At 67.8% G+C, this 95,500-nt stretch carries 94 protein-coding genes; 52 read left to right on the top strand and 42 right to left on the bottom strand.

Going from position 1 to position 95,500, the window contains the following annotated elements:
- Together NB3_RS35635 and NB3_RS35145 are read left to right on the top strand one after the other, a co-directional pair.
- A partial coding sequence (locus NB3_RS35635; RefSeq protein ID WP_169810710.1) for a hypothetical protein occupies positions 1-293 on the top strand: 293 nt, incomplete at its 5' end.
- A gap of 32 nt (positions 294-325) precedes the next feature.
- A complete protein-coding gene (locus NB3_RS35145; RefSeq protein WP_157111871.1) occupies positions 326-1,408 on the top strand; it encodes a hypothetical protein in 1,083 nt (360 codons plus the stop codon).
- Between the two features lie 231 nt (positions 1,409-1,639).
- Here the strand turns inward: NB3_RS35145 and fabG are convergent, their stop codons facing one another.
- The 5 genes from fabG to NB3_RS19355 form a co-directional block, all read right to left on the bottom strand.
- Complete coding sequence (gene fabG, locus NB3_RS19375) at positions 1,640-2,392, bottom strand: 3-oxoacyl-ACP reductase FabG (protein ID WP_067805133.1); 753 nt, start codon at positions 2,390-2,392, stop codon at positions 1,640-1,642.
- A 14-nt stretch (positions 2,393-2,406) separates the two neighbouring features.
- Positions 2,407-3,555, bottom strand: a complete 1,149-nt coding sequence (locus NB3_RS19370; RefSeq protein WP_067805131.1) for an acyl-CoA dehydrogenase family protein — start codon at positions 3,553-3,555, stop codon at positions 2,407-2,409.
- A gap of 176 nt (positions 3,556-3,731) precedes the next feature.
- On the bottom strand, positions 3,732-4,349 hold the full coding sequence (locus NB3_RS19365) for an HAD family hydrolase (protein ID WP_067805127.1): 618 nt from the start codon (positions 4,347-4,349) through the stop codon (positions 3,732-3,734).
- Between the two features lie 445 nt (positions 4,350-4,794).
- Entirely contained in the window at positions 4,795-6,213 is a 1,419-nt protein-coding gene (locus tag NB3_RS19360; RefSeq protein ID WP_067805124.1) for an APC family permease, read from the bottom strand.
- 98 nt (positions 6,214-6,311) lie between these two features.
- Positions 6,312-7,457, bottom strand: coding sequence for an LLM class flavin-dependent oxidoreductase (locus NB3_RS19355; RefSeq protein WP_067805121.1), 1,146 nt, complete (start codon positions 7,455-7,457; stop codon positions 6,312-6,314).
- Between the two features lie 327 nt (positions 7,458-7,784).
- Here NB3_RS19355 and NB3_RS19350 point away from each other — a divergent pair, with 327 nt between their 5' ends.
- Together NB3_RS19350 and NB3_RS19345 are read left to right on the top strand one after the other, a co-directional pair.
- Entirely contained in the window at positions 7,785-9,290 is a 1,506-nt protein-coding gene (locus tag NB3_RS19350) for a flavin-containing monooxygenase (protein WP_067805118.1), read from the top strand.
- Between the two features lie 245 nt (positions 9,291-9,535).
- Entirely contained in the window at positions 9,536-10,498 is a 963-nt protein-coding gene (locus NB3_RS19345; RefSeq protein WP_244891970.1) for an ABC transporter substrate-binding protein, read from the top strand.
- 57 nt (positions 10,499-10,555) lie between these two features.
- Here NB3_RS19345 and NB3_RS19340 read toward each other — a convergent pair whose 3' ends face one another.
- The 3 genes from NB3_RS19340 to NB3_RS19330 form a co-directional block, all read right to left on the bottom strand.
- Complete coding sequence (locus tag NB3_RS19340) at positions 10,556-11,773, bottom strand: MFS transporter (protein ID WP_067805112.1); 1,218 nt, start codon at positions 11,771-11,773, stop codon at positions 10,556-10,558.
- Positions 11,774-11,964: 191 nt separating this feature from the next.
- Positions 11,965-12,708, bottom strand: coding sequence for a class I SAM-dependent methyltransferase (locus NB3_RS19335; RefSeq protein ID WP_067805109.1), 744 nt, complete (start codon positions 12,706-12,708; stop codon positions 11,965-11,967).
- A gap of 31 nt (positions 12,709-12,739) precedes the next feature.
- The gene (locus NB3_RS19330; protein WP_067805108.1) at positions 12,740-13,396 is read right to left on the bottom strand and encodes a hypothetical protein; all 657 of its coding nucleotides are present in this window, start codon (positions 13,394-13,396) and stop codon (positions 12,740-12,742) included.
- A gap of 18 nt (positions 13,397-13,414) precedes the next feature.
- Between NB3_RS19330 and NB3_RS19325 the strand changes: the two genes are divergently transcribed.
- Entirely contained in the window at positions 13,415-13,663 is a 249-nt protein-coding gene (locus tag NB3_RS19325) for a hypothetical protein (RefSeq protein WP_067805105.1), read from the top strand.
- A gap of 22 nt (positions 13,664-13,685) precedes the next feature.
- Here the strand turns inward: NB3_RS19325 and NB3_RS19320 are convergent, their stop codons facing one another.
- Entirely contained in the window at positions 13,686-16,484 is a 2,799-nt protein-coding gene (locus tag NB3_RS19320) for an ATP-binding protein (RefSeq protein ID WP_067805101.1), read from the bottom strand.
- 221 nt (positions 16,485-16,705) lie between these two features.
- On the opposite strand from NB3_RS19320, the gene NB3_RS19315 reads away from it, so the two are divergent.
- A complete protein-coding gene (locus NB3_RS19315; protein WP_067805211.1) occupies positions 16,706-17,062 on the top strand; it encodes a VOC family protein in 357 nt (118 codons plus the stop codon).
- Positions 17,059-17,589 carry an iron chaperone gene (locus NB3_RS19310; protein WP_371855920.1) on the top strand — a complete coding sequence of 177 codons (531 nt, stop codon included), beginning with the start codon at positions 17,059-17,061 and terminating at the stop codon, positions 17,587-17,589. Before NB3_RS19315 ends, NB3_RS19310 begins: the two co-directional genes overlap by 4 nt.
- 6 nt (positions 17,590-17,595) lie before the next feature.
- Here NB3_RS19310 and NB3_RS19305 read toward each other — a convergent pair whose 3' ends face one another.
- From NB3_RS19305 to NB3_RS19285, 5 genes are all read right to left on the bottom strand, one after another.
- Positions 17,596-18,861, bottom strand: coding sequence for a dihydrolipoamide acetyltransferase family protein (locus NB3_RS19305; protein WP_174553224.1), 1,266 nt, complete (start codon positions 18,859-18,861; stop codon positions 17,596-17,598).
- 19 nt (positions 18,862-18,880) lie between these two features.
- Positions 18,881-19,864 (bottom strand): alpha-ketoacid dehydrogenase subunit beta, encoded by a 984-nt coding sequence (locus tag NB3_RS19300; RefSeq protein WP_218020599.1) that lies wholly within the window; start codon positions 19,862-19,864, stop codon positions 18,881-18,883.
- Between the two features lie 19 nt (positions 19,865-19,883).
- Positions 19,884-21,038: a pyruvate dehydrogenase (acetyl-transferring) E1 component subunit alpha gene (gene pdhA, locus NB3_RS19295; protein WP_084823478.1), complete on the bottom strand. Its 1,155-nt coding sequence runs from the start codon at positions 21,036-21,038 to the stop codon at positions 19,884-19,886.
- 10 nt (positions 21,039-21,048) lie between these two features.
- On the bottom strand, positions 21,049-22,500 hold the full coding sequence (gene lpdA, locus NB3_RS19290) for a dihydrolipoyl dehydrogenase (RefSeq protein ID WP_067805094.1): 1,452 nt from the start codon (positions 22,498-22,500) through the stop codon (positions 21,049-21,051).
- Positions 22,501-22,648: 148 nt separating this feature from the next.
- A complete protein-coding gene (locus tag NB3_RS19285; RefSeq protein ID WP_067805091.1) occupies positions 22,649-23,845 on the bottom strand; it encodes a PucR family transcriptional regulator in 1,197 nt (398 codons plus the stop codon).
- A gap of 293 nt (positions 23,846-24,138) precedes the next feature.
- On the opposite strand from NB3_RS19285, the gene NB3_RS19280 reads away from it, so the two are divergent.
- From NB3_RS19280 to NB3_RS19245, 8 genes are all read left to right on the top strand, one after another.
- Positions 24,139-24,537 (top strand): TOBE domain-containing protein, encoded by a 399-nt coding sequence (locus NB3_RS19280; RefSeq protein ID WP_067805200.1) that lies wholly within the window; start codon positions 24,139-24,141, stop codon positions 24,535-24,537.
- Between the two features lie 11 nt (positions 24,538-24,548).
- Complete coding sequence (gene modA, locus NB3_RS19275) at positions 24,549-25,328, top strand: molybdate ABC transporter substrate-binding protein (protein ID WP_067805088.1); 780 nt, start codon at positions 24,549-24,551, stop codon at positions 25,326-25,328.
- Positions 25,325-26,137, top strand: coding sequence for a molybdate ABC transporter permease subunit (modB, locus tag NB3_RS19270; protein WP_371855919.1), 813 nt, complete (start codon positions 25,325-25,327; stop codon positions 26,135-26,137). Before modA ends, modB begins: the two co-directional genes overlap by 4 nt.
- Positions 26,134-27,183 (top strand): ABC transporter ATP-binding protein, encoded by a 1,050-nt coding sequence (locus NB3_RS19265; RefSeq protein ID WP_067805085.1) that lies wholly within the window; start codon positions 26,134-26,136, stop codon positions 27,181-27,183. Before modB ends, NB3_RS19265 begins: the two co-directional genes overlap by 4 nt.
- 70 nt (positions 27,184-27,253) lie before the next feature.
- The gene (locus NB3_RS19260; RefSeq protein WP_067805082.1) at positions 27,254-28,072 is read left to right on the top strand and encodes a class II glutamine amidotransferase; all 819 of its coding nucleotides are present in this window, start codon (positions 27,254-27,256) and stop codon (positions 28,070-28,072) included.
- A 289-nt stretch (positions 28,073-28,361) separates the two neighbouring features.
- Positions 28,362-29,198 carry a glutamate ABC transporter substrate-binding protein gene (locus tag NB3_RS19255; RefSeq protein WP_067805079.1) on the top strand — a complete coding sequence of 279 codons (837 nt, stop codon included), beginning with the start codon at positions 28,362-28,364 and terminating at the stop codon, positions 29,196-29,198.
- 98 nt (positions 29,199-29,296) lie between these two features.
- The gene (locus NB3_RS19250) at positions 29,297-29,515 is read left to right on the top strand and encodes a hypervirulence associated TUDOR domain-containing protein (protein ID WP_067805076.1); all 219 of its coding nucleotides are present in this window, start codon (positions 29,297-29,299) and stop codon (positions 29,513-29,515) included.
- A gap of 21 nt (positions 29,516-29,536) precedes the next feature.
- On the top strand, positions 29,537-29,869 hold the full coding sequence (locus NB3_RS19245) for a DUF3140 domain-containing protein (protein ID WP_067805073.1): 333 nt from the start codon (positions 29,537-29,539) through the stop codon (positions 29,867-29,869).
- A gap of 87 nt (positions 29,870-29,956) precedes the next feature.
- Here the strand turns inward: NB3_RS19245 and abc-f are convergent, their stop codons facing one another.
- Together abc-f and NB3_RS19235 are read right to left on the bottom strand one after the other, a co-directional pair.
- Positions 29,957-31,591, bottom strand: a complete 1,635-nt coding sequence (gene abc-f / locus NB3_RS19240; RefSeq protein WP_067805070.1) for a ribosomal protection-like ABC-F family protein — start codon at positions 31,589-31,591, stop codon at positions 29,957-29,959.
- 217 nt (positions 31,592-31,808) lie between these two features.
- Entirely contained in the window at positions 31,809-32,426 is a 618-nt protein-coding gene (locus NB3_RS19235; protein ID WP_067805067.1) for a TetR/AcrR family transcriptional regulator, read from the bottom strand.
- Between the two features lie 143 nt (positions 32,427-32,569).
- Between NB3_RS19235 and NB3_RS19230 the strand changes: the two genes are divergently transcribed.
- On the top strand, positions 32,570-33,562 hold the full coding sequence (locus NB3_RS19230; RefSeq protein ID WP_067805064.1) for a Rieske 2Fe-2S domain-containing protein: 993 nt from the start codon (positions 32,570-32,572) through the stop codon (positions 33,560-33,562).
- On the top strand, positions 33,559-34,644 hold the full coding sequence (locus NB3_RS19225; protein ID WP_067805062.1) for an NAD(P)H-dependent amine dehydrogenase family protein: 1,086 nt from the start codon (positions 33,559-33,561) through the stop codon (positions 34,642-34,644). The genes NB3_RS19230 and NB3_RS19225 overlap by 4 nt, the downstream gene beginning before the upstream one ends.
- Before the next feature lie 30 nt (positions 34,645-34,674).
- Here NB3_RS19225 and NB3_RS19220 read toward each other — a convergent pair whose 3' ends face one another.
- Positions 34,675-35,454 carry an enoyl-CoA hydratase-related protein gene (locus NB3_RS19220; protein WP_067805059.1) on the bottom strand — a complete coding sequence of 260 codons (780 nt, stop codon included), beginning with the start codon at positions 35,452-35,454 and terminating at the stop codon, positions 34,675-34,677.
- Between the two features lie 227 nt (positions 35,455-35,681).
- Between NB3_RS19220 and NB3_RS19215 the strand changes: the two genes are divergently transcribed.
- Positions 35,682-37,250 (top strand): esterase-like activity of phytase family protein, encoded by a 1,569-nt coding sequence (locus NB3_RS19215; protein ID WP_307695045.1) that lies wholly within the window; start codon positions 35,682-35,684, stop codon positions 37,248-37,250.
- A gap of 15 nt (positions 37,251-37,265) precedes the next feature.
- Here the strand turns inward: NB3_RS19215 and NB3_RS19210 are convergent, their stop codons facing one another.
- The 3 genes from NB3_RS19210 to NB3_RS19200 all read right to left on the bottom strand — a co-directional run bounded on the left by NB3_RS19210 (position 37,266) and on the right by NB3_RS19200 (position 40,036).
- Complete coding sequence (locus tag NB3_RS19210; protein WP_067805052.1) at positions 37,266-38,411, bottom strand: RNA polymerase sigma factor; 1,146 nt, start codon at positions 38,409-38,411, stop codon at positions 37,266-37,268.
- The gene (locus tag NB3_RS19205; protein WP_067805049.1) at positions 38,408-38,812 is read right to left on the bottom strand and encodes a YciI family protein; all 405 of its coding nucleotides are present in this window, start codon (positions 38,810-38,812) and stop codon (positions 38,408-38,410) included. The genes NB3_RS19210 and NB3_RS19205 overlap by 4 nt, the downstream gene beginning before the upstream one ends.
- Before the next feature lie 231 nt (positions 38,813-39,043).
- Positions 39,044-40,036, bottom strand: coding sequence for an NAD(P)H-dependent flavin oxidoreductase (locus NB3_RS19200; RefSeq protein WP_067805046.1), 993 nt, complete (start codon positions 40,034-40,036; stop codon positions 39,044-39,046).
- 254 nt (positions 40,037-40,290) lie between these two features.
- On the opposite strand from NB3_RS19200, the gene NB3_RS19195 reads away from it, so the two are divergent.
- A complete protein-coding gene (locus tag NB3_RS19195; RefSeq protein WP_067805043.1) occupies positions 40,291-40,854 on the top strand; it encodes a PadR family transcriptional regulator in 564 nt (187 codons plus the stop codon).
- On the opposite strand, the gene NB3_RS19190 is transcribed toward NB3_RS19195, so the two are convergent.
- Together NB3_RS19190 and NB3_RS19185 are read right to left on the bottom strand one after the other, a co-directional pair.
- Positions 40,802-41,428 (bottom strand): hypothetical protein, encoded by a 627-nt coding sequence (locus NB3_RS19190; RefSeq protein WP_067805194.1) that lies wholly within the window; start codon positions 41,426-41,428, stop codon positions 40,802-40,804. The genes NB3_RS19195 and NB3_RS19190 overlap by 53 nt on opposite strands.
- 142 nt (positions 41,429-41,570) lie before the next feature.
- Complete coding sequence (locus NB3_RS19185) at positions 41,571-41,912, bottom strand: DUF3140 domain-containing protein (protein ID WP_067805040.1); 342 nt, start codon at positions 41,910-41,912, stop codon at positions 41,571-41,573.
- 143 nt (positions 41,913-42,055) lie between these two features.
- On the opposite strand from NB3_RS19185, the gene NB3_RS19180 reads away from it, so the two are divergent.
- From NB3_RS19180 to NB3_RS19170, 4 genes are all read left to right on the top strand, one after another.
- Positions 42,056-43,144, top strand: coding sequence for an Rv2629 family ribosome hibernation factor (locus tag NB3_RS19180; protein WP_157111870.1), 1,089 nt, complete (start codon positions 42,056-42,058; stop codon positions 43,142-43,144).
- A gap of 36 nt (positions 43,145-43,180) precedes the next feature.
- Positions 43,181-43,357 carry a hypothetical protein gene (locus tag NB3_RS35630; protein WP_169810709.1) on the top strand — a complete coding sequence of 59 codons (177 nt, stop codon included), beginning with the start codon at positions 43,181-43,183 and terminating at the stop codon, positions 43,355-43,357.
- Positions 43,358-43,415: 58 nt separating this feature from the next.
- Complete coding sequence (locus NB3_RS19175) at positions 43,416-43,763, top strand: hypothetical protein (protein WP_067805034.1); 348 nt, start codon at positions 43,416-43,418, stop codon at positions 43,761-43,763.
- A gap of 374 nt (positions 43,764-44,137) precedes the next feature.
- The gene (locus tag NB3_RS19170) at positions 44,138-45,346 is read left to right on the top strand and encodes a lipase family protein (RefSeq protein WP_067805192.1); all 1,209 of its coding nucleotides are present in this window, start codon (positions 44,138-44,140) and stop codon (positions 45,344-45,346) included.
- A gap of 18 nt (positions 45,347-45,364) precedes the next feature.
- Here the strand turns inward: NB3_RS19170 and NB3_RS19165 are convergent, their stop codons facing one another.
- Both NB3_RS19165 and NB3_RS19160 read right to left on the bottom strand, forming a co-directional pair.
- Complete coding sequence (locus NB3_RS19165) at positions 45,365-47,446, bottom strand: serine/threonine-protein kinase (protein WP_067805030.1); 2,082 nt, start codon at positions 47,444-47,446, stop codon at positions 45,365-45,367.
- 132 nt (positions 47,447-47,578) lie between these two features.
- The gene (locus NB3_RS19160) at positions 47,579-48,025 is read right to left on the bottom strand and encodes a CBS domain-containing protein (RefSeq protein WP_067805027.1); all 447 of its coding nucleotides are present in this window, start codon (positions 48,023-48,025) and stop codon (positions 47,579-47,581) included.
- A 318-nt stretch (positions 48,026-48,343) separates the two neighbouring features.
- On the opposite strand from NB3_RS19160, the gene NB3_RS19155 reads away from it, so the two are divergent.
- From NB3_RS19155 to NB3_RS19130, 6 genes are all read left to right on the top strand, one after another.
- Positions 48,344-48,652, top strand: coding sequence for a hypothetical protein (locus NB3_RS19155; RefSeq protein ID WP_067805025.1), 309 nt, complete (start codon positions 48,344-48,346; stop codon positions 48,650-48,652).
- Positions 48,653-48,728: 76 nt separating this feature from the next.
- Positions 48,729-49,211, top strand: coding sequence for a nucleoside deaminase (locus NB3_RS19150; RefSeq protein WP_067805023.1), 483 nt, complete (start codon positions 48,729-48,731; stop codon positions 49,209-49,211).
- Positions 49,212-49,594: 383 nt separating this feature from the next.
- The gene (locus NB3_RS19145) at positions 49,595-50,989 is read left to right on the top strand and encodes a hypothetical protein (RefSeq protein WP_067805188.1); all 1,395 of its coding nucleotides are present in this window, start codon (positions 49,595-49,597) and stop codon (positions 50,987-50,989) included.
- Between the two features lie 55 nt (positions 50,990-51,044).
- The gene (locus NB3_RS19140) at positions 51,045-52,286 is read left to right on the top strand and encodes an AAA family ATPase (protein ID WP_067805020.1); all 1,242 of its coding nucleotides are present in this window, start codon (positions 51,045-51,047) and stop codon (positions 52,284-52,286) included.
- Entirely contained in the window at positions 52,283-53,521 is a 1,239-nt protein-coding gene (locus tag NB3_RS19135) for a vWA domain-containing protein (protein ID WP_067805017.1), read from the top strand. The genes NB3_RS19140 and NB3_RS19135 overlap by 4 nt, the downstream gene beginning before the upstream one ends.
- A gap of 277 nt (positions 53,522-53,798) precedes the next feature.
- On the top strand, positions 53,799-55,235 hold the full coding sequence (locus NB3_RS19130; protein WP_371855921.1) for a glyceraldehyde-3-phosphate dehydrogenase: 1,437 nt from the start codon (positions 53,799-53,801) through the stop codon (positions 55,233-55,235).
- A 76-nt stretch (positions 55,236-55,311) separates the two neighbouring features.
- Here NB3_RS19130 and NB3_RS19125 read toward each other — a convergent pair whose 3' ends face one another.
- Positions 55,312-55,578: a hypothetical protein gene (locus NB3_RS19125; protein WP_067805011.1), complete on the bottom strand. Its 267-nt coding sequence runs from the start codon at positions 55,576-55,578 to the stop codon at positions 55,312-55,314.
- Between the two features lie 66 nt (positions 55,579-55,644).
- Between NB3_RS19125 and NB3_RS36265 the strand changes: the two genes are divergently transcribed.
- From NB3_RS36265 to NB3_RS19105, 5 genes are all read left to right on the top strand, one after another.
- On the top strand, positions 55,645-55,770 hold the full coding sequence (locus NB3_RS36265; RefSeq protein ID WP_244891969.1) for an Rv1535 domain-containing protein: 126 nt from the start codon (positions 55,645-55,647) through the stop codon (positions 55,768-55,770).
- Positions 55,771-56,058: 288 nt separating this feature from the next.
- Positions 56,059-56,739, top strand: a complete 681-nt coding sequence (locus tag NB3_RS36690; RefSeq protein ID WP_084823476.1) for a VldE C-terminal domain-containing protein — start codon at positions 56,059-56,061, stop codon at positions 56,737-56,739.
- Positions 56,696-56,986, top strand: coding sequence for a hypothetical protein (locus tag NB3_RS35140; protein WP_157111869.1), 291 nt, complete (start codon positions 56,696-56,698; stop codon positions 56,984-56,986). The genes NB3_RS36690 and NB3_RS35140 overlap by 44 nt, the downstream gene beginning before the upstream one ends.
- 13 nt (positions 56,987-56,999) lie before the next feature.
- Entirely contained in the window at positions 57,000-57,416 is a 417-nt protein-coding gene (locus NB3_RS19110) for a VOC family protein (RefSeq protein WP_067805006.1), read from the top strand.
- Between the two features lie 315 nt (positions 57,417-57,731).
- Positions 57,732-58,832 (top strand): glutamate--cysteine ligase 2, encoded by a 1,101-nt coding sequence (locus NB3_RS19105; RefSeq protein ID WP_067805004.1) that lies wholly within the window; start codon positions 57,732-57,734, stop codon positions 58,830-58,832.
- Positions 58,833-58,883: 51 nt separating this feature from the next.
- On the opposite strand, the gene NB3_RS19100 is transcribed toward NB3_RS19105, so the two are convergent.
- On the bottom strand, positions 58,884-59,714 hold the full coding sequence (locus NB3_RS19100; protein ID WP_067805001.1) for an LLM class F420-dependent oxidoreductase: 831 nt from the start codon (positions 59,712-59,714) through the stop codon (positions 58,884-58,886).
- Positions 59,715-59,870: 156 nt separating this feature from the next.
- Between NB3_RS19100 and NB3_RS19095 the strand changes: the two genes are divergently transcribed.
- Both NB3_RS19095 and NB3_RS19090 read left to right on the top strand, forming a co-directional pair.
- Complete coding sequence (locus NB3_RS19095; protein ID WP_067804998.1) at positions 59,871-60,713, top strand: helix-turn-helix transcriptional regulator; 843 nt, start codon at positions 59,871-59,873, stop codon at positions 60,711-60,713.
- Positions 60,714-60,790: 77 nt separating this feature from the next.
- Positions 60,791-61,555: a glucose 1-dehydrogenase gene (locus NB3_RS19090; RefSeq protein ID WP_067804996.1), complete on the top strand. Its 765-nt coding sequence runs from the start codon at positions 60,791-60,793 to the stop codon at positions 61,553-61,555.
- 33 nt (positions 61,556-61,588) lie between these two features.
- Here NB3_RS19090 and sigJ read toward each other — a convergent pair whose 3' ends face one another.
- Positions 61,589-62,473 (bottom strand): RNA polymerase sigma factor SigJ, encoded by an 885-nt coding sequence (gene sigJ, locus NB3_RS19085; protein ID WP_067804993.1) that lies wholly within the window; start codon positions 62,471-62,473, stop codon positions 61,589-61,591.
- A 102-nt stretch (positions 62,474-62,575) separates the two neighbouring features.
- Here sigJ and NB3_RS19080 point away from each other — a divergent pair, with 102 nt between their 5' ends.
- A complete protein-coding gene (locus tag NB3_RS19080; protein ID WP_067804990.1) occupies positions 62,576-63,163 on the top strand; it encodes an NADPH-dependent FMN reductase in 588 nt (195 codons plus the stop codon).
- On the top strand, positions 63,135-63,632 hold the full coding sequence (locus tag NB3_RS19075) for a YybH family protein (RefSeq protein ID WP_244891968.1): 498 nt from the start codon (positions 63,135-63,137) through the stop codon (positions 63,630-63,632). Before NB3_RS19080 ends, NB3_RS19075 begins: the two co-directional genes overlap by 29 nt.
- Before the next feature lie 66 nt (positions 63,633-63,698).
- Here NB3_RS19075 and NB3_RS35625 read toward each other — a convergent pair whose 3' ends face one another.
- Positions 63,699-64,172: an OmpA family protein gene (locus tag NB3_RS35625; protein WP_169810708.1), complete on the bottom strand. Its 474-nt coding sequence runs from the start codon at positions 64,170-64,172 to the stop codon at positions 63,699-63,701.
- Positions 64,173-64,524: 352 nt separating this feature from the next.
- Between NB3_RS35625 and NB3_RS19065 the strand changes: the two genes are divergently transcribed.
- Positions 64,525-65,403: a hypothetical protein gene (locus tag NB3_RS19065; protein WP_067805181.1), complete on the top strand. Its 879-nt coding sequence runs from the start codon at positions 64,525-64,527 to the stop codon at positions 65,401-65,403.
- 47 nt (positions 65,404-65,450) lie between these two features.
- Here NB3_RS19065 and NB3_RS19060 read toward each other — a convergent pair whose 3' ends face one another.
- The 3 genes from NB3_RS19060 to NB3_RS19050 form a co-directional block, all read right to left on the bottom strand.
- The gene (locus tag NB3_RS19060; protein WP_244891974.1) at positions 65,451-67,028 is read right to left on the bottom strand and encodes an MFS transporter; all 1,578 of its coding nucleotides are present in this window, start codon (positions 67,026-67,028) and stop codon (positions 65,451-65,453) included.
- 122 nt (positions 67,029-67,150) lie between these two features.
- Positions 67,151-68,584, bottom strand: a complete 1,434-nt coding sequence (locus NB3_RS19055; RefSeq protein WP_067804977.1) for a DUF2252 domain-containing protein — start codon at positions 68,582-68,584, stop codon at positions 67,151-67,153.
- A 155-nt stretch (positions 68,585-68,739) separates the two neighbouring features.
- The gene (locus tag NB3_RS19050) at positions 68,740-69,276 is read right to left on the bottom strand and encodes a hypothetical protein (RefSeq protein WP_067804974.1); all 537 of its coding nucleotides are present in this window, start codon (positions 69,274-69,276) and stop codon (positions 68,740-68,742) included.
- Between the two features lie 333 nt (positions 69,277-69,609).
- On the opposite strand from NB3_RS19050, the gene NB3_RS19045 reads away from it, so the two are divergent.
- The 4 genes from NB3_RS19045 (at position 69,610) to NB3_RS19030 (ending at position 76,856) form a co-directional block, all read left to right on the top strand.
- On the top strand, positions 69,610-71,454 hold the full coding sequence (locus NB3_RS19045) for a glycoside hydrolase family 15 protein (RefSeq protein WP_067805179.1): 1,845 nt from the start codon (positions 69,610-69,612) through the stop codon (positions 71,452-71,454).
- A gap of 13 nt (positions 71,455-71,467) precedes the next feature.
- A complete protein-coding gene (locus NB3_RS19040) occupies positions 71,468-72,844 on the top strand; it encodes an MFS transporter (protein ID WP_067804971.1) in 1,377 nt (458 codons plus the stop codon).
- A 216-nt stretch (positions 72,845-73,060) separates the two neighbouring features.
- The gene (locus tag NB3_RS19035; protein WP_067804969.1) at positions 73,061-74,776 is read left to right on the top strand and encodes an alpha/beta hydrolase; all 1,716 of its coding nucleotides are present in this window, start codon (positions 73,061-73,063) and stop codon (positions 74,774-74,776) included.
- Between the two features lie 673 nt (positions 74,777-75,449).
- Complete coding sequence (locus tag NB3_RS19030) at positions 75,450-76,856, top strand: hypothetical protein (protein ID WP_067804967.1); 1,407 nt, start codon at positions 75,450-75,452, stop codon at positions 76,854-76,856.
- An 8-nt stretch (positions 76,857-76,864) separates the two neighbouring features.
- Here NB3_RS19030 and NB3_RS19025 read toward each other — a convergent pair whose 3' ends face one another.
- From NB3_RS19025 to NB3_RS19005, 5 genes are all read right to left on the bottom strand, one after another.
- The gene (locus NB3_RS19025; protein WP_067804965.1) at positions 76,865-77,269 is read right to left on the bottom strand and encodes a DUF7144 family membrane protein; all 405 of its coding nucleotides are present in this window, start codon (positions 77,267-77,269) and stop codon (positions 76,865-76,867) included.
- Positions 77,270-77,323: 54 nt separating this feature from the next.
- Positions 77,324-78,340: a hypothetical protein gene (locus NB3_RS19020; protein WP_067804962.1), complete on the bottom strand. Its 1,017-nt coding sequence runs from the start codon at positions 78,338-78,340 to the stop codon at positions 77,324-77,326.
- On the bottom strand, positions 78,337-79,671 hold the full coding sequence (locus NB3_RS19015; RefSeq protein WP_067804957.1) for a Dyp-type peroxidase: 1,335 nt from the start codon (positions 79,669-79,671) through the stop codon (positions 78,337-78,339). Before NB3_RS19015 ends, NB3_RS19020 begins: the two co-directional genes overlap by 4 nt.
- Before the next feature lie 17 nt (positions 79,672-79,688).
- A complete protein-coding gene (locus tag NB3_RS19010; RefSeq protein WP_067804955.1) occupies positions 79,689-80,249 on the bottom strand; it encodes a hypothetical protein in 561 nt (186 codons plus the stop codon).
- 454 nt (positions 80,250-80,703) lie between these two features.
- On the bottom strand, positions 80,704-81,357 hold the full coding sequence (locus NB3_RS19005) for an HD domain-containing protein (protein ID WP_067804952.1): 654 nt from the start codon (positions 81,355-81,357) through the stop codon (positions 80,704-80,706).
- Between the two features lie 157 nt (positions 81,358-81,514).
- Here NB3_RS19005 and NB3_RS19000 point away from each other — a divergent pair, with 157 nt between their 5' ends.
- A complete protein-coding gene (locus NB3_RS19000; protein WP_067804949.1) occupies positions 81,515-82,435 on the top strand; it encodes an NADP-dependent oxidoreductase in 921 nt (306 codons plus the stop codon).
- Positions 82,436-82,512: 77 nt separating this feature from the next.
- On the opposite strand, the gene NB3_RS18995 is transcribed toward NB3_RS19000, so the two are convergent.
- The 5 genes from NB3_RS18995 to NB3_RS18975 form a co-directional block, all read right to left on the bottom strand.
- On the bottom strand, positions 82,513-83,967 hold the full coding sequence (locus NB3_RS18995) for an alpha/beta hydrolase family protein (RefSeq protein ID WP_084823474.1): 1,455 nt from the start codon (positions 83,965-83,967) through the stop codon (positions 82,513-82,515).
- 8 nt (positions 83,968-83,975) lie between these two features.
- Positions 83,976-84,554, bottom strand: coding sequence for a dihydrofolate reductase family protein (locus NB3_RS18990; RefSeq protein ID WP_067804943.1), 579 nt, complete (start codon positions 84,552-84,554; stop codon positions 83,976-83,978).
- Between the two features lie 59 nt (positions 84,555-84,613).
- Complete coding sequence (locus tag NB3_RS18985; RefSeq protein ID WP_067804940.1) at positions 84,614-85,417, bottom strand: LLM class flavin-dependent oxidoreductase; 804 nt, start codon at positions 85,415-85,417, stop codon at positions 84,614-84,616.
- Between the two features lie 260 nt (positions 85,418-85,677).
- Positions 85,678-86,409: a dienelactone hydrolase family protein gene (locus tag NB3_RS18980; RefSeq protein WP_067804937.1), complete on the bottom strand. Its 732-nt coding sequence runs from the start codon at positions 86,407-86,409 to the stop codon at positions 85,678-85,680.
- Positions 86,410-86,636: 227 nt separating this feature from the next.
- Positions 86,637-86,981, bottom strand: a complete 345-nt coding sequence (locus NB3_RS18975) for a DUF6223 family protein (protein ID WP_067804934.1) — start codon at positions 86,979-86,981, stop codon at positions 86,637-86,639.
- Positions 86,982-87,173: 192 nt separating this feature from the next.
- Between NB3_RS18975 and NB3_RS18970 the strand changes: the two genes are divergently transcribed.
- Both NB3_RS18970 and NB3_RS18965 read left to right on the top strand, forming a co-directional pair.
- Positions 87,174-88,256: a sensor histidine kinase gene (locus tag NB3_RS18970; protein WP_067804931.1), complete on the top strand. Its 1,083-nt coding sequence runs from the start codon at positions 87,174-87,176 to the stop codon at positions 88,254-88,256.
- A complete protein-coding gene (locus NB3_RS18965) occupies positions 88,253-88,915 on the top strand; it encodes a response regulator (RefSeq protein WP_067804928.1) in 663 nt (220 codons plus the stop codon). Before NB3_RS18970 ends, NB3_RS18965 begins: the two co-directional genes overlap by 4 nt.
- 109 nt (positions 88,916-89,024) lie before the next feature.
- Here the strand turns inward: NB3_RS18965 and NB3_RS36255 are convergent, their stop codons facing one another.
- Complete coding sequence (locus NB3_RS36255) at positions 89,025-89,873, bottom strand: hypothetical protein (protein WP_244891975.1); 849 nt, start codon at positions 89,871-89,873, stop codon at positions 89,025-89,027.
- On the opposite strand from NB3_RS36255, the gene NB3_RS36250 reads away from it, so the two are divergent.
- The 6 genes from NB3_RS36250 to NB3_RS18935 are packed head-to-tail and all read left to right on the top strand — an operon-like array spanning position 89,763 to position 94,879.
- A complete protein-coding gene (locus NB3_RS36250) occupies positions 89,763-90,539 on the top strand; it encodes a glycosyltransferase (RefSeq protein ID WP_307695060.1) in 777 nt (258 codons plus the stop codon). The two genes, NB3_RS36255 and NB3_RS36250, sit on opposite strands and share 111 nt — an antisense overlap.
- A 44-nt stretch (positions 90,540-90,583) precedes the next feature.
- Positions 90,584-91,588 carry a phytoene/squalene synthase family protein gene (locus NB3_RS18955; protein WP_084823473.1) on the top strand — a complete coding sequence of 335 codons (1,005 nt, stop codon included), beginning with the start codon at positions 90,584-90,586 and terminating at the stop codon, positions 91,586-91,588.
- Between the two features lie 10 nt (positions 91,589-91,598).
- Positions 91,599-91,952 (top strand): lycopene cyclase domain-containing protein, encoded by a 354-nt coding sequence (locus NB3_RS18950; RefSeq protein WP_067804922.1) that lies wholly within the window; start codon positions 91,599-91,601, stop codon positions 91,950-91,952.
- Positions 91,949-92,278 carry a lycopene cyclase domain-containing protein gene (locus tag NB3_RS18945; RefSeq protein WP_067804920.1) on the top strand — a complete coding sequence of 110 codons (330 nt, stop codon included), beginning with the start codon at positions 91,949-91,951 and terminating at the stop codon, positions 92,276-92,278. Before NB3_RS18950 ends, NB3_RS18945 begins: the two co-directional genes overlap by 4 nt.
- Complete coding sequence (locus tag NB3_RS18940; protein WP_067804917.1) at positions 92,278-93,876, top strand: FAD-dependent oxidoreductase; 1,599 nt, start codon at positions 92,278-92,280, stop codon at positions 93,874-93,876. The genes NB3_RS18945 and NB3_RS18940 overlap by 1 nt, the downstream gene beginning before the upstream one ends.
- Positions 93,869-94,879 (top strand): Rieske (2Fe-2S) protein, encoded by a 1,011-nt coding sequence (locus NB3_RS18935; protein ID WP_067804914.1) that lies wholly within the window; start codon positions 93,869-93,871, stop codon positions 94,877-94,879. Before NB3_RS18940 ends, NB3_RS18935 begins: the two co-directional genes overlap by 8 nt.
- Positions 94,880-95,500: the final 621 nt, after the last annotated feature.

Genomic DNA, 95,500 nt, shown 5'->3' with positions numbered 1-95,500 from the left:
AGCAGTTGTTCGGCGAGGCCGGATTGACTGCCCCCGAAAACCGTTATCTCGCGGACGGGTTCGTCCGGTTCCTGGGCGAATGCTATGTGCGGCGTGGTGGCTTGCATTGGACGAATCGCCCCGAGTGGGGTCCGTCGCTGTACACCGATTTCGGCCCGGCTGTCCAGGGCGACGACACCCGCAGCATGGTGTCGATCGCGCAAGATCTAACCGACAGTGACGGGCCGAGATTGATCGAATACAACATCGCCGAAGCCGTGCGCGCAACACGGAAATCACGCACTGCGCCCTGACTCGCTCAATGTAAACGGGGGTGGGCGCAGCGGTGCCCGACGAATACGATGCGGTCCGTAGAAGATTGACCAATTATGAGAAAGGGCCGTACTTTGAGCTCGGTAGGGCGCACGAGCTGGGAGAAACGCCAGAAAAAGGATGGGCTCACCAGTTCAGGATAGAAACTGGTCGAGGCGCGCGAATCTTGGATTCGGCCCGAACTCAGGGGAAAGGCGTCCAAGGTGTAGAGCGTAAATTAGGTCGAGTCAACGAGGCAGACGCCCGCCTTCAATTGCGAAAAGATCGAGATGGACTCAATTCCGGCCTGATCACTCGCTCCCGGTGGGAAACGGTGGCCGGTGAAAAGATTCCGGACAAAGTCCGCGAAGACCTTCGGAACATGGCACGTGATTTCGGGGACAAATTCCAGCACGTGATCATTTCCCGCGCTGACGCTCTGCGCGCTATGCAACTCGGCCGATCGCTGGCATCCAAGCAATTGGAACTGATCCGGCCGTACGAGCTGCGACGGGCCGACCGGGCGCGGGAACGGCTGGCGAAGATACGCGAGATTGTGCGGGCGCGGGAGCGAGGCGAAAAATTCCGGAAGGTGCAGCAGTTCCGGGAAGCCGCCGCGCGTGGCCGGGCGGATGCCCCGCATCAGGTCGAACGCGACCGGCAGGCCCGAGCACAGGCAGAGCGAGCCCGGCAAGCACGCCAGACACCGGAAACCGGGCGGGCACGGATCGAACGGGAAGCGGCCGAACGGGTGGCGCAGGAATTCCCGGTACCAAGCCAGTACCGGGAACGCGAAACCGCAAACACCGCAGAACAAGTCGCCCGCGAAGCAGGCGACATCGCCAGCGTCGAGCGCGAAGCAGCCGAGGCACGCGCAGCAGCAGCCGAGAAGGAACGGGAAGCGGCATTCAAGGCGCTGAACGAAGCGAGGAACGCGGCATTCAAGGAGCTGGACGAGAAGGGCCGTCTGTCGGAGGTGGAAAGACTTCTGTGGTTGAGCCAAGCGCAGCACCCACAAGCAGCGGTGCGGCATCCACCCGGCCAAGCCCCGGGCGTTGTACGTGGCGGCACCGGACACGGACAAGACCGCGCAGGCGGAATAACTCGCGACCGGTAGTCATCCGTGCGTGATCGGCCCACCACGTGGTTGGAGTCTTGGTCCGCGTCGTGCGGCTGGCCACGCTTCCGCCGGACGGGCCGACCGGCGGCTTCTTCGACCGCGTCGGGCCGGTCCCGTGGTGAGCCGCCGACGGGACCGGCGTACGGCTCGCTAGGGCAGACCCCCGCCCGGCGCGCATCGAGCGGCGCAACGTGCGGTCAAGGTGGCCCCGCTGCGATGCGTGCCTGGTCAGCGCGCGCCTCCGTTGACATACAGCGTCTGGCCGCTGACGTAGCTCGCCTCGTCGCTGGCGAGGAACGCGATGACCGCCGCGACCTCTTCTGGCTGTCCCACCCGGCCAAGCGGCGTCCGCTCCGCGGCGGCCTTCTGATGGTCTTCGGCCGTCACGCCGACCCGCTGGGCGGTGGCGGCGGTCATGGCGGTGGCGATATAGCCGGGCGCCACCGCGTTCACCGTGATGCCGTAGGGCCCGAGTTCGAGCGCGAGGGTGGCGGTCAACCCCTGGATGCCCGCCTTGGCGGCCGCGTAGTTGGCCTGGCCGCGATTGCCGAGCGCCGATCGGCTCGACAGCGAGACGATCCTGCCGTATCGCTGGGCCACCATGAACGTCTGCGCCACCTGCGCGCAGTGGTAGGCGCCGGTCAGGTTGACCGCGAGCACCGCGTTCCAGTCCTCCTCGGACAGGCGGAAGAACAGGTCGTCGCGCGTGATCCCCGCGTTGTTCACCAGGATCTGCGGGCTGCCCAGGTCTGTGGCGACGCGATCGAAGACGGCCTGCACCGAGCCGCGGTCGGTGACGTCGCAGACGTAACCGTGCGCCACGCCGCCCGCGGCGGTGATCCGCGCGGCGGTCTCCTCCGGCTCGTTGCGGTCCAGCACGGCCACGGCCGCGCCCTCGGCGGCGAGGCGCAGCGCGGTGGCCGCGCCGATGCCCTGAGCCGCGCCGGTGACGACCGCGACGCGGTCGGTGAAGCGGTGCATCGGAAGTTCTCCTGTCAGAACGCGGCGACGCCGGTCAGGGCGCGGCCGATGAGCAGTTTCTGGATCTGGCTCGTGCCCTCGTAGAGGGTCATCACCTTGGCGTCGCGCAGATACTTGCCGACGGGGAATTCATCGATGTAGCCGTAGCCGCCGAACACCTGCACCGCGCGGTCGGCCGCACGGACCGCGGCTTCGGAAGCGAACAGCTTCGCTTTCGACGACGCCAGCGCGAATTCCTCGCCGCGGTCGATGAGATCGGCGACCCGCCACACCAGCAGTCGCGCCGCGTCGACGTCCAGCGCGATGTCGGCGAGCAGTTCCTGCACCAGCTGGTGGGCGGCGATCGGCTTGCCGAACTGTTCCCGCTGGGTGGCGTAGCCGACGGCGGCGTCCAGGCACGCCTGGGCCAGCCCGACGCACCCCGCCGCGACCGACATGCGGCCTTTGGCCAGCGCCGCCATCGCCACGGTGAAGCCTTTGCCTTCGTCGTGCAGGCGAGCACTGTCGGGTACGCGCACCCCGTCGAGCACGAGTTCCGCGGTGGCCTGTCCGCGCAGCCCGAGCTTGCCGTGGATCTCCCGTGCGGCGAAGCCAGGGGAGTCGGTAGGGACCAGGAACGCGCTGATGCCCCGATGGCCTTCGCCGCCGGTACGCGCGAACACCAGCGCCACATCGGCCCAGGTGCCGTTGGTGATGAACATCTTCGTGCCCGACAGCACCCAGTCCGAGCCGTCGCGCACGGCGCGGGTGCGCAGCTGGGCGGCATCGGATCCGGTGCCGGGCTCGGTGAGCCCGAAACAGCCGAGCGCCTCGCCCGCGACCAGCCGCGTGAGCCAGGTCTGCTTCTGCTCCTCGGTGCCGAAATAGTGGATCGACTTGGCGACCAAGCCGAGCGAGACCGAGACGATGCCGCGCACGGAGGAGTCGCCGCGTCCCAATTCCTCCAGGACCAGGCAGTAGGTGAGATGGTCGCCCGCGCTGCCGCCGTACTGCTCGGGGATGGTGAGCCCGAGGAAGCCCAGTTCGCCGAGCCGGGCGACGATCGACCGGTCCACCTGTTCTTCGCGATCCCACCGCGCGGCGTGCGGCGCGATCTCCCGGTCGACGAAATCGGCCGCGAGCTGCCGCGCCGCCGTCTGCTCGCCGGACAGTTCGAGGTTCATGCGCAAGAGGCTAGCGAGAAATAAACTAACGGTGCAAGTTTTTGACAGGAAGCGGCCATTCACCGCGGCACCACTGAGGTGGACTTGCCGGTACGCCGTGAGGGCGAGGTCGTTTCGAGAATGGGAGTTCGACACCGGCCAGGGTGCGGTCGAGCCGACGCCGCGACCGGAGCGGTCTAAGCGGTGACCGCGCCGAATTCCGTCGCCAGCCAGGCGGGGAATTCGGTGAGATCGTCCAGCACCACGTCCGCGCCCGCCGCGCGCAGTTCGTCCGCCGTGCACGGCCCGGTGCTGACGCCGACCGCGAAGACATCCGCCGCGCGTGCGCCGTTCATGTCGCCGACGTGATCGCCGACGAACAGGCTCGCCCCCTGTTCGCGCAGCGTCGCCGCCTTGCCCGCCGACCACAGGTCACCCGCGAGATGGTCGATGCGCCAACCGAGTTCGGCGATGTGCAACTGCGCGAGTGGGGCGTGCTTGCCGGTGACGACGAGCACTCGGCCATTGCGAGCCTCGACGGCCGCCAGCGCGGCTTGCGCGCCCGGCATCGGGGGAATGCTCGAGACGATCGTCGGATAGAGCGCGCGGTAGCGGGTCACCAGCGCCGGAACGAGATCCTCCGGCGCGCCCGCCTCGACGAGCAGGGTGGCCAGCGGCGGGCCGAGTCGATCGGCGAAGGTCGTCCCGCTCAGCGGCAGATCGAATTCGACGCCGAGCAGGTCGATGGCCCGCGCGACGCCCGGCCGCGAGTCGATCAGCGTCATGTCCAGGTCGAAGCCCACGGTCCAGGTCATTTGACCGACCCTAATCGCCCGTGCCGCGGCGTGCCGGTGCGGCTGTTGTGATTCACAACTCGGCCGCGCGAGTGGCGGGATCGCCCGAACTGTGGGTGTGGCCGGGGTGATCCACGTGGAACCGCCGATGCACTCGATGCCGGGTAAGAGACTGTGCCGCTGGGAAATTCGCAGCGAATGCAAACCGGCGTCAGGTGTATCGCGGCGGCGCGGCGCGCTTGGCGTATCCGCTGACCGCGCTGATCTCCCTCCGGCCGATTCCGCGCAGCGCCTCGATCCGCTCCGTGGTGTAGCGGACAGGTCGTCGGCATCGCGACAGACGACGCACACCAGCAGATCGTGCGGGTCGGGTGATGTCGCCGACCAACGCCGCCTCCGGTGACGGACCAGGGTTCCTCTGCGCGCAACACCTACGGCCCCGGACTGTTCTTCGTCGCAGCGTGAGTCAGGGCCGGGTCGGCGGGGCGCTGGGTGCGGTCTCGGCGAGGGTGGAGCGTTTGCGTCCGTATCCGAGGTAGACCGCGATGCCGACCACGACCCACACGCCGAATCGCACCCAGGTCAAAGCATCCAGCGTGGTCGCGAGCAGGAGGCAGCCGATCAGCGCCAGCAGCGGAACCACGGGCACCAGCGGGGTGCGGAACGGGCGTTCGCGCTCGGGCTCCACCCTGCGCAGCACCAGCACGCCGACGCACACCACCGCGAACGCCGACAGCGCGCCGATGTTCACCAGTTCGACCACGATGTCGATCGGCAGCAGGCCCGCGATCACCGCGCCGAGCGCTCCCAGCAGCAAGGTCAGCCGCACCGGGGTGGAGCGTTTGCCCGTGGCCGCGAGGGAGTAGGGCAGCAGCCGGTCGCGGCACATCGCGAACATCAACCGCACCTGCGCGTACACGATCAGCAGCAGGCCCTTCGTCAGCGCGATGATCGAGGCGATCACGATGACGTCGCCGATCCAGCCGATGCGCACCGCGCCGAACGCGGTGGCGATCGGCGCGCTGTTGTTCAGCGTGGCGAACGGCACCATGCCGGTGAGCACGGCGCTGACCAGCGCGTAGAGCACGGTGGCGATGAGCACCGTGCCGATGATGGCGAACGGCACGTCGCGGCGAGGGTTGCGGGCTTCCTCCGCCGACGCGGCGACCACGTCGAAACCGAGGAAGGCGAAGAACGCGATGGCGGCGCCGCCGATGATCCCGCCGACCCCGAACGGCGCGAACGGTGTCCAGTTGTCCACGCTGACGTGCGGGGCGCCGACGGCGATCACCAGCACCAGAACGCCGATGGTCACCGCGACCAGCGCCTTGGTGATGCGCGCGGTGAAGGTCACCTCCCCGACCAGCACCGCGACGACGGCGGCGACGATCAGCAGGGCTGGCAGGTTCACCACGCCGCCTTCGGCGGGTCCCGCGACGAGTGCGTGCGGGACGGTGATACCCAACAGCGAGTCGAGTGCGGACACGGTGGTCGCGGACCAGCCGATCGCCACCGCGGCGCCCGCGATGACGAATTCGAGCAGCAGGTTCCAGCCCACCAGGAACGCGGGCGCTTCGCCGAGGGTCGCGTAGGTGTAGGTGTAGGCGCTGCCGGAGACCGGGACCATCGCCGCGAGCTCGCTGTAGCACAGCGCGACCAGCACGCACACCGTTCCGGCCAGGGCGAACGACAGCACGATGGACGGTCCGGCCTTCTCCGCGGCCGCGACGCCGGTGATGACGAAGATTCCCGCGCCGACGATGGTGCCGACGCCCATGGCGGTGAGATCGAGCCGCCCCAGTCTGCGCGCCAGCGTGGGCGCGCCCGCCTCGGTCGCGGTGTCGGGCAGGCGGCGGCGCCAGCGCCGGGCTGAAGCGGTGGTCATGACTCCCTCGGAATGGTCCGTCGGTCGCGGCCGGTGTGCCGGACCGATAGACCATTCTCGCCGCGTCGCAGCGCGTGGGAATAACTGGGGTGTTGCTCTCAGCTGCTGGATGACGTCGCGAACGGCGTCGACGCGGCGACGCGGGTGGTGCGGTTGGGGTGGCGCCACAGTCCCTTGCGCTCCAGGATCGGCAGCACGCCTTCGCCGAACCAGTACGCCTCTTCCAGGTGCGGGTAGCCGGAGAGGATGAAGTGGGTGATGCCGAGGCGCGCGTATTCGGCCAGCCGTTCGGCGACTTCGGCGTGCGAGCCGACCAGCGCGGTGCCCGCGCCGCCGCGGACCAGGCCGACGCCGGCCCAGAGGTTCGGCGCGATCTCCAGCCGATCGGTGCTGCCGCCGTGCAGTTCCGACATGCGCCGCTGGCCTTCGGATTCGCTGCGGGCCAGATTGGCCTGCACCCGTTCGATGTCGGCGGGGTCGATGCCTGCCAGCAGGCGGTCGGCCTCGGACCAGGCCTGCTCGGAGGTGTCGCGGCTGATCACGTGGATGCGCAGGCCGTAGTCGAGGACGCGGCCGTGGTCGACCGCCAGACGCCGGATCCATTCCAGCTTCCTGCTCACCGCGAGCAGCGGCTCGCCCCAGGTCAGGTAGGTGTCGCTGTAGCGGGCCGCGACCGGGCCCGCCGGTTCGGATGATCCGCCGAAGAACACCGGCGGCACCGGGTCCGGCCGGTTGCTCAGCAGTGCCCGATCGACGCGGATGTGTTCGCCCTCGAAGGTCACCGGCTCGGTGGAGTTCCACAGTTCTCGCACCACGTGCAGGAATTCGCCGGTGCGTGCGTAGCGCTGGGTCTTGTCCAGGAAGTCGCCGTAGGCCTGCTGCTCGTGCGGCTCGCCGCCGGTCACCACATTGAGCAGCAGCCTGCCCTTGGAGTGCCGCTGGAAGGTGGCCGCCATCTGCGCGGCGAGCGTCGGGCTGATCAGGCCGGGACGGAAGGCGACCAGGAACTTCAGCGTCTCGGTGGTTTCGACCATCATTGCGGTGGTCAGCCACGCGTCTTCGCACCACGCGCCGGTGGGGGTGAGGACGGCCTCGAAGCCGTTGTCCTCGGCGGCGGCGCCGATCTGGTTGAGGTATCGCAGGCTGGCCGGGCGATCGCCGGACATGAAGGTGCCGTGCCCGCCCGCGATCAGGCCGCGGGAATCGCCGTAGGTGGGGAGAAACCAGTGGAACGACAGACTCATGCGAGCCAACTCCCTTCCGGGGACCGCGGCCGAGCCACCGCGGTGACCAGCGCGCACGCGAAGCGACCCGAACTGGCGCCGCGGTCGGCACGGGCCCGCGGCGCCCCGGGCAGCGGGACAGATCGGGCGGTGCGCCTTGTGGGCGCGCCGCAGTGATCCATGCTGGGCGCTCGACCGGCCGAGGTCACGATTTGGAACCAGGCCGGTTTTTATTCCGGTGCCGATCCGTGTCACCATTCGGACTAGACGTAACCACGGATAACACGTAATCTGGCCTCAGCACGCACCCTCAGGTGTGCGAGGCGGACGGACGAAACGAGTACCTCAATGACGCGGCATGTCGACGTATTGATCATCGGCGCTGGGCTGTCCGGAATCGGCATGGCCTGCCATCTCACCAAAGAGCGGACCGGACGCAGCTACGCGATCCTGGAACGCAGAAGCGCCATCGGCGGTACCTGGGACCTGTTCCGTTACCCCGGCATCCGCTCCGATTCCGACATGTACACCTTCGGCTACGGCTTCCGCCCGTGGAACGGCACCAAGGTCCTCGCCGACGGCCCGCACATCCGCCAGTACATCGAGGAGACGGCGGCCGAGTACGGCGTCACCGAGCACATCCGGTTCGGCCGCAAGGTCACCACGGCCCGCTGGTCCAGCGAAACGGCCACCTGGACGGTCGAGGCGCTCGACGAGCAGACCGGCCAGACCGAGAGCTACACCAGCGACTTCCTGGTCGGCTGCACCGGCTACTACGACTACGACAACGGCTACCGGCCGACGTTCCCGGGTGAGGAGAACTTCGGCGGGCAGATCGTGCACCCCCAGCACTGGCCCGAAGACCTCGACTACTCCGGCAAGCGGGTGGTGGTGATCGGCTCCGGCGCCACCGCGATCACGCTGATCCCGGCCATGAGCGACACGGCGGCGCACGTCACCATGCTGCAACGCTCGCCGACCTACATCACCGCGCTGCCCGCCGACGACCCGGTGGCGGTGGGGATGAAAGCCGCCAAGGTGCCCGAGAAGCTCGCCTACCGGATCGGCCGGGCGCGCAATATCGCTCTGCAGCGCGCGAGCTTCCAACTCTCCCGCACCAACCCGGAGGCGGCCAAGAAACTGCTGCTGGCCGCCGTGCGCATGCAGGTGGGCCCCGGCATCGACATGCGGCATTTCACGCCGAACTACAAGCCGTGGGACCAGCGGCTGTGCGTGGTGCCCAACGGTGATCTGTTCAAGGTCCTGCGCAGCGGCAAAGCCTCGATCGTCACCGACCGCATCGAGACCTTCACCGAGAACGGCATCCGCCTGGCCTCGGGCGAGGAGCTGCCCGCCGACCTGGTCATCAGCGCCACCGGTCTCAGCGTGCAGATGCTGGGCGGCATGAGCTTGGAGATCGACGGCGAACCGGTGGTCACCCGCGAGCGAGTGGTCTACAAGGGAGCCATGCTCGACGGCGTGCCGAACGCGATGATGGTGCTCGGCTACACCAACGCTTCTTGGACGCTGAAAGCCGACCTGGCCGCCGAATACTTCTGCCGAGTGCTCAACCACATGAAGAAGAACGGCTTCACCCGGGTCGAGGCGGTCGCCACCGACCGCGACCGCGGCGCCGACTCGGTGATGGGCGGTGCGCTGACCTCCGGCTACATCCAGCGCGGTGACGCGGTGATGCCCCGGCAGGGCACCAACGGCCCATGGCAGGTGATCAACAACTACTTCCGCGACCGCAAACTCCTGCGCAAGGGCGCGCTCGAAGACGGGGTGCTGACCTTCGGCCGGACCGAGAAGTCCGCCGTCGCACGGCCGCTGGAAGGGACGCGCAGCGCCTGACCGCTGCCGTGCATCGGACCGCGGCGGGCACGACGAAGTGCCCGCCGCGGTTCGCGTCTGTCCGGCGAACCCGCCGCGCTCTTTTCAAATCTCACCGAAGACAACTATGGACGTGAAATAGCGAATGCTCAACGATCGCTGCACTGCGACGCGATGGCGCGTTGGCGGATGTATCGAGGGAGAGTATGAGCGTGAAAGCGCGCGGCAAGTTTCTGATAGGCGCGATAGTCGCCACAACTGTGGCAATGCTTTCGACCGCTTGCGGTGGCGGTGAAGTCCGCACTTCCGGCGGCGTGCCGGTATTGCGGTACCAAGGCTGGGCCTCGCAGGTCGTCATTCCCGAGCTCGCGGAGGATCTCGGCTTCTTCGAAGGCAAAGTGAAGCTCGAATGGCAGGGAAATACCATCAGCGGTCCGCAGGACATCCAATCGGCCGCGACCGGGCAGGTCGACTTCGGTGGCGCGTTCGGGGGCGCGGTCGCGAAACTGGCGCAGGGTGGTGCACCGATCACCGCGGTGGTGAATTACTACGGGTCCGATGAGAAGACGTTCACCGGATTCTATGTGCCCGAGAACAGTCCGATCAGAACTCCGAAAGATCTGCTGGACAAGAAGATCGGTGTGAACACGCTGGGTGGTCAGTCCGAGGCGGATATCCACACCGCGCTGAAGAAGGTCGGTTTCACCGAGCAGCAGATCAAGTCGGTGCAGCTGGTGGTGTTGCCCCCGCCGAATACCGAGGACGCCGTCCGGCGCGGCCAGGTCGACGTCGCAGCGCTGAGCGGACAGTTCCAGCAGCGTGCGATCGCCAACGGCGGCCTGCGCCCGGTATTCACCGACTACGAGGAGTTCGGCCCGTTCAACGGCGGCCAGTACGTGTTCCGCAACGACTTCATCGCCAAGAACCCCGATAGTGTTCGCGCGTTCGTCGACGGCGTCGCCAAGGCCATCGAGTGGCTGAAGACCACTCCCCGCGATCAGGTGGTCGCGAAGTTCACCGAGATCATCGAGAAGCGGAAGCGTTCGGGCGAGGACGCCTCGTCGGTCAAGTACTGGCTTTCGGTCGGCGTGCCCGCCGTCAACGGCGCGATCGTCGACGCCGACTTCCTGCGCTGGGAGGATTGGTTGCGCGATACCGGCGCCATCACCGGTTCGTTCGAGCCCTCGAAGTTCTACACCAACAAGTACAACTCGCAGGCTCCGAAGTAACGCGTGCGACGGATCGGGCTGCGCTGCGCGGCTGCCTGATCCGTCGTCCCGGTTCGCTCAGGCCGACGCGCGTCCGGGCCAAGGGATGTACACCGGAATGTATCGGGCCATCACCCCGGCGCCGAGCGCCGACACGCCCGCGATGGCGAAGACCGCGACGGCCAGCGGACCGATCGCCGCCAGTCCGCTGATCAGCAACGGCCCCACGAAGAAGCCGCCGTCGTGGGTGAGCCGCCACGCGGCGAGGAACTCGGCACGACAGGCGGCGGGCGCGATATCGGCGCCGATCGTCATGATGACGCCGTTGCCGATCCCGTTGCCGACGCCCATGACGACCGCGGCGACACCGAGGGTGAGTGCCGAATCCGTCAGTGGCACCGCGAAATATCCGAGCGCCAGGATGACCAAGGAAGGCACGGCGATGAATCGTCTGCCGTACCGGTCCATCAAATGCCCGGCAGGGTAGGCGCACAGCACATCAAGGCCCGCCCCGATGCCGAAGATCAGGCTCGCGGTAGCCGCGTCGACGTCCAGATGATCGGCCCACAGCGGCAAAACGGCTTCCCGGGACGAACGCGCCGCACCCATCAGCAACGACCCCGCACCCAGCGTCAGCAACAGCGCGCGATGCGATCGGGCGATCTCGATCAGAGACAGCGGCGGCTGCGGCGTCCCGGCCGCCGAGGTCTGCGGATCCGGCAGCCTGGCCATCAGCCATCCGGCGAGCGCGATGGCGACCAATTGGACGACGAACCCGCCGCGAGTGCCGAAACCGGTGATAGCCGCCGCGCCGAGGAACGGACCGACGAAGAATCCCAGTCGCATGGCTCCGCCGAACAACGACATCGCCCGCGCTCGGCGTTCGAATGGCACGACCTCGGACAGATAGCTCATCCGCGCCAATCCCCAGACCGCGTTCGACAGTCCGACGATCATCAGCCCCAGGCACAGCAGCGGCACCGCGGGGGCGAGCAAGCACAACAGCACCCCGATCGCTCCCGCCGTACTCGCGGTGATGATGGAGATCCGCTCACCGAGCCGGGCTACGACCTGTCCGGCGGGGATGTCGCCGAGTATCTGGCCGAGGCCGACCAGCGCGACGGTCAGTCCCGCTACGGCGGGCGACGCGCCCAGCTCCAGCGCGGTGAGCGCCATGACGGGCGCCGCGGCCCCCATCCCGATCCCGTACGCCGCCGCGGGCACGTAAACGGTGAACAGCAATGGCCGAAGCGAGGGGAGTTCGACCGACGTCCCGTCCTGCCGGTAGGTGGTCACGCGATAACTCGACTATGCGCGGGCAAGAAATGCACCCTTCACAGATCGGATGATGGGATCTTATGGGGCCACTGTACGGATTTCCCTGTCCGCTCCATATTGTGGAAATCGCACTGATTTTATTTCGGCACTCCCGGTTTCGGTGACATCGAGCCGAATTGGCCGGGGTGGAAGCGTCGACTCCCGGCGAGTCACGCGCGTGCCAGGATGATCAGCGGAGTGACGTAATGTTCCACCACGCTGCCGCCGAGTTCGTCCACCGCACGAGCCGCCACGTCGACTTCGGTAGTGCTCCAGTCGCTGAATGTGGTGAACAGGTCGCGAATTTGGTCGGTCCGAAGTTCGATCGTCCAGGAGAATTGCTCGACGTGGGTGGCGGCGAAGTGCCCACTCGCGGTCAGTCGGCTCACCCAAGCCGCGGTGTCGAGTTCGCCGGGACCGGTCCGCGTCGGCGCACCGCCACGTCGTGCCGCGATGTCCGCGACGCGTTCCCGGAACGGAGTCTGGGCCACCGAGGGATCGCCGAAGGCGTTGCGCCACACCGCGAAGTGGCCACCGGGCGCCAAGGCGTGATGGATCTTGGGCAGCACCACCTCGAGATCGAACCAGTGCACCGCCGTCGCGGCGACGGCGAGGTCGAAGGCCGCCGTCGGCAATGGGACGACCTCTGCGCCCGCGACGCGCACATCGGCTTCCGGGCAGCGCAGGCGCAGGCGCTCGGCCAGTGAGCGGCCGGGTTCCACGGCCGTCACCGAGGCTCCTGCTCGCAGCATCGGTTCGGTCGCCAGCCCGGTGCCCGCGCCGAGTTCCAGTACTCGCACGCCATGACGCAGCAACCCGCGATCTGTCAACCGCGACCACAGCGCGTCGGGGTAGGGCGGTCTGGCGCGGTCGTAGATCTCGGCGTGCGTTTCGAAGTGCAGCGGGTCGGCCATTGGAGCCAGCCTAGTGTGGCCCGCTCTCGCGTCAGGAACCCGCGGGATCCGGTGTACGGACGGCGATTTCGCCGCTCAAGGTGTAGTCGCCGGACAGTCGCAGCCCGTCACCGCTCCAGAAGCGGCCCGGGTCGTACCAGTCGGGGCTGCGGTGCTCGGGCAACAGCCCCATCGCCTGGTATGTCGCGGCGACGATCTCGGCGCAGTACGCGTTCTCCACCTCGCGGGCGGTCGATCGGCTCGTCTTCCGGCGGGGGAGACGGGCGCGTCCGCGCAGCCAGCGCCCCGCCAAGCCCGCGGTGGAGGGAAAAGGGGTGCCGTCGAGCCGGGCGATGGCGCGCAGCGCGCTGTCCTCCATCTCCCTGGTCGCGGGCGGGTTCAACTGGCGCAACCATGCCTGCTGACCGTAGCGGTGCGCCCACACCAGCACGGCATCGCGCAGATTGTGCAACTGGGCGCCGCGGTGCGCGGTGCCCGACCACATATCGGGCAGGGATCGTCCCAGCTCCGCGTGCCAGATCAGCGCGGGAAGGTCGTCGATCACGACGGACATGCCGACATGGTTCACCGGACTGTTCGTCGTCATGCGGATCACCCGATCGGCCGTGGAATGGCCACGGAAAAGCCAGATGTCACCCGTCCTGGTGACCTCGACCGCCCGGTCGAGATCGATGCCGGTCCCCGTCATGGTCGTAGCCTATGCGGTATGAGGTGGTGGAAGGCAGTGGGATTGGCGGGTGTGGCCGGGGTGGTTGCCACCGGTGTCGTGGTGGTGCGCGCCGAGCGCCGCCGCCGTGCCTACACCCCGGACCAGGTACGCGAACAACTGCACGCGCGATTCGCCCAGGCGGCATCGGCGGCCGGCGAAACCGGAAGCGCGCAGCCGCAACCCGTGCCGGGTCTCGGCGAACGCGTCCGGCGATTGTTCCGTCGCTGGTCACGACGGGAGAAGTAGACGAGGCCCGCGGCCCGGCGGTTCACCGGCTGACCGGGGCCATCGCGACGAGGCCGAGTGCGGCGAGCGCGGCCGCGCCGTGGGCGGCGTGCTCACCACCGGCCAGCACCTCGGTCCGCGCCGCCTGGTAGCGGCAGCCCGCGGCGTCGAACGTGGCGGCCGTGGCGAGCAGCCGCGTTCGGTCACCGGCGTGCAGTGCGGCGGCTCGTTCCACGATGGCGCCTGCGATGGGATTTCCCGCGACGATGGTCCCGGCCTCGGTCACGCGGTCGCCCGCATCGGGCGCCCCGGCGAGCACGGCGGCTTCGGCTCGCAACGCCACATACCAGTGCAGCCAGATCCACGTGACCCATCTCCACACCTCCCCGGGCTCGGATGACATCCGTTCCAGCGCCTCGCGCGCCTGCCCATGGTGGAGCATGGCGAGTGCGTCGAAGACCGCGCCGTAGCCGTGCACATGCGCCGGTGGCGTGCCGAGTCGAGTTACGACAGCGTCCCATTCGGCCCGAGCGTCCGGGTCGCCGCGTAGGTCGTGGATCATCGCCACTCCCGCTACCGCCGGGCCGAGAAGCGACTGGACGGGGCTGCCGGCCCGATGCCACGACTCGAGGAACCGGATGCTGTTGACGCGTACCTCCTCGACGTTGCCCGCCAGCATGTCGGTCACCAGCAGCCAGCTCGTCGCGCGATGTCCCACCTCGGCGAGCAGCGGGTGATCCGCGAGCTGCTGCGCCCAACGCCGCGCGCCCCGCAGATCACCCGCGCCGAGTTCGGCTTCGGCGGCCTCGCCGAGCGCGTCGATCAGCTCATGAGCGCCTTCCGGAGTATGCGGGGTGGCTTTCAGCAGCGCCATTCGGCTCCGGGCGACGGCGGCCGCGGCGAAGGTGTCACCGGCCAGACTGTGCGCGCCCGCGAGTGTGTCGAGCGCCGCGGATCGGGCAAGCGGGTCACCGGCGCGCTCGGCGAGTTCGACCGCGTGCTCGGCGCGCGCGATGGTCTCCGGCACGACGGTGCCGGACGAGTGCTCGGCGGTGAGGGCATCGGTGAGCGCTCGTCCGGCGTCGGCCAGCGCCACCGCCGCTTGGGCGGCCGGATCGTCACCGGCCAGCCGCTGTGCCTCGGTGATGAGCGCGATCGCCTCCTCCGGCGACAGGGGACGGACGAACTTGCTCGCGAATCGGTAGGCGTTGGCGGCGGCGGTCGCCAGGTCGCGGGCGGCGCCCGCGGAGTCGCCGGACTCCAGGGCGGCGTCGGCGGCCGCGCGGGTCAGGCGATGCATATCGTCGCCGCGCATCCGGCACCCGGCCGCCGCGGCGGCGTGGCGCAGCATCGAAGCGGCGGCGGCCGAGTCCTGCGCGAGTGCGGCCGCCTGTTCGTAGCGCATCTGGGATTCGCCGATCAGATTGCGGGTGAAGCACAGTTGCGCCAGGTGCTCGGCCGAGCGGAAGGCGTCCGCGCGCTGGTCGGGCCGGTCGGCCGCCCACGCCAGCGCGGCGCGCAGATCATCGGCCACCGCGTCGAATCGAGCCCGCCAATCGGCTCCCACCACGGTCAGTTCGGCGGCCTCGGCCAGGCACCAGCGCAGGTGCCCGGCCTGGATGTCGACCAGTTCACCGGCCTGCGCCAGCTGCTCCATCCCGTACTGGCGGATGGTTTCCAGCGCCCGGTATCCGGTCCCGCTCGGGCGGGTCGTCACCACGAGCAGGCTCTGCTCGGCGAGCCGGGCCAATCCGTCGGCGACGACGGCTTTCCCGGACGCCGCGACCTGCGCCGCCGCCTCGACGGTGAACGAACCCTTGAATACCGACACCCGGCGCAGGAGCACCCGATCGTCCGGCTCCAGCAGGGCGTGACTCCAGTCCAGCGCCGCACGCACCGATCTGTGCCGGTCCTCGGCGCGCGGACCACCGGCCAGCATCCGCAGCTGGTCGGAGAGCCCGGCCTCGAGACCATCCAGGCCGAGTGTGGTCCAGCGGGCGGCGGCCAGCTCGATCGCCAGCGCCACGCCGTCGAGTCGCTCGCAGAAGGCGGCGACCTGGTCGCGAAGCGCGTGATTCGGCGGCCAGCCGCCGGCCGCGGCGCGGTCCATGAACAACTCGACCGCATCGGAGTCGCCGTCGCCGGCCAACGACATCGGAGCGACCGTGTAGACCCGTTCGAACGGCACCATCAGCCGCGCCCGGCTGGTGGCGAGCACCGTCAATCGCGGGCAGGTCGCGAGCAGCCGCTCGATGAACGGCGCCACCCCGTCTCGCACGTGCTCGCAATTGTCCAGCACCAGCAAGGCGTGCCGGTCGGCCAGCGCGGCGGGCACCGACTCGTCCATGCCGCGGCCGGGCTGTTCGCCGAGGCCGAGGGCGAGGGCGACCGTACCGGCGACCGCGCGGGCGTCGGCGGCGGCGACCGGTACCAGGTCGACGAACCAGACCCCGTCGGAGTATTCGGCGGCCAGCTCCGCGGCGACGGCCAGCGCGAGCCGGGTCTTGCCCACTCCGCCGGGGCCGACCGCGGTCACCTGACGGTGTCTGGCGATCATCTCGGTCAGCTCGGCACGCTCACGTCCACGGCCGATGAAGGAGGTCAGCGGCCTCGGCAGCACCGGCGCCGGGTGCGGCCGGTCGGCGGGAGCGGAATCGGACGCGCGCTGGGCCAGCGCGCGCCGATCGGGCACCTCCAGTTTGCGCAGCAGGGAGGAGACATGGCTTTCCACGGTGCGCACGGAGATGAACAGGCGCGCGCCGATTTCCGCGTTGCTGAGATGGTCCCCTACCAGCGCCAGCACCTCGGCTTCCCGAGCCGAGATCTCCACTGTCGCCGCCATGGCGGCAATTCTGCCGTATCGCGTCATGTCCGAACTTCGCGGTCTGTTTTCCGTGGTGGTGGGTGCTGCCGTCGTGGCGGTCCGTGCGCCGATCAGTGGACGGTTCCGTGGTCGCCACGGATGTGCGTCGCACGTGCGGGGCAGATGCTGTGAGCACGTCCGGTTCGCCCGACACAACGGGCACCACAGGGACGACGTGACCGACGAATCCAGGAGTGATCATGACCAGCTCTTCCACCCAGGGCATCAAGACCGTGCTGCATCCCGTGTCCGATCTGGCGGCGGCCAAGGCGCTGTTCACCGCCCTGCTCGGCACCGCGCCGCAGACCGACTCGCCCTACTACGTCGGCTTCGAGGCCGAGGGGCAGCACATCGGGCTGGTGCCGAACGGCGGCCCGCAGGGCATGACCGCGCCGGTGGCGTACTGGCACGTGCCGGACATCGAGGCGAAGCTGGCGGAACTGACCGCCGCGGGCGCCACCGTGGCCGAGGCCGCACACGACGTCGGCGGCGGCCGCCTGGTGGCCACCGTCACCGACACCGACGGCCACGTCCTCGGGTTGATCCAGGACCGATGAGCGCCGCGACCGGCATCGAATTCACCCGCTCCGAGACGAAAGAGACCAGAACCATGACTGCGCAGAAGTCCACCACCCGCACCGGCGCCAAGACGAAGACCGCGGTGACGTTCACCGACGAGGAACGCGCCGCGATGAAAGAGCACGCCCAAGAGCTGAAGACGGCCGCGCGCCGCGGTGCGCGCGCGACGAAGGCGGACGGGGAGCAGGACGTGCTCGCCAAGATCGCCGGGATGGCCGAATCCGATCGCGTCATGGCCGAGCGGTTGCACGCCGTCGTCCGAGCCAGCGCGCCGGAACTGTCGCCCAAGCTGTGGTACGGCATGCCCGCCTACGCCAAGGACGGCAAGGTCGTGTGCTTCTTCCAGAGCGCGGCGAAGTTCAAGTCGCGGTACGCGACCTTCGGTTTCAACGACATCGCCGCCCTCGACGACGGCGCCATGTGGCCGACGTATTTCGCGCTCACGAAGGTGACCGCCGTCGAGGAGGCGAGGATCGGTGAACTGGTGCGCAAGGCGGTGGGCTGAGCGCCCTCAGGTCACGATCCGGAGCGGATGTTCCAGCAGCTCTTTCAGCTCTTGCAGGAACCGCGCGGCCACGGCTCCGTCGATGGCACGGTGGTCGGCGGACAGGGTGACCCGCAGGATCTTGCGGGTCACCACCTGGCCGTCGTCCAGCCGCAGCTCGTCGGTGGCCGCGCCGACGGCCAGGATGGCGGCCTCCGGAGGGTTGATGACGGCGGTGAAGTGCTCGACACCGAACATGCCCAGGTTGGAGATGGTGAAAGTGCCGCCGCTCATCTCGTCGGTGCGCAGTTTGCGCTCGCGGGCGCGTTCGGCTTTGTCGCGACTGTCGGCGGCGATCTCGGATACGCTCTTGCGATCGGCGTCGCGCAGGACGGGGACGAGAAGCCCCGCGGGCGTCGCGACCGCCATTCCGAGATGGACTCCGCGGTGGCGCAACAGTTTGTCACCGGCGAAGGAGACGTTGACCGAAGGGTTGTTCCGCAGCGTCACCGCGACGGCCTTCAGCAGCAGATCGTTCACGCTGACCTTTCCGCCCGCCTGCGCCAGTGTGGCGTTGACCTGTGCGCGGAAGCCGAACAGCTCGGTCACGTCGATCGCGGTGGTCAGATAGATGTGTGGAGCTTGCTGTTTGCTCTCGGTGAGCCGTGTGGCCGAGACCCGCTGAATGGTGGTCAGCGGAATTTCCTCGTAGTCGCCCGCGGCCGCAGCGGGGGGCTCGGGCGATGCGACGGCTTTCCTAGGCTGGTCGAGTTGGGCTGCGCGATGGGCGGATTCGACATCCTGGCGGATGACGCGCCCACCAGGGCCGGTGCCCGCCACGGTGGTGATGTCGACGCCGAGTTCGTCGGCGATCTTGCGCGCCAGCGGCGACGCCTTCTTTCGCTCCGTCGTCGCGGGGGTGGCGGCGGTGGATTCCGCGACCGGAAGCACACGATTCGTGCTCGGCCCGGAGCCGTTCTCGGCAGCGGCCTGCTCGGCGGGGGCGGTCGGGGCGGGTGCGGGTGCGCTACCGCCGGAGCCGCTCGCGGCGGTGCCGCTGCCGTCACCGATGAGGCCGATCGGCGTACCGATCGGCACCCGCGCGCCCTCCGCGGCGAGGATCCGCTCGAGCACGCCGCTGTCGTAGGCTTCGAGTTCCATGAGGGCTTTGTCGGTTTCGATTTCCGCGAGTATCTCGCCTCGCTCGACCGGATCGCCCACCTGCTTGAGCCAGGAGACGACGACGCCTTCCTCCATGGTGTCGGAGAGGCGGGGCATGGTGATTTCGGGCATGAATGCGTCCTCTGGGGTCTCAGCGTCGCTTACCGACTGCCGCGAGGGTTTCCAGCGCGGCGGTGTGCAGCGAATCGGCTGACGGCAGGGCGAGCCGTTCGAGCGGCTTGGCGTAGGGCAGTGGCACTTCGGCCATGGCGACCCGGCGCACCGGGGCGTCCAGGTAGTCGAAGGCGCCGTCGGAGATGGATGCGGCGACCTCGGCCCCGATGCCGTAGGTGAGCCAGTCGTCCTCGCCGATCACGGCGCAGCCGGTCTTGCGGACGGAAGCGACGAGAGTGGCGCGGTCCAGCGGACGAAGGCTGCGCAAGTCGACGACCTCGGCCGAGAAACCGTCGGCGGCGAGCCGTTCGGCGACTTCGGAGCAGATCGTCGCCATGCGGGAGTAGCCGATGAGCGTGATGTCGGAGCCGGTTCTCGTGACCGCGGCCTTGCCGATCTCGGCGCGCGGAAGATTCTCCGGCACTTCGCCTTTGGTGTTGTACAGCGACAGGTTCTCCAGGAACAACACCGGATCGTCGTCTTCGATGGCGGCTTTCAGCAGCGCTCGCGCGTCGGCCGGAGTGCTCGGCGCGACCACCTTCAAACCCGGCACGAACGCGTAGTACAACTCCACGTTCTGCGAATGCGTCGCGCCCAATTGCTGCCCGCCGCCGCCCGGTGTGCGGATGACCATGGGCACGCTGGTCTGCCCGCCGAACATGCCGTAGATCTTCGCGGCGTGATTGACGATCTGATCCAGCGCCAGCAGCGAGAAGTTGATCGTCATGATCTCGACGACCGGACGCAGTCCGAGCATGGCGGCGCCGATGGCCGCGCCGACGAAGCCCTCCTCGGCGATCGGAGTGTCGCGCACCCGCTTCTCGCCGAATTCGGCCAGCAGTCCCGCGGTGATCTTGTAGGAGCCCTCGAAGACGCCGATCTCCTCTCCGATGAGGAAGACGTCGTCGTCGCGCCGCATCTCCTCGCGGAGGGTCTCGCGCAGCGCTTCGCGATAGGTCATGACAGCCACGGTGATGTCCTTAGGTGGTGAAGAGCGGATCGGCGGGCAGGCGGCGCGAATCGCCCGCCACGGGTGTCGCGTAGTTGTAGTCGAACAGGCTCGACGGCTCCGGATGCGGACTCGCGTCGGCGAATTCGACCGCCGCGGCTACCGCGGCTGTCACCTCCGCTTCGAGCTCGGCCACGGACCGATCGTCCAGCACACCGGCGGCGAGCAGTGCCTCGCGCCAGCGAACGATGGGATCGTTGCTCCTGGCGATCGAGACAGCGTCTTCGGTGCGGTATTTCGCCGGGTCGACCACGGAGTGGCCTTTGAGGCGGTGACTGACCGCTTCGAGCAGCGCGGGCTTCTTCTCGCGCCGGGCTGTTTCGATCAGTTCACCGGCCACATCGCGGACGGCGAGCACGTCGGTGCCGTCGACGCGCTCGCCGCGCATGCGGTAGGCGGCGGCGCGCTTCCAGAGATCCGGTTCGGCGGAGGAGCGTTCGACCGTGGTGCCCATCCCGGTCTGATTGTTGATCACCAGGAACACCACCGGCAGGTGCCACAGCGCCGCGATGTTCAGCGCCTCGTGGAACGCGCCGATGTTGGTCGTGCCCTCACCCATCTGGCACACCACCACGTCGTCCTCGCCGCGGTAGTCGACGGCCAGCGCCGCGCCGACAGCCAGCGGAACCTGGCCGCCGACGATGGCGTAACCGCCCAGCATGCGGGTCGCGGTGTCGTACATGTGCATGGAACCGCCCCAGCCCCTGGACGTTCCGGTGGCGCGGCCGTACAGCTCCGCCATGACCCGGCCGGGCTCGATGCCTTTGGCCAGCGCGTAACCGTGCTCACGGTAGTTGGTGAATAGATAGTCGGTCGGGCGCATGGCCGCGCCGAGGCCGACCACGGTAGCTTCCTCGCCCAGGTTGAGATGGCAGTAGCCGCCGATCTTCGCCTGCTGATAGCTCTGCGCGGTGCGTTCCTCGAACCGCCGCACGAACAGCATGTCGCGGAACAGCCCGCGCAGACGGTCCGGATCCTCCGCGGCGATGCGCGCGTCGACCGGAACGGAGTCGTCCGGCGTTCGCGCGGGTACGGCGTCGTCGCTCTCGCGATCCGCGGCGACCGGCGCGGAAGTCGAGCGAGCCGTCTTGCGGCTCGGTTTACGGGATGCGGTGCTGGTGGTCACGGCAGGCTCCTCAACGCTTCCGGGGCGGGATGTGCACGGGCAGGCCGAGTCCGGCCATGGCCGCCTCCATGCCGATCTCGCCGAGAGTGGGGTGGGCGTGGATGGTGTCGGCGAGTTCGTCGAGGGTCGCCTCCAGGGAGATGGCCAACGCGCCTTCGGTGATCAGGTCGCTGGCCGACGGGCCGATGATGTGCACCCCGAGCACTTCGCGATGACGCTGTCCGGCGACGATTTTGACGAAACCCTCGGTCTCGCCGAAGGTCTTGGCCCGGCCGAGTGCCGCGAAGGGGAACCGCGCGGTGACGACGTCGTGGCCGGCGGCGCGTGCCTTCGCCTCGGTGAGCCCGACGCTGGCGATCTCCGGGTGGGTGAAGGTGGCGGCCGGGATCGCGGTGTAGTCGAGGTGCGCCGCGTGACCGGCGATCACGTCCGCGGCGGTGAGTCCCTGATGCGAGGCGACGTGCGCGAGCAGGGCCCGCCCGGTGACGTCACCGATGGCGTAGACGTGTTCGACGCCGGTGCGCAACTGCTGGTCGACGGGGATGAAGCCGCGCGGGTCGGTGTCGATGCCCACGCGGTCCAGGCCGAGGTCGGCGGTGTTGGGACGGCGTCCGACGCCGACCAGCACCACGTCCGCGTCGAGTTCAGCGGAGTGTCCGCCCGCGACGGTGACCCGCAGCGCATCGGTTCGCGCGATGGCCTCGACGGTGCAGCCGGTGAGCACGGTGATGCCGCGCTTGGTGAACGACCGTCCCAGCGCGGCGCCGACGTCGGCGTCCTCCAGCGGCACCAGGGTGTCCTGGAGTTCGACGATGGTCACTCGGCTGCCGAAGCTCGCGAACAGGCTGGCCCATTCCGCGCCGACCGCGCTGCCGCCGATGACGACGAGGCGTTCAGGCACCTCGGTCAGCCCGAACGCTCCGTCGGAGGTGATGACGCCCGGCAGGTCCGCGCCGGGTATCGCCAGTCGCGCGGGCACCGACCCGGTCGCGATGATTACGTCGCTCGCGGTGATGGTCCGGGTGGCGGTGGCTGTGGGAGCGGCGGCGTAGCGGGGGCCGCCGGGGAAGATCGGCGACTGTCCCGCCTCGAAGACCTCGACGCTGGTCGGTCCGGTGAAACGGGCGTGTCCCTCGATCACCGTCACACCGTTCGCGGCGAGCAGGCTCGCCACACCGTCGGTGAGTTGCTTGACGATGCCGTCCTTGCGGTCACGCACCGCGCCGAAGTCATAGCGCACGTTGTCGGCGTAGACGCCGAAATCGGCTGCGGCCGTGACGGTCTGGAAGACCTCGGCGGACCGCAGCATCGCCTTGGTCGGAATGCAGCCCCAGTTGAGGCACACGCCGCCGGGGCGCTCCTTCTCCACCAAGCCGACGCGCAGGCCGCGCTGGGCCGCGCGGATGGCGGCGACGTACCCGCCGGGGCCGCCGCCGACCACCAATAGATCGAAATCCGGCACTCGTGGTGCTCCTCGTCCTCGATGATTCGATCCGCCTCCGGTTGTGGGGTGGATCAGCGCTATCGAGTGTTGCCGTGGCGGAGTGCACAAACAATCACCACGAAGCCCAGTAGTGCACTCGCGTTATTGGGCGCAGCGCCCAATCGGATCAGGCTCTCTCCGGCGACCTGACGAGGTCGAGGGCGGTCAAGGCCAACGACAGCTCCACATAGCTGCGCTGGCCTTCGAGCGGACGCCCGAGCAGGGTCGAGACCCGGTGGAGGCGGTTGATGACGGTATTGCGGTGACAGTGCAACCGGGTCGCGGCGTGGGCCGCCGAGCAGTCGTGCGCCAACCATGCCGCGAGCGTGTCCAGCAACGTCACCCGCTCGGCGGCGGGCAGGGCGAGCACCGGACCGAGGGTGTGCGCGACGAGCATGTCGGTCAAGTCGGTCGACCGCATCAGCAGCGCCTGTTGGAAACGCTGGTGCAGCGGCACGAGCCCCGTCGCGTCGTCGGGCAAGGTCTGCAGGGTGAGCAGTGCCCAGCCGTGCGCGGTGCCGATCCGCGCCAGGCCGCCGACCGCGGGTGAGGCGCCCGCTCGTCCTCGCACGTGCGGTTCGATCCGCCGCAACACCGTGGCGACGTCGTGGCGCTCGACCGCGATCAACCCGACCGTCGAGTCGACGCGATCGTGCCACACCGATCTAATGCCGACCGCGGCCAAAGCGGCCTCCGTACCGGTGTGCATCGCCTCGCCCGCGCCGCAGGCGACGACGACGAGATAGTCACTACCGGCGGGAAGGTTCAACTCGCGGGCGGCGCGCGCGGCGAAGGTGGAGTCGCCGGCCCGGCCCGCGAGCAGGTCCTCGATCAGGGCGTGCCGACGGCGCTCGTCGCTGCGCAACTGCTCCAGTTCGGTTTTGCGGTAGGAGGTCACCAGCGCCGTGGACAGCCCGTCGATCACGGCCCACAACGCGGTGCCCGCCGCGCGGATCTCGCCGGAGGTGAGGTCGTCGGCCTGGTCGAGCAGGACCTCCCAGACGATCCGTCCGCCGAGCCGGAAGGTGCGCAGCATGGCCTCCAGCGGCACGCCTTGCTCGGCGCGGCGGCGGCCGATCGACGCTGCGACGTCGTCGTCGGACGCGGTCGTCGGAGTGCCCAGCAGGTCGAGGATGCGGGTCACGTATCGGCGGCAGCCATCGACCAGATCCGCGCGGGCGACCCGCGAGTAGTCGGTCCATTCGGGGTTTTCGGTGAAGATCTCCGCGATCAGCCGATCGGTCAGGGCCGGGATCTCCGCACGGCAGGCGGCCACCAACGCCTGCGTGCACGCGTCCGGAGTCGCCTTCTTCGATGTCGGCATATCGCTCGAGGTCCTTCTGGTCGGCCGTGCGCCACGACTGCGCGAGCGGTGGCGTACCACGACGGTATAGCCAGCGGAATGCCGCACCGGCGGCAACGCTCGCCCGACCACCTCGACGGCGGACGCCGCCGCACCGCGAAGCCGTCCGGCGCCATCCCCGCAGAAGACATCGACCACGCCGTCCGGTCATGACGGCGGTGCCGTGCCGACGCAAGGGCCGGGCGGCCAGAGGAGTCGATATCGCGGAGCGGATCGATTATCCATACCGCGAATGCGGCAATAAACTGTCGATCGTGTCGAATCTACGGATTAGTGAAGCCGCCGCGTTGCTGGGTGTCAGCGACGACACGGTGCGCCGATGGATCGATCAAGGCCGTCTGACCGCGATTCAGCTGGACAACGGCCGCAAGGGCGTCGGCGGTCGTGAGCTCGCCGAGTTCCTGCGGGCCAACGCCGAGGCGCCCGAGCCCGGTGTGACGGTCGCGGCGTCGGCCCGCAACCGGATGCGCGGAATCGTGACCCGGGTGGTGAAGGACACCGTGATGGCGCAGGTGGAGATGCAGGCCGGACCGTTCCGGCTGGTGTCGTTGCTGAGCCGGGAATCGGTGGACGAACTCGGTCTGGACGTCGGCAGTGTCGCTGTCGCATCGGTGAAGTCCACGCACGTCGTCGTGGAGATACCGGAAAGTTGACGAGATTGAAGATGATTCGCCATCTGGGTGTCGCGACCGCGACCGTGCTGGCTGTCGTGAGCGCGGCGGGATGCCGTTCGGACGACACGCCCGACCACACCGGTGCGGGGCGTGTCACCGGCACGGTGACCGTGTTCGCCGCCGCCTCGCTGACCGAGACCTTCACCGAACTCGGCAAACAGTTCGAGGCCGCGCATCCGGGCGTGAAGGTGATCTACAGCTTCGGCGCGAGTTCCGCGCTCGCCGAGCAGATCAATCAGGGAGCACCGGCCGACGTGTTCGCCTCCGCCGCACCGAAGAACATGCAGCAGGTCCGCGACAAGGGCGAAGTCACCGCCGCGCCGGTCACCTTCGTGCGCAACCGGCTCGAGATCGCGGTGCCGAAGGGCAATCCGGGACACATCACCGGGCTGGCCGATTTCGGCAGGGCCGAGCCGAAGCTCGCGTTGTGTGCGGAGCAGGTGCCCTGCGGCGCGGCAGCCGAGATGGTGTTCGAGAGCGCGCGCATCACACCGCGACCCGATACCCGCGAGCAGGACGTGAAAGCGGTGCTGACCAAGGTCACGCTCGGTGAAGTCGACGCGGCGCTGGTATACCGCACCGATGTCGAGGCGGCGGGCGGCAAGGTCGAAGGCATCGACTTCCCGGAGTCCGGCAAGGCGGTCAACGACTACCCGATCGCGCCGCTCGCGCACGCGCCGAACGCGGCGGCCGCCGCGGCGTTCGTGGACTTCGTGACATCGGAGCAGGCCAGGCCGGTCTTCGCCGCGGCGGGATTCGATACGCCGTGATCACGCCTTCGCGGCGGCGGGCGGTGCTGGGGCGGCGGCCGGTCGCGCTGATGCTGCCCGCGGCCTGCGGGCTGGCGTTCCTGGTCGTACCGCTCATCGGGCTGCTGGCGCGAGCGCCGTGGTCGGCCATGCCGGATCGGTTGTTCAGCGTCGAAGTCGGCCACGCGCTGCGGCTCTCGCTGTGGTGCGCGACGGCGGCCACGGCGATCTGCGTGGTCTTGGGCATCCCGCTGGCCTGGGTGCTCGCGCGCGCCGAACTGCCGGGGCGCGGGCTGATCCGCGCCTTGGTCACGGTGCCGCTGGTGCTGCCGCCGGTGGTGGGCGGTGTCGCACTGCTACTGGTGCTGGGACGGCGCGGACTGCTCGGGCGGTATCTTTACGAATGGTTCGGGGTCTCGTTGCCGTTCACCACCGCCGGGGTGATCGTGGCCGAAGCCTTCGTGGCCATGCCTTTCCTGGTGATCTCCGTCGAAGGAGCCTTGCGGGCGGCCGATCCGCGCTTCGAGGAGGCGGCCGCCACGCTCGGCGCCACTCGCTGGTACGCCTTCCGCCGGGTCACACTGCCGTCGGTGCTGCCGGGGGTGGTCGCGGGCGCGGTGCTGTGCTGGGCCCGCGCGCTCGGTGAGTTCGGCGCCACCATCACCTTCGCCGGCAACTTTCCCGGCCGCACCACCACCATGCCGCTGGCGGTCTATCTCGCGCTGGAGACCGACCCGGAGGCCGCGATCGTGCTCAGCCTCGTGCTGCTGGCCGTCTCGGTCGCCGTCCTGGTGGCGTTGCGGGAACGGTGGATCAGGGGAGCGATATGAGCTTGGAGGCCGACCTGCGGATCGCGCGCGGACAGTTCGCGCTCGAACTGCCCCTTGTCGCCGCGCCGGGCGAAGTGATCGCTCTGCTCGGGCCGAACGGGGCGGGCAAGACCACTGCGCTGCGAGCCATGGCGGGGCTGATCGCGCTGACCGGCGGGCACATCCGGCTGGACGGGACCACGTGGGACGCGCCACCGGCGGCATTCGTGCCCGCCGAACGCCGCAGGGTCGGCGTCGTGTTCCAGGACTACCTGCTGTTCGGGCACCTGTCGGCGCTGGAGAACGTCGCCTTCGGGCTGCGCGCTCGCGGCTGCGGGCGCGGCGCCGCGCGGGCGCGGGCCACCGCATGGCTCGAACGCGTCGGACTGGCCGACTACGCGCATCGCAAGCCCAGGGCGCTGTCCGGAGGGCAGGCGCAGCGGGTCGCCCTGGCCCGTGCGCTGGCCACCGAACCACAGCTGCTGCTGCTCGACGAGCCACTCGCGGCGCTGGACGCGGGCACCAAGCTGCACGTGCGCTCTGACCTTGCCCACCACCTGCGCGATTACCCCGGCCACACCGTTCTGGTCACCCACGATCCGCTCGACGCCATGGTCCTCGCCGACCGGCTGGTCATCCTGGAGGACGGCGCGGTCGTCCAGCACGGACCGCCCGCGCAGGTCGCGGCCAGACCGCGCTCCGATTACGTGGCCACTCTGATGGGCCTCAACCTCTACCGTGGCACCGCGCGCGGCACGACTGTCGACCTGGACGGTGGCGGCGTCATCACCGTCGCCGAACCCGCGCACGGACGGGTGCACGTGGCCTTCAGCCCGACCGCGGTGGGCCTGCATCCGGAACAACCCGTCGGCAGCCCGCGCAACAGCTGGCCGGTCACGATCACCGGCATCGAGCAACACGCGCACATCACCCGGGTCCGTCTGGACGGCGCCCCGTCCGTGCTCGCCGACATCACCCCGGCTACCGTCGCCGAGTTGCGCCTGCGTCCGGGGCAGCGGCTGTGGGCTGCGGTGAAGGCCACCGAAACCCAGTCCTACCCGGCCTGACCCACTGGCCGACGCGACGCAGGTAGCTGAATACCGTTCGGTCTGCTTCAATCGATGGATGTGCAGGTGGATGGCTTATTCCGGTGAGCCGATCCGGGCCGAGGACCTCTTGTTCCGGCCGGTGCATTCGTTGATCGATCAGAGCCTGCACTCCCAGCTCGGCGCGACGACCACGAACGGTGACGGCTTCGGGATCGGCTGGTATGGCACGGGCCCGCGGCCTGCGGTGTTCAAGAGCGTCGAACCGGCTTGGAACGACCGCAACCTACGGGAGATCGCGGCCGAGGTGCAGACGTCGCTGTTCTTCGCGCACGTGCGCGCGTCGACCGGCAGCGAGGTGCAGCGCAGCAACTGTCACCCGTTCCGGCGCGGGCACTGGTTGTGGATGCACAACGGAGCGCTGCGCGGGTTCCGGCAGTGCAAGCGCGATTTGGCGACGGCGGTCGATCCCTTCTTGTTCGCCGACATCGAGGGGTCGACGGATTCGGAATTGTTCTTCTTCCTGGCACTGACCTTCGGGCTCGTCGACGACCCGTTCGGCGCGGTCGCCCGCGCGGTCGGCTTCATCGAGGACGTCGGCCGCGTACACGAGGTCGAGGCTCCGGTACAGATGACCGTCGCGACCACCGACGGCGAATCCATGTGGTTCTTCCGGTATTCCACCGAACGGCGGTCGCGATCGCTGTTCTATTCCAACGATGTGGCGAAAGTGCGTGCCCTGCACCCGGAAGTGCGAGCGCTCCGCACGCTGGGCGAGGACGCCCGCTTCGTGGTCTCCGAGCCGCTGCGCGATCTGCCCGGAGCGTGGAACGAAGTCGAGGAATCGTCGGCCGGTGTGGTGCGTCTCGGCCACGACGAAACGCGCCCCTTCGCACCGATCGCCCCCTGAGCGGCTGGCCTACGCCGTGTAGCCCACGTCGGCGAGTCCACGAGGGAGGCCCTCCTCGGCGTCAGTGGGCAGCAGCGTCTCGGCCGCGCCGGCGCGGACGCCTCGCGCCTGCCGAGCGCCGTGCTGGTGCCATCGGTGCCGCCACGGCCCGAACGGGAGAGTCCGTCCGCATGCGGTACACCCTTTCCACCGGCGGGGAGAACGGTCGAGCCGGGCGCCGGAAGTTCCGGGAAAGATGACGTGTCGCAGGTCCGGCCTGACAGCTCACCGTGAGAAGGAGCCGATTTCGATGAGCATCAACCGAACACTTCGCCTCGGTATCGGAGCGATCGCCGTCGCCCTGGTCGCCACCGCCTGCGGTGGCGGCAGCGAAGCCGCCACCACGGCCGATCATATTCGCGACGGCAAGCTCACCATCGGCATCAAGTTCGATCAGCCCGGACTCGGGTTTCGCGAAACGGACGGCTCCTACCAGGGGTACGACGTCGAGATCGCCAAGTACGTGGCGAGCAAGCTCGGCGTCCGGCCCGAGGGCATCACCTTCACCGAGGCGCCGTCGGCTCAGCGGGAGAAGATGATCATGAACGGCGAGGTGGACTTCGTAGTCGCCACCTATTCGATCACCGAGGAGCGCAAACAGAAAGTCGATTTCGCCGGACCGTATTTCGTGGCCGGGCAGGCGCTGCTGGTGAAGAACGAGACCACCGATATCACCGGTGTCGAGTCGCTGACCGGCAACAAGAAGCTGTGCTCGGTCAAAGGCTCCACTCCGGCGCAATACGTCAAGGATCATTACGCCAAGGATGTACAGCTGGTGGAACTCGACAACTATTCGCAGTGCATCGAAGCCTTGCGGCGCGGTTCGGTCGACGTGGTGACCACCGACGACATCATCCTGGCCGGTTTCGCGGGGCAGGCGTCCGGTGAACTGAAGCTCGTCGGCAACACCTTCACCACGGAGAAGTACGGCATCGGCCTGAAGAAGGGCGATCAGGAGACCCGCACCAAGCTCAATGACGCGATCGAACAGATGATCGCCGACGGTTCCTGGCACAAGGCGTTCGAGCAAACGATCGGACCGCTCCGCGACTCCACGCTGACGCCGCCTGCGGTCGAACGGTACTGATCTGGACGAGCACTCGACGGCTACCCAGCTATCAGTTTCCCCGGCCGTCGCACGGGTACAACGACCTCGTTGAATACGTGGACGGTAAGGAATATGGCATGGGTAAGCAATCTTTTCGCAAAGGTGACGAAGTCGAGTGGAACAGCCACGGCAGCACCGCCGAGGGCACGGTCGAAGAAGTGATCACGTCCGATACCGAGGCGGCCGGACGGACCGTACGGGCCTCCGAAGAGGAGCCGCAGTATCGAGTCCGCAGCGCGAAAAGCGGTCGTGATGCGGTGCACAAACCCGGCGCGCTGCGTCCGAACGACGACTGACATGGAAATCGGAGCCGCACCATGACGACGACCGACGACGAAGATACGCGCACGCAATTCGACCAGATCGTCAACATGACCCCGGCGGAACTGCGCCGGTGGCTCGACACCGACGAATCGAAGTCGGTGGGACAGAAACCCGAAGGCGGTGGCGAGTCGACCGGGCACGCCAGCGGTCGGCGCATCATCGACATCCTCGAGAAAAAGGAACCGTCCGGCGACGATTACGCGCACATGCGCAAAGTCATCGGATATGCGCATCGCCATCTCGAGCAGCGACCTTCGGGGGACATCGAGAACAGTAGATGGCGTTATTCGCTGATGAACTGGGGCCATGATCCGATGAAAAGCTGACGCGGCAATCCATCGCCGCGTCTGCCGCTTCGCCGAAGGAGAGTTCGCAGCCGCCTGTGCTGACAGGCGGCTGCTCCCCCTACCCGTTCAGGCGACCGGCCCTGGTGCACCGACCTCGAGCAGCCTGCCTTCGGACAGGCGCAGCCAGCGTCGCACCCCGACCTCGGCGAGGAAGCGTTCGTCGTGGCTGACCACCACGAAGGCGCCCCGGTAGGCATTCAGCGCGCTCTCCAACTGGCCGACGCTGATCAAGTCGAGGTTGTTGGTCGGTTCGTCGAGCAGCAACAGTTGGGGCGCCGGTTCGGCGAACAAGACGCACGCGAGGGTGGCGCGCAGCCGTTCGCCGCCGGAGAGCACGCCGACCGGCAGATCGACTCGTGAACCGCGAAAAAGGAAGCGCGCCAAGAGATTCCTGCGCCGAGACTCGGGCATGTTCTGCGCGAACAGGGCCAGGTTCTCCGCGACGGTGCGCGCGGGGTCGAGCAGGTCCAGCCGCTGCGACAGATAGGCGACGCGGCCCTCGGCGCGAGTGATCTGCCCGCCCTGCGGGGCCAGATCGCCGTGGATGAGCCGCAGCAGAGTCGATTTCCCCACGCCGTTCGCCCCGGTCACCGCGATCCTTTCGGGGCCGCGGATGATCAGATCGACGCCGGTGAGAATCGGCCGCTGCTCGTACTGGAAGTCGATGCGCTCGCCGGCGAAAACCGTCCGACCCGAGGGAACTTCGGTGCCGGGCAATTCCACCACTATCCGCTGCTCCTCGCGCAGGGCGCGTTCGGCCTGGTCGAGCCGATTCTTCGCCGCTCCCACGCGCGCCGAGTGCGTCTCGCTCGCTTTCCCGGCCGACTCTTGGGCATTGCGTTTCATGGTTCCCGCGAAGATCTTCGGCAATCCGGCGTTGCCCAGGTTGCGTGTGGCGTTGCTCGCGCGGCGCGCTGCCCGTTCCCGCGCCTGCTGTAGCTCCCGCTTCTCGCGCTCGAGTTCCTGCTCGGCGTTGCGGATGTTCTTCTCGGCGACCTCGCGCTCAGCGCGAACCGCGGCTTCGTACGCGGTGAAGTTGCCACCGTGGAAACGGATCTCGCCGCGGTCGAGTTCGGCGATGCGGTCCATACGTTCGAGTAGCGCGCGATCATGGCTGACCAGCAACAGGCAGCCGTTCCAGTCCGCGAGCAGATCGTAGAGCCGGTGGCGGGCGTCCGCGTCGAGGTTGTTGGTCGGTTCGTCGAGTAACAGCACCTCCGGTCGGCGCAACAGCTGCGCTGCGAGCCCCAGGGAGACGATCTGCCCACCGCTCAGCGTGTGCAGACGTCGGTCGGGGGACAGGTGGTCGAGGCCGAGGCGCGCCAGCTGGGCTCGGGTGCGCTCCTCGATGTCCCAGTCGGAACCGATGGTGGAGAAATGTTCCTCGCTGGTGTCGCCGGACTCCACCGCGTCCAGTGCGGCGAGGATCGGCGCGATTCCCAGCACCTCGGCCACGGTCAGATCGCCGGTCAGTGGCAGATTCTGGGGGAGGCATCCGAGTACTCCCTGCACCGAAACGCCCCCGCCGCTGGGCCGAAGATCACCGGCGATGAGCCGGAGCAGGGTGCTCTTCCCGGCGCCGTTCGGGGCCACCAGCCCGGTCCGGCCACCGGGCACGCTGAAGGACAGTCCATCGAAGACCGGAGTGTCATCCGGCCAGGAGAACGACAGGTCGGAACAAATGATGTACGCGTCGGACATGGCTACCTCGAAGTCAGGTGGACGCGCGGGATCGACACCGCGCGAGGAAGGATGGTGAAACGACGACATGGCCACGACAGCGGCGCTGTGAGCGCGCCTACCGGTGGCCGTCAGCCTCGGGCGCTATCCCGAGATGTCGAGTTCACCTGCCATGTTCGACTTCCTCGCTCCGATCGGTATCCGTCCGACCATAGCAGCCGGGTGGCCGACCAGGTGGTCAGGCTTCGAGGTAGGCGACGATGCCGCCGATCAGCGCCTCGAGCGCGTCGTCGAGATTGCCGTAGGTGCCCAGGGTGCGTTCGGAGGTGATGCCCCGCATGGCCGCTGGGATCAGAGCGGCCACCTGCCGCACCTTGACCGGGTCGAGTTCGAGGTCGGCGAACGCCTTCGCACAGGCGGTGTCCCAGTTGGGTTTCCACGAGGCCAGTTCGGCGGCGGTGAGCGGGTAGTCGCGTTCGAGTTCGGCGTGCTCGCGGGGGAGCGCGGCGCGCAGCGTTTCGATGGCGAGTGATTCGGGCTTGCGCAGCCCGACGGCCATCGCCGTGATCATGGCGCTCACACGCTCGCGCAGCGTGCCGTCCGGTTTGATCCCGGCGGGCAGGTCGCCGCGCTTGTCGGCGGTGTAGCGCAGGACCGCGGCCCACAGGCCGTCGATGTCGCCGAACTGGTACTTGACGACGCTCCAGGTCGCGCCGATGTCGCGGGCGATCCGATTTCCGGACACCGCGGCGGGGTCGCCCGTGGCCAGCGATGCGATCGCCGCCTCGAGCATGCTCTCCCTGGAACGAACCCCGCGCTTGTTGGCGCGTCGCCCGCTTACCGCCGCTTTCGTCACGAGGACCGAGTCTATCGGCCGTGATCAGGCAGTTCCAGTTTCGTAGAACCCTCTTGAATTCTTTCACAGAGGGTTCTACGCTCGACTCGCCGCGTGGGAAAGGCCCAGGAGCCGAGCAGCCCTCGGCAGCTTGGAGGATCGAGATGGCAAAACCACCGCTGTCGATGCAGCCGTCGGGTTGGTTTCAGGTGGCCTGGTGCAGTGAGATCGCGGTCGGCGCGGTGCACAAGATGAAGTACTTCGGGCGTGAGATGGTCGCCTGGCGGTCGGCAGCCGGCCGGGTCGCGGTCTTCGACGCCTACTGTGAGCACCTCGGCGCTCATCTCGGTTACGGCGGTCATGTGGTGGGCGAGCATCTGGTATGCCCGTTCCACGGCTGGGAATGGAACGGGGACGGGCGCAACGTCTGTGTCCCGTACGAGAGCCATCCGAACAAGGGCCGCCGGATCCGCAGCTACCCGGTGGTGGAGCGGAACGAAGCGGTGTGGATCTGGCACGACATCGATGGCCGTGACCCGTCTTTCGAAATCCCAGACATCTTCGAGGCTTTCGGTGACGGCAAGACCGCCGCCGACTACTACCCGCCGGTGCCCGCGGCCACGCTGTACCGGCCGGGGCTGGAACTGCACCCGCAGTACGTCATGGAGAACGGCGTCGATTTCGCGCATTTCAAGTTCGTGCACAAGACACCGTTCGTCCCGGAATTCACTCGTCACGACTTCTCCGGGCCGGTGTCGTATGTCGACTTCACCATCGCCTTCGACGAGGGCGTGGCCGAGGACCAGATCAACAGCGGCGTCGAATCGATCAACGCGGGACTGGGATGCTCGATCACCAAGAGCTGGGGCATGGTCGACAACCGCACCATGCCCGCGGTGACGCCCGTGGACGACTACACCTCCGACGTCCGCTTCACCGTGTGGATCGGACGCAGAGCCGGGGACGACGGCCCCGAGATCACCCGGTACGGAAAGACGATGGCAGGCTTCGTCATCCAGCAGTTCGAAGCCGACGTCGATATCTGGGCGCACCAGCGCTATACGGATCCGCCCGCGTTCTCGCGCAAGGAATACGCCGGTTTCAAGGCGTTGCGTGAGTGGGCAGTGCAGTTCTATCCCGAAAGGCCCACCACATGAGCACCTCCGGCAAAGTCCGGGTATTCCAGGTCGCGACCGGCAACCTCGGCACCGAGATGATCGGCCGTATCCGCAACCACCCCGATCTCGAACTCGTGGGACTGCACTGCTATTCGCCGGACAAGATCGGGCGCGACGCGGGGGAGATCGTCGGCCTCGGACCGATCGGGGTGATCGCCACGGGCTCGGTCGAACAGATCATCGCCGCGAACCCGGACGTGCTCACCTTCCATGGGGTATTCCCGGACGAGGACCTCTACGAGAAGGTTCTCGAGGCGGGAATCAATGTCGTGACCACCGCGGACTGGATCACCGGATTCCACCGCGACACCAACCATCCGCACCCTTCCGGCCGCGAGGTCAGCGCAGTCATCCAAGCCGCCTGCGAGCGCGGCCATTCGACCTTCTACGGCACCGGCATGAACCCCGGCCTGTGCCAGATACTCGGCATCGTGCACACCGCCGACGTCGCCGATATCGAGAACATCACGGTCACCGAATCGGTCGACGTCTCCTGCCATCATTCCGTCGACACCTGGAAAGCCGTCGGCTACGGCCGCCGAGTCGACGACCCGACCATCCCGGACTCGCTCTACAAATACACCGCGGTGTTCGCCGACTCGGTCTATCTCATGGCCGACGCCTTCGACCTCGAACTCGACGAGGTGCGCTTCGGTTACGAACTCGGCGCGTGCACGAAAGACGTCGACTTGGGTTGGTACTTCCTGCCCGAGGGTTCGCTCGGCGCCAGCTACATCAAGTACCAGGGATTGGTCGACGGCGTGCCGCGTGTGGAGAGCCACCTCGAATGGCAGATGACCCCGCACACCGACCCGGCCTGGAAGATCAAAGGCTGCTACATCACTCAGGTCACCGGCGACCCGAACATCTACAGCAAGCACATGATCATTCCGCGCCGGGGCACCGATCTATCCGATCCCGAAAGCTTCGCCTCGATCGGCATGACCGTCACCGGCCTGCCCGCCCTCAACTCGATAAGATCCGTCGTCGCCGCCCGCCCCGGCATCATCACCAGCGCGGATCTGCCTCTGCGCGGATTCGCCGGACGTTTCAAGCGCTGACGACCCCGTCCGCACGGGGACGGACCGACGCTAATCGCTCCAGACAGGCGGGCGCTTCGCGAGGAAGGCCGCCATCCCTTCCCTGGCGCCGGGTAGTTGAGCGGCAGCGGCCATGACTTCCAGGGCGAGGGTGTAGGCATCCGCTTCCGGACGGTCGAGCTGGCGGTAGAGAGTGCGTTTGCCCAGTGCCTTGCTGGCCCGGCTACCCCTGGTCGCGCGGGCCAGCAACTCGTCGACGGCGGTGTCCAGCTCGGCGTCCGGCACCGCTCTGTTGATCAGGCCCCACTGCTCGGCGGTGCGGGCATCGATCGGGTCGCCGGTGAGGGCGAGTTCCATCAGTCGTTTGCGGCCGACGGCGCGGGCCACCGGCACCGCGGGCGTGTGACAGAACCAGCCACCCTTGCCGCCGGGGAGCGCGAAACCGGCCGATTCGGCGGCGACGGCCAGATCGCACGAGGCCACCAGTTGGCAGCCGGCGGCCGTGGCCAGACCCTGCACCCGGGCGACCACCACCTGCGGCACCGACTGGATGGTCGACATCAGTTCCGTGCACAGCGCGAGCAGTTCCCGCACGCCGAGCAGGTCACGCGCGGCGACGTCGGCGAAGTCGTGTCCCGCGGAGAACACCGGGCCGTGCGCCCCGAGCACTATCCCGGTGGCGTCGGTCTCGCCCGCCGCCTGGAACGCGGCGAGCAACTCGCCCAGATGTTCGCCCGACAGCGCATTGCGCTGCCTCGGCCGGTTCATGGTGATGCGCACCGTGTCGCCGTCCCGCGCGACCAGCACATGCCGATACTCCAAGGCGGTCATACCTCCACCGTAGATCGCCAGGGCAACGACACGACACCTCCGCCGAGCTCTCCGGAGGCGACGGGACGATCTCGGCCCGGTGACGGCTCGGCCTGTGCTCGGTGCCGCGATATCCACGTTCGTCAGCGCTGGTAACACCGCAGAATAATCGGATGATTGTGGGGATCGACGGCTCCCGTTCAGCTCGAGGCCAACTGGAGGCCGGGCTCGGACGGTACGCATCGCTGGTGAGAACGCACCGCAGTACCCGAAGCGCACTCGTCATGGCCGCCGTGTGCGCGACCGCCGTTCTGTCCGCTTGCTCGTCATCGAGCCCGGCGGCGGACTTCACCGCCGCCAAGGACCAGCCCCTGGTGATCTCGCTGGACGAGCTGCTGGCCGCGACCGGAGGCAGCGCCGCGGTCGCGGTCGCCGATCCGCGGCACGGCACGATCACCCGCCGCGCCGACGGCGCGGTGGTCTACACACCGGCGGCCGGGTACACCGGGTCCGACAGCATCACCGTGACCACCACCGACGCCGTGAAGCTGTTCACCACCGACATCCCGCCGCTCGGTGAATTCGGTGGAGTGAGCGTGCAGGGCAGCGGCTACGGATCGGCGTTCACGCCGGTGCCGGGATCGGCCGACGAGTTCTACGGTCTCACCGACCGTGGTCCGAACGTAGAAGGCAGAGCCAAGAACGAGAAACTCACACCCCTACCGGCTTTCACGCCCGCCATCGCCAAATTCAAATTGGTCGGCAGCAAGGCGGTGCTGGAAAGCACGATTCCCTTGAAGAATGCGGCGGGCCAGCCGTTGAACGGCCTGATCGACACCTCCGCAGGCACCGGCGAGACCTTCCGCGACCTCGACGGCGCCGTCCTTCCGCCCACCGATCACGGCATCGACAGCGAGGGCCTGGCCGCGCTGCCCGACGGCACCTTCTGGGTGTCGGACGAGTACGGGCCGTTCCTCGTGCACTTCGACGCCGGCGGTACCGAGCTCGAGCGACTGACGCCGGGAAATGGTCTGCCCAAGGAGCTTTCGCTGCGCACCCCGAACCAGGGCATGGAAGGACTCACCGTCACACCGGACGGCAGCACATTGGTCGGCATCATGCAGAGCGCACTGAGCGAGCCGGGTGTCGCGTCGGCGCGTGAAGTGCCCATGACCCGGATCGTCACCGTGGATCTGAAGACGAGGGACGTCAAGGAATTCGTGTATCCGCTGGAGGAGCCGAAACAGAAGCTGGCGGTCTCCGAGATCACGGCGCTGACCGGCACAACCTTCCTTGTCGACGAGCGCGACGGCGGCAAACCGCCCAAGGCGAACAAGAAGCTGTGGACGATCGATATCGCCGGCGCGACCGATGTCGGCCCGCAGGTGAAGGTGCAAGGCGCACGCTACGATCCGGAGCTCGGGCTGCTGGTCGATGGCAAGCCGCTGGAACTCCTCGTCGGCGCAGTGCCGACCGCCGACGGCGTCGCCACACTGCGGAAGGCGGGCATCACCCCCGTCGCCAAAACGTCCGCCCTGGATCTCGGGGGCCTGCTGGACGGCCTGAACGCAGAGGGCGAATTCTTCGGCCACGACAAGATCGAGGGCGTCGCCACCCGTGACGGCGGCAAGACCCTCTATATCGCCGACGACAGCGACTTCGGCGTCGAGGCCGCCACCGGCGACCGGCCGCCATTCGGGCTGAAAGCCAAGCTCCTGGCCGGCGGCGCGCAGGACACCGGTGAGGTGCTGATGGTCGACACCACCAAGCTGCCCGCCGTGCCGCGGACCAGGACCGTCACGATCAGCGTGCGGTAGGTCCCCGCGGTGCGCTCACGGCCGCAGCAGTTGGCGCACTCGCGCGGCCTCCCGGGTGAGGTGGTCGCGCTCCGGCACGCTGCTGGCGGCACGAGAGGCCTCGGCATACAGCTCGGCGGCACGTTCGAGATCGCCGGCGCGTTCGTGCAGGTACGCCGTCACCGCGGCGTACCTGGGCAAGTCGGGGCGCACGTCGGCCAACGCCGCCAGGCCTGCCCGCGGTCCGTCGGCCTCGCCGATCGCCACCGCGCGGTTGAGCCGCACGACCGGGCTGCCGGTGCGGCGCAGCAGCTCGTCGTACCACTCCACGATCTGCACCCAGTCCGTCTCGGCGGCGCAGCGCGCGTCCGCGTGCAGAGCGGCGATCGCGGCCTGCGCCTGGTACTCACCCAACCGGTCGCGGGCCAGCGCGGTCTGCAGGATCTCGACGCCCTCGGCGATCAGCCGCGTGTCCCACAAACCCCGGTCCTGCTCGGCGAGCGGCACCAGACGACCGCCGGGGCCGGTGCGTGACGCGCGCCGCGCATGGTGCAGCAGCATCAGCGCCAGCAGGCCCGCGACCTCGGGTTCGTCGGTCAGGGCGACGAGCTGGCGGGCCAGGCGGATCGCCTCGCCCGCCAGGTCCACATCCCCGCCGTACCCTTCGTTGAAGACGAGATAGAGCACCCGCAGCACCGTGCCGAGATCACCCGCCCGGTCGAGCGGCAGCCCCGCGATCCGCCGCTTGGCCCGGCTGATCCGCTGCGCCATGGTCGCCTCGGGGACCAGGAAGGCCTCGGCGATCTGGCGGGTGGTCAGCCCACCGACCGCCCGCAGCGTCAACGCGACGGCCGCCGCCTGCGGCAACGCCGGGTGCGCGCACAGGAAGAACAGCCGCAGCGTGTCGTCCGTGGCCTGCGCCGGACCGGCGGGCGGCTCGGCTTCCGCGGCGAGCTCCCGCCCCCGCCGCGACGCCTCGGCGCGGGCGGCGTCGAGGAACTTCCGCCACGACACCGCGACCAGCCACGCCTGCGGATCGCGCGGCGGATCGTCCGGCCACGTCTCCAACGCCCGGATCAGGGCTTCCTGCACGGCATCCTCGGCCGACGCGAAATCCGCGCCACGCCGGCCGAGAATGCCGATCACCGCGGGCACGAGCTCCCGCAGCAGCGACTCGTTCACTCGGTCACCAAGGGCATTCCGGTGAGGAACGGCCGCACCTCGAGCCATTCGTGGATCGGCTTGCCGCCCGCACCGGGGGCGGCGGACAGCTCCCCGGCCAGCTCGACCGCACGCTCCCAGGACTCGACGTCGATGATCATCCAACCGGCGATGAGGTCCTTGGTCTCGGCGAACGGGCCATCGGTCACCGGCGGGCGCCCCTCGCCGTCGTGACGCACCCACGCGCCCTCCGGCGCCAATGCTTGCTCGCCGACGAACTCGCCCGTCTCCACCAAGCGGGTCGCGAAATCGCGCATGTACTGCACGTGCGCGTCGATCTCCTCCGGCGTCCACTTGTCCATCGGCACGTCGTTGACCGAAGCAGGGGCGCCGCGGTAGTGCTTCAGCAGCAGGTACTTCATGGTCGTTCTCCTTCTTCGTCGCGCGGCCCTCGTGGCTGCTCGTATCCCTGGGACGAAGCAGGCGTCACGTTCTCGACAGCTTTGTATTGTGACTGCTGTCACATCATCGCGGACAGGGCCGCTCGACGGCCGGGCGCGGCCGGAACAACGTGCGGTGCGCCCCGCGCAATCGCGCACAGTGTGCCGGTGGCTCAGTGCGAGCAGACGCCGGCGTCACCGTTTCCGTGCGGATCAAGCCGGGGCGGTTTCGGGCGTGCGGGTCTTGCGGGCGAGATCCTGGCGCGCCTCTTCGTACTGCGCTTTCAAGCGGGTCACCAAATCCGCGACGGTGAGTTCTTCCTTGATCGCGCCGATGCCCTGCCCGGCGCCCCAGATGTCCCGCCATACTTTGGCGCTCACATTGCCGCCGGAGCCGAAGTTCATCACCGACGGGTCGGAGTGGGGGAGGTCGTCGGGGTCCAGGCCGGCGGCGATGATGCTGCCGCGCAGGTAGTTGCCATGGACCCCGGTGAACAAGTTGCTGTAGACGATGTCCTTGGCGCTGGAGTCGATGATCATCTGCTTGTAGTCCGCGGCCGCCACCGCCTCGACGGTGGAGAGGAATGCCGAACCGACATAGGCGAGGTCGGCGCCCGCGGCTTGCGCGGCGAGGATGGAACGGCCGTGGGCGATCGCGCCGGACAACAGCACCGGCCCGTCGAACCACTCGCGAATCTCCTGAACGAGAGCGAACGGCGACTGCGTCCCGGCGTGGCCGCCGGCGCCGGCGGCCACGGCGATGATGCCGTCGGCGCCCTTCTCGACGGCCTTGCGGGCGAATTCGTTGCTGATCACGTCGTGCAGGACGATCCCGCCGTAGGAGTGGACGGCGTCGTTGATCTCCGGGCGCGCGCCCAGCGAAGTGATCACGATGGGCACGCGGTGCCGCACGATCACGTCCATGTCGTGTTCGAGTCGGTCATTGGTTCGGTGGACGATCTGATTGACGGCGAACGGCGCGACGGTGGCATCGGGGTTCGCTGCCGCGTACGACGCGTTCTCCTCGGTGATGCGAGCCAGCCAGTCCTCCAGCAGCGCAGCGGGGCGGGCGTTGAGCGCCGGGAACGATCCGATGACCCCGGCCCGGCACTGAGCGATCACCAGCTCGGGTCCGGAGGAGATGAACATCGGTGAGGCCACGACGGGCAGCGTCAGGCGACCGGACAGAGCGGCGGGTAGGGCCATGGTGAGGTCCTTCGAAGTGCGGAAGGTTGTCTCGCGGCGGTTCGGGCCGAACAGCGCCGCGTGCCGACGAAGCTATCCACGCCGCCGCGTTAATGCAATAAGTTGCATAAACATGTGTCGCCCGTCACCCGGTAGAGGAATGCGTTGTCTCACCGGCTATCTGGCGGTGCGCCGCCTGTGCCACGTCGTTCACTCGCGGGTATGCGGACTCAGGCGGCGCCGCCGACTCGTTCGGCGCTCTCTACCATGGGGCGGTGGCACTGCAGTTCGCGATCCTGACCGCGTTGACCGAACGGGCCTCGACCGGCATCGAACTCGCTCGGCGCTTCGACCGCGCGTTCGGCTATTTCTGGTCGGCCACCCACCAGCAGATCTATCGCGAATTGGATCGCCTCAGCGGTGGCGGCTTGGTCGCCGAGGTTGCGCAGCCGCAGTCGCCAGGGCGTGGCCAACCGCGGCGCTTCGCGATCACACCGGCAGGCACCGCGGCTCTTCGCCGTTGGGTGAACGAGGTCGACGAGCCACCACAGCAGCGCGACACGTTGCTGATCAGGTTGCGGGCCGCAGCCGCAACCGGGGACTTCGAAGGGGTCCGCGAGGTGGTCGCACACCATCTCGACGTGCACGAAAGGATGTTGGCGACCTACCGCGAGATCCAGGCACGCGATTTCTCGGACGTGGGCGGCGACGCCGATGCGATGCGGCATCTGGTTCTGAAGGCCGGTCTCGGGACCGAACGGGCCTGGGTGGACTGGTGTCGTGAGGTCATCGAGTCCCTCGACGCCATGCAGACGCCGAGCGAATCGCGAACGACATGAGCCGAACGGGTGCGGGCACGGTGCCGAGTCGAACGGCGGCCGAGATCGCGGCACGGTCCCAGCGCCTCGGGTCACGGCGCCCCTGGCGGCCTCGCCGCTCCGAGGTCGAACGGCCTTCGGTCATGGCGGCGTAGGTGAGGGAAGTGACCAGCCCGTACGCCACGTGCGGCACCAGGTCGCTGAGCCAGTCCGAACGGGTCCATCGGCGGGGATCGGAGACACCCGAGGCGAACAGCGACAGGGCGGTGACCGACATCGCCGTGGCGGTGTCGGCGATGCTGGCGGTGAGGATCGACGGCTGCCATCCCGCGGAACGGGCCAAGCCGTGGGCGCAGCCGACCGAGACGCCCGTCGCGGTGCCCAGCAATGCGCCTGCGCCGGAGATCCGGTTCCACCGCTGTTCTTCGTCGCCGGGTACCTCTACGCCCAGCGTCCCGGTCAGGTGCTGGACGCTTTCCTCCGGCGTGCGACTCGGTGGCCGGCCGCGCGCGATCATGTCGAGAAAGGTGACGGCGTTCAAAGCGGTCGTGCCCGCGGCCCCGGCCGCCGCGCCGAGGAGGATCGACTTCAACACGGTGAACGGGTGCCCGGTGCCGCTGTGGGCAAACACTGGAGTGCGCGGCGAGTCCATCGGCTCCGGCCGTCTCGCCGGTGACCGCGGGTACCGCACAACGTGGGCGATCGCCGCCGCGGCCGCTCGTGTGCGGAGGTGGAGATCAGGACGGCTGGAGCGGATCGTGCCCCAGTGACATCAAGTGCCGGCGCCACTCGTCACTGCCCGCGCGCGGTTCGCGCTCCGCGTCCTCCCCGCGCGCCGTGGTGATCTCGTCCACGGCCCGGCGCATTACCGCGATATCGTCGGCGTTCAGATCCGTACGGCGTTTGCCGAGGATGGCCAAAATGTCCCGGCCGATCGCCGGGCCCGCGTGATCGGGTTCCGTTTCGCTGCCGGTGCCGGCTCCCTCGGTGCGCAGCCAATCGCGCAACTGCCGGGACGACATATTGACCAGGCGGTGGAATTCCTCCCACAGCTGGTCGTCGACCTCGGTTTCGGCCATGGCTTTCCCTCCTTGTCGTCCCGGCGACTTGTGGCGACTACCCGGGCCGGAAACGGCCAAACTGCCCTGGAAAGTGGTGCCGACCGCGGCCGCGGAGGTGGATTCGTCCACCCTGAGCCGGGTACGCGCCGGATGTGTATGGCATGAATCTCAGAGAAATAGCGCAACGGCGAGGTCCGTTCGTCTCACTCTGCATCGACGCCTCGCACAACACCGAAGACGCCGAGACACAGCGAGCGCTCCGGTGGCGCTCGATCCGCGAGCGACTGGCCGCCCAGGACGTTCCTGAGCAGACGCTGGCGCTTCTCGACGACGCGATCAGCGAGGTCAGGCCGGGGCAGGGACGTGCGGGCCGGGTGCTGATCGCCGATTCGGACAGCGTCCTGGTCGATCACGTGCTCGCGGAGCCACCCGTCCGCGAAATCGTGCGGGTGTCGGCGCTTCCTTATCTGTTGCCGCTGATCGAGCAGCAGTCGCGTGCGGTGCCGCATGTGATCGCGGTGGTCGACCGGGTCGGCTGCGATTTGTACGGCGTCGACGAGGACGAGAATCTGATCGAGATGACCGCCGAAGGCACCGCGCATCCGGTGCACCGGATCCGGCACGGCGGAGGGTGGGCGCATCTGTCGATGCGTCGTCGCGTCGAGGAGATGATCCGCCGGAACGTCGATGAGGTCGCCACGGCCGTCCGCAGTCTCGCCGATCGGGTCGGGGCGCGGATCATCGTGCTCGTCGGCGAGGTAGGCGCGCGCTCCGCGCTGGCCAAGGCGCTCGAGTCGCCCACCGCTCGGATCGTCGAAGTGGACTCCGGGGCTCGGGCCGCCGGCGTGGATTCCGTCGCGCTCGAAGAGCAGGTCCAGCAGGCGGTGCGGACACAGGCACGGCAGCAGGAGAGCCAGGTCGTCGAGCAATTGAACACCGCGCGCGGCAGGGCCGACGGCATGGCCGTCGAGGGGCTGCCCGAGACGGTCTCGGCGTTGCTCGCGGCGAATGCCGACACCTTGCTGATCGATGCGGAGACGGTGGGGGACCGATCCATCGAACTCGATCCGCGATTGCTTCGCGGCATCACCGAGGCGCGATGGATCGAGGACGACGCGACATCGTCGCGCGCCTACCGCGCGGACGAAGCGCTGCCGGTGGTCACGTTGCTTCAGGGCGGCTCCATCGTGCCCGTCGAAGGCGCTGTCGTACCCCGAGAAGGCGTCGCCACCCTGTTGCGCCACCGCTAGGACGGCTGTTCAGCAATCGAAGACAGGAGAAATCTCATGGAACGCGGAAGCAGCAAGCACGGTCCCGTGCACGACGACGCGTTGGCCCGCGACTTGGAGGGCACGATACGCGGTAACCGTTCCAGCAGGGCAGAAGAATGGCGCGATCCCGAGCCCCCGGCTGACGACGACACCCTCATCAACGAACAGGTGCAACGAACCGAACATCCGTAGAGCTCAGCGGACCGAACCAGCGAGCATCTCCACCCGGACGCAGGCTTACCGTGGTGGCATGACGATCACGCCTTCGCCCGGGGAGTGGGTGCCGGACTCGTGCACGCTGCCCACCGTAGAACAGCCGGTCCGAGTCGCGGAGTTCGATCGGTTCTTCGCCGAGTCCGTGCTGCGCGCGCATCGTCCGGCGCGCACGCGCCTGGATCTGCTGCTGTCCGCCGACGCGGAGGCGCGGGGCCGTGACCTCGCCGCCCGCGAGTCGGGTTGCTGTTCGTTCTTCACTTTCGGCTTCGATGCCACCGAGGCCGGACCGGTGATGCATATCGCGGTGCCCGACGCTCAGATCGCGATCCTCGACGCACTCGCCGCGCGGGCGGAGCTGCCGACCGGGGGCGAACGGCGCTGATCGGATCGCGCGCCGGCCGGTCCGCAGCCGCGGCCGGAGCGTAAAAGCGCTGTCGGCCAGTCTGTTTTGCCCCCAACGACCGCAAGAGCGCCGGTGCTGATGTTGAGCACCTACCGAAAGTTCGGCCGCGCCCTTTCGCGTGCTGATCACTCGAGTTCGGGATGCCGCCCCGACCCGGTCGAGTCGCGCGGGAGCGATCGGCATCCACAGCGCAGTGCCTGGGTGATGGCGCTTCCGCTCTCCGTACGGCGTGTCGCTGGATGTTTGCCCTCAGTGTGCGATTTCAATGCAAGCTGGCTGGTCGACAAACGTCGCGAACTAGTGGAGGTCGAGTGATCCGGCGGATTCTTCTGCCCGGCAGCGGGCGCAGCGGCCTGACTGGGGTTCGTAGCGCCATCGGCGGTGTGGCGCTCGGGCTGCTGCTGGCGACGACGGCAATCGCGGAACCACTGTATCCGAGTCCCGACCCGGACCCGTTCTATGCCGCTCCGGCGGATCTGGCGGCACACGCGGCAGGGGATGTGCTCGGGGTCCGGGCACTGCCGCCGCTGGCGATCTTCCCCGGGTCCGCTGTCACGCTGGTGAAATTCCGCTCCACCAATACGCATGGAGCGCCCATCGCGGCGACGACCACGGTTCTCAGCCCCGTCGGCAGGCGGCCCGAGGGCCCGCTGCTGTCGTATCAGCACTTCATCAACGCGCTCGGCACCGACTGCGCGATATCGCACAAGCTGTACGGCGGCGATCCGAACCTGGCAGTGACCACGCCCATCCTGAACATGGCGCTGGCCAAGGGCTGGAGTGTCGCGCTGCCGGATCACCTCGGACCGCAGTTCGCGCTCGGGGCCGCGCGGTTGGGCGGACAAATCGTCTTGGACGGCATCCGTGCCGTGCGGCGGCTGCCCGCACTCGCCACGGAGCACAGCCCTACGGTGCTGGCCGGTTATTCCGGCGGTGGCCTGGCCACCGCATGGGCGGCCGCCTTGCAGCCGACTTACGCGCCGGAACTGGAACTGGCGGGCGCGGCCATCGGTGGCGCCCCGATGAATCTGGTGACGGTCGCGGAGACGCTGGGCATGGACAGGCATCCCTCTTTCGGGTTGGCCATGGCCGCGGCGATCGGGTTGGAGCGGGAGTACCCGGACCGGCTGCCGACCAGCGCGTACCTGAACCCGCGCGGTCTCGCGGTCGCTCACGACATGGCCGACAGTTGCAGCAACGAGATCCTCACCGCCGGCGTCGACGGCAGCGCGCGGGAATACCTCACCGACACCTCGATCTTGGACAGCCGCGACGCCCGGTCGGTAGTGGAGGAGAACAGCCTGGAACTCTACGCGGGAGTGCCGGAAACCCCGATTCTCGAATGGCATTCGCCGAACGATCAGCAGATTCCGATCGTTGCCATCGAGAATACGGTCCGCCGCTGGTGTGCGGCGGGGGTGCGGGTGCAGTCGCTGTTGGTTCCCTCGATCGAGCTTCCGCCCGCGCTCGAGCATGTGGTCCCTGCGGCGCAAGGTGCGCCCGCAGTGGCCCTGTGGCTCGACGCCCGAGTTCGCGGAGAGCCCGCCCCGAGCACCTGCTGACGGAGTGAAACCGTTGCGTCACCCCGCGCCGGCGACAGCGGGCCGCCCGCCGCCCGAGCCGACGCGTCGCATTTCGACGGTAGCACTGGCGGTCTCGGGACAGGGTTGCGCTTTCTCGCGGGTCCAGCTGCCGGTCAAGAATTCGGTGGGGTCTGGTCCCACATCGGACGGGAACAACTCCCAATGAAATCTCGCGTCGGTGTGCGGCTCGTTCGAGGACGAGGAGCAGGGGTAGGGAATGCTGTAGCCGGCCCGCCAGACACCGTTTTCGAGCACGAACATCGGAGCGAAGGCGGCGCGAGGGTCTGTGCGGGGATCCGTGCCTGGCTCCGCTTGCGTTGTCGCGGCGCATCGATCGCCTTCGCGCGTGCAGAGGGTGTAATACTGCTGCCGGAATTTGCTCGGCGGCGGCGGATTGGGAACGTCGGGTGTCGCGGTATAGGTGATGGTCACGTCGTAGGCGCCGCTGATCAGTGCGACGGGTCGGCTGTCGGCGCGATCGGGAAGGGTTTCGGGCGGGATGACCGCGACCTTCGGGTCCGTCTCGCCGATACGCGAGATCTTCATCTCCTGCTGTTGGGTGAATGCGCAAGGGCCGCCGACGAAGCTGAGATAGGTTCCGGTCCACGGCAGTGCGCCGGGGCGGAATTCGAGTCTCTGCCATGCCGCGACGTTCTGCGGCGCCTTGGTGATCGGATTCTCGCAATCAGGGTCGGAATAGGACGGTAGCTCTCTGGTGATCATCCACGCGCCGTCGCGATAGTCCGCGGAGAACTTGGTCGGAGCGGTCTCCGGCTCCGACTTGCTCTGGCTGGTGATCGAGGCGACGCAGCGTTCGCCGTGCGACGGGCAGTCCGATCGGACCGACCAGGTCCGGACTTTCGGAGGCCCGTTGTCCGGCTTCCCGTTGAGGGTTCGAGGCGTGTAGGTGACCTCGTATTTGCCGTCGAAGGCGAGCGGGGGCTTCGACGGCTGGGTCAGCCACCAGATCCCCGCCCCCAGCGCCGCGGCGATCAACACGGCGGTCACGGCCACCGCCGCACGGACGAGTTTACGTCGCGGCGGTGCGGGGCCGTTCCTCCCGATCCCGCCTGAATCGGATCGGATGGCATGCATGCCGGGCGGCCTTGCCGAAGGTCCGGCGTCGACGGTGGACTGCGGCTCGGCGTTCGGCCCTGCGGAGGGGAGCGGCGGCGGGGTAGCGAGCCGATCGCTGTGAGCACCGAGGCCGGTCGGAATCGAGGCGGTGCCCGTTCCGGGGTCGCTTGCGGCGGTGACCGCCGAGGCGGTGGTGAGGGCTTCGGCGGCAGCGGATGCCAGCTCTCCGGCGGTCTGGTAGCGGTCGTCCGGATTCTTCGCCATGCCCCGGGCGATGACATCGTCGAACCCGACCGGCAGGCCGAGCCGCCGCATGCTCGGCGCCGGGGGAGCGGCTGTCAGGTGCGCCGCGATCTGCTGTTCCGTGCTGGTGCTCGGGTAGGGCGGGATTCCGGTCAGGAATTCGCACAACACACAGGTAAGGGCGTATACGTCCGACCGAGCGTCGGCGACGCCGCTGGTGAACCGCTCCGGAGCCATGTAGGCCAGGGTTCCGATCATCGTGCTGGTGCTGGTCAGCGGGGTATTGCTGGCCGAACGCGCGATGCCGAAGTCGATCAGATACACGAAGCCGCTGTCGGTGACCAGCAGGTTGGAAGGTTTGACGTCGCGGTGCACCAGACTTTGCGCGTGGGCCGCGTCCAGCGCCGCCGCGACTTGGGCGATCACCGCGACCGCCGTCTCCGGCCGCATGGCGCCATCGCGGTTCAGCAGGGTTCTCGCGTCGGCGCCGTCGATCAAGCGCATATCCAGGTAGAGATGGCCTTCGATCTCGCCGTAGCCGTGAATCGGGACCACATGTGGTTCGCGCAGTTGTGCGGTGTCGTGAGCCTCGCGTCGGAAGCGCTCCCTGAAGTTGGGGTCGATGGCGCAGCGTTCGGGCAGCAATTTGATCGCCACAATGCGGTCGGTAGCGGTGTCGTAGGCCCGCCATACCTGGCCCATACCGCCCTCACCGATCAGCTCGTGCAACCGGTAGCGGCCGAACGCTATGCCGTTCACCGACCACCTCCCGCACGGATGAATCGCGTTCGCTACGGAGGATCAGCATCGTGAAAAGGTCGCATATCGATGATATCGGCCCGACATTCCTACTGCATCACCGCATTGGGGTCGGTAATCCCGTTCAGTTACTCACACTTTCTCGGTGGCGGGCAGATGCGCCGCGCAGACCGCCTCGACGAATTCGCCGACGGTGCTATCGGCCAGATTGCGGGCCAGATCGGCCTCGGTGATGATGCCGACCAGCATGCCCTTATCGGTGACCGGGAGCCGACGGATCCGCTTCTGCTCCATGAGCAGCAGCGCATCATGCATATCGGTGTCGATATCCACCGTGTGCAGTTGGTCGGCGCCCTGTGCCAATTCTCCTGCGGTGGTGGTCTTCGGGTTCGCGCCGACACCTATCACCTTCACGACGATGTCGCGATCGGTGACGATGCCGACGGGACGGCATTCGCCGTCGCAGATCGGCAATGCGCCGATGTCGAGCTGACGCATGCGCTGGGCGGCTGTTTCCATGGTGTCTCGGACATTGATGTGCTGTACGTCGGGCCGCATGATCGTCCGCGCGGTCGTCATGATGCATCTCCTTCTACTACGGCGGCACGCTCGTTACTCCGATCATCATTCGACGGTGACGTAGGTGCCGACAGGGCAGAAGGTCATCTGCGTGCGTCTTTCACCCGCGTCCGGCGGCCGGCACGGTCGCCGGATATCCGGATGATCACAGCGGCCTGCGTTTCCCACCGGGGTGGGGCGTCTCCGGCGTAGCGTCCTTCTCGCAGTGTGCACGTTCTCTCCTGAGCAACCACGCAGTTTCTGCTCGCTACCACCCGGGCCGGACGTCCGGGACGGTTATCGATTCAGACCGCACGGAACCAGGACAAGGAGATCGTCATGAGAGCCACACGCCTCGTTCGTCTCGGCCTTCCCCCGTTCTTCGCCGCCGCCGCGGCGCTGCTGTTCTGTCCGCCGACCGTCTCCGCACAACAGGAGATGTGGAACTACAACTGTTCGTCCCATTCGCCGGTGTGGGAGGGCAGGGTGACCGCTATGGAGTGCACGCCGTCGAACGGTGCGCCGCAGAGCGGAGAGATCACGCAGCCGTTCCTGGTGAACGGCGGCGAGGTCGTGAGCTGCTCGTCCGGGTGGGCCCACCTCCCCGACCTGATGGGCAAGGAATGCGGACCGGCGCCGATGCGCTGACCGATCGGCTGCGCCGGCGGGTGGGCCTTGTCGACTCCGGCAAGGCCCACCCGCTCCCGGCCAGCAAAATGGTCCCATGACCATTACCGCCGAGGACCTCACGCACCTGCGCCGCTGCGTCGAACTCGCCGCAGAGGCACTCGAAGACGGGGACGAGCCGTTCGGCTCGCTCCTGGTCTCGGCCGACGGGAAAGTGCTTTTCGAGGACCGGAACCGGATCAAGGCCGGTGACGCGACACGCCATCCCGAGTTCGAGATCTCCCGGTGGTCAGCGGCCCACCTGCCGCCTGACGAGCGCGCCGCGGCCACCGTCTACACCTCCGGCGAACACTGCCCGATGTGTGCGGCCAGCCACGGCTGGGTCGGCCTCGGGCGGATCGTGTACGCCGTGTCCTCCGACCAGCTGGTGTCCTGGCTGGCGGAGTGGGGCGTCCCACGGGCACCGGTCGCGGCGCTGCCGATCACCGACGTCGTGCCGGGCGCCGTGGTGGACGGGCCGGTCGCCGAACTCGCCGATTCGATCAAGGCCCTCCACCGTGCCTACGCCTCCCGCGGTTGAAGACACCCCGTTCAGCCCACCCGCGAAAGTCGACGACAGCTTCGACGGAGACCGGCGGTCGCTCGGGACACGCGGACACTCTCCACGAACCGAGCGGCAGCACGACCGGCCGCGGGCGACGATGTGCCCGGCGCTGGATGCCGCCCATCTCCGGTGCGTGGCATGATGTTTCCGCTTTTTGCGGAAGTGGTTGTGCGCGAACCGGAACGACGCGCCGACCTGTCCGCGATCGCTGCGGTGAAAGCGAAAAGAGCTGGGCGGCAACATGTTCTGTCACGGGTCTGTGTCGATTGGCCGGTGTCGACGCGGGACGCTATCATCGACTCGATGACGACTCCTTCTGTCCAAAGATTGGGGGTTCCATTCGTGCAAGGTGAGTGCTGATGCTCACTCACATCGCGAATGGGGACGACTCCCGCTTTTCCTTCTGGCCGCGTGTGCGTGAATTCGCCGTGCCGCCTTCCATGATCGAGACTGCTACCGCCCGCCGTCGTGTGGGGGACTGGGCGGGCGCGTGCGCCGCGGCAGGCTTCGACGTCGATTTCGATTTGCGGTCGGTGGCGCGTAGTCACGGGCACGACCTCGCGGCTCGAATCCGTGCCGATCTCCGCCATCTGGCTCCCGACCTGTTGCGCTGGCATATGCCGAGGGTCGCTCCGGACGGCTTGTTACGACCGGGTCTGACCATCGCGTTGGCGCGGTACGGCGCGGCGCAGGACCGGCGTGGCTCCCCTCCCGTGCACCTCGTCGTTCGGACCGCCCCGGCGTGGGCGGACGCCGGTCAGCGGATCAGCCTCGCGCTGTGGGACGGGTCCGCCGGGGCCGGTAGCGGCCTCCACCCGCATCCGCGTCCCGATCGGCGTTTCCGGCTGGATCTCCATCGCCACCTGTGGGACGCACGCAGGGTCGATGAGCTGGGGATACGCTCCGGGGCCGAGCACGACGCCGATGACCGCCCGATGCTCGACCCCGAACTGCTCGCCGTAGCGCCGCGGGCTCGCCGCTGCGCTGTCGACCGATGGGCGGCCGAGGCGGAGATTCTGCGTCAGGCCGAGGGACGGCACGGCAGTACCTTCGTCGTACGTCTCGGAGCCCGGCGACGGTTGGTCCTGGACCTGGACTCGGACGGGGACGGGCCGCCGACGGTGCGAATCGCGTCGGGATACCCAACCGGCGGCATCTCGGCGCTGCCCGTCCTGCCCGACGCGGCGACCTGGGTGCTGCCCGATCTGGAACTGATCCGGGCCGGCGCGATTGCGGCGGATCGGCTGCATCCGCTGGTCGCCTCGGCGCTGGTGCCCGACTATTCGCCGACCGGCGCACCACGGGTCACGGACCGGGCGGATCAACCGCGTCTCGTGCAATGCAGGGGAGAACAGCACCGGATCGGGCTGGTCGACGGGGTCTTGTCCGCGCTCGACCACGACCAGGCCGAGATCCGGCGGGAGGAACTGCTGGTCGCTCTGACCGGCACTCCGCTGCCTTGCCTTCGGGCTATCGACGAGGCGCACCGTCATCCGGATTGTCTCGCCGGCGTCCGGGAGCGTTTGGACCATGGCGACACCGCCGGTGCGCTGGCCATCGTGGGAGGACTGCTCGGTCCCGACGCGATACTGCGCGACGGTGCGCTGCGCGATGAACTCGAGACGTCCGCGCAACGCCGAATCATCCACGGACTGTTCAAATCCGGCCTGTCCGAACCAGGAATCGGCCGCATCCCACCGATTCGCCGCCCACGCGATCGTCGCGCGCACCCGCGCCACGCGACCTCGCACTGACCCGGCGATCCTCGCCGCTTCCACTCGACTCCGCCGACCCTCGAGGTGATCACACATGCTTACTGCTGTCCGCACGTCCGCCGATCCGGTCCGTCCCACCCAACTCGACGTCGCCGACGAGTTGCTGACTCTGCTGCGCGAGGTGACCACCGAACCCCGCACCGATCCCCAATTGGAGGCCTTGGCGCTGGCCGTGGCCGCCGACCTACCGGTTCTGCTGTGGGGCGAGCCGGGGATCGGGAAGACCGCTGCCCTCACCCAACTCGCCGCCGACCTGGACCTTCCGCTGACCACGGTGATCGCCAGCGTGCACGAGCCGTCGGACTTCTCGGGCCTGCCCATCATCGGGGACGACCCCGCGGAACACGGCGTCCCGATGGCTCCGCCGGACTGGGCCGTACGACTCGTCCGGGCCGGTCGTGGCCTGCTGTTCCTGGACGAATTGTCCACGGCGCCGCCCGCGGTGCAGGCCGCCCTGCTCCGCCTGGTCCTGGAGCGACGGATCGGCGCCCTCCAACTGCCGCCCGAGGTGCGGATCGTAGCCGCGGCCAACCCGCGATCCTCGGCGGCCGACGGCTGGGAGCTGAGCCCGCCGCTGGCGAACCGGTTCGTGCATCTGCAATGGACCCACGATCACGACGTTGTGGTTCGCGGCCTCGGCGGGACCTGGCCGCACGCGACACTGCCGCGGCTGGCTCCCGAAAAGCTCGGCGAGGCAGTAGCTTTCGCGCGCCGTGCGGTGTGCGGGCTGCTCGCGGCGCGGCCCGCTCTCGTGCATCAGCTGCCCAGCACCGAAACGCGCCGGGGCGGTCCGTGGCCGTCGCCTCGAAGCTGGGAGATGACACTGCGGTTGATCGCCTTCGCCACCGCGGCCGATTCCTCCCGGGACGTGCTTTCCCTGCTGGTCCGGGGCGCTGTGGGCGACGGGCCGGGTTTCGAACTGCTGGCCGCGCTCGACCGGATGGACCTCCCCGACCCGGAGGCACTGCTCGCCGATCCAGCGGCCGCCGTCTTGCCCGAGCGTGGGGATCTGCGCCAGGCCGTGCTCGACGGCGTGGTGGCGGCAGTCCGTAAACGCCCGGAGAAGTCCCGCTGGGATGCGGCGTGGGCGCTTCTGGTCAAGGCTTCGGAAACCGGAGCACCGGACTTGATCGTCGTTCCCGCAACGACTCTCGCCACGCTGCGCCGGGACGACTGGGACGTGCCCGCGGCGATCGAGCGACTCGCCGCGGTGGCATCTGTGTCCCAGGAAGCGGATCGGGCAGCCGGCCGTGTCGCCGCGAAGGCGGGCCGATGAGCGCGAACGCGCCGGGAGCGCTGGACCGCGACAAGCTCTTCGCCGCCCGCTTGCAGGCCGCGAGGGCCCGGCCCTATCTGGCGACCGCTCTGTTCGCGCTGTGCGTCGTCGAGTCACGCCGAGTGCCGACGATGGGCGTCGACCGGTACTGGCGATGCTACGTGTCGCCGGTGTTCGTCGACCGGACCTCGGTGGAGGACCTGGCCGCCGTGTGGGTGCACGAGGTGTCACATCTGCTGCGCGACCACCACGGTCGCAGCGACCGATTCGCCCGGCGACACGACCTGACCGGCCCGGCGGAACGACTGCGGATGAACATCGCCGCGGACTGCGAAATCAACGACGACGCATTCGGCGACGGCCTGGCCAGGCCCGATGACGCTGTCACACCCGCGGCGCTGGGGTTGCCCGAAGGGGAGCTCATGGAGGACTACCTGCGCGAGTTCCGGCTCGGACCGCATACGGACGGCGTGGCCTGGATCGACTGCGGTAGTGGCGCAGACGGATTGGAACGCGAGTGGGAGCTGGGACCGGACGGCGCGGACGGCCTCACCGAGCAGGAACGAGACGCTGTCCGATTCCGGGTGGCGCAAGGGATCATCGGCCGTCCGGGGAGCGCGTCCAAAGGCTGGCAGCGGTGGGCGGAAGAAGCGTTCCACCCACCGCAACCCTGGCGCGATCTGCTGGGAGCGGCCATCCGCTCGGCGGTCTGTGGCGCCGGCGCGGGGGAGGACTACACCTATGGCCGCCCCGCACGGCGCTCGGCTGGGCTGCCCGGCGTGGTGCTGCCGAGTCTGCGGCGAACGCCACCTCGGGTCTCGGTGCTCATCGACACATCGGGGTCGGTCAGCGACACCGAGCTGGGCAGCGCGCTGCTCGAAGTGGCCGCCATCGCCCGTGCCGTGGGCGGCCGCCGTGACCTGGTCACCGTGCTGTCGTGCGACGCGGCGGCGAGAATCGTCCACCCGCTGTGCCGTGCGGAGCGAATACCGCTGGTCGGCGGCGGTGGCACCGACCTGCGCACGGGCATGGCCAAGGCGGTGCGAACCCACCCCCACCCCGATGTGCTCGTGGTCTTGACCGACGGCCAGACGCCCTGGCCGTCCAGACGGCCACCGTGCCGGACGGTGGTGGGCCTGTTCCGTCGGCAGTACACCGCTTCATGGCAGGAACACGATCCCGACTACATCCCGGACGCGCCGCCCGTATGGGCCCGAGTGGTCGATATCGGATAGGCGCCGCTGCCGGATCGGGCGAGCGCCTCGACCGCCCGGTCCGGTGATGTCGCCGAGGTCACCCTGTCGGCCGAGTCATCGAGGTCACCCGTCGGATGTCGCCGATGGCGCTCGATCGGCGACACCACCTGGCGATCTCACGACCGGGGATCCGGCCTCGGTGATATCGCGGCCCTCATTAGCATCGATACGCGTCCACATCGAGGAATCCGAGGAACCCACGTTGAGCACCGAACAACTTGACCGCTGGAACGCCCAGGAAGCCGCCGCCGAGGCGATGATTCCCATCATCGGCACGTTGTATCGGCGCAAGGGCGTGACGATCCTGCTGCACAGCCGGTCGCTGGTGAACAAGTCGGTGATCAGCATCCTGCGAACGCACCGCTTCGCGCGGCAGATCGCGGGCGAGGAGTTGTCGGTGGACGAGACCCTGCCCTTCCTGCAAGTGCTCAGCGAACTCGATCTGGGGCCGTGCAAGATCGACCTCGGTCAGTTGGTGATGACCTATCGCGCCGACGATCGCGGCCTCTCGATCCGAGAGTTCACCGAAGCGGTGCTGGCCGAGGTGACCAACGGCAACAAGGCTCGGTCATCCGGCCCGAGGGACGTCGTGCTCTACGGCTTCGGCCGCATCGGTCGCCTGGTCGCTCGCCTGCTCATCGAGAAGGCCGGATCCGGCAACGGGCTGAATCTGCGTGCCGTGGTGGTGCGCAGAGGAGGCGACGACGATCTGAACAAGCGAGCGTCGTTGCTGCGCCGGGATTCGGTGCACGGCCACTTCAACGGCACGATCAAGGTCGACACCGGCAATGACACGATCACCGCGAACGGGAACACGATCAAGTTCATCTACAGCGACGACCCGACGGCCATCGACTACACCGCCTACGGCATAACGAACGCGATCCTGATCGACAACACCGGTAGGTGGCGCGATCGCGACGGTCTGTCGCAGCATCTGCGCCCCGGCATCGCGAAGGTGGTGCTCACCGCGCCCGGCAAGGGCGACATCCCGAACATCGTGCACGGCGTCAACCATCGCAGCCTGGATCTCTCGCAGCAGATCTTCTCGTGCGCCTCCTGCACGACCAACGCGATCGTTCCCCCGCTCAAGGCGATGGACGACGAATACGGCATCATCCGCGGGCACGTGGAGACGGTGCACTCGTTCACCAACGACCAGAACCTCCTGGACAACTTCCACAAGGCGGACCGTCGCGGTCGTTCCGCGCCGTTCAATCTCGTGCTCACCGAAACGGGCGCCGCGTCCGCGGTCGCGAAGGCCATGCCGGATTTCGAAGCCAAGATCACCGGCAACTCGATTCGCGTTCCCACCCCGGACGTGTCCGTCGCGATTCTGAACCTGCAGCTGCGGCGGGAGACAACCAAGAGCGAGGTGCTCGCCTACCTGCGCGGGGTTTCGCTCGCCGGGCCGTTGAGCCGCAACCTCGACTACACCGCCGCCACGGACGTGGTTTCCAGCGACTTCATCGGATCGCGCGCGGCGTCGATCATCGACGCGAACGCCACAATCGTGGAGGGTGACACCGCGATCCTCTACGTCTGGTACGACAACGAGTTCGGCTACTCGTGCCAGGTCGTGCGAACCGTGCAGTACATCTCGGGCATCGAGTATCCGACCTACCCTCAGGTCGGTGCACGGCTGGACGGCGCCGCCGACGACCGTGTGCTGACCGCGGTCAACCCGGGGTAACCCGCGGACTCCGCACCGGCTCGCGTTCCGGCGTCGTATGCGCCGTTACGCGGGCAGGTGGCCGTGGCTCGCTGCGCTAGGCCTCTTCGAGAGCCTCACCGATCTGGTGTGCGACGCGATTGTGCTGATCCTGCGCCAGCCAGTGACCGGCCGCGAGGACCACCGCGACGGGCCATTCGATGATCTCCGCGGCGGCCAGTGCGCCGAGTGCGCCGTAGTACGCCAACTGCTCGGGCCGTGGGATACGGACCCGGCCGACCAACGGCAGGTCCATCGCGAAACCCTGCGCGGCCAGCACCTGATCGACGGCATTTCGGTGGCCGCTGATTGTTTTTTCGGCCATTTGTTGCCTCCCGGTAATGGTCTGTTCGAGAAGCCGACGCCTGGCATCCGCACGGTGTCCTATGTGATGGGAATAGATGTAGGCGGCGGCTCGGACCCGCTGACCGGCGCACTGACGCAGGTGCTCGCCGTGCCGTTGCGGGAGCTGTACGCGATGCTGTGGCGATTCGGGGTCATCGAAATCGTCGACTGATCATTTTGTCGACCGTTCGGGGCGAAAATCGTCCTTCGCGAGCCAGCAAAGTTTACCTCCGGGGCGCGCGCCTGTTGCGGTCATCGGCCGCTGATCCGTCCCCATAGGCCGCCGACCGACGCCCTCTCGTCGAGATCGAACCGGTGCGCTGGGACGGTGCGCGCAGGTCCGAAGATGCTCCACCTCGGGGAGGCATGACCTCCCCGCCTGAGATCTGGGCGTGACATTTCCGCGACCGTTTCGTAATGTGTCGGAGACCTATCCCCGACAGTAACCGGTAGCGACATCATGTCTGGCCAACACCGCAAACGAGCCGCGGGCCGAAAGTTCACCGTTTTGGCTGCGTGCGGCGTCGCGACGGCCTTGGCCCTCGTGCTGTGGGTGGCGCTGCGCACGGCTCCGGCGGCTCGGCCTGCCGCGGTCGATTCACCGTCGGCGGCCGGCGTCGAGACCGACCCGTCACCGACACCCGCGCCGTCACCGACTGTGGCGCCGGCACCGACTGTGGCGCCGTCCACACCGCTGCAAGCACCGGCAGTGGCCGCGGCCGCGCAACCACCGCCGACGGCCAAGGCAGCCGTGCAGCATCCGCCCCCGCCGCCGCCCCCGGTCCCGTGTTCGACGGAACTCGCCGGCGCACGGCCGCACGTGGCGCAGGTGGGCAACCTGCTCAAGAAGACCTTCGCCGTCACCGATGTCGGCGGCGCCGTCGGCCGTGGCGACGGCGATCACGGCGCAGGCCTGGCGCTCGATTTCATGACCCCCGATCCGGCCCGCGGCGACGCGATCGCCGAATTCGTCCTCGCCAATCAGCGGCGTTTCGGGGTGACGTACGTGATCTGGCGGCAGCGGTACAACGACGGCAGCGGTTGGTCGTACATGGAAGACCGCGGAAGCCCGACCGCCAATCACTACGACCATGTCCATGTGTCGTTCGATCGCGCCGCCCACGACGAGGTCACCTGCTGATCGGGCGCTACCCGGCGACCGGCAGCAGCGACCCCGCTACGCCGGTCCGGACGACGTGGCGGCCATCGAATCCATGCGCGCGGCCTGCCGAATCGACCTACGCTCGGCGAGGACCGCGCTGGACCGGACCCGCTTCCACATCGTGGCCACCGGGCCGAACCAGCTCCAGTTGCGGCTGTGGCGGCAGGGGACCGGCGACCTCGTCACCGCGCGGTCGGGTCGCCCGAGCGACGTCCTGTGCGCATGACAGGATCTCGATCATGCCGATTTCCACCCGTTCGTTCGACCACGTCCGCTTGACAGTCACCGACATCGACAGATCCCGGGCGTTCTACGACGCCGTCTTCGGATGGCCGATCGCGTGGGAGTGTCCCGCGGACGCGGACGAGGCCACTCGGGCCCGTTTCGGGTTCCTCTTCGGCGGTGTGATCTACCAGATGGGTGACGCGCTGCTCGGACTTCGCCCGGTCGCCAGCGACGAGTTCGACGAAGATCGCGTAGGACTCGACCACCTCGCCTTCGCCCTGGCCACTCGGTCGGATCTCGATGCGGCGGCTGCCGTGCTCGACGAACTCGGTATCGCGCACGCGGGCGTGAAAGACCTCGGTCCCATGTACATTCTGGAATTCCGCGATCCGGACAACATCGCGCTGGAATTGGTCGTCCGCAAGCAGTAACCGCCCTTCTGTCGCACAGATACGGCACCGCGGCCCGCCTCATCGAAGACGCCGCCCGAACTGTTTGGGCTCGTACGCCCCCGGGTACAGCCCGAACACCTTTCGTTCGCCGTCGATACGCAGGTCGGATACCGCTCGCTGGAGCCGGACCATTCGCCCGTGGGACCGCAGCGGCGTGCGATCCGGTGCATGCGGACTCGACATCGAGTTCGAAGGGGTTGTGGTGAAGGAGGACTGGTGTGGACGTGAGAAAGCCCGGGACAGCCGATGGTTGCCCGACCGATGGCCGCGAATCGAAGGGCGTGACGCGCAACCATGGATAGCGTGCCGACCGTCGGTGTCGAAGAGGAATTCCTGCTGACCGATCCCGAAACCGGCGCTCCCGCACCGAAGAACATTCAGGTGGCCGAGGCGGCGAAGAAGGCGGATATCGACCTGCAATTGGAGCTGACCAGCTGTCAGGTGGAAACCAGCAGCGCCGTGCACGCCGACATCGGCGACCTGCTCACGGAATTACGCACACTGCGCAGGACCGTCGCCGAATGCGCGGCCGAGAACGACGCTCGACTGCTGGCGGTCGCGGTGCCGCCGACTGTTCCCGAGGGCTTCCCGGTCACCGACACGCCTCGATATCGGCGGATAGGCGAGACCTTCGGCATGATCGCTCACGAACAAGGACTGTGCGGATGCCACGTGCATGTCGGTGTGCCCGACCGCGACACCGCGATACTGGTCGGCAATTATGTGCGTCCGTGGTTGCCGGTGTTCCTGGCGTTGACGGCCAATTCCGCGATCTACCGTGGCAGCGAGACCGGCTATGCGAGCTGGCGCAGCATTCTCTGGCGGCGCTGGCCGAGCGCGGGACCGCCGCCGTACTTCCCTTCCGTCGACGATTACGACGCGATCGTCGCCATGATGCTCGCCAGCGGCAGCATCTTGGACAACAAAATGGTGTACTGGGACATCCGGCCCTCGGAATCGTTCCCCACCGTGGAGATCCGGGTCAGCGATGTGCCTGCCACCGCGGAGGAAGCCGCGCTGCTCGCCGCTTTGATCCGAGCCACCGTTGCCACGGGCCTGCGCTCGATCGAGCGGGGTGAGCCCGCGCCACCCGTCCCCGCCGAAGTGCTCCGCGCCGCGTATTGGAACGCCGCGCAGTCGGGCTTGGACGGCGACGGGCTCGATCCGGTCGAAGGGCGTGTGGTCCCGCACCGAGCCTTGCTGGACAAACTCGTCGGTCACACCGAGCAGGCCCTGCGGGACTTCGGTGACCACAGCTTCGTCACCGAAACGATCGCAGCCCTCGATCAGCGCGGTAACGGCGCCCGGCGCCAGCTCCAAGCGATGCGCGCCCGCGGCGAAATAGGCGATGTCGTCTCCGAACTGGCGCACGCCACCCTCGAAGGCTGCGCCTGATCCTCGTCGACTCCTGACGGTGCGGCCGGTCGGCCGCACCGTCACGGTGATTCAGTCGACCGCGGTGAGCAGCGGCGCGAGTTGGCGCAGTGAGCCGAGATAGTCCGCGTCCAGCGCCTGCAGCGCAATGTGGTCGGCGCCCGCGTTCAGATGCTCGACCAGTTGCCCGGTGACCTCCACGGGCGTGCCGTGCACCGCGAGCACATCGATGAGACGGTCACTGCCGGGCTTGGCCACATCCTCCTCGGAGAAGCCGAGACGCCGCAGGTTCGATACGTAGTTGCGCAGGCCGAGGTACATCTCTACCATCTGCCTGCCGACTTCGCGCGCCCGCTGCGGATCGTCGTCGAGCACGAATTTCTGCTCGGCGACCAGCAGCGCGGAGCCGAGGATCCGGCGCGCATCGGCGGTGTGCTCCGGTGGGGCCAGATACGGCAGCGCGCCCGCGGTGCGCTCCCGGGAGAGTTCGAGCACCTTGGGTCCGAGGGCGGCCAGGGCCATCCGCTCCTTCGGCACCCCGGCCGCGTCGAGCTCGTCGAGGTATTCCACCAGCGCGTCGTACGGTTTCCGGTACGGCTTGTTGGCCTCCGGATGCCCCACGCCGACACCGAGCAGGAAACGACCGGGGAATCGCTGTTCGATCCGGTGGAACGATTCGGCGACCGTCTTCGCCGGTGCCGTCCAGATGTTCACGATGCTGGTGGCGACGATCAGCGTCTCCGTCGCCTCGAGCAGCGACTCCACCACCGGCAGATCAGCGGGCGGCGAACCGCCGAGCCACAGCGCGCTGTACCCGAGCCCCTCGAGTTCGGCGGCGTCCGCGGGACTGAATCCCCGGTAGCCGCGCCATACTCCGTACCGTCCGAGACCGTCGATCGCCATAAACGTCTGAACCTCCCGTTCGTTTTGGTTATGACGGTATCCCGCTGCCCGCCCCGCTCACGCGGGCGTGAACGCAGGCGAGGATTTCGTCAGGGAAACCATAACGGTGCGGTGCACCGGCGCCCACGACCCGCGGGGCGCTTGTTACCGTGGCTCATGACCAGCGAAGCCGTGCCGCGCCGCCGCGAGTTGTTGCGTGACTTCTTGCGCGCCAGGCGGGCGCGGGTGCGGCCGGAGGATGCCGGTATCCCGGCGACGGGCCGTCGGCGCACGCCCGGACTGCGGCGAGAAGAGGTCGCCGTGCTGGCCGGGGTCGGAGTGTCCTGGTACACCTGGCTGGAGCAGGGGCGCGACATCACCGTCTCCGACGAGGTGCTCGATGCGATCGCCCGAGTGCTGAGGCTGAGCGCCCCGGAACGGATTCATCTGTACCTGCTGGCGGGACTCAATCCGCCGCCCCTGGAGTGCGCGCCGGTCACCGCCGTCACGCCGGAAGTGCGGCAGTTGGTCGATGCTTGGGACGGGCGGCCCGCGGTGCTGCGCGACCGCTACTGGAATGTGCTGACGTGCAACGACGCGGCTCGAGTTGTGTTCGGCTACGGCGACGGTGAACACAATTGCCTGCTGACCTATTTCACCAATCCTCGCTATCGAGCGATGGACGAGCTGTGGGCGGCGAACGCACCCGCCGTCGTTGCCGCCTATCGGGCGAGCGCGGCCATTTGCCCCGGTGACGCCGATTTCCGCAGAGTGGTGGACAATCTCGCGCTGGTGAGCCCGGAATTCGCCGAACTCTGGGAGCGGCAGGAAGTCGGAGTTCCCGCGCAGGCGGTGAACGCGCTGCGTCATCCCGACCTCGGTGAATTGTTCTTCGACGCGACGACGCTCACGGTCGCGGACCATCCCGAATGGCAACTGGTGCTGTACAACCCGCGGCCGGGAACCGCCACCGGTCAGCGGCTGGAACGGCTCCGCCACCGCGTAACCTCGCCCGCCTGACAGTCGCAAGGTGGTGGTGCCACACCCACCATAAACGCGCACTGTTCACTCCGGGGCCGCGTCGGCACGCTGGACGCATGACGCACCACAGCTCCCGATACGACGACAAGATCGCACTCATCACCGGCGGCACCAGCGGCATGGGCTCGGCCACCGCGCACCGGCTCATCGCCGAAGGAGCGCAGGTGATCGTCACCGGGCGCGACAAGGCCCGGCTCGACGCCGCGGTCGGCGCACTCGGCGAGCGAGCTCTCGGAATCGCCGGTGACGCCACCGATCTCACCGATCTCGACACCTTGGCGGCGACCATTCGCGACCGGTTCGGCCGGTTGGACGTGGTGTTCGCGAACGCAGGCATCGGCGCGTTCCAGACCATCGAGGAAGTCACCGAAGCCGAGTTCTACCGTGTCCTGGACATCAACCTGAAGGCGGCGTTCTTCACCGTCCAGAAGACGCTGCCTCTCCTGCCGGACGGTGCGGCGATCGTCATCAACGCATCCTTCGCCCCGTATCGCGGCGCACCGGCCGCCGCGCTCTATACCGCGAGCAAAGCCGCGGTGCAGAGTCTCGCCCGAACCTTCGCCGCCGATCTGACCACGCGGCGCATCCGCGTCAACTCGGTGAGCCCCGGGTACATCGACACCCCGGCCTTCCGCGCCGAAGCGTCGGCCGAGGTCAAGTCCGCGATCGCCACCACGGTTGCCGCGGGCCGGGTCGGAACCCCGGAGGACGTCGCGGCGGCGGTCGCCTTCCTCGCGTCGGACGAAGCGTCCTACATCAACGGGCAGGACATCCTCGTCGACGGTGGACTGATCTCGGTCGTCCCGGCCGCGATGCTGTAGCCGCGCTTCGCGCGTCGCCGTCGGCCGTTCGGTTCAGCCGACCGTCCAGGCCTGCAGTTTCTCCGGATTCCGGATCGCCCAGATGTGCGTGATCCGGCCGTCGGCGATGTCGAAGGCGTAGACCGAGACGATGGTGCCGTCGAGGAGTGCGACCAGACCGGGCTGGCCGTTCACCGTGCGCTCCACCAGAGTCACCGCGGGGCCCCTGGCAGCGATTTCCATCCAGGCGCGGGCGATCCGCTCGCCGCCGTCGATCGGGTCGAGGAAGGCCGGGGCCAGGCCGCCGCCGTCGGCGGTCGCGGTCGCTTGCGGATCGAGCAGGCCGATGAGGGCCGCGATGTCCCTGGTCTCCCAGGCTCGCTTGAAATCCCGGACCACCTCGGTGCGCTCGGTGCTCGACGGGCTGCGCGAGGTATCGATGCGGCGGCGTGCGCTGGAGGCGAGCTGGCGGCAGGCCGCGGGAGTGCGCCCGACGATCTCGGCGACCTCGGCGAAGGAGTAACGGAAGACGTCGTGCAGAACGAACGCCACCCGCTCGGCCGGGGTCATGGACTCCAGCACGACGAGAAAGGCCATGCTGATCGACTCGTCGAGGGTGACCCGGTCGGCGGGGTCGACGGGACCGTCGAGCCACTCGGATTTGCCGGGTACCGGCTCCGGAATCCATTCGCCCACATAACTTTCCCGCCTGGCCCGTGCCGAGCCGAGCAGATCGAGGCAGATCCGGCTGGCGACCGTCGTCAACCACGCGCCGGGCGCCGCCACCTCCCGCCGCTGCCGCTCGGACTGCGCGTACCAGCGCGCATAGGTTTCCTGCACCACGTCCTCGGCCTCGGCCAGGGAGCCGAGCAGCCGGTAGGCGAGGTTGATCAGCTGGCGACGTTCACTGATCACCGCGGGCAGGTGCGGGTCGGTCATGCTCGGCTCCTTCGGTCGGTGTGTCACTCACAGAACCGACGAATCAGCGACGCGATTTGTGAGGCGGCCTGACATTCCGGACGGCTGTGTCGTCGGTAGATCGTGACACTGAAAATCGGCATCATCCTCGGCAGTACCCGGCCCAACCGCAACGGCTCGCAGGTCGCCCGGTGGGTCCTGGAGGCGGCATCGCAGCGCGGCGACGCCGAATTCGAATTGATCGACCTGTGCGACCACCCGCTACCGCATCTGGACGAGCCGGTGCCGCCGATGTTCGGCCCGTCGGTCAACGCGCACACTCGCGCCTGGGCCGAGCGGATCGCCCCGTTCGACGGCTTCGTGGTGGTGACCCCCGAGTACAACGGCGGGGTCCCCGGCGTGCTGAAGAACGCCCTCGACCACTTGTTCGCGGAGTGGGGCGACAAGGCGGTCGGGTTCGTCTCCTACGGCGTCAACGGCGGCGCTCGCGCGGTGGTGCAGTTGCGGACGATCTGCGGCACGCTGGGCATGGCCGTCGTCGGCTATCAGGTCGCGATCTCGGTGCTCACCGATTTCGAGAATCACACCACCTTCACACCGCGCGAACATCATGCCGCCGCCTTGGACAAGACACTGGGTCAGCTCATTTCCTGGAGCGCCGCACTCGCGCCGCTGCGGACAGGTGCCGAAACCACTCTCACCAATTCCTGAGGAGACGATCATGACCGTGAACAATGACTTCCAGTCACCCGCCGAGCTGGATGAAGCCGAGATTCGCCGAACAATCGACCAGGTGGTCGAAGGGCTGCGGGCCAAGGATCTCGATGCCCTGAAGCGGTCGTACACGACCGACGTCGTGTCCTTCGATGTCGAGCCGCCGCTGCAGCATGTCGGGATAGCGGCGAAACTGGAGAACTGGGCGAAAGTGTTCCTGTTCTTCGAGAGTGTCACTTACGAGGTTCGCGATCTGACCTTCACCGTCGGCGGGGATGTGGCATTCGGGCACGCCTTCGCTCGTCTCAGCGGCACGCTGAAGAACGGAGCGGCGACGAGCGGTATGTGGGTCCGGGTCACCTACGGAATGCGGAAGATCGACGACACCTGGCTCATCGCTCACGACCAAGTCTCGGTGCCGTTCGATATTTCCAGCGGCAAAGGCGTGATCGACCTCGAGCCCTGACGGGCTCGGCCACAGACGGGTGGTGGTGACGCGATTCGGTCACGACCACCCGTTCCTCGTGGGCTCCTATTGGGCAACCACCGCGATCCGTGCCTCGTCCACCTGCACATCCGGCGCTGTCGGGTTGGCCTCGGCCCGAACAGCGACGCGCGCCCTGTCGATTCCTTCGGCCTCCAACTGGGCCGCGATATTGTCGCCACGGGCCTTCGCCAGAGATCTCGCGGCCGCGACGTCGGCGTCGCGGGCGTATGTCGATATCTGTATTTTCGTGTCGTTGCCTCGCAATGGGATCGCGACCGCTTTGATGGTGGCGACATCTCCGGGGCCGAGATCGGAACTGCCACTGTCGAAGGTGATCGGTGCGGCGGCGATGGCCGCGTTGATCACATCCTGGATTGTCTGCTGCGCGGAATTCAGAGCCGAGCCGACGGCGGAGGACGCCGTCGCCCCTAGGGTCCGCGATCCGTGCGTCCTCTGATCCGTCGTCGCCGGATTCGATCCGTCGTCCGACCCGCACCCTGCGGTCATGAGCAACACCATCGCGGTCATCGTGAATGCACTGACGCTTTTCCTGGATCCCATCGGCCTACTCCTGTATGCGCTGGAGAATTCCGTTCGCGTCCTTCGACGCCTGGACATCGGCGCTTGCACAAGGCCGGACTCCGGGTCCGCCTGGGCATGTCGATCGGTGACGCCTCGCACAGTGATCCTGGCACAGGTGGGACATTCGCAATGCGGTTTCGGTGTCCCGGCCGGAATGAGGTCGGCTCGGCCATTGGAATCGATCAAGTAGACGTGGTCGCGGCGATCTCGGCGTAGCGTTCGATTCGTCTCCGCCGAGACCAGTTCGCACGACCATTCCTGACGGAACGACATAAGGACAGTGAGCGCGGTGCGGTCCGTGAAGTTGTCGGTGGCATTGGCTCGCGAAGTATCGCTCGCGCGCACGCAGGTCGCGACCGGCTGGCTGCGCGGAACGCCCTATGGACGGACGCTGCGCCGTGTGATCGAGGGTCTCGCCGAGATCCAACTCGTGGACCGGTCGCTGGCTCTCGCCGCCCAGATCTTCACCTCGGTCTTACCGGTGATGATCGCCGCGTCCGTCTTCAGTGGCTGGCACGCGCCTGCGGAGACGATCAACGACCAGTTCGGTTTCGACGCCGGATCGCTGTCCGCCGACGGCGGATCCCTTTCCTCCGACCCGGCGGTGGCGGCGTTCGGTGCGGTCGGCCTGCTGATGGTCCTGCTCGGCGGCACGTCGTTCGCACGGGCTCTCGCGCGCGTATACGAGGCCGTCTGGAAGGTTCCCGCGATCGGTCCGCGCGAGGCTTGGCGGTGGCTGGCCGCGCTGCTCGCTGTCGCCCTCGCCGCCGGGCTGGTGGGGCAGATCCGCGACCTCACGCAGATCCGCTACGCCGGTCGACTGCTCGCCCTACTCGGCGAGATGGTCATCTGGGTGTTCGTGTGGATGCTCGCTCCCTTTCTTCTGACGAAGGGGGCGCTGACCGGCCGTTTGCTGTGGGTTTCCGGAGTGCTCACCGCGGTGGGATTGACCGCGGTGCACGCGGCAGGCCGCGTCCTGTTGCCCCGGCTCACGACGAACGCCCGAGAGCATTTCGGTCCGCTGGGGCTGGCCTTCACTTCGGTGAGTTGGCTTTTCGTCCTGTCGGTGGTGATCGTGGGTGCGGCATCGATCGTCAAGGCGCTGGCTCTGGACGAGACCACCATCGGTCGCTATCTGCGCGGGCAGACCGACGGCGACCGGGAATGACGCACCAGCCCAAGCATCCGACGCGAGGTCGCCGATGCGCGGTCGTATCAGCGCTCCGCGTCGGACTCGGCTTCCCCTGACGCGCGCCCATCCTCCCCGTCGCGCGCAGCCGCCGGTCGGCGCGGCAACAGACCTGTGCCGAACAGTGCCGCGACCGCGAGCAGAGCCGTCACGGCGAATGCCACTTGCAGCGCTTCGAGACGGGCGTCGGAGTTCACCGTGAGGATGGCGTCCGCTGTTGTGTCATCGACACCGGCGCTGTCGAGCGCGCTCGCCAACTGGCTGTCGGACAGGAACGGCACCCCGGCAGCGAGTTCCGTGGTGGCTTGTTCGCGCACGGACACCGGAACCGCCGGGTTGTTCTCGATGCCCGTGACGACGGTCGAGGTTAGCGTGGCGAGCAGAATCGACCCGATCAGCGCGGTGCCGAGGGACGCACCGAGAGTGGTGGCGGTGTTCTGTAGTCCACCGACCTCGGAACTGCGCGAATCAGGCACCGCCGACACCGTGACGGCGCCCAGCTGCGAGGCCAGCGCGCCCAGCCCCAGACCCATCAACAGCATCGGGATCGACACCACGCCCGCATTGGCGCCAGGGTCCATCCCGGCGGCCAGGATCAGAACGCCGGCGATCATCGCGCCCAGACCCAGCCGAACGACCCGACGGGGGCCGGCCTGCGGTCGGAACCGTGGGATGCCCGCCGCGGCCAGGACCAGCGCGACCGACAACGGAAGGATGCGCACCCCCGTTTCGAGCGCGTTGAGTTCGAGCACCACCGACAGGAACAGCGGCACCGAGAAGAACACCCCGGCTTGCACGGCGAACTGCGCGAAGAACATGCCCGAGCCGCCGACGAGTTGCCGATTCCGCAACAGTCCGGGATCGATCAGCGGGTCGCGGCCCCGCGCCACCAGATAGGTCTGTCTCCGCAGGAACAGGTACAGCGTGAGCAGGCCACCGATCAGCAGCCAGATGACCGGCGACAGACCGAGCACGGCGGGCCCACCGGTCTTGGTCCGCACCCAACCCCATTCGCTCGACCGCAACACCCCGTAGACGACAGTGCCGAGGCCGATCACCGACAGCAGCGACCCGATGAAATCCAGCCGGACACGGTCGGTGGGGGCGTCCTCGACCCGGCGCAGCACCAGCAAGATCAACACGACGATGACCACTTCGCCGAAGAAGACGTACCGCCACGACGCGAACGTGGTCACGGCGCCACCGAGCAGGGGGCCGACGGCGACCGCCATCGCTCCCGCGGCCGCAACCAGGCCGTAGGCCGCGGACCGGCGTTCGGGGGCGAAGTTCCCAGCGACGAGGGCGACGATCGCGGGCATGATCAAGGCGGCTCCGATTCCCTCCAGCAGAGACCACCCCAGCAGGAGGATGGGCAGGTTCGGCGCGAGCCCGGTGATGAACGAGCCGGCACCGTAGACGACGAGGCCGAACCCGAACGTCCTGCGGCGGCCGAGGATGGCGCCCACCTTGCCGCCCGTGATCATCAGCGATGCCATCACCAGCGTGTACAGGGTGATGGCGGTCTGGATGCCGGTGATCGTGGTGTCGAGATCCTGGGCGACCGTGGCCATGGAAACATTCATCACGGAGCTGTCGAGCGTCATCAAGAACTGCCCCGAAGCCAACACGACCAGCACGAGCGAACTCGATCTCGCGGCCGACGCCGACGACATATGATGCTCCCTTCTCCATCGTCGGAACGCCGACCAGGCGCGGCAGGGCCGCCCTACCGACAGGCGGTGATCGCGCCTTCTTCGATCGCTTCGCGCAGCGCGGCGTGATCGCGTGCGTTCTGGTCGGCGTAACTTTCGGCGAATTCGGCCAGCGCGTCTTCGAAGTCGTCGTCCGCGTCCAGGTAACCGGCGATCGAGAAGCGGTCGCCGGCGCGTGCGTGGGCGTAGGCGAGCGCACACGCGCACAGGCGGCCGTAGCGAGTCATCAGTTCGGGGGACATGGTCTGGATGTCGGCGGAGCCTTTGCCGTCCCGCAATTGACGGATGTAGAAGTCCCGTACCACCCCGTCTTCGCCAGCGCCTTGCTGCCAGCCGAGGAAGATATCGCTGGCAGCTTGCAGCAGCCGCTGCCCCGCCACGACACGTTCGCCCTGGTTGGTGAACGACGGGCCGTCGAGGTGCTCGGCGAGGACCGACGGCTGAGCTTCCTTGGCCTGGAGGAACAGCGGATCGTTGCCCGGCCCGCGCAGGAGGATGATCCATGCCCGGGTGCCCACGCTGCCCACCCCGACCACCTTGCGCGCCGCCTGCACGTATTCGAATCGGTCGAACAGGGCGCGCCGGTCGGCCTGCAGCGTGTCGCGATACTGATCGAGCCGTTGGATCAGCGCCCGGTTCAGCTGCTCCGCGCCGGCGCCGGTGAAGAGCTCCTCGACAGGAACGACGAGCGGCGGCGTACTGGTGATTCGCGGCTGCCCATCCACAATGGTGGTCAGCTTGGACAGGGCCTGGACGCTGTTTCGGCCCCAGGACTTGTCGATCGTCTTCTTGATGCGTTTCCTCGTCGGGGGATCGAGGACTTCGCGTAATTCGTCGAATCGGGCAACGGCGTCGATATGGGAGTACCAGACCGCGAGCTCTCCGCAGGCCGACTGGCGGATCATGACTTCGCGGTACTCGGCGGCGCAGGCACGGAGATATTTCCTGCGTTGTCGACCGCTGTGGTTGTTCTCGCGCCCGGCGACCGCCAGGCTCGTCACCAGCCGTTCGACGTCCCATTCGAACGGGCCGGGATAGGTCTCGTCGAAGTCGTTGAGGTCGAAGGCGAGATTGCGTTCCGGCGTCGCGAACAGACCGAAGTTGCTCAGGTGGGCGTCGCCGCACAGTTGAGTGGTCAAGCCGGTGTTCGGAGCATGCGCGAGATCATCGGCCATGACCACGGCCGCACCGCGGTAGAAGGCGAACGGAGTGGTGCTCATTCGCCCGTACCGCACCGGGACGAGTTCGGGAATTCGTGTCGCGGCCTGTGCTTCCAGCAGCCCGAGCGGATCCCGATCGGCGCCGGGCTCGAATTCGGCCGGTATGCCGGACGGTGCCCGGCGCTGCATGGAACTGCCGTATTCGGCACGTCGGGCGCCGGTCGATCGATCGGCCGGGTCAGTGTGCTCGTCGGACTCCGCGACAGCGGGATCGTTTCGCTCGGTCATGGCTTCGGCCCATTCTTGCGAGTCTCGCGCGAATAAGAGTACGGAGCATTCGGGTTCGGGATTCTCGGAAGTGATTCGCTCCCTTCTTCGACGATCCGATCGGATATGAGCGATTCTCCACCTGGTCCATTCGACGGTGTGATCGTCTCCGCAGGTCAGTGCGTCAGAATAACCTTCACCGCCACGACGGCGGTGGCGGCGCAGACCAATAGCAGCGATCCGATCAGCGTCGAGCGGTGTGGCCGCTCGCCGTGGAGTCGGCCTATGACGAAGACGATCCCGCCGATTCGCACCAGTATGGCCGACTCCGCGAGCAGCTGCGCGGTGCGTGGTTCGAGCCACCCGATCGCCGCGGCCGCGAGGATCCCGCATGGCAGCACCGCCGAACTGAGAATGGGCAGGGAGTCGCGCAGGTCCGCCCATCGTTCCTGGGGGGACAGCGCATGGCTCTGACGTACGGATTGACCGACACCTTCGGCGAAGGAATGCGCGATGAAGGTGGAGAGGGCGATCCCGAGGACGACCAAGATGCCGACGTCCTCCGCGGACGGTGTGACCGGGATCAAGGCCGCGAGGATCAGGACGTTCCCGTAGATGTACGCGCTGATCCTGCTGGCCGCGTTCCTGCGGTCGAGTGGAACGCTCCGGGAGAACAGGGGTCCGTGCAAGAGTTCGTGTCTGTTGCCTTCCATCAGCCCTCACAGGGTTCGCCGGCCACACCGGTGTCTTCATCGAAGGGACCGAGTTTGTCAGATGGTTGCTGATCCAGTTGATTGTCGCGCGGCGCTCACCACGCTCGGATTCGAATCCTGGCCTAGACGGCATTTCTGCGTCTATGGAGACTGTCCGTCGATTCGCCGCAGATTCGCTATCGAACCGATCTCCTTTCGTCGGTCCGCACCCGTTCGTCGGTGGCACGGCGCACACTGTGAGAGACAGTGGCTCCCGGAGAGGGAGGTGCGGACGCCGGTCGAGCCACTCTGGGCCATTCGGTCATGACCGATTCCCGGTAAGAAGGAGTGGACGTGAACGCCTACCCACCGATCGCCGAGCACGGCATCGTCGGCGACCTGCAGACCGCGGCACTGGTCTCCTCCGCGGGCACGATCGACTGGTGGTGCACGCCGCGGTTCGACTCACCGAGCATCTTCGCGTCGTTGCTCGACGGCGAGCGGGGCGGGCATTGCGCGCTGGCCGCCGATGTCGGAACAGAAGAGATGGCGATCCGCCAGTTGTACCTCCCGGACACCGCCATCCTCGTCACTCGGTTCATGGCGCCGGAAGGGGTCGGTGAAGTCGCCGATTTCATGGTGCCCATCCATGATTCCGCACCCACCGACCGGCATCGATTGGTGCGGGTGGCACGGGTGGTGCGGGGTAGCTTGCCGCTCACGCTGACCTGCCGCCCGCGATTCGACTACGGGCGCGCCGAGCACACCCTCGAACGAGTCGGCGACCGTGCCGTGGTCTTCCACGGCCCAGGCACGGACCTGCATCTGCAGGTCACCGACCCGGTGCAGCTGCGGGCCCAGGACGGCGAGGTCACGGCCCGCTTCACGCTTTCCGAGGGGGAGACCGCCGTGCTGGTGTTGACGAGCATGGCGAGCGACGGCACGGCTCCGCCGGATCCATCGCGGGAGGACATCTTCACTGCCTTCGAGCAGTGCCGGGATTTCTGGCAGTCGTGGCTGCGTTCGTCCACTTACCGGGGCCGGTGGCGGGACATGGTGAACCGGTCGGCGATCACGTTGAAGCTGCTCACCTATCACCCCACCGGCGCGCCGATCGCCGCGGCCACGATGGGGCTGCCCGAGCAGATCGGCGGCGAGCGCAACTGGGACTACCGCTACACCTGGGTCCGCGATGCCTCGTTGTCGGTACGGGCGTTGATCGATCTCGGTTTCACCGAAGAGGCATTGGCCTTCCGGCGCTGGTTGCGTGACCGCCTCGAGGCCGGCGACACGGCATCCGGCGAGCCGCTGCAGATCATGTACCGGATCGATGGCGACCCGCACCTCGAAGAGGAGGTACTGGACCATCTGGAGGGCTATCGCCGGTCCGGACCGGTGCGGGTCGGGAACGCGGCGGCCGATCAGATTCAACTCGATATCTACGGTGAGGCCGCCGATGCCCTGGCGCAATCCTCGGACATCGGTGGTATCTGGGGTTGGCGGTCGTTCGCGAACCTCATGGACTGGCTGACCGAGCACTGGGACCGGCCCGACGAGGGAATCTGGGAAACGCGCGGCGGGCAGCAGGAATTCACCTACAGCCGCCTGATGACGTGGGTGGCGTTCGATCGAGGCATCCGTATGGCCACCGACTACTCGCGGCCGGCCGACGTGGCCCGGTGGTCGCAGGCGCGGGACGCGGTGTTCGCCCAGATCGTCGAACGCGGCTGGAGCGCGAAGCGGCAGGCTTTCGTGCAGCATTACGCCACCGATGTGCTGGATGCGTCACTGCTGCTGATGCCACGCATGGGATTCCTGTCGCCGCGTGATCCGGTATGGCTGAGCACTCTCGACGCGATGGACGACGAACTGGTCAGAGACAGCCTGGTCTACCGCTACGACCCGGAGGCATCTCCGGACGGGCTGCGTGGCGTCGAGGGCACCTTCAATCTCTGCAGCTTCCTGTATGTGGAGGCACTCGCCCGTGCCGGCCGGGTGGCTCAAGCCAGATATGCCTTCGACAAGATGCTCACCTACGCCAATCATGTGGGGCTGTTCGCCGAGGAGATCGGTCCTTCCGGCGAGCAACTGGGCAATTTTCCGCAGGCGTTCACCCACCTGGCACTCGTCGCGGCCGCCATGGCCCTCGATGAACAGCTCGACCGCGCCGAGGCCCGGCCCGCGGCGACACCCGCATAGGCCGAACAGGCGGATGTCCGGTCCCGCTGTGGTCAGCCCGCCCCGCGGTGCGCTCGTTCCGCTGGCGCTCGCGCAGTTCATCTGCAGCTTCGCCGGTTCGAACATGAACGTGATGATCAACGACATCAGCGCCGACTTGAACACCACCGCGCAGGGCGTGCAGATCGTCATCACGATCTTCCTGCTCGTCATGGCGGCGCTGATGATTCCGGGCGGCAAGCTCACCGACCGCTACGGCCGTAAACGCTGTTTCGAGCTGGGCCTGATGATCTACGGCGTCGGTGCCGTGCTGAGTGCGCTCGCTCCCGGACTGGGTGTGCTGATCCTGGGCAACTCGATTCTGGAGGGTATCGGCACCGCGATGCTGATCCCGCCCGTCTATATCCTCACCACTCTGTTGTTCACCGAAACGACTTCGCGAGCGCGAGCGTTCGGCGCGATCATGGCGCTGGGTGGCATCGGTGCGGCGGCGGGGCCCTTGCTCGGCGGAGTCATCACCTCAGCGTTCGGCTGGCGAGCCGCGTTCGCGTTCCAAGCGTTGGTGGTCGCGCTGATCGTGCTGCTCGGCCGGCGCATCGCCGACCCGTTGCCGCCGGACCCGACCCGGGACTTCGACATCGGTGGCGCGGTTCTGTCGGCGGCCGGTCTGATCCTGCTCGTCGCCGGCATCCTGGCGGCCGACGACAACGGCTGGGTCATGTTCGTCCTGCTCCTGCTCGGCCTGGTGGTGCTGGGGTGGTTCTACCTCCATATCCGTGCCAGGGAGCGATCCGGACGCGAGCCACTCATCTCGACCAGCTTGTTCCACAACCGCACCTCCAATCTCGGCTTGATCACCGAACACATCCAGTGGCTGCTGTTGATGGGAACATCCTTCGTCGTGGCGGCGTACCTGCAGGTCGTGCGGGGCTACAACGCGATTCAGACCGGTGTGATCTTCACGGCGGCCACCCTGGGATTGCTGGTGTCGTCATTGGCCGCCGCCCGGCTGGCGCGACGGCGCGCCCAGCGCACCCTCATCATGGCGGGATTCCTCGTGACCATCGCGGGCATCGGCGTCCTGCTCGCGCTGGCCGGGTCGCTCGTGAACCCTTGGGCGTTCGCCCCAGGACTACTGCTGATCGGGCTCGGACTCGGCGTCATGCTGACCCCGGCGGTCAATGTCGTCCAGTCCAGTTTCGGCGAGGACCAGCAGGGCGAGATCTCCGGACTGTCGCGCAGCGTGTCCAATCTCGGCTCCTCGCTCGGCACCGCCATCGCGGGAACCATTCTCGTAGCCGGGCTCACGAGCCACGCCTACGCCGCCGCCATGATCGTCTTGGCCGCGATCGGAGCGGTGGGATTCGTCGCCGGGGCGCTGCTGCCCCGGCACGCTTCCGCGACCGCGTAATGCCGTCGAGCCGCGGGACCGACGGTTCGGGACGGCGAAACACGGAGCCGGGATATGCGGTCGCAGGTATCGGTCGCGGGGCAGGGCCAAGGACGCGACGCCGGACGCCTGGTCCGCCGAACGGCGCCGACACCGTAGCTTCGTGCAACGGAGGCGACGCGATTTTCTACGCTCGCAACTGCCCAGCAATACCGACACTGCGGCTAGGCTTGTCGTGTGCCGACCGAGGTGGCCGACGGTGCAGCTGGCCGTCAATCCGGTTCAGTTCGCTCGAACGAGCGTCGTCGCTGGCTGCCAGACCGATACGCGTTCGGCGGGCTGGTTGTCGCGGTGCTGTTCGCGTGGCTCTCCTTGACTCCCACCCTTCTGCCGCGCGGGCCATTCTTCCAAGGACTGGTTACCGGCATATCGGCGGCAATCGGCTATTGCCTAGGGTTTCTTGCGTCGAAATTCGTTCGCTACCTGGTCCAGCGGGAGCCGCCGCCCCCGGTGAAGACAGTCGTACGACGGGCGGCCGTGGTGATCGCGTCGCTCGGAACCGCGGCGATGCTCGTGTGGTTCGGCAACTGGCAATCGCAGCTGCGAGAACTCATGAACGCCGCCCACTTCCCCTGGTGGGGCTATGTCCTCATAGTGGTGTTGGCGGCCATGCTGTACGTCGGGTTGGTCGCGCTCGCACGGGTGCTGTTACACGCGGTGCGCTGGGTCGAGCGCAAAGTCGGTCGAGCGGTGCCGCGGCGGTTCTCGGCGACCGTCATCGGCGTGCTCGCGGTGGCGCTTCTGGTGACGATCGTCAACGGGGCAGCGGTGCGCGTGATCATGTCCGCGCTCAATGATTCGTTCGCGTCCCTCAATCAGGAAACCAAGGCGGGGGATGCCCCGCCGGTCTCGCCGCTGCGTTCGGGTGGTCCCGGCTCACTGGTTTCCTGGGATTCCCTGGGACGTCAAGGTCGTGCGTTCATCTCGCGCGGCCCGACGGTCGAGGAGCTGTCCGCGTTTCACGGTGGTCGCCCCGCGGTGGAACCGATCCGTGCCTACGCGGGGCTGGCCAGCGGCGGGGACTCCATTCGGGAGAATGCCGAACTGGCAGCTGACGAACTCGAACGTGCCGGCGGGTTCGACCGTGCCGTGGTCGCCGTGGCGATCACCACCGGTACCGGTTGGATCAACGAAAGTCTGGCTTCTTCGCTGGAATACATGTACAGCGGTGACACCGCGATCGTGGGACTTCAATATTCCTATCTGCCGAGTTGGCTGTCCTTCCTGGTGGACAAGGAACGGGCCCGCCAGGCCGGAGAGGCGCAATTCGGGGCGGTGTACGACAAGTGGAAGAAGCTGCCGCCGGAGTCTCGCCCGAAACTCGTCGTGATGGGGGAGAGCCTTGGCTCTTTCGGAGGCGAAAGCGCTTTCGGTGGCGTCGACGACGTCGAGATGCGCACCGACGGCGTGCTGTTCACCGGACCGCCCAACGCCAACCGGATATGGACCGACGTCACAACGAACCGGGATCCGGGCTCACCGGAGCGGTTGCCCATCTATGAGGACGGCCGGACTGTCCGCTTCGGCGCACGGGCGCCCCAGGATCTGGCACGCCCCGATGCCCCATGGGGACGGCCACGGATGGTCTATCTGCAGCACGCCTCCGATCCGATCGTCTGGTGGTCACCGAAACTGCTGTTGAACAAGCCGGATTGGCTTCGGGAGGAACGTGGCGACGATGTGCTCGACAGCACCCGGTGGTACCCGTTCGTGACGTTTTTCCAGGTCGCGGCCGACATGGCGGTGTCGACCAACGTCCCCGACGGACATGGACACACCTACGTCGTCGATATCGCCGACGCCTGGAGCGCGATCCTCTCGCCGCCCGGATGGACCGCGACGGACACCGACCGCCTGCGAACCACACTCGCCGGCATCGGCGGAGACGGCTGAACTCGGTCTTCCGTGGCCGGAGCGGTGAGTCCCCGCGCCATTGCTGGGAGACCCACCGCCCCTCGACAGGCGGACAGTGGCGTGTAAGGAGCTTTCGAGACCGAGGTGGGCAAGGCCGACCCGTCCGGGGGGCCGTCGGCGGGGAATTCGATCACGAGATAATCGATGGGAGTTTTCGGCCACCATCGCCCTCTTTCTGACACGAGAAAGGGAGTCGCATCGATCCGACTCTCTTGCAGAACCCGGCTCTGAATTGCATCGAATCAATTGTCGCCGTTCGAGGAGAACCCCGGAATCATCGGCTCGGTGGTGCTACTGTCGGTCTCAGCGTACGCCTCTGATCGTCCCCAGGTCGCTGTTTTTCGACTGGACGCGGACGCCCTGACGGAATCCGCTCCGGCGTGTATCAGCGCATTTTCTTATACGCGAATATCTTGCCTCGAAAGGGTATAGCCGAAGGTAACGCTCAGCCCACCATGCCCTCGGCGGATCGCTCCGCCGAGACGGGCGGCGCCGCCCTCGCCCGAGACGGGGCGGCGCCGCCAACCCACCGCGCGATGACGGTTGCCGCGGTGGAGGTCACCGACGGAGATCAGGCGTGCAGGCCACCGAGACCGTCGGTTCGGTGACATCGGCCAACCGCCCGTGTCCGTTCTTGGAGTAAGGGGTACCGATGGCTGCGGATGCGCGAGACGACACGCCCGGCGGCAAGTTGACCGTCGACGAACGCGCCGAGTTGGAGCGGCTGCGTGCCGAGGTGGCGAACCTGCGGGGGAAAGGGCCTGGCCGGGCTCGCCGCTCGCCGCGGCATGGGTGGCGCTGGACCGCGGTGGCGATCTTGACGGTGCTGGTCGCTGTTCTGGCGATCACCACGGTGGTGTCGCGGTTCGTGCGCGGGGAGATACTCGACACCAACCGGTACCTGAGCACGGTGGCGCCGCTGGGCTCGGATCCGGTACTGCAGACCGAAGTCGCCGACACGATCACCGACGAGATCTTCGCCCGCGTCGACATCGAGGGCCTGACCGCGGATGCGCTGGCCGCGCTGACCGACGCGGTGCCTGCGACCGCGAACCGGCCGCGGGTGGACCGGGCGGTCGAGGGGCTCGCACCGGTGATCACGCAGCAGGCCCGCGACTTCGTCCACGACACCGTGCTGTCCTTCGTGCGCAGCGATCAATTCGAAGACCTGTGGCTGCAAGCCAACCGCGCCGCGCACACCACCTTGGTGGCGGTGGCCACCGGGCACGTCGGCCCCGAGTCGGTGAACGTCGACGAGAACGGCACGGTCACTCTCTCGCTGCGCACGGTGATCGAGAACGTCAAAGCCCGGCTGCTCGACCGCGGTTTCACCTTCGCCGAGAAGATCCCCGCGGTGGACAAACAATTCGTATTGTTCCGATCTCCCGAACTGGTCCGGGCGCAGCGCGCGGTCGACAATCTCGACAAAGCCGCGGCAGTGCTGCCGTGGGTGACGATCGCGGCCGCCGTGGCCGCGATCGCCGCGGCGCCTCCCGGTCGTCGCAGGCTCGCCTTGGTCTTCGTCGGGCTCGCGCTGGCGGCAGGCATGTTGATCCTGGCCATCGCGTTGATCGTGGCACGCGCACTGTATCTGGACGACATCCCGGCCGACGTCCTGTCCCCGGGGGCAGCCACCGCGATCATCGACACGGTTCTCGTTCCGCTGCGGACCGCGTTGCGCGGGGTCGCCGTGCTCGGACTGGCGATCGCACTGGGCGCATACCTGGCCGGGAACTCGGCCTCGGCCGCCGCGGTGCGCCGCGGATTCGGCCGAGGCATGGACGGGGTGCAGCGGCTGCGGCGATCACGTCCGCCGAATCCCGTGGAGAAGTGGGCTTTCCGAGCCCGCGCGGCGCTGCGTTGGGCGATCCTCGGCATCGCCGCGCTCTTGCTGGTCTTCTGGCGTTACCCGACCGGGCTGGTGGTGGTGTGGATCGTCCTCGGCGCACTACTGGCGCTGCTCGCGCTGGAACTGTTGATTCGCCCTGCCCGCATCCGGCAGCAGGGAGAACTCGAAACGGACGACGATGCCGCAGCTCGAGGGCGAGCCGCCGGATGACTCTCAGGTCAGATCCGGCCGGGCCGCCAGGTCGTCACCGCCCAGATCACGACGACGTCCAAGGCGATCACGACGGTCGACCACCACGGGTAGTACGGCAGCCAGAGGAAGTTGGCCAGGATCGACAGCGCGGCGAGAAACACCGCGATCACCCTCGCCCACATGGCTCCGGCGATCAGCCCGACCGCCGCGATCACTATCAAGATCCCGAGAACGAGATGGATCCAGCCCCAAGTGGTGGCACTGAACTCATAGGTGTAGTTGGGCCCGGACACGAGAATGTCGTCCTTGGAGAGGGCGGAGATGCCCTGGAAGATCGATAGGATGCCGGCCGCGAGCAAAAGAACCGCGGCGCCGATCGACGTCGTGGCGGCGACTGCCTGCTTGACGGAATGGTCATCGGTTGCTGACATTGCCGTTCACCTCTTCTGATCGGTTCTGTTGGCGGATGCGGGTGTGCTGCGGTGTCATTTCATGAGTGCGATGTTGCGCCAGAAGTTGACCAGGCTCTCGGTTCCTCCGAACAACGTGGTGAAATTCGTCGAGTCGACGACGATGATGTCGCCGGCGCGCCGTTCGGTGGGCGGCAACCAGATGAGAGCGTTGAATTCGGTGTTGCCCTCGGCGGTGAACGGATGGGGCCGTTCGAGGTCGATGGGCTGACGGGCGAGCAACCGCACGGACTCGCTCGTGGGTGCGGTGAGGTGATAGTGCGGGAGGTGGGGATGGAAGTTCAATGTGGTGACGTCGTCGAGCAGATGCAGGGCATCGAGGTCGCGGAAGGTGGTCAGCGGGGCGATGGATTTCGTGTCCTCCACGACGGCGGGACGCAGTCCGTACCTGTTGTGCACCGGAACGTCGAGGGCTTTCATCAGTGAGCGGGTATAGGCGCTGAAGCGTTGCTGGCGTGGCACCAGCGGGTCGCGGTGGTGGTCGTGTTCGACTTGGCGTTGCCTGAGGTCGTCGGTGCAGCCGACGTCGTGGTGGGGCGCCAGGAGCAGACAGGTGTCTTCGCGCTGTAGCCACTCGTCGATGGCGGCGATCTCGTCCGGTGAGGCTGCTGCCTGGCCGAGTACGTGGTCGAGGCCGAAGATCATCAGAGTGTCGGTGTCGCCGAGGACGCGTTCGTCGATGGGAAGCTCGAACCCGGCTTGATCGATGCGCTGGTAGACCGCGACGGGATGGCCGGTGGCCTCCGCGGCGATCTGCTGAAAGGTGAGCGTTCCACGGTGGAACAGTTCCAGCGTTCCTGCGATACCTTGCAGGAAGTGCGCCGTGTCGTATTCGGGTGTCTCGTAGGCGGGCCAGGTGGCCTGGCGCACTTCGGTCATGGTGGAGAAGCGGTTGTCCAGCTCCGCGGGATTGCGCTGGGCTTCCCACGGATAGCTCCAGGTCCAGTAGATGCTCAAGCGGCGATTGCCGGACGTGTGGGGGCGTGGCACTTGCGACTGGTTGTAGGTGCGCGCCGTGGTGCTGGTGCTCATGGGGCCACCTCGTCGTCGGTTCGGGTGCAGAGGTAACGCAGTGCGCGAAGACCGGGCAGGAAGAAGTACGCGCCACCCCTGAGAGTGGTGAACGCCGGTAATCCCTTGATGGTCCTGCGAATCGGGCGCTCAGGGATCTTGTATTCCAGAGTTCCGTCTTGATTGCCGATGATCGGGTCGCGCTCGTTGCCGAGTTCGTGGAAGGTTTTGTCGTTGATCCATACGTTCTGGGCGAACTCGAATTGACGCACCAAGCTCGCACACAAAACGAAGGCCGCGATGCCACGTTCGGCGCCGTCATCAGGAACGCCTTCGGGCAGGTGCGGTCCGTAGGTTGCGCCACGGCGGATCAAGCGCCGCCGTTGCATGTTCACCGCGGTGTCGCGCGGATTCAACCTGCGGATGTGTGAACCCAGTGGCGCCGCGTAACCATAGGGGTCCATCTCTTTGTAGTTGAAATCGTTGTTGCGCTGCATATCGGCCCCGAGTTCGGGGTCGTCCTTCTCGGGGGCGAGCACCAACGGGGCGCCGCTTCGCCAGCGACCCATCAGTTTCGCGGCCAGCAACTCTTGCTCCTCGGGCGTGTCGCTGTGCTCGGCCAGGAAATCGCGAAATCGCCCGACGTGTTCCTCCAGGCGCCGGTAGGCCATGTAGCTGCCGTTGCGCGACAACCGCTCCGGTTGCGGCAATCCGGCCGGAGGACCGGCCTCGTCGGGATATCCGAGGATGAATTCCCCGGCTCGGAGCGGGGCGCCCGTGCCCGGCGTCGGCTGTTCACCGGAGCCTTCGATCACCGGTTGCGACAACCGGTCGCGGTAGCCGAAATGGTCGTGTGCGTAGTCCAACGGCGGCACGGCCGCCACATCCAGCGACGAGAGCACCGTCACTCCCGCGCATCGGGTGAGGAGTTCGTCGTGCGCTCGAATACAGCGAACACGTTCGGCATCGTCATGGGCGAACAGGATGGCGATCGCGTGCAGCTCGTCACCGGCCAATCCACCGACCCAGTGGTCGGGGTGATTCAGCCCGAGGTCACCGAGGATGTCCGCCCGTGCCGCCATGCCCTGTCGGAACTCCTCGGGAAACGTCGCCAGCGACTGCTCGGACACGCCGAGGGCGCGCAGCCCGGCCCAGGTGAACGCGAGTGTCACCCATCGGCGGTCGGTGCCGATGCCGCGCTGCGCCTGTGCCGCCGAAGCGACATGATCCGCCATGGCCGACAGCCACGCCCGCGCACCGTCGCCACCGGCGAACGAGAGGAATTCGTAGCGACCGGTCAGCGCGGGGACGCGGGTCAGCACGATGTGCTGTATATCGTCGACTTCGAGCATCAACGAACCTCGCTGTGCTACTGCATTTGGTCGAGCATGTCGGAGAACGCCGCTTTCATCCGCAGTGCCTTCTTGATCTCTTCCCCGGTCACGTACGGGTACTCGCCGTATTCCAGGAAGCTCGGGCATTGATGTTCACGGAAGAACTCGACGACCGCAGCGGTATTGGTCTTCCAGTCCTCGGGGAAGCCTTCGAGGTTCACGAACACGGTCGTGATTCCTGTCGACGCGAACAGAGCGACAGCGTCCTCGACGTACTTGTCGAAGTCGGTGTCGAAGATGCCTTGATACTGGAAGTACAGCCCGTCACCGATGTCGAACAGCACCCACCGCAGGTAGTGCAACCGCAGGGGCGCCAGCACCGTGGGGTCTTCCGCGACCGCGGCCTCGATCTGTTTACCGTACTCCCGGATCGCCGCCTCACGCCCGGGTTTGACCCGCGCGATGATCGAGAAGCCGTAATTCGCCGGTGTACGGGGGAATATCGGCCCGTACCGCCCCTGCTCCAGCTCGAAGTATCCTTCCTTGGGAATGGCCACGGCCGCCGGCTTGGACCAATCCCGATCACCTGTGGTCATGTCGCCTCCGTTTTCAGCGGGATGGCTCCAATGGCACTCTCGGCGAACGTCATCACGGACTCCGGGTGATACCGGCCAATTGCTCGGCCGATCCCCTCGCCACTCGCGGGCTACTTCATCAGAATCACAGTCGACGCGGGTTCGAACGATGTCCGCGCGAGCGTACCGCTGCCTGCGACAGTCGCCGCAGACCTGGCCCGAATACCGACCGCCGCACGGCAGCGCGCGCACGTGCACAGCTTAGCAGGCCGGGCCATCCGCCATGCCGTGTTAGTGCGTACATGAACAGGCGAACTGTCGTACCTCGTCGGGGTTGCTGGGCATCTCCTGAATGCTCGATATTCACTCGTTGCGAAATAGTTTCAGAATTTGTCAGCGAACGAGACTTCTGCGAATTGTCGATATCCTCGCCAAACCGCGATCGTCAGCGGGCAGTGTGGCTCGCAGTCTTTCCCTAACGACTGCGGTACGCGGACGTCCTCCTGGGGTTTTCCTCGGGCGTGTGTCCGGAACCGGCGACCAGGGGATTCGCGGCAATCCTCGTGGCGAGGCCGGATCGCATCGCGCGTGCGGCAGAGCTGCCCGTCTTCCGGTCGGCCTGAATCTGGAAGCAGGCAAGGAACTCGTCGGCGAATCCGAGCCGGGGGTACCGCTGGAGTACTTCGGCACGGAAGGCGGGGCTGAAATCATCGACGTTCTTTCCCACGACGTCCAACGTCGCCGCCCGCGACAGCAAGTGGCCTTCAGGGTCGTCTGCCACGTCCACGTCGTCCATATGCCTGGCGATGACTTCGCCGAGGTGTTCGCGGCGCTCACTCGGCCAACCGGCGCCTGTGGCGAACACCCGGGCGACATGGCCTCCGGCCTGCTCGAAGGAAACCGTGTGGCTGTCGAACTCCGGCGCCAGGCCGAGGTCGTGGAACATCGCGGCCGTGAACAGCAGTTCGGCGTCGTACCGGATGTTCTGCCGTCTGCCGTAGGCGGCCGCCCAGACGTAGACGCGGTGCGAGTGGTTCAGCAAGGCGGTGGAGTGGTAAGCGGAGGCCACCTCCAGGGCGGCCGATGCGGCGGCCGTCTCGGGAATCACGAGGTCGTCCAGATCACCCATGCTTCGACAGTACGGCGCGGAGGCTGCGTTGCGACGGCACGATGCGTGGGCATTCATGCTGCTGGCGGCCCATCGAGTCCCCCGAGTGGCCGCCGCGGGCGAACTCGAGTGCGTACCGTCGAAACCGATCAGTCCTACGACTACCGGAAGGACCGCCATGCGAGCCGTCACAGTCCGGGACCGCGAAGCCGGCATCGGCGGCTTGACCCTGACCGATCTGCCGCATCCCCACGCCGCTGAGAACGACGTGATCGTGCGAGTTCACGCTGCCGGATTCACCCGCGGCGAGCTGGACTGGCCGGCGACGTGGACCGACCGCGCCGGCCGCGACCGCACCCCGAGCGTCCCCGGTCACGAACTATCAGGCGTAGTCGCCGAGGTCGGCTACGGAACCACCGGCCTCACGGTGGGGCAGCGCGTCTTCGGCCCGACCGACTGGGCGCGCGACGGTTCGCTCGCGGAGTACACCGCCGTGGAAGCCCGCAACCTGGTCCCGCTCCCCGCCGACGTCGACCATGTCGCCGCCGCCGCTCTGCCGATCTCCGGCCTGACGGCGTGGCAAGCCCTGTTCGACCACGCCCACCTGGCAGCCGGCCGAACCGTCCTCGTTCACGGAGTCTGTGGCGCCGTCGGCTCGGTCGCCGCGCAACTGGCCCATGAGGCGGGAGCCCGGATCATCGGCACCGGCCGAGCCGCCGACGAGGACGCGGCGCGCGATCTGGGTGTCCACGAGTTCATCGACTTGGACGGCGGAGTCCTGGAGGACGCCGGGGCGGTCGACGTGGTACTCGACGTGATCGGCGGTGACATCCGCGACCGGTCCACCGCGCTCCTACGCCCCGGCGGCACCCTCGTCACCATCGCCGGCCCACCCACCATTCACCCTGAGGACGGCCGGGCCATCTTCTTCGTCGTGGAACCCAACCGGGAGCAACTGGCCCAACTCGCCACCCGCCTCCATCAGGGCCGACTGGTCCCACTCGTCACCACGGTCCGCTCCCTGGCCGAGGCTCCCGCGGCCTTCAGCCCCGAGCGGCGCACCCGCGGCAGAACGATCATCACCATTGGCACCGACTGATGTTCGCCGATCCACTGCGAGGCCCCGAGGACGTCAGTGCCCGTGTCCACAGCTCGTGATTCGCCGGGACGCGGCAGTCACAGGTGCGGTAGGACTTCGGGTTGGGCCAGAGCTGTGATCGCGTCGATGACGCTGATGTCGTTCTGGCCGAAGACGGCGTCGAAGAAGGTGCGCAGATAGGTCCGTTGCAGGTCGATCGACCGCTGGGGGTCGATCGCGCCCACCGCTTTCGTCGTTGTCTCTGCCGAAAGCAGCCCGGCAGCGGTCAGCTGAGGCAGGATAGTCTGCTGGTCGGAGAAGGACATGTGCTCGGTGCCCGACACCCGAAGAGGCAGCTTCACGCCGGTGTTGTGGAGCCAGTGGGGCTCCCAGCCAGGCTTGCCGTACCAGGGAGACGTGCCACTGGCGAGCATGAGGAGTGGCTTGTCGGTCCCCTCTGTGGCGACCGATCCGAGGATCGGTCCGTCCAGATCGACGCCGGCGCGGATCCGGGGTTCGTCGTGCAACGTCTGCACCGTGGTCGATCCCCCGAGCGAATGCCCGAACATCCCTACCTTTGTCATGTCCATGTGCTCGGCCAGTCCCGCAGGCAGGCGCCTGCCGGTGTGCGAGCTCTGTCCGGTGGCGGCCGCCACAAGTTCATCGAGCACGAAGCGGGTGTCGGCCACCCGCGTCGGAAGCAGGACATCCCGCAGGACCTCTTGCGGCGAATCCAGCGGGACAACAGTGTGTTCGACCCGTCCGTCGGGGAAGTGGACGGAGAACGCCTCGTGCGTATGGTTGATCGCGACCACGACATAACCGTGACTGGCCAGGTCCTCGGCTTGGGCGGTACTCCAGCCGGTGGCATCGCCCATACCGGGGGAGTTCAACAACACCGGGAACCGGCCGACTCCTTCGCGTGCCGGTCGATTCGGGTAGCTGTGACTCGGGCCCAGCGACCAGCGGTCTCGAGGTACGCCGAGTTCGGCCAGGTAGTCGGCTTGTTCCTCCCGTCCGCCCGGCGACATCCAGGCCGCCGCAGCGGAAGCACCCGAGTCCTGCGCCGGATACCAGATCTGAACCAGGACTTCCCGGCGGCCTTCGTCCCATGGGTCGGTGCGGCCGGGGTCGGTGAGGTGAAGCTCGGCCACGCCGACAGGGTTGCTGCCGGTGGGGGAAGGTACAGACACGACCACAGCATCGACTGATACCGAGCCGGGTGCGGCTCCGACCGGCGCCGCGATAGCACTGGTGGCCGTCCAGGCCACCGCGACGATGATCGCGAACCGTCGTAAACGTCTGCGTGCCATCACATCCCCCGATTTCGGTCCACCAACGCATCGCCACCCTATAGAGCTCCACCCGATGCGGCGGCGATCTGTGGTGCGCTCGCGCCCGTGCAACCGACTGCGCTGCCGGAGTCGTGGCTCCCGTTCAACTGTTGACCGCGAGATATGCGCGGCACAGTTCGTGGTGGAAAGCGCGCAGGCGCGATCGCGAACGGCGTCCTGAACCGGGACGCGGGTCGGGTTCCGCCGCGCGACGGGCATGGATGTGCTCAGATGTGCAGAGCGGGCCGGTAGATGAGCTCTTGGATGTTGCCGTCGAGCGTGCGGCTCTCGATCAGTTCGAGGTCGAAGTCGGCCGCACCCCGGAAGATCGGGTCATCGCCGGTCTGGCCGGTGATGACCGGGAAGAGCGTCACCTGGACGCGGTCGACCAGGCCGGCAGCCATCAGCGATCGGTTCATCGACAGGCTGCCGTGCGAGCGCAACGGCACCTCGGACTCCTCTTTGAGCCGAGCGACGACCTCGACGGCGTCACCGCTCACGACGGTGGCGTCCGGCCAGTCGAGAGGACCGTGCAGGGTCGTCGACACGACCGTCGCCGGCAGATCCCGCATCCGGGTGACCCATGGGTCGCGCACGGAGTCCTCGGCGCCCGAGGCCAACAGTTGTGCGAATGCCCGATACGTATTGGCCCCGAATACCATCCGCTGCTCCGGGTTGTACAAGGCGAGGCGGTGGTCGAGCAGTTCAGGGCCTTGCTTGCCCCAATAGCCGCCCCAGTCGCCCCCGCTGACGCCGCCGTAGCCGTCGAGGCTGGAAAAGACGTCGAACGTGTACGTGGCGGTCATGATGCTCTCCTCGGGTGTGGTCGATCGGGTATGTCCTCGCGTCATCCCTCGCCGCTCGATCAGCGTCCGGCGAGTTCGGCGACGACCGGAGCGAACTTGTCGGCGAAGTCGGCGCCGAAGACGAAATAGGAGAAGCCGATCTCCTCCCGTCGCCGCTGGATTTCCTCGGCGGCGGCCGCGGGGTCTTCCGGAAGTATGGCCAGCGAGTCCACCGGAAGCGCGGCAGGGTCGGTATCGGGAGGCGCCATGAACGGCGCGACCGTGTTGCCGATGATCGGTACGTGCAACGCGAGTTCGAGGTCACCGAGCGCGCTGACATCGTGTGCCAGCTGGGTGACTTCGGCCCGGGACTCGTCCGGCATCAGTGCGAAGGTGACTGTGTCGGCGACCTCGGCTGCCAGCGCCTGTGCCTTCGGGCCGCGTACGGCCATCACCACAGGGGTGTGACGGTCGGGGCCGTCGAGATCTCGCAGCGCTGTGACGGTCTCACGCACTCGAGCCAGCCGCTCGTTCGGCGGGACGACTGGAAGTCCTTTCTCGCGGAGCTCGTTTTCCATGCCTGGCCTGCCGGTGCCGATGCCCAGCTCGAAGCGACCGCCGGTGAGCTCGGACAGCGAGTGCGCTTCCCACGCCGTCATCCAGGGCGGGCGCAGCGGGGAGGCATACACCCAAGTGCCGACGCGCAGGTCGGTGAGGGCCGCGGCGGTGGCCAGCGTGGGGCCTGGCGCCGGTTGCCACTGCGGGACGTCGGGCATCAGCAATGTCGAGTAGCCGCTATCGGCGATGCGGCGCACGCGGGCCAGCCACGTCGGCAGATCAGTTCTGAGCGGGGCAACAACCCCGAATCGAAACGGTCTCGTCATGCCTGGTCCCTCTCCGTATCTGTGAGATCACCTGTCTGCCGCCCATGGGAGGCCCATGATCATCTCCTTCGGTCCATCCAGAGACATTGACGAAGGACCCACCCGGAATTCATCGGTGCGGCCGAGATCGCACTCCCGCGCACGCCATGAACTCGGTATCCCGCGGTGTCGACCGCGGGGGATGTGCGGCGCCGCCCCGACCGGCCGGCATCGCCGATGGCCGGGGCGGCTGTGCCTGCTGCCGGTCCGACAGCCCGGCGTCACTTCAGGTGTCGGGCGAAGAACCGGTTCGCGTTGTCCCCCTCGAACTGCGGGACGCCGGTGTGCCCGCCCATATTGGCGTGCAGCGTCTTCTCCTCGGAGCCGAAGGCGTCGAACAGGTCCAGGGCCATCTGCCGGTCGTTTCCTTCGTCGTCCCACTGGAGCAGGACGTGCAGCGGAATGGTGATCTGCCGGGCCTCCTCGAACATGCCGCGGGGCACGAAACTTCCGGCGAACAGGGCGGCGGCCGAGATGCGCGGCTCGACCAACGCCAGCCGGATGCCTATGGCGATCACCCCGCCCGAGTATCCGACCGGGCCGCCGATCTCGGGCAGCGAAAGGAGGGCATCCAGGGCGGCCCGCCATTCCGGGACCGCCTTTTCGACCAGTGGGAGGACGAGCCGGTCGACGATCTCGTCGTCGACCGGGCCGCCTCCCTCCAACGCCCGGCGCAGGTCGGCTCGGGCCTGCTCGGCGGCAGCCGACGGGGGCCGGTCACCGCTGCCGGGGAGTTCGATCGTGGCCGCGGCGAAGCCCTCCGCTACGGAGTGCCGGGCTCTGTCCACCAGCCGAGGGTACATCCGACGCAGTCCGCCGGGTTGTCCCATCAGGATCAGCGGCACCGGTGCGGAAGCGGATTCGGGCGTCCACAGGATGCCGGGGATGTCGCCGAGGGCGAATTCGCGTTCGAGGACGCCGTCGTCGAGACGTCGTTCGGAAGTGAATTGCATGGTCGTGCCTTTCGGGAGTGCTCTCGAGCGGCGCTCCCGGACGACCTATCGCCCGACCGTGACCCCAGAGGGGAGCACCCATGTAGATACAGCGTTCACGGGTACCACCTCCTCGTTCTCTGGCACGGCTTCCGGAAGGCTAGCAGGGCCGCCGTGGCCCGCCAACGGGTTTTACGGAGGCTCCGGGCCGATGCCACATCGCCACGGTGCGCGGAGGCGGCGGGCGGTCACCGGGGCAACGGGTTCCTCTTCAAGGCGACCGTGCCGAGGATGGCGGCGACCAGCCCGACGGCCAAGGCCACGAAGCCGCCGACGATTCCGTATCCGGTGCCCGGTCCGCCTTCGGCGGCGGCCACCACCAGTCCGCCGAGCGCGAGGCCGGTCACTCCGGCAGTCAGCGCGGTGATCGCCCCGCGGCGTCCAGCGCGGTGGATGAGGACGCGCACGCCGGTGACGACTCCTAGCAGCCCCAGCGCGACACCGACCAGCGACCAGAAGCGCCCGGGGGTCAACCCGGAGCTGCCCGCCTGGGCAAGGACCTCCGAGGTGGCGAGCAGATGGGAAACGGACATGACGTGTTCCTTCTTCGACGACTGGGGCGAAGCCCATCCTCTCTGCCGGACCACTTCCGGTCGTCCTGCGCACGCAGGAACTTCACGCTGCCACCGAGGGCGTAGGAACCAGCGGAAGTACTGCGTATGCGGTAGATGGTGATCATTCCCGTGGACGACTTCCCCGTGCGGACATCGGGTTAGGGTGCAGCCATGGAACGGCTTCGGGACTGGGCGATCGCGGTGGGCGTCGCGGTGTTCCAGCTCGTTTCGGGGCTGTCGGGGCCGCCGGCCGGGTGGGTACTGCTGGTCGTCGGCGGGCTTTCGTTGGCCGCGAGCCGCCGGGCGCCGGTCGTGGTGCTGGCGGTGACGGGGGTGACCGCGCTGGCATACCAGGCCCTCGGGGTGGATGTGCCCGCGGTCGCGTTCTTGTTCGCCGTGTACGCGGCGTTCCGTGCGGGGCGCCGAGTGGCGGCCGTGGCGGGGTCGGTGCTCATGGTGCTCGTCATGCCGTTCGCGTTGCTGATCGCACCGCGCGGGCTCCTCATGGGCGAGGCGTTCGTGGAGACCCGGGGCGTCCTGCAACTGGCGTGGTTGGTCGCCGCCGGCGCGGCGGGCGAAGCGCTGCGGCAGGCCGAGCGGCGGGCAGAGGAGGCGGAGCGCACCCGTGAGGAGACCGCGCGGCGGCGAGCCGACGAGGAACGCCTGTATATCGCGCGAGAGTTGCACGACTCCCTGACCCATCAGATCTCGGTGATCAAGTTGCAAGCCGAGGTAGCCGTACATCTGGCTCGCAGGCGCGGCGAGCAGGTCCCCGAGGCGCTGCTGGCGATCCTGGCGGCAGGCCGCGAGGCATCCCGGGAGCTGCGGGCCACACTGGAGGCCCTGCGCGATGACCGCGAACCGTCGCACGGGCTCGATCACGTGCCTGCGCTGGTGGACGGAGTCCGCGCGACCGGCCTGGACGCGAGGTTGACGATCGAGGGGCAGCGCGAGGCCCTGCCCGCGGCCGTGGACCGGACCGCCTACCGGATCGTCCAGGAATCGCTGACCAACATCACCCGGCACGCCGCCGCCCGCACCGCGGCGGTCCACATCGAACACCGTCCCGACGCCCTGGTGATCCGAGTGGACGACGACGGCCGAGCCACACCGGACGCCACACCGGTGCCCGGCGTGGGGCTGCTCGGGATGAGCGAGCGGGTCACCGCCCTCGGTGGCCGGTTACACGCGGCGCCCCGCGGCGAGGGCGGTTTCACCGTCCGTGCCGAGCTACCTGTGGAGCGCGCCCGGTGATCCGCGTCCTGCTCGTCGACGACCAAGCGCTGATCCGTAGCGGGTTCCGCGCGCTGCTCGATGCGGAGGACGATATCGAGGTGGTGGCCGAGGCCGCCGACGGCGCGCGGGGCGTCGAGCTGGCCCGCGAACACCACCCCGACATCGCACTCGTGGACATCCAGATGCCAGTTGCAGACGGCATCGAGGCGACCCGGCGCATCGCCGCCGACCCGGCCTTGACCGGGGTGCACGTGGTGATACTGACCAATTACGGCCTGGACGAGTACGTCTTCGACGCCCTGCGCGCGGGTGCGGCCGGGTTCCTGGTCAAGGACATTCATCCGGAGGACTTCCTGTACGCCGTGCGGGTCGCGGCCCGCGGTGACGCGCTGCTCGCGCCGTCGATCACCCGCAAACTGATCAACCGGTACGTCAGCCGGCCACTGGACTCCAGGGAGGCTCCCGGTCTGGCCGAGCTGACCAACCGCGAGCGAGAGGTGGTCACGCTGGTCGCCCGGGGCCTGTCGAACGACGAGATCGCCGAGCACTTGGTGATCAGCCCACTGACCGCCAAGACCCACGTCAGCCGGGCCATGACCAAGCTGCACGCCCGCGACCGCGCCCAGCTGGTCGTCTTGGCCTACGAATCCGGCCTCGTCGCCCCCCGCCGAGCCTGACCTTCCCCGGGCCTCGCGTGGCCGTCCGCTGCGCCGAGCACGCTCCGGAGGGTGCGTTGCTAGCCGCGCCGAATCGGCGTGTCTTCTTCGCGTTCGATCCGATACCTCGTCAAAATGCGACACAATCGATCTGGATGTGCGGGTGCGCACCCGCATTTGCTTTCACGGTGAACCCGAAATCGCGCGGATAAGAAAACCCATGGGCGCGAGTCGGCGATATGGAGCCGACGACCGGTACGGCGGCCACGCTTGAACCCATTGCGATGTCTCGAGAGAGCAGCGAAGGAACCCGGATATGGCTCGATACCTGCTGGCGGCGAGTCCGATATCCGGGCATGTGGCACCCATGCAGGCTGTCGCGGCCGATTTGCGGCGACGTGGGAATCAGGTTCGCTTGCTCACCGGAGCCGCGTTCGGCGCATCCATTCGAGCGCGCGGTATCGAATTCTCCGAGCTTCCTCGCGATGCCGAGGTGGTCCGCGCCGCACCGCCGCGTGGTCGGGCGTCCGGTCTGATTCAGCGGTGGCGGATCGGCCGAGCGGAGTTGCAGTCCGCCTTTCTCGCGCCGCTCCCCGCCCAGCACCGTGCGTTGTGCGCTGAGCTGAACCGCGCGGACTTCGATGCCGTCCTGGTCGATGTGATGTTCACCGGGGCCGTTCCGCTGCTCTTGGCGCAGCGGGAACGCCCGCCGGTGATTGCCTGCGGCGTCGTTCCGTTGATGCTGTCCAGTGCGGACTGCCCGCCGTTCGGGACCGGATGGCAGCCGCGAGCGGGTCGTGACTACACGTCCATGAACCGGTTTGTACAACAGGTGCTCTTTCGTGGTGTTCAGGCGACATTCGATGTAATGCTGCGCGCACTCGGCGTCGGGCCCGCGCCGGTTTTCCTGCTCGACTGGCCTCTGCTCGCCGATCGGATAATGCAGTTCACTGTGCCCGGATTCGAATATCCGCGACATGATCTGCCGCCGTCGGTGGTGTTCACCGGACCAATTCCGACGCCTGCGGCCATGGATGCCGCCATGCCGAGTCGGTTGCCCACAGCGGAAAGCGCCGAAACGATCGTCCATGTCACCCAGGGAACATGGGACAACCGGTATTTCGATCAGTTGCTCCGCCCTTCCCTGACCGCTTTGAGCCATCGCCCCGATGTCTTGGTCGTCGCGTGCACCGGCGGCTCCCACACACCGCTCGGGCCGCTGCCCGCGAACGCATATGCCGCCGATTTCATCCCGTACGACCGTCTCTTGCCGCGCGTCGATCTGATGATCACGAATGGTGGCTACGGTGGGGTGAACCAAGCCCTGCGCCATGGTGTGCCGTTGATCGTCGCGGGCGATACTGCGGACAAGCCTGAAACCGCTGCCCGCGTGGCATACGCAGGCGTGGGAATCAATCTCGGCACCGCACGGCCACAGCCCGCTGCCATCACAGCAGCGGTCGACCGGGTGCTGAGTTCGGGCAGCTTCCGTGACGCGGCGAACCGGTTGGCGTCGGAGATCGGGAACCGGTCCCCCTTCGACACGGTCGCGGCTGTGTTGTCCGAAGTGACATCAGGTCGGCGGCCCGCCGTACCCGCACCGGCCGCCCGGCAACGGTATCCGGCGGAAAGAAACGAGGAATGACGGTGCTGCCCGATGCTCGCCCTTCGGCTGTTGAGGAGACGGACATGATGCGTACAGAACTCGACGCCGCGGGCATCGCGGGGCCGGGACTGCGGCGGTCGTATCGGATCTGCCGGGAACTCAACGCTCGCCATGGGAGGACCTTCTTCCTCGCCACTCGATTGCTCGCACCCGATCAGCGTCCCGCCGTGCACGCGCTGTACGGGTTCGCACGGCGCGCCGACGACATCTTGGACGACTTCGCCCCGCGGTCGTCGACCACCGAACGCACGGCCCGACTCGACACACTCGCACGGCAATTCGAAACCGGGGACACCGGTGGCGATCCGGTACTGGCCGCGGTGCTGCACACCGCGCAGGTCTATCGGATACCGAACCATCTGTTCAGCGCGTTCCTGGCCTCGATGCGTCTGGATCTTTCGGTCACCGACTACCCGGACCGCGCGGCGCTGGACCGCTATGTCTACGGATCGGCGGAGGCGATCGGGCTACAGCTGCTGCCGGTGCTGGGCGCCACGGACACGGCGGCGGCCGCGCCGTACGCCGCCGCCCTCGGCAAGGCTTTCCAGTTGACGAACTTCCTCCGCGATGTCGATGAGGACCTGGCTCGTAACCGCGTGTATCTGCCCGCCGATGAACTGGCCGCACACGGTGTGGACCGGGAGTTGCTGTGCTGGTGCCGCCGACATCGCCGCAGCGAGCCGCGAGTGCGCCGCGCGTTGGCGGCACAACACGCGATCACCAGGCAGATCTACGCTCACGCGCGGGAGGGGATCGCATTGCTGGCACCTCGCTCGCGGCCATGCGTGACGACGGCGGCGACGCTGTACTCAGAGATACTCGACCGCATCGAAGCCGCGGATTTCGAAGTGTTCGGCCGACGTGCCCGAGTCGGAACCGGTCGAAGACTACAGGTCGGCGCGGCGGGCCAGCTCCGCGCGTGGTGGGCGCGGCGGCCTGCCGGACCGGCTCGGTCGAACACAGGCCGCGCGACAGCGGACACATCCGCATCACCGCGCGATGCCGCCGATGCGCGCGAACATACGTGAGGTGGTTGCGATGGACCATTGGCGTTATCTCTTCGTTCTCATCGCCTGTCTGGCGCTGACCGCTCCGCTGGAGTTCCTCGGGGCCGGTGTCTATCGCAGGCCCCGGCTGCTGCTCGGCGCCCTGCTGCCCATCGTGACGTTGTTCGTCGTCTGGGACCTGGTGGCGATCGCCGGCGGGGTGTGGGACTACAACTCGCGTTATCTGCTGGGTGTGTTCCTGCCCGGAGCTATTCCGCTGGAAGAACTGCTGTTCTTCCTCGTCATCCCACTGTGCGGGCTGCTGACCTACAACGCGGTCGAAACGCTGCTCGGCGTCGCTCGCCACCGCGGCAGCGGAAGCCTGTCGGAAGAGCCGCGACGATGAACGCGGCGGGTTGGGGATATACGCTGCCCGTCGTCACGGCGGTCGTGGTGGTGTGCCTGGTCGAGTGCACGCTGTTGCGGACCGGGCTGTTCCGGCGACCCGGCTACTGGTTGACGATGCTGATCGTCCTGAGTTTTCAGATCCCCGTCGACGGGTGGTTGACCCGGCTCGACGCGCCGATCGTGCGGTACAACCCGGACCACGTCCTCGGGCTTCGATTCCCCTGGGATATCCCGGTGGAGGACTTTTTGTTCGGCTTCGTCTTGGTGACCTCGGTACTTCTGGCCTGGGAGCGGGCAAGGCAGCGGCAGGAAGGTGTGCGGTGATGAGGTCCGATGCGTCAGCTGCTCGGCGCCGCGGAGATCCCCGGCGCGTCCGGTATCCCGCGGCCGCGGGGCACAGGGACGTCGGCCGCGACGGTCGCCGCCCGCGCGCCGTTGTCGTCGGTGCGGGTATCGCGGGCTTGGCGGCCGCGACGGGGCTGGCCGAGCGCGGGTTTCACGTCGAGGTCATCGAACGCGAGCGGTACCTGGGTGGGCGGGTCGGCGGCTGGAACGAGCGGCTCCCCGACCGCAGCGCCGTCGGGATGAATCGCGGCTTCCACGCCTTCTTCGCGCAGTATTACAACCTCCGAAAATTGCTCGCGCGTACCGATCCGCAGCTGCGCAGGCTGCGTCGACTCGACGACTATCCGCTCATCGACGCCGAAGGTCGCCGCGACACCTTCCGTCATCTTCCGAGCACTCCACCGTGGAACGCGCTCGCCTTCGCACTGCGCAGCCCGACGTTTCGACTGCGCGATCTGATTCGTATGGACCCACGCGCCGCGGCTCCGCTGGCCGCGGTCTCGGTTCCGGACATCTACCGCCGGATCGATCACCTGGACGCGGAAACGTTCCTGCGTCGCGTCAACTTCCCCGAAGCGGCCCGCCACCTCGCGTTCGACGTCTTCTCCCGCAGCTTCTTCGTCGCCCCCCAGCACATGTCCGCCGCCGAACTGGCGACGATGTTCCACATCTATTTCCTGGGCTCCAGCGAAGGCCTGCTGTTCGATGTGGCCGAGGACAATTTCGACGTCAGCCTGTGGACGCCGCTCGCGGATTACCTCACCGCGCCCCGCGTGCCCGAGCGGCCGGGCACCGTCCGCATTCACACCGGCGTCTGCGTGGACCGCATCGATGCCGACGAGACGCGCGGGTTCCGGGTGCTCGACGACACCGGCGCCGAGACGGCCGCCGACGCGGTGGTCCTGGCCGCCGATATCACCGGGTTGCGCCGGATCGTCGCCGCGTCCCCGACACTCGGCGACGGCCCATGGCGTGCGCGGATAGCCCGAATGGCTGTCGCACCGTCCTTCGCGGTGCATCGCCTGTGGCTGGACCAGCCGATGCGCGCCGATCGTCCGAGCTTCCTCGGCACCGGAAACCTGGATCCGCTCGACAACATCAGCGTGGTGAGCAAGTACGAGAAGCAAGCAGCGGACTGGGCGCGCGGAAGCGGGGGAAGCGTGATCGAATTGCACGCGTACGCCGTCGCGGACGAGATACCGCCCGACGACGCGCGTGCCGAGGTCCGCAGCCGGATGCTGGCCCGGCTGCACCGTCTCTACCCCGAGACGGCCGAAGCCCGCATCGTGGGGGAGAACATGCTGTGGCGGCAGGATTGCCCACGATTCGCTCCCGGAGACTTCGCTCGACGGCCCGGCATCTCGACTCCGCACCCGCGATTGGTCCTGGCAGGCGATGGCATCCGCGTCGACCTGCCGGTAGCTCTGATGGAACGCGCCGCGACCACCGGGTGGATCGCGGCGAACAGGCTGGTTCGTCAGTGGGCCGGTGCCGGGCACTCCTTGCAGACGGTCCCCAGCCAAGGCCGCTCGGCGATCCTGCGCACACTCGCCACTCGCGGAGGACGCGATGAGTAAACGCGATGGGTTGGGGAGATGGCCGGAAAATGCGCCCTTACGGCGGCTCGCGCCGGAGAAATGGTCTCGCCAGCGGCCGACCCACGCGGATGCCGACCCCGGTCTGATCGCGGCGGCGATGCGATGGTCACAGCAGCAGCCCTCGGGTAACTGGTACACCATCGCGGCCAGTCGCAGTGTCGGTCGCGACCGTCCGCTGAGCGCGACCGTCAGCGGGATCGAACTCGTCGCCTGGCGTGACGAGCGGAACCTCTTGCACGTGGGTCCGGGAGCGTGTCCGCACCTGGGTGCGCCCCTCGCCGAGGCGCAGATCGATGACGCCGCACTGATCTGCCGATGGCATGGACTGCGGGTGGAAGCGGCCGGATCCGCCCGATGGTGCCCATACCCGAGTTACGACGACGGCGTGCTGGTCTGGGTGCGGCTGGACACGATCGGCGAGCAGACACCTACCGACGCGCCGATCATCGGCCCCCGGCCCGCCGACACCACCGTGCACGCGGTGACCCGCTCTACCGGCGTGTGCGAACCCCGCGACATCATCGCGAACCGACTCGATCCCTGGCATGGCGCATGGTTGCATCCGTACTCGTTCACCCGCCTCGAGGTGACGCAGACCCCGCCGCGGCGCGACATCACCGAGGAGAACCACCGGTTCCTGCTGACCGTGACTTTCCGGGTCACCCGCAGGCTCGGCGTGCCGGTCGTGGCCGAATTCACCTGCCCGGATCCGCGCACCGTCGTCATGCGCATCATCTCCGGTGAGGGGACCGGAAGCGTTGTGGAGACCCACGCGACCCCGCTGGGTCCCGGCCCCGACGGCCGAGCGCGCACCGCGGTGATCGAAGCCGTGATCGCGAACTCCGAGCGGCCGGGTTTCAAGTACGCGCGCCGGGTTCTGCCGGTGTTGCGACCGCTGATGGCTCGCACCGCGGCCCGGCTGTGGCGTGACGACTTGGCGTACGCCGAGCGCCAGTATGAACTGCGTACCCGCCGTCGTTAGGAGGCCGAATCCCCGGCTGAGAGTAGTTCGCGCACGACCCACTACCCGCTACCGCGATCCGCCGCACCCCACAGGTCCGCGGCGTTCGGTGTCAGCGTGGCCCAGCGGGTCCATCCCTCCGTGGTGAGTCGGGATCACCGCTGCGGCCACTGTCGGGCTCACCTTCGGCGCCCGATCGCTTGCTCGCACCCTTTGCGATTCGGCGCGGTTTGACTGTGCGCCGGATGTCGGCGGCCGGAGCATCCTCACCAGCTCGTTTCCGCCGCAACGCGTCGAGATCGACCACACTCCCGCCAGGCTCGGCGCTGCTCAGGTCGTCTTCCGGAGCGCGATGTCGCCCCGTGCCGGGGCCGACCGGCCACCACCCAGTCTCCCGCTGCAGTTCCGATCGCAGGACGGGCTTGGTGGGCGCAGGGTCATAGACGGAGCCACGGTCCGAGCGCCAAGTCTTTTGACGACGCTCGCCGGCCTCTTCCGCCACCCGTCGGGGGCGACGTGGTAGTCGGGTGACTTTCGAGGTGCCGTCGTCGGCTCCGGGAATCTCCACAGTCTTCATTCCTTCTGCCGTCTTCCTGCGCAACCGTTCCAGCTCATCGAACCTCTTCCCGCCGGACCCTGGCA

This window comes from Nocardia beijingensis NBRC 16342, assembly GCF_001612785.1.
Taxonomy (GTDB): Bacteria; Actinomycetota; Actinomycetes; order Mycobacteriales; family Mycobacteriaceae; genus Nocardia; species Nocardia beijingensis.
Note: the sequence above shows the minus strand (reverse complement) of the source record. Positions and strands in the feature narration are given on the sequence as shown.

Bases quoted from the DNA above. Each gene is read 5' to 3' on its own strand.
- fabG (WP_067805133.1), bottom strand. From the start codon at position 2,392: ATGCACCGCTTCACCGACCGCGTCGCGGTCGTCACCGGCGCGGCTCAG.
- NB3_RS19370 (WP_067805131.1), bottom strand. From the start codon at position 3,555: ATGAACCTCGAACTGTCCGGCGAGCAGACGGCGGCGCGGCAGCTCGCG.
- NB3_RS19365 (WP_067805127.1), bottom strand. From the start codon at position 4,349: ATGACCTGGACCGTGGGCTTCGACCTGGACATGACGCTGATCGACTCG.
- NB3_RS19360 (WP_067805124.1), bottom strand. From the start codon at position 6,213: ATGACCACCGCTTCAGCCCGGCGCTGGCGCCGCCGCCTGCCCGACACC.
- NB3_RS19355 (WP_067805121.1), bottom strand. From the start codon at position 7,457: ATGAGTCTGTCGTTCCACTGGTTTCTCCCCACCTACGGCGATTCCCGC.
- NB3_RS19350 (WP_067805118.1), top strand. From the start codon at position 7,785: ATGACGCGGCATGTCGACGTATTGATCATCGGCGCTGGGCTGTCCGGA.
- NB3_RS19345 (WP_244891970.1), top strand. From the start codon at position 9,536: ATGCTTTCGACCGCTTGCGGTGGCGGTGAAGTCCGCACTTCCGGCGGC.
- NB3_RS19335 (WP_067805109.1), bottom strand. From the start codon at position 12,708: ATGGCCGACCCGCTGCACTTCGAAACGCACGCCGAGATCTACGACCGC.
- NB3_RS19330 (WP_067805108.1), bottom strand. From the start codon at position 13,396: ATGACGGGGACCGGCATCGATCTCGACCGGGCGGTCGAGGTCACCAGG.
- NB3_RS19325 (WP_067805105.1), top strand. From the start codon at position 13,415: ATGAGGTGGTGGAAGGCAGTGGGATTGGCGGGTGTGGCCGGGGTGGTT.
- NB3_RS19320 (WP_067805101.1), bottom strand. From the start codon at position 16,484: ATGGCGGCGACAGTGGAGATCTCGGCTCGGGAAGCCGAGGTGCTGGCG.
- NB3_RS19315 (WP_067805211.1), top strand. From the start codon at position 16,706: ATGACCAGCTCTTCCACCCAGGGCATCAAGACCGTGCTGCATCCCGTG.
- NB3_RS19310 (WP_371855920.1), top strand. From the start codon at position 17,059: ATGAGCGCCGCGACCGGCATCGAATTCACCCGCTCCGAGACGAAAGAG.
- NB3_RS19305 (WP_174553224.1), bottom strand. From the start codon at position 18,861: ATGCCCGAAATCACCATGCCCCGCCTCTCCGACACCATGGAGGAAGGC.
- NB3_RS19300 (WP_218020599.1), bottom strand. From the start codon at position 19,864: ATGACCTATCGCGAAGCGCTGCGCGAGACCCTCCGCGAGGAGATGCGG.
- NB3_RS19285 (WP_067805091.1), bottom strand. From the start codon at position 23,845: ATGCCGACATCGAAGAAGGCGACTCCGGACGCGTGCACGCAGGCGTTG.
- modA (WP_067805088.1), top strand. From the start codon at position 24,549: ATGATTCGCCATCTGGGTGTCGCGACCGCGACCGTGCTGGCTGTCGTG.
- NB3_RS19265 (WP_067805085.1), top strand. From the start codon at position 26,134: ATGAGCTTGGAGGCCGACCTGCGGATCGCGCGCGGACAGTTCGCGCTC.
- NB3_RS19260 (WP_067805082.1), top strand. From the start codon at position 27,254: ATGGCTTATTCCGGTGAGCCGATCCGGGCCGAGGACCTCTTGTTCCGG.
- NB3_RS19255 (WP_067805079.1), top strand. From the start codon at position 28,362: ATGAGCATCAACCGAACACTTCGCCTCGGTATCGGAGCGATCGCCGTC.
- NB3_RS19250 (WP_067805076.1), top strand. From the start codon at position 29,297: ATGGGTAAGCAATCTTTTCGCAAAGGTGACGAAGTCGAGTGGAACAGC.
- NB3_RS19245 (WP_067805073.1), top strand. From the start codon at position 29,537: ATGACGACGACCGACGACGAAGATACGCGCACGCAATTCGACCAGATC.
- abc-f (WP_067805070.1), bottom strand. From the start codon at position 31,591: ATGTCCGACGCGTACATCATTTGTTCCGACCTGTCGTTCTCCTGGCCG.
- NB3_RS19230 (WP_067805064.1), top strand. From the start codon at position 32,570: ATGGCAAAACCACCGCTGTCGATGCAGCCGTCGGGTTGGTTTCAGGTG.
- NB3_RS19225 (WP_067805062.1), top strand. From the start codon at position 33,559: ATGAGCACCTCCGGCAAAGTCCGGGTATTCCAGGTCGCGACCGGCAAC.
- NB3_RS19220 (WP_067805059.1), bottom strand. From the start codon at position 35,454: ATGACCGCCTTGGAGTATCGGCATGTGCTGGTCGCGCGGGACGGCGAC.
- NB3_RS19205 (WP_067805049.1), bottom strand. From the start codon at position 38,812: ATGAAGTACCTGCTGCTGAAGCACTACCGCGGCGCCCCTGCTTCGGTC.
- NB3_RS19200 (WP_067805046.1), bottom strand. From the start codon at position 40,036: ATGGCCCTACCCGCCGCTCTGTCCGGTCGCCTGACGCTGCCCGTCGTG.
- NB3_RS19185 (WP_067805040.1), bottom strand. From the start codon at position 41,912: ATGGCCGAAACCGAGGTCGACGACCAGCTGTGGGAGGAATTCCACCGC.
- NB3_RS19180 (WP_157111870.1), top strand. From the start codon at position 42,056: ATGAATCTCAGAGAAATAGCGCAACGGCGAGGTCCGTTCGTCTCACTC.
- NB3_RS35630 (WP_169810709.1), top strand. From the start codon at position 43,181: ATGGAACGCGGAAGCAGCAAGCACGGTCCCGTGCACGACGACGCGTTG.
- NB3_RS19175 (WP_067805034.1), top strand. From the start codon at position 43,416: ATGACGATCACGCCTTCGCCCGGGGAGTGGGTGCCGGACTCGTGCACG.
- NB3_RS19160 (WP_067805027.1), bottom strand. From the start codon at position 48,025: ATGACGACCGCGCGGACGATCATGCGGCCCGACGTACAGCACATCAAT.
- NB3_RS19155 (WP_067805025.1), top strand. From the start codon at position 48,344: ATGAGAGCCACACGCCTCGTTCGTCTCGGCCTTCCCCCGTTCTTCGCC.
- NB3_RS19150 (WP_067805023.1), top strand. From the start codon at position 48,729: ATGACCATTACCGCCGAGGACCTCACGCACCTGCGCCGCTGCGTCGAA.
- NB3_RS19145 (WP_067805188.1), top strand. From the start codon at position 49,595: ATGCTCACTCACATCGCGAATGGGGACGACTCCCGCTTTTCCTTCTGG.
- NB3_RS19140 (WP_067805020.1), top strand. From the start codon at position 51,045: ATGCTTACTGCTGTCCGCACGTCCGCCGATCCGGTCCGTCCCACCCAA.
- NB3_RS19135 (WP_067805017.1), top strand. From the start codon at position 52,283: ATGAGCGCGAACGCGCCGGGAGCGCTGGACCGCGACAAGCTCTTCGCC.
- NB3_RS19130 (WP_371855921.1), top strand. From the start codon at position 53,799: ATGATTCCCATCATCGGCACGTTGTATCGGCGCAAGGGCGTGACGATC.
- NB3_RS19125 (WP_067805011.1), bottom strand. From the start codon at position 55,578: ATGGCCGAAAAAACAATCAGCGGCCACCGAAATGCCGTCGATCAGGTG.
- NB3_RS36265 (WP_244891969.1), top strand. From the start codon at position 55,645: ATGGGAATAGATGTAGGCGGCGGCTCGGACCCGCTGACCGGCGCACTG.
- NB3_RS36690 (WP_084823476.1), top strand. From the start codon at position 56,059: ATGTCTGGCCAACACCGCAAACGAGCCGCGGGCCGAAAGTTCACCGTT.
- NB3_RS35140 (WP_157111869.1), top strand. From the start codon at position 56,696: ATGTGTCGTTCGATCGCGCCGCCCACGACGAGGTCACCTGCTGATCGG.
- NB3_RS19110 (WP_067805006.1), top strand. From the start codon at position 57,000: ATGCCGATTTCCACCCGTTCGTTCGACCACGTCCGCTTGACAGTCACC.
- NB3_RS19105 (WP_067805004.1), top strand. From the start codon at position 57,732: ATGGATAGCGTGCCGACCGTCGGTGTCGAAGAGGAATTCCTGCTGACC.
- NB3_RS19100 (WP_067805001.1), bottom strand. From the start codon at position 59,714: ATGGCGATCGACGGTCTCGGACGGTACGGAGTATGGCGCGGCTACCGG.
- NB3_RS19095 (WP_067804998.1), top strand. From the start codon at position 59,871: ATGACCAGCGAAGCCGTGCCGCGCCGCCGCGAGTTGTTGCGTGACTTC.
- NB3_RS19090 (WP_067804996.1), top strand. From the start codon at position 60,791: ATGACGCACCACAGCTCCCGATACGACGACAAGATCGCACTCATCACC.
- sigJ (WP_067804993.1), bottom strand. From the start codon at position 62,473: ATGACCGACCCGCACCTGCCCGCGGTGATCAGTGAACGTCGCCAGCTG.
- NB3_RS35625 (WP_169810708.1), bottom strand. From the start codon at position 64,172: ATGGTGTTGCTCATGACCGCAGGGTGCGGGTCGGACGACGGATCGAAT.
- NB3_RS19060 (WP_244891974.1), bottom strand. From the start codon at position 67,028: ATGACGCTCGACAGCTCCGTGATGAATGTTTCCATGGCCACGGTCGCC.
- NB3_RS19055 (WP_067804977.1), bottom strand. From the start codon at position 68,584: ATGACCGAGCGAAACGATCCCGCTGTCGCGGAGTCCGACGAGCACACT.
- NB3_RS19050 (WP_067804974.1), bottom strand. From the start codon at position 69,276: ATGGAAGGCAACAGACACGAACTCTTGCACGGACCCCTGTTCTCCCGG.
- NB3_RS19040 (WP_067804971.1), top strand. From the start codon at position 71,468: ATGTCCGGTCCCGCTGTGGTCAGCCCGCCCCGCGGTGCGCTCGTTCCG.
- NB3_RS19030 (WP_067804967.1), top strand. From the start codon at position 75,450: ATGGCTGCGGATGCGCGAGACGACACGCCCGGCGGCAAGTTGACCGTC.
- NB3_RS19025 (WP_067804965.1), bottom strand. From the start codon at position 77,269: ATGTCAGCAACCGATGACCATTCCGTCAAGCAGGCAGTCGCCGCCACG.
- NB3_RS19020 (WP_067804962.1), bottom strand. From the start codon at position 78,340: ATGAGCACCAGCACCACGGCGCGCACCTACAACCAGTCGCAAGTGCCA.
- NB3_RS19015 (WP_067804957.1), bottom strand. From the start codon at position 79,671: ATGCTCGAAGTCGACGATATACAGCACATCGTGCTGACCCGCGTCCCC.
- NB3_RS19010 (WP_067804955.1), bottom strand. From the start codon at position 80,249: ATGACCACAGGTGATCGGGATTGGTCCAAGCCGGCGGCCGTGGCCATT.
- NB3_RS19005 (WP_067804952.1), bottom strand. From the start codon at position 81,357: ATGGGTGATCTGGACGACCTCGTGATTCCCGAGACGGCCGCCGCATCG.
- NB3_RS19000 (WP_067804949.1), top strand. From the start codon at position 81,515: ATGCGAGCCGTCACAGTCCGGGACCGCGAAGCCGGCATCGGCGGCTTG.
- NB3_RS18995 (WP_084823474.1), bottom strand. From the start codon at position 83,967: ATGCCCGTCGCGCGGCGGAACCCGACCCGCGTCCCGGTTCAGGACGCC.
- NB3_RS18990 (WP_067804943.1), bottom strand. From the start codon at position 84,554: ATGACCGCCACGTACACGTTCGACGTCTTTTCCAGCCTCGACGGCTAC.
- NB3_RS18985 (WP_067804940.1), bottom strand. From the start codon at position 85,417: ATGACGAGACCGTTTCGATTCGGGGTTGTTGCCCCGCTCAGAACTGAT.
- NB3_RS18980 (WP_067804937.1), bottom strand. From the start codon at position 86,409: ATGCAATTCACTTCCGAACGACGTCTCGACGACGGCGTCCTCGAACGC.
- NB3_RS18975 (WP_067804934.1), bottom strand. From the start codon at position 86,981: ATGTCCGTTTCCCATCTGCTCGCCACCTCGGAGGTCCTTGCCCAGGCG.
- NB3_RS18970 (WP_067804931.1), top strand. From the start codon at position 87,174: ATGGAACGGCTTCGGGACTGGGCGATCGCGGTGGGCGTCGCGGTGTTC.
- NB3_RS36250 (WP_307695060.1), top strand. From the start codon at position 89,763: ATGCTGCGCGCACTCGGCGTCGGGCCCGCGCCGGTTTTCCTGCTCGAC.
- NB3_RS36255 (WP_244891975.1), bottom strand. From the start codon at position 89,873: ATGTCGCGGATATTCGAATCCGGGCACAGTGAACTGCATTATCCGATC.
- NB3_RS18955 (WP_084823473.1), top strand. From the start codon at position 90,584: ATGATGCGTACAGAACTCGACGCCGCGGGCATCGCGGGGCCGGGACTG.
- NB3_RS18950 (WP_067804922.1), top strand. From the start codon at position 91,599: ATGGACCATTGGCGTTATCTCTTCGTTCTCATCGCCTGTCTGGCGCTG.
- NB3_RS18945 (WP_067804920.1), top strand. From the start codon at position 91,949: ATGAACGCGGCGGGTTGGGGATATACGCTGCCCGTCGTCACGGCGGTC.
- NB3_RS18940 (WP_067804917.1), top strand. From the start codon at position 92,278: ATGAGGTCCGATGCGTCAGCTGCTCGGCGCCGCGGAGATCCCCGGCGC.
- NB3_RS18935 (WP_067804914.1), top strand. From the start codon at position 93,869: ATGAGTAAACGCGATGGGTTGGGGAGATGGCCGGAAAATGCGCCCTTA.